General features: G+C 71.3%; 95 protein-coding genes, 2 tRNA genes, 1 pseudogene and 1 riboswitch (2 of these 99 running past the window's edge). Of the genes and pseudogenes, 49 read left to right on the top strand and 49 right to left on the bottom strand.

What is annotated here, in order from left to right; translation table 11 throughout:
- Both ACYVDO_RS10630 and ACYVDO_RS10625 read left to right on the top strand, forming a co-directional pair.
- Window positions 1–1,030: the end of an FtsX-like permease family protein gene (locus ACYVDO_RS10630; RefSeq protein WP_460935557.1), read on the top strand. It extends 1,625 nt beyond the left edge of the window; 1,030 of the gene's 2,655 nt are visible here — the last part of the coding sequence; its start codon lies off the left edge, out of view; it ends in the stop codon at window positions 1,028–1,030.
- 46 nt (window positions 1,031–1,076) lie between these two features.
- Window positions 1,077–1,802: a response regulator transcription factor gene (locus tag ACYVDO_RS10625; protein WP_460935555.1), complete on the top strand. Its 726-nt coding sequence runs from the start codon at window positions 1,077–1,079 to the stop codon at window positions 1,800–1,802.
- Window positions 1,803–3,036: 1,234 nt separating this feature from the next.
- Here ACYVDO_RS10625 and ACYVDO_RS10620 read toward each other — a convergent pair.
- The gene (locus ACYVDO_RS10620; protein WP_460935553.1) at window positions 3,037–4,266 is read right to left on the bottom strand and encodes an IS110 family RNA-guided transposase; all 1,230 of its coding nucleotides are present in this window, start codon (window positions 4,264–4,266) and stop codon (window positions 3,037–3,039) included.
- A gap of 1,648 nt (window positions 4,267–5,914) precedes the next feature.
- Between ACYVDO_RS10620 and ACYVDO_RS10615 the strand changes: the two genes are divergently transcribed.
- The 9 genes from ACYVDO_RS10615 to ACYVDO_RS10575 all read left to right on the top strand — a co-directional run bounded on the left by ACYVDO_RS10615 (window position 5,915) and on the right by ACYVDO_RS10575 (window position 23,055).
- Window positions 5,915–7,036, top strand: coding sequence for a peptidoglycan-binding protein (locus tag ACYVDO_RS10615; RefSeq protein ID WP_460935551.1), 1,122 nt, complete (start codon window positions 5,915–5,917; stop codon window positions 7,034–7,036).
- A 210-nt stretch (window positions 7,037–7,246) separates the two neighbouring features.
- Window positions 7,247–7,690 carry a hypothetical protein gene (locus ACYVDO_RS10610; RefSeq protein ID WP_460935549.1) on the top strand — a complete coding sequence of 148 codons (444 nt, stop codon included), beginning with the start codon at window positions 7,247–7,249 and terminating at the stop codon, window positions 7,688–7,690.
- 12 nt (window positions 7,691–7,702) lie between these two features.
- Window positions 7,703–9,556, top strand: a complete 1,854-nt coding sequence (locus ACYVDO_RS10605) for a hypothetical protein (RefSeq protein WP_460935547.1) — start codon at window positions 7,703–7,705, stop codon at window positions 9,554–9,556.
- A gap of 78 nt (window positions 9,557–9,634) precedes the next feature.
- Window positions 9,635–12,733, top strand: a complete 3,099-nt coding sequence (locus ACYVDO_RS10600) for a DUF6603 domain-containing protein (protein ID WP_460935545.1) — start codon at window positions 9,635–9,637, stop codon at window positions 12,731–12,733.
- A 380-nt stretch (window positions 12,734–13,113) separates the two neighbouring features.
- Window positions 13,114–15,036: a hypothetical protein gene (locus tag ACYVDO_RS10595; RefSeq protein WP_460935543.1), complete on the top strand. Its 1,923-nt coding sequence runs from the start codon at window positions 13,114–13,116 to the stop codon at window positions 15,034–15,036.
- Between the two features lie 16 nt (window positions 15,037–15,052).
- On the top strand, window positions 15,053–16,150 hold the full coding sequence (locus tag ACYVDO_RS10590) for a hypothetical protein (RefSeq protein ID WP_460935541.1): 1,098 nt from the start codon (window positions 15,053–15,055) through the stop codon (window positions 16,148–16,150).
- Window positions 16,147–18,789: a hypothetical protein gene (locus ACYVDO_RS10585; RefSeq protein ID WP_460935539.1), complete on the top strand. Its 2,643-nt coding sequence runs from the start codon at window positions 16,147–16,149 to the stop codon at window positions 18,787–18,789. Before ACYVDO_RS10590 ends, ACYVDO_RS10585 begins: the two co-directional genes overlap by 4 nt.
- 10 nt (window positions 18,790–18,799) lie before the next feature.
- A complete protein-coding gene (locus ACYVDO_RS10580) occupies window positions 18,800–20,944 on the top strand; it encodes a hypothetical protein (protein ID WP_460935537.1) in 2,145 nt (714 codons plus the stop codon).
- A gap of 74 nt (window positions 20,945–21,018) precedes the next feature.
- Complete coding sequence (locus tag ACYVDO_RS10575) at window positions 21,019–23,055, top strand: hypothetical protein (RefSeq protein WP_460935535.1); 2,037 nt, start codon at window positions 21,019–21,021, stop codon at window positions 23,053–23,055.
- Window positions 23,056–23,387: 332 nt separating this feature from the next.
- Here the strand turns inward: ACYVDO_RS10575 and ACYVDO_RS10570 are convergent.
- From ACYVDO_RS10570 to ACYVDO_RS10560, 3 genes are all read right to left on the bottom strand, one after another.
- Window positions 23,388–23,463, bottom strand: a tRNA-Ala gene (locus ACYVDO_RS10570).
- 126 nt (window positions 23,464–23,589) lie between these two features.
- Window positions 23,590–24,435: an anti-sigma factor family protein gene (locus ACYVDO_RS10565; protein WP_460935533.1), complete on the bottom strand. Its 846-nt coding sequence runs from the start codon at window positions 24,433–24,435 to the stop codon at window positions 23,590–23,592.
- Window positions 24,432–24,944, bottom strand: coding sequence for a sigma-70 family RNA polymerase sigma factor (locus ACYVDO_RS10560; RefSeq protein WP_460935531.1), 513 nt, complete (start codon window positions 24,942–24,944; stop codon window positions 24,432–24,434). Before ACYVDO_RS10560 ends, ACYVDO_RS10565 begins: the two co-directional genes overlap by 4 nt.
- 172 nt (window positions 24,945–25,116) lie before the next feature.
- On the opposite strand from ACYVDO_RS10560, the gene ACYVDO_RS10555 reads away from it, so the two are divergent.
- Window positions 25,117–25,557, top strand: coding sequence for a DUF2231 domain-containing protein (locus ACYVDO_RS10555; protein ID WP_460935530.1), 441 nt, complete (start codon window positions 25,117–25,119; stop codon window positions 25,555–25,557).
- Between the two features lie 32 nt (window positions 25,558–25,589).
- Here ACYVDO_RS10555 and ACYVDO_RS10550 read toward each other — a convergent pair whose 3' ends face one another.
- The 6 genes from ACYVDO_RS10550 to ACYVDO_RS10525 all read right to left on the bottom strand — a co-directional run bounded on the left by ACYVDO_RS10550 (window position 25,590) and on the right by ACYVDO_RS10525 (window position 30,932).
- Complete coding sequence (locus ACYVDO_RS10550) at window positions 25,590–26,624, bottom strand: hypothetical protein (RefSeq protein ID WP_460935528.1); 1,035 nt, start codon at window positions 26,622–26,624, stop codon at window positions 25,590–25,592.
- Between the two features lie 4 nt (window positions 26,625–26,628).
- Window positions 26,629–27,309, bottom strand: a complete 681-nt coding sequence (locus ACYVDO_RS10545) for a GNAT family N-acetyltransferase (RefSeq protein ID WP_460935526.1) — start codon at window positions 27,307–27,309, stop codon at window positions 26,629–26,631.
- Window positions 27,309–27,806 carry a MogA/MoaB family molybdenum cofactor biosynthesis protein gene (locus tag ACYVDO_RS10540; RefSeq protein WP_460935524.1) on the bottom strand — a complete coding sequence of 166 codons (498 nt, stop codon included), beginning with the start codon at window positions 27,804–27,806 and terminating at the stop codon, window positions 27,309–27,311. Before ACYVDO_RS10540 ends, ACYVDO_RS10545 begins: the two co-directional genes overlap by 1 nt.
- A complete protein-coding gene (gene moaC, locus ACYVDO_RS10535; RefSeq protein WP_460935772.1) occupies window positions 27,803–28,234 on the bottom strand; it encodes a cyclic pyranopterin monophosphate synthase MoaC in 432 nt (143 codons plus the stop codon). The genes ACYVDO_RS10540 and moaC overlap by 4 nt, the downstream gene beginning before the upstream one ends.
- Before the next feature lie 62 nt (window positions 28,235–28,296).
- Window positions 28,297–29,517, bottom strand: a complete 1,221-nt coding sequence (gene glp / locus ACYVDO_RS10530) for a molybdotransferase-like divisome protein Glp (RefSeq protein WP_460935522.1) — start codon at window positions 29,515–29,517, stop codon at window positions 28,297–28,299.
- The gene (locus ACYVDO_RS10525) at window positions 29,514–30,932 is read right to left on the bottom strand and encodes a UTP--glucose-1-phosphate uridylyltransferase (protein WP_460935520.1); all 1,419 of its coding nucleotides are present in this window, start codon (window positions 30,930–30,932) and stop codon (window positions 29,514–29,516) included. Before ACYVDO_RS10525 ends, glp begins: the two co-directional genes overlap by 4 nt.
- A 29-nt stretch (window positions 30,933–30,961) precedes the next feature.
- On the opposite strand from ACYVDO_RS10525, the gene ACYVDO_RS10520 reads away from it, so the two are divergent.
- Complete coding sequence (locus tag ACYVDO_RS10520) at window positions 30,962–31,507, top strand: 5-formyltetrahydrofolate cyclo-ligase (RefSeq protein WP_460935518.1); 546 nt, start codon at window positions 30,962–30,964, stop codon at window positions 31,505–31,507.
- Between the two features lie 85 nt (window positions 31,508–31,592).
- Here ACYVDO_RS10520 and ACYVDO_RS10515 read toward each other — a convergent pair whose 3' ends face one another.
- Window positions 31,593–34,319 (bottom strand): penicillin acylase family protein, encoded by a 2,727-nt coding sequence (locus tag ACYVDO_RS10515; RefSeq protein WP_460935516.1) that lies wholly within the window; start codon window positions 34,317–34,319, stop codon window positions 31,593–31,595.
- A gap of 47 nt (window positions 34,320–34,366) precedes the next feature.
- Here ACYVDO_RS10515 and ACYVDO_RS10510 point away from each other — a divergent pair, with 47 nt between their 5' ends.
- The 5 genes from ACYVDO_RS10510 (at window position 34,367) to mscL (ending at window position 38,579) form a co-directional block, all read left to right on the top strand.
- The gene (locus tag ACYVDO_RS10510) at window positions 34,367–35,980 is read left to right on the top strand and encodes a potassium/proton antiporter (protein WP_460935514.1); all 1,614 of its coding nucleotides are present in this window, start codon (window positions 34,367–34,369) and stop codon (window positions 35,978–35,980) included.
- An 88-nt stretch (window positions 35,981–36,068) separates the two neighbouring features.
- Window positions 36,069–36,395 (top strand): FmdB family zinc ribbon protein, encoded by a 327-nt coding sequence (locus tag ACYVDO_RS10505; RefSeq protein WP_460935512.1) that lies wholly within the window; start codon window positions 36,069–36,071, stop codon window positions 36,393–36,395.
- A 118-nt stretch (window positions 36,396–36,513) separates the two neighbouring features.
- Entirely contained in the window at window positions 36,514–37,362 is an 849-nt protein-coding gene (locus ACYVDO_RS10500; protein WP_460935510.1) for an S-methyl-5'-thioadenosine phosphorylase, read from the top strand.
- A 10-nt stretch (window positions 37,363–37,372) separates the two neighbouring features.
- The gene (locus ACYVDO_RS10495; protein ID WP_460935508.1) at window positions 37,373–38,062 is read left to right on the top strand and encodes an SAF domain-containing protein; all 690 of its coding nucleotides are present in this window, start codon (window positions 37,373–37,375) and stop codon (window positions 38,060–38,062) included.
- A gap of 154 nt (window positions 38,063–38,216) precedes the next feature.
- Window positions 38,217–38,579, top strand: coding sequence for a large conductance mechanosensitive channel protein MscL (gene mscL, locus ACYVDO_RS10490; RefSeq protein ID WP_460935506.1), 363 nt, complete (start codon window positions 38,217–38,219; stop codon window positions 38,577–38,579).
- A gap of 113 nt (window positions 38,580–38,692) precedes the next feature.
- On the opposite strand, the gene ACYVDO_RS10485 is transcribed toward mscL, so the two are convergent.
- The 5 genes from ACYVDO_RS10485 to ACYVDO_RS10465 form a co-directional block, all read right to left on the bottom strand.
- Complete coding sequence (locus tag ACYVDO_RS10485; protein ID WP_460935504.1) at window positions 38,693–42,841, bottom strand: AAA domain-containing protein; 4,149 nt, start codon at window positions 42,839–42,841, stop codon at window positions 38,693–38,695.
- Between the two features lie 9 nt (window positions 42,842–42,850).
- Window positions 42,851–44,164: an MFS transporter gene (locus ACYVDO_RS10480; RefSeq protein ID WP_460935502.1), complete on the bottom strand. Its 1,314-nt coding sequence runs from the start codon at window positions 44,162–44,164 to the stop codon at window positions 42,851–42,853.
- Window positions 44,165–44,278: 114 nt separating this feature from the next.
- Window positions 44,279–44,812, bottom strand: coding sequence for a hypothetical protein (locus tag ACYVDO_RS10475; protein WP_460935500.1), 534 nt, complete (start codon window positions 44,810–44,812; stop codon window positions 44,279–44,281).
- Window positions 44,813–45,155: 343 nt separating this feature from the next.
- Window positions 45,156–45,914 carry a matrixin family metalloprotease gene (locus ACYVDO_RS10470; RefSeq protein WP_460935498.1) on the bottom strand — a complete coding sequence of 253 codons (759 nt, stop codon included), beginning with the start codon at window positions 45,912–45,914 and terminating at the stop codon, window positions 45,156–45,158.
- Window positions 45,915–46,106: 192 nt separating this feature from the next.
- Window positions 46,107–47,567: an alpha/beta fold hydrolase gene (locus ACYVDO_RS10465; protein ID WP_460935496.1), complete on the bottom strand. Its 1,461-nt coding sequence runs from the start codon at window positions 47,565–47,567 to the stop codon at window positions 46,107–46,109.
- Window positions 47,568–47,805: 238 nt separating this feature from the next.
- On the opposite strand from ACYVDO_RS10465, the gene ACYVDO_RS10460 reads away from it, so the two are divergent.
- Window positions 47,806–47,878: transfer RNA gene (locus ACYVDO_RS10460), tRNA-Arg, on the top strand.
- An 18-nt stretch (window positions 47,879–47,896) separates the two neighbouring features.
- Here the strand turns inward: ACYVDO_RS10460 and ACYVDO_RS10455 are convergent.
- Genes ACYVDO_RS10455 through ACYVDO_RS10425 form a run of 7 tightly spaced genes read right to left on the bottom strand, consistent with a single transcriptional unit; the run spans window position 47,897 to window position 53,488 of the window.
- Window positions 47,897–49,045, bottom strand: a complete 1,149-nt coding sequence (locus ACYVDO_RS10455) for a tyrosine-type recombinase/integrase (protein WP_460935494.1) — start codon at window positions 49,043–49,045, stop codon at window positions 47,897–47,899.
- On the bottom strand, window positions 49,042–49,245 hold the full coding sequence (locus ACYVDO_RS10450; protein ID WP_460935492.1) for a helix-turn-helix transcriptional regulator: 204 nt from the start codon (window positions 49,243–49,245) through the stop codon (window positions 49,042–49,044). The genes ACYVDO_RS10455 and ACYVDO_RS10450 overlap by 4 nt, the downstream gene beginning before the upstream one ends.
- Before the next feature lie 31 nt (window positions 49,246–49,276).
- Entirely contained in the window at window positions 49,277–50,806 is a 1,530-nt protein-coding gene (locus ACYVDO_RS10445) for a replication initiator (RefSeq protein ID WP_460935489.1), read from the bottom strand.
- An 11-nt stretch (window positions 50,807–50,817) separates the two neighbouring features.
- Complete coding sequence (locus tag ACYVDO_RS10440) at window positions 50,818–51,180, bottom strand: WhiB family transcriptional regulator (protein ID WP_460935487.1); 363 nt, start codon at window positions 51,178–51,180, stop codon at window positions 50,818–50,820.
- A complete protein-coding gene (locus ACYVDO_RS10435; protein WP_460935485.1) occupies window positions 51,177–52,760 on the bottom strand; it encodes an FtsK/SpoIIIE domain-containing protein in 1,584 nt (527 codons plus the stop codon). The genes ACYVDO_RS10440 and ACYVDO_RS10435 overlap by 4 nt, the downstream gene beginning before the upstream one ends.
- Window positions 52,761–52,769: 9 nt before the next feature.
- Complete coding sequence (locus ACYVDO_RS10430; protein ID WP_460935483.1) at window positions 52,770–53,021, bottom strand: hypothetical protein; 252 nt, start codon at window positions 53,019–53,021, stop codon at window positions 52,770–52,772.
- Window positions 53,018–53,488 (bottom strand): plasmid replication, integration and excision activator, encoded by a 471-nt coding sequence (locus tag ACYVDO_RS10425; protein ID WP_460935481.1) that lies wholly within the window; start codon window positions 53,486–53,488, stop codon window positions 53,018–53,020. Before ACYVDO_RS10425 ends, ACYVDO_RS10430 begins: the two co-directional genes overlap by 4 nt.
- Window positions 53,489–53,650: 162 nt before the next feature.
- Between ACYVDO_RS10425 and ACYVDO_RS10420 the strand changes: the two genes are divergently transcribed.
- The 5 genes from ACYVDO_RS10420 to ACYVDO_RS10400 all read left to right on the top strand — a co-directional run bounded on the left by ACYVDO_RS10420 (window position 53,651) and on the right by ACYVDO_RS10400 (window position 60,457).
- On the top strand, window positions 53,651–54,418 hold the full coding sequence (locus ACYVDO_RS10420) for a GntR family transcriptional regulator (RefSeq protein WP_460935479.1): 768 nt from the start codon (window positions 53,651–53,653) through the stop codon (window positions 54,416–54,418).
- 18 nt (window positions 54,419–54,436) lie between these two features.
- A complete protein-coding gene (locus ACYVDO_RS10415) occupies window positions 54,437–55,078 on the top strand; it encodes a YdcF family protein (RefSeq protein WP_460935770.1) in 642 nt (213 codons plus the stop codon).
- A 99-nt stretch (window positions 55,079–55,177) separates the two neighbouring features.
- Complete coding sequence (locus tag ACYVDO_RS10410) at window positions 55,178–56,665, top strand: GTP pyrophosphokinase (RefSeq protein ID WP_460935477.1); 1,488 nt, start codon at window positions 55,178–55,180, stop codon at window positions 56,663–56,665.
- A 142-nt stretch (window positions 56,666–56,807) separates the two neighbouring features.
- Window positions 56,808–59,291, top strand: coding sequence for an N-6 DNA methylase (locus ACYVDO_RS10405; RefSeq protein ID WP_460935475.1), 2,484 nt, complete (start codon window positions 56,808–56,810; stop codon window positions 59,289–59,291).
- Between the two features lie 260 nt (window positions 59,292–59,551).
- Entirely contained in the window at window positions 59,552–60,457 is a 906-nt protein-coding gene (locus ACYVDO_RS10400) for a restriction endonuclease (RefSeq protein ID WP_460935473.1), read from the top strand.
- A 1,064-nt stretch (window positions 60,458–61,521) separates the two neighbouring features.
- Here ACYVDO_RS10400 and ACYVDO_RS10395 read toward each other — a convergent pair.
- The 3 genes from ACYVDO_RS10395 to ACYVDO_RS10385 are packed head-to-tail and all read right to left on the bottom strand — an operon-like array spanning window position 61,522 to window position 65,040.
- Window positions 61,522–62,949: a glycoside hydrolase family 130 protein gene (locus ACYVDO_RS10395; RefSeq protein WP_460935471.1), complete on the bottom strand. Its 1,428-nt coding sequence runs from the start codon at window positions 62,947–62,949 to the stop codon at window positions 61,522–61,524.
- 8 nt (window positions 62,950–62,957) lie between these two features.
- Window positions 62,958–64,076: a glycosyltransferase gene (locus ACYVDO_RS10390; RefSeq protein ID WP_460935469.1), complete on the bottom strand. Its 1,119-nt coding sequence runs from the start codon at window positions 64,074–64,076 to the stop codon at window positions 62,958–62,960.
- 1 nt (window position 64,077) lies between these two features.
- The gene (locus ACYVDO_RS10385; RefSeq protein WP_460935467.1) at window positions 64,078–65,040 is read right to left on the bottom strand and encodes a glycosyltransferase; all 963 of its coding nucleotides are present in this window, start codon (window positions 65,038–65,040) and stop codon (window positions 64,078–64,080) included.
- A 527-nt stretch (window positions 65,041–65,567) separates the two neighbouring features.
- Between ACYVDO_RS10385 and ACYVDO_RS10380 the strand changes: the two genes are divergently transcribed.
- The gene (locus ACYVDO_RS10380) at window positions 65,568–66,590 is read left to right on the top strand and encodes a glycosyltransferase family 4 protein (RefSeq protein ID WP_460935465.1); all 1,023 of its coding nucleotides are present in this window, start codon (window positions 65,568–65,570) and stop codon (window positions 66,588–66,590) included.
- Between the two features lie 1,247 nt (window positions 66,591–67,837).
- Window positions 67,838–68,269 carry an SRPBCC family protein gene (locus ACYVDO_RS10375; protein ID WP_460935463.1) on the top strand — a complete coding sequence of 144 codons (432 nt, stop codon included), beginning with the start codon at window positions 67,838–67,840 and terminating at the stop codon, window positions 68,267–68,269.
- 24 nt (window positions 68,270–68,293) lie between these two features.
- Here ACYVDO_RS10375 and ACYVDO_RS10370 read toward each other — a convergent pair whose 3' ends face one another.
- Window positions 68,294–69,799, bottom strand: coding sequence for a carboxylesterase/lipase family protein (locus tag ACYVDO_RS10370; protein WP_460935461.1), 1,506 nt, complete (start codon window positions 69,797–69,799; stop codon window positions 68,294–68,296).
- A gap of 185 nt (window positions 69,800–69,984) precedes the next feature.
- Here ACYVDO_RS10370 and ACYVDO_RS10365 point away from each other — a divergent pair, with 185 nt between their 5' ends.
- The 3 genes from ACYVDO_RS10365 to ACYVDO_RS10355 all read left to right on the top strand — a co-directional run bounded on the left by ACYVDO_RS10365 (window position 69,985) and on the right by ACYVDO_RS10355 (window position 72,656).
- A complete protein-coding gene (locus ACYVDO_RS10365; protein ID WP_460935459.1) occupies window positions 69,985–71,055 on the top strand; it encodes a sodium:calcium antiporter in 1,071 nt (356 codons plus the stop codon).
- Window positions 71,056–71,204: 149 nt separating this feature from the next.
- Entirely contained in the window at window positions 71,205–71,732 is a 528-nt protein-coding gene (locus tag ACYVDO_RS10360) for a DinB family protein (RefSeq protein ID WP_460935457.1), read from the top strand.
- A 318-nt stretch (window positions 71,733–72,050) separates the two neighbouring features.
- Complete coding sequence (locus tag ACYVDO_RS10355; protein WP_460935455.1) at window positions 72,051–72,656, top strand: hypothetical protein; 606 nt, start codon at window positions 72,051–72,053, stop codon at window positions 72,654–72,656.
- 101 nt (window positions 72,657–72,757) lie between these two features.
- On the opposite strand, the gene ACYVDO_RS10350 is transcribed toward ACYVDO_RS10355, so the two are convergent.
- Complete coding sequence (locus ACYVDO_RS10350; protein ID WP_460935453.1) at window positions 72,758–72,946, bottom strand: hypothetical protein; 189 nt, start codon at window positions 72,944–72,946, stop codon at window positions 72,758–72,760.
- Between the two features lie 72 nt (window positions 72,947–73,018).
- Between ACYVDO_RS10350 and ACYVDO_RS10345 the strand changes: the two genes are divergently transcribed.
- The 3 genes from ACYVDO_RS10345 (at window position 73,019) to ACYVDO_RS10335 (ending at window position 75,232) form a co-directional block, all read left to right on the top strand.
- Window positions 73,019–73,483, top strand: coding sequence for a MarR family winged helix-turn-helix transcriptional regulator (locus tag ACYVDO_RS10345; protein ID WP_460935451.1), 465 nt, complete (start codon window positions 73,019–73,021; stop codon window positions 73,481–73,483).
- A 130-nt stretch (window positions 73,484–73,613) separates the two neighbouring features.
- The gene (locus ACYVDO_RS10340; RefSeq protein ID WP_460935449.1) at window positions 73,614–74,636 is read left to right on the top strand and encodes an NADP-dependent oxidoreductase; all 1,023 of its coding nucleotides are present in this window, start codon (window positions 73,614–73,616) and stop codon (window positions 74,634–74,636) included.
- Complete coding sequence (locus ACYVDO_RS10335; protein WP_460935768.1) at window positions 74,633–75,232, top strand: ANTAR domain-containing protein; 600 nt, start codon at window positions 74,633–74,635, stop codon at window positions 75,230–75,232. Before ACYVDO_RS10340 ends, ACYVDO_RS10335 begins: the two co-directional genes overlap by 4 nt.
- A 54-nt stretch (window positions 75,233–75,286) precedes the next feature.
- On the opposite strand, the gene ACYVDO_RS10330 is transcribed toward ACYVDO_RS10335, so the two are convergent.
- Complete coding sequence (locus ACYVDO_RS10330) at window positions 75,287–75,475, bottom strand: hypothetical protein (protein WP_460935447.1); 189 nt, start codon at window positions 75,473–75,475, stop codon at window positions 75,287–75,289.
- Between the two features lie 62 nt (window positions 75,476–75,537).
- The gene (locus ACYVDO_RS10325) at window positions 75,538–76,896 is read right to left on the bottom strand and encodes a GH32 C-terminal domain-containing protein (RefSeq protein ID WP_460935445.1); all 1,359 of its coding nucleotides are present in this window, start codon (window positions 76,894–76,896) and stop codon (window positions 75,538–75,540) included.
- Between the two features lie 176 nt (window positions 76,897–77,072).
- On the opposite strand from ACYVDO_RS10325, the pseudogene ACYVDO_RS10320 reads away from it, so the two are divergent.
- The 3 genes and pseudogenes from ACYVDO_RS10320 (at window position 77,073) to ACYVDO_RS10310 (ending at window position 80,890) form a co-directional block, all read left to right on the top strand.
- A pseudogene (locus ACYVDO_RS10320) lies at window positions 77,073–78,389 on the top strand (D-alanyl-D-alanine carboxypeptidase).
- 55 nt (window positions 78,390–78,444) lie between these two features.
- Window positions 78,445–80,172: an alpha-glucosidase gene (locus ACYVDO_RS10315; RefSeq protein WP_460935443.1), complete on the top strand. Its 1,728-nt coding sequence runs from the start codon at window positions 78,445–78,447 to the stop codon at window positions 80,170–80,172.
- A 220-nt stretch (window positions 80,173–80,392) separates the two neighbouring features.
- Complete coding sequence (locus ACYVDO_RS10310) at window positions 80,393–80,890, top strand: PLD nuclease N-terminal domain-containing protein (protein WP_460935441.1); 498 nt, start codon at window positions 80,393–80,395, stop codon at window positions 80,888–80,890.
- A gap of 130 nt (window positions 80,891–81,020) precedes the next feature.
- Here ACYVDO_RS10310 and ACYVDO_RS10305 read toward each other — a convergent pair whose 3' ends face one another.
- Window positions 81,021–81,920 (bottom strand): DUF1028 domain-containing protein, encoded by a 900-nt coding sequence (locus ACYVDO_RS10305; protein ID WP_460935439.1) that lies wholly within the window; start codon window positions 81,918–81,920, stop codon window positions 81,021–81,023.
- A 170-nt stretch (window positions 81,921–82,090) separates the two neighbouring features.
- Between ACYVDO_RS10305 and ACYVDO_RS10300 the strand changes: the two genes are divergently transcribed.
- Window positions 82,091–83,188 (top strand): calcium:cation antiporter, encoded by a 1,098-nt coding sequence (locus ACYVDO_RS10300; protein ID WP_460935437.1) that lies wholly within the window; start codon window positions 82,091–82,093, stop codon window positions 83,186–83,188.
- 68 nt (window positions 83,189–83,256) lie between these two features.
- Here the strand turns inward: ACYVDO_RS10300 and ACYVDO_RS10295 are convergent, their stop codons facing one another.
- From ACYVDO_RS10295 to ACYVDO_RS10280, 4 genes are all read right to left on the bottom strand, one after another.
- A complete protein-coding gene (locus ACYVDO_RS10295; RefSeq protein ID WP_460935435.1) occupies window positions 83,257–83,934 on the bottom strand; it encodes a DsbA family oxidoreductase in 678 nt (225 codons plus the stop codon).
- Window positions 83,935–84,019: 85 nt separating this feature from the next.
- The gene (locus ACYVDO_RS10290; RefSeq protein ID WP_460935433.1) at window positions 84,020–84,775 is read right to left on the bottom strand and encodes a C40 family peptidase; all 756 of its coding nucleotides are present in this window, start codon (window positions 84,773–84,775) and stop codon (window positions 84,020–84,022) included.
- Window positions 84,776–84,945: riboswitch (cyclic di-AMP (ydaO/yuaA leader) on the bottom strand. It lies immediately after the preceding gene.
- A 212-nt stretch (window positions 84,946–85,157) separates the two neighbouring features.
- Window positions 85,158–85,856, bottom strand: coding sequence for a metal-dependent transcriptional regulator (locus ACYVDO_RS10285; protein WP_460935431.1), 699 nt, complete (start codon window positions 85,854–85,856; stop codon window positions 85,158–85,160).
- 26 nt (window positions 85,857–85,882) lie between these two features.
- A complete protein-coding gene (locus ACYVDO_RS10280) occupies window positions 85,883–87,109 on the bottom strand; it encodes an MFS transporter (protein ID WP_460935429.1) in 1,227 nt (408 codons plus the stop codon).
- A gap of 56 nt (window positions 87,110–87,165) precedes the next feature.
- Between ACYVDO_RS10280 and ACYVDO_RS10275 the strand changes: the two genes are divergently transcribed.
- The 3 genes from ACYVDO_RS10275 (at window position 87,166) to ACYVDO_RS10265 (ending at window position 89,812) form a co-directional block, all read left to right on the top strand.
- Window positions 87,166–87,891, top strand: coding sequence for a hypothetical protein (locus ACYVDO_RS10275; protein WP_460935427.1), 726 nt, complete (start codon window positions 87,166–87,168; stop codon window positions 87,889–87,891).
- 13 nt (window positions 87,892–87,904) lie between these two features.
- Window positions 87,905–88,744 (top strand): SDR family NAD(P)-dependent oxidoreductase, encoded by an 840-nt coding sequence (locus ACYVDO_RS10270; RefSeq protein WP_460935425.1) that lies wholly within the window; start codon window positions 87,905–87,907, stop codon window positions 88,742–88,744.
- Window positions 88,745–89,140: 396 nt separating this feature from the next.
- A complete protein-coding gene (locus tag ACYVDO_RS10265; protein ID WP_460935423.1) occupies window positions 89,141–89,812 on the top strand; it encodes a DUF4232 domain-containing protein in 672 nt (223 codons plus the stop codon).
- Window positions 89,813–89,872: 60 nt separating this feature from the next.
- Here ACYVDO_RS10265 and eda read toward each other — a convergent pair whose 3' ends face one another.
- From eda to pdxH, 3 genes are all read right to left on the bottom strand, one after another.
- Window positions 89,873–90,526 (bottom strand): bifunctional 4-hydroxy-2-oxoglutarate aldolase/2-dehydro-3-deoxy-phosphogluconate aldolase, encoded by a 654-nt coding sequence (gene eda / locus ACYVDO_RS10260; RefSeq protein ID WP_460935421.1) that lies wholly within the window; start codon window positions 90,524–90,526, stop codon window positions 89,873–89,875.
- Window positions 90,523–92,403 carry a phosphogluconate dehydratase gene (gene edd, locus ACYVDO_RS10255; protein ID WP_460935419.1) on the bottom strand — a complete coding sequence of 627 codons (1,881 nt, stop codon included), beginning with the start codon at window positions 92,401–92,403 and terminating at the stop codon, window positions 90,523–90,525. The genes eda and edd overlap by 4 nt, the downstream gene beginning before the upstream one ends.
- Window positions 92,404–92,648: 245 nt before the next feature.
- Window positions 92,649–93,329, bottom strand: coding sequence for a pyridoxamine 5'-phosphate oxidase (gene pdxH, locus ACYVDO_RS10250; RefSeq protein WP_460935417.1), 681 nt, complete (start codon window positions 93,327–93,329; stop codon window positions 92,649–92,651).
- A gap of 135 nt (window positions 93,330–93,464) precedes the next feature.
- On the opposite strand from pdxH, the gene ACYVDO_RS10245 reads away from it, so the two are divergent.
- The 3 genes from ACYVDO_RS10245 to ACYVDO_RS10235 all read left to right on the top strand — a co-directional run bounded on the left by ACYVDO_RS10245 (window position 93,465) and on the right by ACYVDO_RS10235 (window position 96,516).
- A complete protein-coding gene (locus ACYVDO_RS10245) occupies window positions 93,465–93,884 on the top strand; it encodes a hypothetical protein (protein ID WP_460935415.1) in 420 nt (139 codons plus the stop codon).
- Window positions 93,881–94,759: an oxygenase MpaB family protein gene (locus ACYVDO_RS10240; RefSeq protein ID WP_460935413.1), complete on the top strand. Its 879-nt coding sequence runs from the start codon at window positions 93,881–93,883 to the stop codon at window positions 94,757–94,759. The genes ACYVDO_RS10245 and ACYVDO_RS10240 overlap by 4 nt, the downstream gene beginning before the upstream one ends.
- A gap of 173 nt (window positions 94,760–94,932) precedes the next feature.
- A complete protein-coding gene (locus ACYVDO_RS10235; RefSeq protein WP_460935411.1) occupies window positions 94,933–96,516 on the top strand; it encodes a phytoene desaturase family protein in 1,584 nt (527 codons plus the stop codon).
- A gap of 130 nt (window positions 96,517–96,646) precedes the next feature.
- On the opposite strand, the gene ACYVDO_RS10230 is transcribed toward ACYVDO_RS10235, so the two are convergent.
- Window positions 96,647–97,090 carry an SRPBCC family protein gene (locus ACYVDO_RS10230; RefSeq protein WP_460935409.1) on the bottom strand — a complete coding sequence of 148 codons (444 nt, stop codon included), beginning with the start codon at window positions 97,088–97,090 and terminating at the stop codon, window positions 96,647–96,649.
- A gap of 293 nt (window positions 97,091–97,383) precedes the next feature.
- On the bottom strand, window positions 97,384–98,661 hold the full coding sequence (locus ACYVDO_RS10225) for an MFS transporter (RefSeq protein ID WP_460935407.1): 1,278 nt from the start codon (window positions 98,659–98,661) through the stop codon (window positions 97,384–97,386).
- Between the two features lie 59 nt (window positions 98,662–98,720).
- On the opposite strand from ACYVDO_RS10225, the gene ACYVDO_RS10220 reads away from it, so the two are divergent.
- A complete protein-coding gene (locus ACYVDO_RS10220) occupies window positions 98,721–99,524 on the top strand; it encodes an NYN domain-containing protein (protein WP_460935405.1) in 804 nt (267 codons plus the stop codon).
- Here the strand turns inward: ACYVDO_RS10220 and ACYVDO_RS10215 are convergent.
- Window positions 99,521–100,102, bottom strand: a complete 582-nt coding sequence (locus ACYVDO_RS10215) for a pentapeptide repeat-containing protein (protein WP_460935403.1) — start codon at window positions 100,100–100,102, stop codon at window positions 99,521–99,523. The two genes, ACYVDO_RS10220 and ACYVDO_RS10215, sit on opposite strands and share 4 nt — an antisense overlap.
- An 88-nt stretch (window positions 100,103–100,190) precedes the next feature.
- On the opposite strand from ACYVDO_RS10215, the gene ACYVDO_RS10210 reads away from it, so the two are divergent.
- The 3 genes from ACYVDO_RS10210 (at window position 100,191) to ACYVDO_RS10200 (ending at window position 104,086) form a co-directional block, all read left to right on the top strand.
- Window positions 100,191–101,288, top strand: a complete 1,098-nt coding sequence (locus ACYVDO_RS10210; protein ID WP_460935401.1) for a citrate synthase 2 — start codon at window positions 100,191–100,193, stop codon at window positions 101,286–101,288.
- Window positions 101,289–101,489: 201 nt separating this feature from the next.
- Window positions 101,490–102,620, top strand: a complete 1,131-nt coding sequence (gene serC / locus ACYVDO_RS10205; RefSeq protein ID WP_460935399.1) for a phosphoserine transaminase — start codon at window positions 101,490–101,492, stop codon at window positions 102,618–102,620.
- Between the two features lie 164 nt (window positions 102,621–102,784).
- Window positions 102,785–104,086, top strand: coding sequence for a lytic transglycosylase domain-containing protein (locus ACYVDO_RS10200; protein WP_460935397.1), 1,302 nt, complete (start codon window positions 102,785–102,787; stop codon window positions 104,084–104,086).
- A 212-nt stretch (window positions 104,087–104,298) separates the two neighbouring features.
- On the opposite strand, the gene ACYVDO_RS10195 is transcribed toward ACYVDO_RS10200, so the two are convergent.
- The 3 genes from ACYVDO_RS10195 to ACYVDO_RS10185 form a co-directional block, all read right to left on the bottom strand.
- Window positions 104,299–105,591: an MFS transporter gene (locus tag ACYVDO_RS10195; RefSeq protein WP_460935395.1), complete on the bottom strand. Its 1,293-nt coding sequence runs from the start codon at window positions 105,589–105,591 to the stop codon at window positions 104,299–104,301.
- Entirely contained in the window at window positions 105,588–106,052 is a 465-nt protein-coding gene (locus ACYVDO_RS10190) for a MarR family winged helix-turn-helix transcriptional regulator (RefSeq protein WP_460935393.1), read from the bottom strand. The genes ACYVDO_RS10195 and ACYVDO_RS10190 overlap by 4 nt, the downstream gene beginning before the upstream one ends.
- A gap of 168 nt (window positions 106,053–106,220) precedes the next feature.
- Window positions 106,221–107,738: an NCS2 family permease gene (locus ACYVDO_RS10185; protein WP_460935390.1), complete on the bottom strand. Its 1,518-nt coding sequence runs from the start codon at window positions 107,736–107,738 to the stop codon at window positions 106,221–106,223.
- Window positions 107,739–107,792: 54 nt separating this feature from the next.
- Here ACYVDO_RS10185 and ACYVDO_RS10180 point away from each other — a divergent pair, with 54 nt between their 5' ends.
- Window positions 107,793–108,128, top strand: a complete 336-nt coding sequence (locus ACYVDO_RS10180) for a DUF2530 domain-containing protein (protein ID WP_460935388.1) — start codon at window positions 107,793–107,795, stop codon at window positions 108,126–108,128.
- 132 nt (window positions 108,129–108,260) lie between these two features.
- Here the strand turns inward: ACYVDO_RS10180 and ACYVDO_RS10175 are convergent, their stop codons facing one another.
- From ACYVDO_RS10175 to ACYVDO_RS10165, 3 genes are all read right to left on the bottom strand, one after another.
- A complete protein-coding gene (locus tag ACYVDO_RS10175; protein WP_460935386.1) occupies window positions 108,261–109,181 on the bottom strand; it encodes a hypothetical protein in 921 nt (306 codons plus the stop codon).
- 177 nt (window positions 109,182–109,358) lie between these two features.
- On the bottom strand, window positions 109,359–110,099 hold the full coding sequence (locus ACYVDO_RS10170; RefSeq protein WP_460935384.1) for a DUF3027 domain-containing protein: 741 nt from the start codon (window positions 110,097–110,099) through the stop codon (window positions 109,359–109,361).
- Window positions 110,099–110,494 (bottom strand): cold-shock protein, encoded by a 396-nt coding sequence (locus ACYVDO_RS10165; RefSeq protein ID WP_460935382.1) that lies wholly within the window; start codon window positions 110,492–110,494, stop codon window positions 110,099–110,101. Before ACYVDO_RS10165 ends, ACYVDO_RS10170 begins: the two co-directional genes overlap by 1 nt.
- A gap of 250 nt (window positions 110,495–110,744) precedes the next feature.
- Between ACYVDO_RS10165 and ACYVDO_RS10160 the strand changes: the two genes are divergently transcribed.
- Window positions 110,745–112,115: an MFS transporter gene (locus tag ACYVDO_RS10160; protein WP_460935380.1), complete on the top strand. Its 1,371-nt coding sequence runs from the start codon at window positions 110,745–110,747 to the stop codon at window positions 112,113–112,115.
- Here ACYVDO_RS10160 and ACYVDO_RS10155 read toward each other — a convergent pair.
- On the bottom strand, window positions 112,034–112,963 hold the full coding sequence (locus tag ACYVDO_RS10155) for an aldose 1-epimerase family protein (RefSeq protein WP_460935377.1): 930 nt from the start codon (window positions 112,961–112,963) through the stop codon (window positions 112,034–112,036). The two genes, ACYVDO_RS10160 and ACYVDO_RS10155, sit on opposite strands and share 82 nt — an antisense overlap.
- Before the next feature lie 99 nt (window positions 112,964–113,062).
- Window positions 113,063–113,602, bottom strand: a complete 540-nt coding sequence (locus tag ACYVDO_RS10150; RefSeq protein WP_460935376.1) for a hypothetical protein — start codon at window positions 113,600–113,602, stop codon at window positions 113,063–113,065.
- Window positions 113,603–114,120: 518 nt separating this feature from the next.
- Between ACYVDO_RS10150 and ACYVDO_RS10145 the strand changes: the two genes are divergently transcribed.
- A protein-coding gene (locus tag ACYVDO_RS10145) for a helicase-associated domain-containing protein (protein WP_460935374.1) crosses the window boundary here: on the top strand, window positions 114,121–115,343 show its 5' portion. 1,051 nt of this gene lie beyond the right edge of the window; only the first 1,223 of its 2,274 coding nucleotides appear in the window; the start codon lies at window positions 114,121–114,123; its stop codon lies off the right edge, out of view.

Raw genomic sequence — 115,343 nt, 5'->3', positions numbered from 1 at the left:
GGACGCCCAGCTCACCAACGGAGCCGACGTCACCGTCACCGAGCCGCCTGGCATCGCCAAGCCCGCCATCACTTCCGCCCAGCTCACCCACGTCCCTGGCGTACGCCGCGCGGAGCCCATCCAGCACCGGTTCGCTTACGTCGGGGCAGACCTGCAGGACCTGTATGGCGTCAACCCCGCCACCATCTCCTCGGTCACCGCGCTCCAGGACGGGTACTTCACAGGCGGGACCGCCAAGCAACTCATGGCCCGGCTCCAGAACGACCCCAGTTCCGTGCTGGTCAGCGCCGAGACGGTCAAGGACTTCCAGCTCACGCTCGGCGACAGCCTCAAACTGCGGCTACCCGCGGCCGGCAGCAACGGCGCCTCGCACACCGTGACATTCCACTTTGCCGGGATCGTCAACGAGTTCCCAACCGCGCCCAAGGACAGCTTCTTTGTGGCCAACGCAGACTATGTCGCGAAGGCCAGCGGCGATGCGTCCGTCGGCGCGTTCCTCATCGACACCGGTGGCACCAACCAATCCCAGATCGCCGACCGCATCCGCCACCTGGTCGGCACCAGCGCCACCGTCACCGACCTGACCCAGACCCGCGGCACAGTCGGCTCCAGCCTCACCTCGGTCAACCTGCACGGCCTGACCCGCATCGAGCTCGGGTACGCGGTCCTGCTCGCGATCGCCGCCGGAGGACTGGTCCTTGCACTCGGACTCGCCGAACGGCGACGGACCTTGGCCATCATGACCGTCCTGGGAGCCAAGCGACACCAGCTACGGGGACTAGTCGTTGGTGAGAGCATGCTCATCACTCTCGGTGGGGTCGTCGGTGGAGCAGCGATCGGGGCCGGTCTGTCACACATGCTCGTCAAGGTCCTCACCGGAGTGTTTGACCCACCGCCGTCCTACGTGGCAGTGCCCTGGACCTACCTGGGCTTGACCACGCTGGGCGTGGTAGCTGCCCTGGCGGCGGCCGCTGTGATCGGTGCCCGCGCGAGCACGCGCCCGGCGGTCGAGGAGCTGCGCGAACTGTGAGAAGCGCAGCGGCGGCAGCCCACCACGCAGCACTAGCATCACCGTTATGACCCGACCGGCCGCCGGTCCCGCCCCCCGGGCGCTCGTGATCGAGGACGATGAGACGCTCGGACGACAGCTCGCTGCCGGTCTGAGCGCCCACGGCTACGAAACCGACTGGTCACGCACCGGCGCAGACGGGGTGGCACACGCAGATCGAAACCGGCCCGACGTGATCATCCTCGACCTCGGCCTTCCCGACCAGGACGGCATCGATGTCGCGCGCCGCCTACGGCGCTCCCGGCCCGAGGTGCTGCTGGTCATCCTCACGGCCCGTGATGCGGACATGGACGTGGTTGTCGGTCTCGATGCCGGGGCCGACGATTACCTCACCAAACCGGTTGGCCTCACCGTGCTCCTGGCGCGCCTGCGCGCACACTTGCGCAGCAGACCCCCCGCGCTCGATACCCAACCCCTCATCGTCGGTCAGCTTCGCATCGACGTCGCCGCTCGCACCTGCGCCCTGGCAGGCTCACGGGTGGACCTGCGCACCAAGGAATTCGACCTGCTGGTCACGCTTGCAGCCGGTGCAGGTACCGCACTGAGCCGCGAGGACCTCATGTCACTGGTCTGGGACGAGAACTGGTTCGGCTCCACCAAGACACTCGACGTCACCATGGCCGCCCTGCGCAGAAGCCTGCACTCGGTCGCCGACGCAACGGGCGTAGCACCGCCCACCATCACCACACTACGAGGACACGGTTACCGCATGGAGGCAAAACCTGATCCGTAAGCTGAGCCTCGGTCCTCCCCACTCGGGTAACCCACAACGTCGTCTGGGCAGAGCCGTCCTGAGCGACGTCTCCAAGGGTCGATCATGGCTCCCGTTGCTTAATCCGGTGGATGGGCCCAGGTCGCGCGGACCTTCGACCACATCTCCTCGCTGCACATCGCACCCAACCGGCCGAACAACGGTGGCGCCCGAAACCTCGTGTTCGGGAACGGAACCGTGCGGTAAGGCCTTGCCTCAGCCTGCATCACGGTGCGACAGTCCCACCGCGCACGGGGGGTAAGGCTGGGCTGTGCTGTACACAGCTGCGCTATTGAGACGCAGACCCTGCCAGCCTGGCGTCCCTTGCTGCGAGGGAATCACTCTGCCTGTCGATCCGCGTCTCATCGAGCGCGAGGGACGGGTGACGGCGTGATGACCACCCGCCTCACGTCTCCTACACCGAGCGTCAGCTCCGCGCGCCCAACATCTCCTCGGCCATGCCGCATAGGCGGCTGACGCATCGCTCTCAGGAATGCTCCCCGGTTCTCGCACAAGATGTCGCACGCCGTCCCCGCTCCCAGCGCGGACCTGCAGGTACACCTATGTCTGAAAAGCGGACTGTCAAGGCACCCGCGGCACGCCCTCACAGTCCAAGAAGGGTGGCCAATCGGGCCTTCCTCCATGCGCTGCAAGCCGCGGGCTACGTGCACGACCAAGGCGCCAGCCCCTCCTGGACGCGGTTGAGCTCGCCATGCAGCGGCTCGCAATCATCATTTTTAGTTCGCCGACGGACCGCGGCCGTCGGGGTCAGGCAGAGTGAGAAGGACAATCGGATGCATGGAGTGCATTCGTGCTCATGTGCCACACCGGGGGCACAAGCCAAACGGTCACATAGCAAGACACACTGTCCATCCTGCGACGTTTCCGCAGGTCAGACAGTGTGTCAGTGAGTGGAGCTGAGGGGATTCGAACCCCTGACCTTCTCATTGCGAAGGCTTCCTTGGACAGAAGCACCAGCTTTCGCCCTGCCTGTCAATAGTGTCGACCGGCATGTGGCATCGGCCGAGCGCGTCGAGGGACCTCGGCGTGGTTTGCGACGAAGCGTGGATCGAGGTGTCGGGCTTGGGCCGCCGGTGGTCGGCAGGCTGATCAGGCGCCGTGGTCGGCAGGCTTTCGTGTGCGCCGTGGAAGGCGGCCCAGCGCGGACGGGCGGCAAGCTAGGTTGCGCCGTCGAGCGGCATAGCTAACGTGGCCGTCACCGTCCGCGGCTGAGCCTTCCTCGACGATACGCCGCTTCGTCGAAGGGTTGTTGGGTCACGAGCATGCGGTACATCAGGCGGCAGGCGTTGCGTGCCAGCGCGACGCGGGCCTGGATCGGGGCCATGCCGCGCTCGCGCAGTTCGGTGTTGCGTTTGGCGAAGCTGGGCGAGTACAGCGACAAGCCCCACGCGATGCCCATCAGTGCATCGCGGTGCTCGGCCAGGCCCTGGCGAGAGATCCGCCCGCGTTTGCGCAGCGTGGCGGACTCGTACATCGCTGGCGCTAGCCCCGTGGCGGAGTAGAGGTGTTCGGCATCGGGAAACGAAGCGATCGGCAGGCTGTGGGCCGCGAACGCCGCAGCACGATTGGTCGCCACACCGGGCAGGCTGGTCAGGACCTGGCCATCAGTGCGGGCTAGCAGGGCCGTGATCTCGTCTTCGACAGCGGTCACGTCGACCAGCAGACGCCGGTAGCGGTCCAGGTCTCGACCTAGGCGTTCGGCACGTCCAGCCGCGTCCAGCGGCGGAGGAAGGCAATCGCGCCAGCGATCCACCCAGTAGCCAGCGGTGGCCTTGGTCAGCTTGCCCGGGGACCTGGCGATCAGCGACCGCGTCGACGGTGGACGCCCGGCAAAAGCGACAGCGCATGCCAGCACCGCCTGACCGGTCGAGGTCTCGATCGGCAAGGACCTGCCGTGACCTACCGGCGCGGACAGACCCGGGCACAGAGCATTGAGCTGGTCATGGAGCCGCTGCTGCGCCCTCTTCCGGTCCCCGACCAGCCCGCGGCGATGCCGCACTGCAGCGCGCAACTCCTCGACCACTGACTCCTCGGACTGTCGTCGACCAGCGCCCTGGCGGGCCAGGTACGTCAAGGCGGCGCAGTCGCGATCGTCGGTCTTGAACCGTCCCGAGCCCAACTGCGTCCGCGCGGCCTTCGTTTCCGATGGAGCGAACAACCGCAACGAGCCCGGGTGGAGGCGCTCAAGCTCGGCCGCCCAAGCACGGTGCAGGCTGCCCGTCGCTTCGATCGCGATCACCTGTTCGCCGGCGTGTGCGGCCAGCATCTTCTCCAGCGCCGCGATCCCCGACCGCGCGACCGGCAACGAGACCGGCTCCTCCAGAAGGCCGGCCCCGTTGCTGACCCAGACCCGGTTCATCACCTTCCCCGGATCCACAGCAACGACCACCGTCGCCGGATCCAGGGCAACCTCCAACAAGCCCATGAGCTGCCTCCTTGTGAGCGGACCCGTCCAGAGTCCTCTCAGCTACAGCTCACGACCTATCAGCTGACCTGTGCGTGCTGCACGGAGTCATGGAGTGCACTGGATGCATCAGTGGCCGATCGGGGGCACAACAGGGGCACACGCGTACGGCCAAGCGGTCAGCCTTGCTGCTCATCGCGTGCGGTACGCATCTGCCCGGTGCTCGATGGCGATGAGCGTGACCGGCGCGGCCATTCTTGGGAGGGGCTACACAGACCCTGCTCCCTCAACACGACCCCCTGAACGGCAAAGGTCCACTGAACGACGTAGCCGCCCCGCTCACCAGTGAACCAAGCCCCGCGAACCCGCTGCACGCCGCCGCGAGTGGGCGGCCGATGAGGCGCCATCTGTGGTGTATGTGGCGCAGTGCCGCACTTGAGGGTCGAGCTGAATCCATCTACGGCCCACAGCGTTCGCACCCACGGAAGCCACAGAGACCGCCACCCCGTCTGCAGCCTGAGCATCAGAATGCAGGCGGTCCTTGCGCGGCACCAGGAAAGCTCGCCCACGACTCCAAGAACGTGACCACATTTCTTCTGCTCCGACTCCGGCTCACAAAGTCAGCCTTGGTCGATCTGATGACCACCCTGACGTTCCCTTCTGATCCGTCGCTCAAAGTGACCCAGATGACCTCGCCCAACCACATGTCCTTGCCGAACGAAACACCCGTTGCAGCAAGGACCCTTGAGCCCTCGACCCCCACGAGACGGGCCCCCATCTCGATGAGAGCGGCCAGGGTGTGTTGCAGAGCATCTGCTAGCGGTGCGGCCACAAGGACGTGCCCCTCTTGAGTTTTGGCCGCTGATCCACGTGCAGGGTCGCGCCGGACTGCCCGAAAGGTGCGCGCCAGCGGTAGGTCGACCGCTGCTCCGATGATCACCGCAACAGCCAGCGACCAGTTCGGAAGAGGGCGGATTGCTACGCCATAGATCAGGTACGCGGCCGTGAGGACCGTGGTCGCCACCATTCCGGAAGCGCACACCCTCAGGGTCCGCGCGCGCATAGCGTGTCGCGCGACTTGCGCTTCGAGATCATCTGCGGCCGGGTCATACCGTCGCGCGAACATTGCCGAGAAGGGAGGCGGCGCTGCGTACGCAGAAACGTGCAATTGCGAGCTACGCCCAGACAGCGCATGCGATCTACGACCCCGCGCTGAGGTGACGACGTTTGGCACCAAGCGCAGCGCGGCCGCCACCACTGCGAGCAAGCCGGGCAGGATCTTGACGAGATCCTGCCCGGCGAACCTCGCGCCTAGGAGTTCCATGTCGACCTGCTGCGTCGCTGGTCACCAGCGACACGTTCAAGCAAGCGCCAGAAGTACTCAGCAACCCTCGACGGGGTCTCCGGGACAAAGGCTTCAGGTGGTCCCTCAGCCGTCGTAAAGGCCGCTGCTCTCCTCAGGCCCCCGGCAGCCCTGCCGACTTCGTAGGTGATCACGCGACTAGCCATGCTGCCCCCAGCTCGTTCTGCCCTGATCGCATGGTGCCACTCGCGTGTGCGCACCACCACCGAAATGAGAGCTCCAGGCCATTTGCCTGAACCGCCCGACAAGTGCCAATGAGCCTGTCACGATGAGGCGTTGTCGGTTGCGCAGTGCAGGAGGGTTGCCATGGACGACACACGGGACACCGGTTCCATCCAGGCGGACATCGGATCCGAGACTGGCACAGCGGATGTCGTTCCCCAGGAGACCGACAACGGTCCGAAACCCGGCGACGGGGACATCCAAGATCAGAGCCAGGTCAGCGTGCCCTCCCCCATCGGGCGGCGTCGGCTCACAGGGGTGACGCCTGCACAGGTGCTGGCGGCGGCGGCTCACCACTTGGGCACCGTCGAGGACCCCGTGGGCAGTAACCGACAACCGTTCGGGGCGGCATATGGCATGAACGGCGTTGCCTGGTGCAACATCTTTGTCTCTCAGATCGGCCACGAGGTCACGGGTGACTACGACCTCCTCGGCAGGTACGCCTACACGCCGGCGTGCGCGACCTGGTGGAACAGCCAGGGCAGGTTTGGGCACGAGCCACGACCAGGCGCCGTCGTGTTCTTCGACTGGAGCGGCACCAAGAGCATCCAGGCCATCGACCACGTTGGGCTCGTGGTAGAGGGCCGCGCCAGTGGCCTCGTGCGCACCATCGAAGGCAACTCGTCCATCCAGGGACACACCGACGGCGTCTGGTTCCACGACCGAAATACCGCGTTCATCGTCGGGTACGGCTACCCGGCATACGGGGGCACGATCCCGGGCCCCCGCGTGCCGGAAGACGTGTTTAGGACGTACCTCCACGACGGGCCGCCCGGTCGGCGCTCCCTCCAGGTCCTGGATGCGGGCGACGACGTGAAGGCGCTGCAACGGCTTCTGAAGATCACCCCCGACGGACAGTTCGGAGCGATCACGAAGAACGCGGTCATGGGCTTCCAGCGCGCGCACCGCCTCAGTGTCGACGGCGTCGTGGGCCCAGCGACCTGGCACGCATTGCTGAACCCCGGCGGCACGGACGTGCAGGTTCCCGCCTTTCCGGGGCCGCTGCGCAGGGGCAGTTCCGGAAGTGCCGTGCGGACACTGCAGCAGCGACTCATCGCTCGTGGGTGGAAGCTCACCCTCGATGGCGTGTTCGGGCCGGGCACCGACGAAGTGGTTCGCGCCTTCCAGCGTGAGAAGCACCTCCAGGTGGACGGGGTGGTCGGCCCTCAGACCTGGAGGGCGATCTGGACGGCGTCCATCACCTAGCGGCCATCCCCAATCACCTGACAGCCATCCGCACTTCGGCCGCGATCGTAAAGAAACGGTCAAGTTGGCCTTTTCTACGTCAAACGGCGGACAGGGTGCTTTACGCGGGCCTATAACGTCTCGCAACGCGCGTAAACGGGAACGAAGACGCATCAGGGGTACGAGCAGAACGCTGTCAGAACGGATCGCCCGCAGGGAGGGGTTCCGAGCATGATCGACGCAACGGCAAAGTCCTTCGCCCGATCACTGGCTGCCCTGATGCGCGGTCACCTCTACCCGGGGAGTGAAGGCGACGCGCCCTATCGGCCCTTCGCGGCACCGCTAGCCGGTCGCACGTTGGATGCTGCGGCGTTCACCGTCGCCGCCCGTGTGCCCAGAGGCTGGAGCGTCGACTTCCAGGCGGCCGAAGAGTGGCTGACCGCGCAAGCAAGGCCAGAGCCGGCTCCAATCGACGACGCCGCGAGGGCCGAGTGTGAGGCGTACGCGGTCCTCACCAAACTGATGCACGCGGGCTTGCACGGGCGGCTGCACCTTGCCGCAGCGATCCCACCACTGGAGCGCCTCAGCACCTTCCACCGCACCCGACGATACCTCGTCGGCAACGGGAACGGGACGCACGTGATTGGTCTCGTGGCCTACAGCGTGGAGACATGATGGGAGGCCACCTTGTCCACTAGGAGCGCCTGCTTTCCGGTCTCCCCCACCGGCCTGACGCGCGCCCTCCAGGCGCAACAGGCCTTCGCCAAGGCCGTGGATGACTGGCATGTGTGGCTCGAGGCGGGGAGCCCCTGCAATGCGGATCAGCTCCTGCTCTACCGCATCATCACGGAGTCTCGCGATCGTCGAGAGTCCAGTGGGATCTGGGCCGATGTCCCCGCCACGGCCATTCCCACTGTGGCGCAGATGAACGACGTCCTCGACCAGACGAAGATGAGCCTCTTCGCCGCCCAGATAGAGGCGGTGCGGCATCCTGTCGAGCAGGCAGGTCTCGCACTTTGCGATGCCCTCGACAGCACGGAGTTGCGGCTCGAGGTGCTGGCCATGCCCGAGCTTCAACGGCTCGAGTACATAGCCGAGATCATGACCAGCCTGTCGAGCTGCAACGTGGGCATGCTCTTCATGCGCCGCAGCATCTGCATGGACCAGAGCCCTCTGCCGGTCATCCACCCCGACCATCTGATCAACAGCAAGCTCGACCTTAAAGGGGCTACGGCTGCCAGCCGTCGAGCAGCCCGAGCGTGGGCCCACGTAGCGCTCAAGATCATCCCCGCTGTCGTGAAGGACACTACCGACACTGGCTTCAGCAGGATCGTCATGGACTACCTGGGCCGCTACTTCCCCGACGGCGAGATCGTCGTGTCCCCTGGCGCAAAGCTTGAGGACACCCTGGTGAAGGCGCGGCAACTGGTGGCGGACCGCGCCCCGTGGTGGCTCCACGCGAAGGGGATGGGCTCGGTGCAACTGCTATTCGATGTCATCAACTTCTCGGTCGCCAGCAGGGCTGCCTGGAGCGACCCCAGCTTCTCCAAGAACGCGGCTCTAGCGCGAGCCCTCGGCAGCCTCGTCTCCAGCGTCAGCTCCGTCAGCAAGGCCTTCAAGGGCGAGTCGTACCTGCTCACTCTGAGCAAGCCCGTGTCGGCTGGGCTCAGCATCGCCAATGCCGTCTACGACGCAGGCATGGCGGTGCAGGCGGTTTACGAGGCCCGGGAGTCGTACGTGCATGGTGACCTGAGCGTCGCCGCGGGTAACACCATGGCCGGAGTGGGACTAGGCGCCTCGGCGATAGTTGCCACGGCTGTCTCCCTGTCCGAGCTGGAGATTGTCGCGATCAGCGCTGCTGTGATCCCCGGACTCCAAGTGGTCGCATTAGGGGCGCTTGCGCTCATCCTGATCGGAACGATTATCGCCACGACCACCGTCGACACTCCCTTCGAGCAGTGGCTGCAGAACGGCTGGTTTGGCAACCGCTGGGACAGTCTCGATCCCGAGCAGTCTCCCGACACGCCGCTGTACCGGACGAAGACTCTTGGCGGGACACCCGACCTCGGGCGGCAGGTCTCGTACTGGCTGTCCATGCTGTACCCGATCGAGCTGGCAACATCTCGCAGCGCCGACGGCAGCAACATCGTCACGCTGACGTGCCAGCCTCCGTGGCCAGTCCCCGCCGATGCCTCGTTGACGCTTTGGAGGATCGACGAGTTGGGCGCCATCGAGCACGAGTACCCGCAGAAGCTGATCTACCACGGCACGGCGGCAGAGGTCAGTCGCGACGGTGTAATCCCCTCCACCAGCGGTGCGGGCCCGGACGTTGTGGTCACGCAGTGGCTGGCCCAGTTTGGGCCCATGGACTGGAGCCAGGAGACCGATCCCGCCTTCGACATGAAGGGCCACTGGGTCGAGCTCGAGCTCACGCTCACGGGCGGTTTCGATCCCGGGCTGACGCAAGGGCTTCTGTCGGGCCCCGAGGGTCCGGAATGGAGCTTCCCCCTCACGACCCGCATCCGCACGAAGGTGAGTTGACCGATGACGGACCCACCGGGAACTCTTGAACTCGTTCTGCGCGAAGTGGCATCGACGCTGGACCCCTTGGGCCAAGCCGTGACCTCACCCCCGGTTCCGAGCGGGCTGCTTGCGCTCCTGCGTGACGCCGACGTGGGCGCAGACCTGCTCGGTCTGACAACCGACCAGATGACCGACCTGTGCGCCGAACTCCAAGTGGCCACGGCAGCAGCGTCAGCGCTCGCTTCCGGCACGCCGGATGTCGTTGCCCTCAGCAAGGCCCTGTCCGGCGTCTTCGACCTGATCAGCCGGCTCGATGGGGGCGGCCAACATCCAGACCTGGGAACCGCCGCCGAGCGGCTCATCGCGCATCTGCTGACCGAGCACCTGCACCACCGTCGCCCTGCCCTGTACGCATTCCTGCGTGCAGCAGGCCTGATGCTCGAACCTCATTCGGGCGTCGCCGGGCCCCCTCCTCGCCTGGATCCACGACGGCTGCCCCTTCTTCTCACGGAGCCCAACAGTCTGCTCGCGCAGGCCTATGGATGGGGCGGGGAAAACTTGGACTTCCCGCTCCTTCTGGACCACCTCAAGCAGCTGCTGCTAGCGGTCGGCTTCTTGACCCTGACGAATGACCCCGATGAGGACTTGCAGGCACAGCTTGGGCTCACGGACAGTGGCGCGACTCCCGCCCTCCGCCTCGCCCTCGCCGCGATGGCACCCGCGGACGAAGCGGCGGTCGAGGTCGGACTACTCCTAGTCCCACACGAACCGAGCGGACGTCCCGATGGTCTAGCCATCGTCCCGTACGGTGCCGGGCTGGTCAGCACGGCCATCCCGCTCGGCGACCTGTGGTCCCTGATTGTTGAAGCATCCGGGGAGCTCGACAGCCCCTACGGCGTCGTCATCGCGCCGGACGGCCCGACCATCGGAGCCTTGGACGGGACCCTGCGCCCGCTAAAGCTCACCGCTCGCCTGGCAATCGAGCGTGCCGTACCGGCCGGCGCGCTGCGAACCCTTCTCGGAGAAACGCTAGGGACCCGGCTCGAAGTGGGAACGCTCGCGCTGTCCTTCCGGGCCAGCGCCGATCCGCCTGACGCCGGAGTGGACCTCGACGGCACAGACTGGCGGATCGTCATCCGACCGTCGGCGCGAGACGGCTTCCTTGCCGCCGCCCTGCCCGTGGAGGGACTCACCCTGTCGTTCTCGATGGGTGTGGGTTGGAGCCACCGTCACGGTCTTCACTTCAAGGGCAGCACCGGCCTGCGCCTCGAGCTGGACGCGGCTACCCGAATTGGCCCCGTGGAGATCACTGGCCTGTCGCTCGCCTTGCAAGGCGCCGCAGACGCCGGCTCCGGTCAGCCAGCTGCTATCCGTCTCACCACGGCCACATCGTTCGTCCTGCAGCTCGGTCCGTTTACCGCAGCGGTGACCGGGCTCGGCCTGCGCGGCGATCTGCTCCTCGGTGGCGCCGACCGCAATGTAGGCATAGGTCAGCTCGACCTCGCCCCGCAGCCGCCTACTGGGGTCGGACTGAGCATCAGCTCTGAGGCGGTCAATGGCGGGGGCTTCTTGCGCTTCGACCCTGAGGCCGGCCGGTACGCGGGCGTCTTCGAACTCACGATCCTGAAGACCGTTTCCGTCAAGGCGATCGCGATCATCACCACGAAGATGCCCGACGGCTCGGAGGGGTTCGCTCTCCTGATCCTTATCACCGCGCAGGGTTTCACCCCGATCCAACTGGGCATGGGTTTCAGCCTCACCGGCATTGGTGGCCTGATCGCCCTGAACCGGACCGTCGACGCAGACGCCGTCCGCGGTGGCCTCAGGGACGGCATCCTCGACTCGGTGCTGTTCGTCAAGGACCCGGTGAAGAACGCCGACCGCGTCCTAACCACCCTGGACAAGGTGTTCCCCATCGCAAGAGATCGACTCGTCGTCGGCCCGCTGGCCGAGATCTCCTGGGGTACACCGGCAATCGTGCACCTGCGGCTGGCGTTGCTGCTCGATCTCCCCATGCCGATCCGCGCCGTGGTCCTCGCCGCCCTCTCCGTCACGCTGCCCAAACCCGAGGCGCCCGTCGTCGAGATCCACGTCGACGCGATCGGCGTCCTCGACCTCGCCAAGGGACAACTCGCCCTAGACGCTTCGCTGCACGACTCCCGCATCCTCTCCTTCACCCTGACCGGCGACATGGCACTACGGCTGGACTGGGGTACCCAGCCGGGCTTCCTGCTGTCCGTGGGCGGCTTCCACCCCAGGTTCACCCCGCCACCTGGACTTCGACCCCTGAACCGTCTCGCGTTGCAACTCACCAACAGCACCAACCCGCTGGTGCGCTTCGAGGCGTACCTGGCCATCACCTCGAACACGCTGCAACTGGGTGCCCGAGCGATGGTCAAGCTCGAGGTTGGCGGTTTCGGGGTGGAGGGCGGCGGCAGCTTCGACACCCTGGTCCAGTGGTCCCCGTTCCATCTCGAGGTCGACGTTGCCGCTTGGGTGAAGATCACCGCCGGCGGCGCCACGATCCTGTCCCTGAGCCTCGCTCTCTCGGTGACGGGTCCTGCGCCATGGCATCTGACGGGGACGGCCGAGTTCCACATCCTCTTCATCTCTGTCTCGGTGCACGTCGACCTGACCCTGGGTCAGTCGAGCACCGCGGCAGCCGCCGTCGATGCGGTAGACGTCACAGACCTGATCTGGCAGGCAATCTCCGCTCCTGCCTCCTGGCAGGCGGTCCTACCTCCCGACGCTGTGCCAGGCGTCGTCATCGCGGCGGCCGGATCGGACGCGGACAGGGTGCTGGCGCATCCCTTGGCCGTTGTCTCGGTTCGTCAGAAGGTCGCGCCGTTGGGCGTCGCGGTCACCCATGTCGGCGCGCACCTCACCAAGCAAGGCCCGGCGACCCACAACCTGTCGGTCCTCGCCGCTGACGGCACAAACGCCACACCAGTGACCGACCTCTTCGCCCGTGCTCAGTTCACCGACGTCCCGGCCGAACAGCGGCTGTCCGCGCCGTCCTTCGAGAGCTTTGACAGCGGCGTCATGCTCGCGCCTGCTGCCGCGGCCAGCAGCGGGCCGGGGCTGTCGTTCCCGGCTGTCGTCGACACCCTCGACCTGACCAGCTTCGACATCCCAGCAACCCTGGGCCGTCCCGCGCCGGCGGTGGCAGGCAGCTCGACCGGAGGTGGCCAGTGAGCACCGCCCGCACATTTCTGTCCTGGCACCGCGCCGGCCTGGCAAGCGCCGTCACGGGGACCCCGGCCACCGGCTCTCGCGCCCACCTTCCCGCGAGCATTCGCCTCGACGCCGGACACGTCTCCGACATCCCGGTGGACTTGCTCGGCCCGGGAGACGTCGCGGGTCTCGACCCAACCGAGGTGGTCCGTTGCGAGCCCGCCCAGGGCGCCGCGACCTTCCCGCCCTCGGAGTTTCCGTACGTCGAGCTCCGCCACGCCGACCTTCCATGGCGCTTCACACCCCTGGGCCCTCTGGACGCGGAGCTGAAGGATCCCGAGAGCACCACCGGGGCAGTCGTCCCGCAAAGGCGGCTCCAACCGTGGATCGCCCTAGTGGTCGTGCGGTCAGACATCGCAACGCTGACACCGGACGTCGACGGTCACAGCACCCTCACGTGCGACGCCTCGTACCTGCCCGACATTGCCGAGGCCTGGGCGTGGGCTCACGTGCAGATCGCCGGAGACCCCGCCGACGACCCCGACGCCGTGCTCGGTCCAGGGCAGGCGTTCGCGCGCCTGGTGTGCCCGATCCACCTGGAGTCCGACAAGACCTACGTGGCCGGGATCGCCCCCACGTATGCCGCCGGGCTGACGGCATACGGCATACCGCTCGCGGCCCAAGCTTCCCCCCTCGGCCCGGCATGGTCCGGTACCGGCGAGGTCACCGTTCCCCTGTACTACCACTGGTCGTTCACGACCGGTGACGCCGGCTCGTTCGAGACCTTGGCCCGCCGGCTGAGGCCGAGGCCCGCCCCCGACTCCGCGAACGGCCGTCGCCTGCGTATCGACGCCGCGGGGTGGGGGGCCACGGCAGCGACGGGTAGCACCGTCCTTGTTCAGGGGGCACTTCGCCCACTGTCCGGGGTCACCTCTGACCCACCGGCCGACGCGACGTTCGCCGCCTCCCTCGCCGCCGCCATCAGCGGTGCCGGCGCAGTCACGGAGCTTCGGCCTCCCTTGTACGGCCAAGACCACGCCTCCGGGGCGACGTCGGTCGTCGCCGGCACAAGAGGTTGGTTCAGCGAACTCAACACCGACGCGCGCCGCCGGTTCGCCGCCGGTCTCGGCGCCTGGGCGGCGGCCGTGGACCAAGAGAACCTGTGCGACCGCGCCTGGCAACAACTCGCCGACTCTGAGGTCTCCGCCGCAGCAGCAACCGCCGGCGACATGGCGTCGGCGGTTGTGGGCGCCCTCGCCGAGCGGCACCCCACCACAGTGACCGCAGCCATGGCGGCAACCCGCGCACTCACTGCACCCAGTGCAGCCAGTGCATCCGTCGCCTCCCTGGCGGGAGCGGCCGGCACGGTAACGGCCCGGATGCTTCGCCCGGGCGGCTCCCTCGCACGGCTCGGTTTCGGTGCGACGAGTCCCCTGCGCCAGATGGGGCCCGTCCGAGCCGCCGTCGCTCCCGAATCCCCCGCGCCGACCACGTTCTGCCCCACGTTCGACGACACTGGCTTGCAGGCGTTGCTGTCCAGCGCCCCGGAGTGGCTCATGCCTGGGATGCAGGACCTGCCGGACGACTCTGTCGTACTTATGCGCACGAATCCTGCCTTCGTCGAGGCGTTCCTTGTGGGACTGAACCACGCGATGGCCAGAGAGCTCCAGTGGCGCCGGTACCCGCTCGACCCGTCCGGAACCATGTTCTCCACGTTCTGGCCGGCGGTGACCGGAGAGGTCACGTCCATGCCCCCGATGGCGACATGGGACCCCTCGAGCGGCCTCGGCAGCCACCAGTCAGGCGCCGGCAATGTCGTCATGGTGATCCGGGGCGGCCTCCTGCGACGCTTCCCCACGACGATCGTGTACCTCTCCGGGCAGGTGGGCGACGGACCCGAGACCGTGGTTCTGCCGACCATCGAGGCGTATGCCGGGTCGGACACCACCCTGGTCGGGTTTCCCATGAACGCCGACCAGATCATGCACCCCGCTACGCCCGGCCAGGTGTGGTCCGTGGTTCTGCAGGAGTCGGTCCTACACACCCGGTTCGGGCTGGATGACGCGCCCACAGACGGCACGACAGCCGTGCTCAAGACATGGCAGGACCTGGACTGGGGCAACCCTCAGGTGTCCGGCGCAAACCATGTCCGCGTCGACGGCCCCCTTGCCGGGGTGGGGCGGCCCACCGGTATGTCCGTCGACGGCACCGCCACAGTCGTGCACTGGGCCGCCGACAGTTCGTCGATGGCGGCGGCCCTGACCCGCGCCCCGGTCCGCGTCCGCATTCCCGCGTCCATGTGGCTCACGCCCACGGACGCCTGACCACCAGGAGGAAGCGGTGTACGACTATCTGCGCTCCCAGCTGCAGGCCGCGCTCGCCGGAAAACAGCAAGCCCAGGCCGCCGCACACCAGGCCGTTCTGGCCGCTCAGGGAACGGTGGCAACGGCGGCCAGCAACCTGGCCGCGGCCAACAACACCCTCAACGCCGCACGCGCCGCTGTCACGTCCGCTCGGAGCCAGCTGTCGGCCGCGCAAGCCGCACAGGGGCAAAAGGCGCAGGCAGCGGCGAACGCGCAGGCGGCCCTGAGCGCTTGGGAGGAGCAGGAGCCCGACCAATACCTCGGCGGTGACGCCCTGGCGGGCCGCCGCGACGACCGCGCCACGATCTTGCCGGGGGGCGGATACCCGCGCCCTAACCCCCGATATGCCGCATGGCTCAAGCAGTACAACGTGCTGAAGGCAGCGCGCGACGCAGCGAACTCCGACTTGGCCGCGGCCACCACCGCCGTAACCAACGCCCAGGCCACGGTGAACAGCGCCAACGCCCAGGTCTCTTCCGCACAGAACTCCGTGACGGCTCGGACGCAAGAGCTCGCAGCGGCCAACCAGTCCGTGACCGCGACGCAGAGCGCCGAGGCAGCAGCCACTGCTGCTGTGACCGCAGCCCAAGCCTCTCTGGCCACACTGGACGCGCGAGCTGCGCGACTCACCGCCACTCCCCTGGACCGAACCACGGTCAGCGCGATGGCCGACGAAGAACAGGCCGCGGTGTCGCAGCTGCGCACGCTGCGCAAGTCGGTACGGACCAGCCGGCACAGTGCCTCCCAGACGCGCGCCCGCCTGCTGACGGACCACGACGGCTCCATTGCCGCCCTGAAGACCCTCGCAGACGCCCTGCACGGATGGTCGGACACGACGTATACCGACCCGCCCGCGGTCGCGGCATTGCTCGACGCCGTGGTGGGCTCGGCCACCGCACAGGCAGCCGCCAACCCTCGCGTGGACGATCTCGCGAGCTTGACCACCCAGGTACAGACCGTGCTCGCCCGGTTCGAGGCGACAGTGGACGCCGCCAACCGTGACCGTGACGCCAAGGCCTCCGCTCTACAGGCAGCTCAGGACACCGTCACCCAGGTCTTGGCGGACGCACCGTGAAGTCCTACGACCCCAATGGCGACGACCCCACCTCCTGGCTCATCCAGTACCGCGCCTGGAAGACGCGCGTCACCAACGCCACCAACGCCCAGAACGCCGCCCTCGCGGCATCCAACGCGGCCGCCGCGAAGGCGGCCCAGCTGAACGCGTGGCACCAACAACTCGCCTCGGTTCTGGCCGATATGAGCAACCGAGCGGGCGCGTATGCCGCCGCCAACAGCACGATCTCGACCTTGAACGCCCAACTGGCCGACCTTGACGGGCAACTCGCCGACCACTCCGCCGCACGCGACACGGCGACCAGCCGCCTGGTCGGACCCGCGCCACTGTCGTCACCGGCGCTGCTCCTACCCGTGAGGGTGCAGACCGCCTGGGCTGGACAAACCCTCTGCGTGCGGATCCTGCCCAGCGAGCTCAACCTCGACCGGCACGACCCGCGGCTCTCCCCGATGGAACAGACCCTCGGGCAGGCCTACTGGGCCACCCGCAACCGCCCCGGAGACACCCAGGCGGACCAGGCGTGGGCCGACCTGACTCGCCGGGTCACGCCGCAACGGGCTGCGTGGATAGTGCGCGCCACCGACCCGGCAGCCACCATTCCGGTCACAGAGCGCGACGACCTCGACACCGCCGTGACCGTGCGCCTCCTGCCCGACCGGTTCGCGGTCGTCCTGCTCGCGCAAGGCGAGCCCGTCAACGTCTCATCCACCAGCCCCACGTTCATCACCTGGGGTCAGCCAATCCCACCGACGGTGGAGGTTCCACTGCTCGCCTCCGCCGACACCGCGACATGGATGACCGACCTAGACACGGCGGCAGCGACCGGGCTCGCGATCCGCATCCCTCTGCCCACCTCCGCCCCGGTTATCGACGAGCTGATCGTCGTGGGGCTGCGTAGCGGCTCCACTCCCGCAGACCTGGCCGACCTGCTCGAGCATCACGTCTACGGCGCCGGTATCGAACTGCTTCCCGAAGGAGTCCCGACCAACAACAGCGTCGCCGGACGCACCATCCGCAACGCCGACCGGGACGCCGCCATGCTCAAGTCCCTGGTCGCCTCGCCGCCACCGTCCCTCACCTCGACATCTGCTGGGCAACAAGCGGCGGCCTTGCTCGGCATACCCGCTGCGCGGATGGCCATCATCCCGGGCGCCGCAGGGGTCCGCGGCACCGTGACGGACGCAGTGTCGGTGCTCGTTCGATCGGCTGCCACCGGCACGCTGACCCGTCGCTACGGGGTTGCCTCCGGGTCCGTGCCCAGCATGAACCCCGCCGGGGCAGCGCCGGCGCTGCGGGTCGGCAAGCAGCCCTACGGGCTGCTCGCCACCGTCGAGACCGGCCGATGGCTGGTTGCCGACGCCGTCGACACGGTCTTCGCGGGAGCCCTCCAGGACGCCGCAAGCGGTCATCTGGCTCCCCTCGACGTCGACCCTGCCGCGCCACCGACCGCCGCGACTGCGCCTCGTCGGGCGACCCGGGACGACGACTCGCTCATCCCCCTGATCCTCGTCGAGGGCGCGTCGTCCGTCCGATGGGCCTCCAGCTCAGGCATGTGGAGCGGCCTCGACGCCGTGGTGGGACCCGCCGCCGGGCCCCAGTCCCCGGCCACCTACCTGGACCAGTTGGCGCAAGGGATCCGTACGCCCGACGTGCTCTCGTCCGCGGGCACCTCTGTACTTGGTTCCCTCGCGGCTGCCGCGGCTACGGCACCTGGTGCTGCCACCGCCCTCGCCACCTTGGCGTCCGCCGCGGCGGACGACGCAGGCCGCCAAGAGATCGCGGTCGCCCTCGGGGAGCATCTCGACGCCCTGTCGCACCGCGTCGACTGCTGGGTCACCGCAGCGGCAGCACACCGACGGTCACACAATGTCACCGGCCCACCCGTGATCGGTGCCTACGGCTATCTCACCGACGTCGCCCCCCGTCCAACAGGCCGGCCGCGGTCGTTCGGGCACATTCTCGCGCCGTCCCTCGGTCACGCAGCCACGGCGGCGGTGCTTCGCTCGGGTTACCTCGGCCAGCGCCGCGCCGCCTGGGCCGCCCGGCTCGCGGACGCCATCGACCGCCGGGACCACGCCGCCGCGGCCGCGGCACGAGCAGGCCTGAGCACCCTCGCGCCACTGGATGCCGCGACCGAGGCACGGCTGCCCATGGCCGTGGACCTCTCCTCACGCCGGATCCGCCGCGCACGCTGGATCCTCGGCGCCGTCCGCGAAGGTCAACCGCTGGCCGCCGTCCTGGGCCAACAGTTCGAGCGAGGGCTCGTCGATGCCGGACTCCAGCGCTACCTCGCGGCGTTCCGAAAGCTCACCCGCTTCAGGACGGGCTCCGAGCTGGAGTCGCTCGAGGCGGCCCGTCGCGCCGCCGCCGACACCGTGGCCCAGGCACGCGCCAATGCCGCCGTCGCGGAGGCGGTCGCTGCCGAGGCCGCTGGGCCGCTCGCGGACGCTCAGGCCGCGGCCCAGCGCGCGCAGACGCAGCGCGACGCAGCCACATCGGCTTGGGCGCCGTTCCAAGCACAGGTAGACCTGCGCAACAGCGAGCTGGCACTGGCTCAGGACGCACAGAACACGCTGAACGCACTGCTTGCGCGACCGCCCGCCACCACCACCCGCACCAAGACCGTTCTCGTGCCCTGAGGGGATCATTATGCTTCCCGACAACGTCGTCGTTCCCGACCCGGTCGACACGGCCGCTGTGGCGGCTTGGACCGCCGCCGTGGCGAAAGCGCGGGCCGATGTCGCCCGGCACACCGCCAACGCCGCCGCCATCGCCGCCAGCCTCCGGCTCGATGTGCCTGGCAGCCCCGCGAACCTGGCCCACGCTGCCCTGGACCCCACACTCCAGGCGCTGACGGCAGCGAACACCGCTCTCGCCAAAGCCCTAGCCACGCAGCAGCAGGCGACCAACGACGCCAAGACGGCGGACGCCGCCGTTCTCACGGCGCTGGCCGCCGAGGCGGCCGCGACCAAACGTGTCAGCGACGCACTAGGGGTGCGGATGGCCGTCGCCACGACCTCCGCGGCCCTGTCCGCGACGGTCGACGGGCTTGCCCTTCGCGAGCGATACCGAGCCGGGGGCGCATCCCCCACTGCGACCTGGGACCTCGCGACGATCCCCTTCCGGGCGGCGCCGACCGAGCAACCGCTTGACCCTCAGGTCACTCTGCCCGTCATCGGGGACGCCGACCACACCGTCCTAGTCAGGCTGCTTGACGACCTCGACGACAGTGTCGACGCGATCGCCGACATCGTCGCGGCCGAGGGCGTCCATCAACTGGCGGCCGGAAACCTTGTCCGCTCCGGCGCAGCCCTGGAGATCGCAGCCTCGGGCACCGTACCCGACGAGCTCGACGTCATCAGGACACCGACGCCGGGATACGACCTCAGCCACCGGGTGCTCCTGCTCGGCCCCGCGCCGACACCAGCGTGGACGGGCACGCCCAGCGTCGCCGCGACAGCCGACCCGGCGTACGCGGCGTGGCTCACGACCCTGCTCCCCGACCCAAGCCGGGTCACCCTCACAGCCGTGGGCCTCGACGCCGAAACCGGATCCGTCCTAGCGACGGTGAACCTGACCGCGGATGAACTCGGCCTCGACGCCGTGGACTGGCTCCGGGTGGCGGCTGACCGGGGCGAGCTGGCCGCCCGTGTCGCCCTGGCCGCGCGCCCGGCACTCGAGCAACACCTCGGGACTCCTCTCACCGGCCCCGTCCGGCTCGCTCCCTCTGCCACCATCCCGACCGGGGGTCTCCCCCTGGAGTCGCTGCTGGCGGCCTGCGCCGCCACGCGGGCCCTCGCCGGCGGTCTGCGGGCACTGCGGGCATCCGACCTCGCTGCCGCGGGCGCGGATCCGCCACAAACCACCCCGGAGGTCGAGGCGGCTGCCGTCGCAGCAGTCCACACCGCACAGCAGGCACTGACGACGCTCGACGACGATCTCGCGGACGCCGAGCAGCTCTCGGGGGACGACCTCGTGCGGATACTCCTGCAAGCCAGCGCTGTCGGGCTAGCCGAGGCCACACCGCCGCTGGCGGCCGGGACGGCATCGGACGAGGCACTCCGCGCACTCGCAACCGCGACCCGTCAACGCCTCGCAAGCAGGCTCGGGCCCATACCTTTCGCGAACTCCCCCGAAGGGACAGACGCGACCGTGGACGCCGCCCGGGCCCTGCTGCCCACGCTGCTCGGCTGCCCGGTTCCACTTCTGCTGCCGGTGCCTCTGCCCGCCGACACACGGATGCGTGCAGACCTGCGGGAAGGAACGTCCGGGCTCGCTGCGCCGCCCGACGTCCGGGAGTGGCTACTCGACCACGCCCTTGTCCGTCCGGCCCTCGGCCGGCTCGTGGACGCCTACGACACCGCTGAGGCACTCGGGGCAACCGGCTCGCTCAGGATCCGGGCCACACACGTTCCACGTCAGGCGGACGCCCTGTGGGCTGGCGTCGACCCCGCCCCGGCCGCCGGGACCGTCGACCTCGTCGTTGTTCGGATCGGTGCCACAACCGTGTCCGACCAGGTGATCGGCCTGGCTGTGGACAGCTGGACCCAGACCGTTCCGAACGCGACACACGACGTCGCAGTGGCAGTGCACTATGACGAGCCCGACGCTGACCCACCCCAGGCCGTGCTGGTCGCCGTTCCGCCCTCATTGGCTCCCAACCACCAGCCCGGCGGCTGGGACCTCGCCAGCCTGGTCGGTGCGGTTACTTCGACGATGGCACTCGCCGCCGACCGCGCAGTGGCCGCAGAACTGGCGCCCGGGGCGATTGTGACGATCGCGAGCCCGCAATGAGCCCAACAGGAGACCTGCGGCCGTTCTCGACCGCGGACACAGACGCAGACAGGCTCGCTGCTGTTACCGCCCCGGTGCGCGACCCCCTGTGGTTCCTCGCCCGCCAGCTGCAGACCGGTGGGCTGGTTGCCGACGACGGTGGCTCCGCCGTGCGGGTCACGGCAACCGTGGTCACGGCGCCGATCGTCGTGAACGGCCGAGCCGTCAGCACTGCTCTGCAACCGGATGTGGAAGCCGAACCACCCGTCCCCCGCGATCATCTCGACACTGCTGCACGGATTCGGCTGGCCAGCGAGCTGATTCGACGCGTTGCCGACGCCCAGGTCCCCGCCGCCACGGTCGCGTCGTTCCGCGCCGGATTGGCCAGTGCCTACCCGCTCCGTCACGTCCTTGCCGGAAACGCCGCCGCCCCTGTCGCCGCCGCGCTGCCCGACCCAGTGGCGCTCTACACCGCTTGGGCTGCCGCGGTCGGCCCAACAGGGAGCTCCGGCACGTTGCCATCGCTGACGGGGGCCGGCACGAGCCGCGCGCTCATCGAACCGGCCGCGCGTGCCTGGGTCGCGTGGATGACCACCCGAGTGGGTCCCGTCGGAGGCTCGACGTCACCTGCGGCGTGGGACACCGCGACCGTGGGATATCACTTCACCGCCACCACCCAGTTCGGAGGCAGCGCCCTGACGCTCACCGCCGCCGACTACGACGGGGAGGGACTGGACTGGCACGCCTTTGACCGGGCCGCCCTCCCGGTGGCCCCAGCGCCGGGACCAGCCACGACCGTGCGCCCCTCGCCCGTGACCTACCCCGGCATGCCCGAGCGCGGCTACTGGACCCTCGAGGACGGCACCGTCAATCTCGATGTCCTGGCCGCACAGGACGTCAGCCGACAACTCCTGGTTGCCTTCGCCCACAGCTACGCCAACGACTGGTTCGTCGTGCCGCTCCAGGTCGCCTCCGGAGCAGCGATCGTCACGTCCCTCACCATCACCGACTCCTTCGGCTCAGAAACGCCGGTCAACGCGGCCGCCGCCGTGGACGGTCCAACCGCACGCTTCCGGCTCTGGGAACTCACACCCGAGGCAGCCACCACCGACGCAGCAGTGGGCACCCGGGTCCTGCTGCCCGCCACACCTCCACCCCTGCAGAGCCAAGCTCTGGAGGACGTCCTTTTGGTCCGGGACGAAATGGCCAACCTCGGCTGGCTCGTCGAGACAACCACCACCGACGAGGACGGCACACGCGTCGACCGCTACCGCCGGTGGCTATCTCTTCGCACAGAACAGGACCCCACGTTCCACCCCACGTCGCCCGACGAGGAGGTCTACTACCGGCTGGGCACCAGCCTGCCCGACTACTGGTACCCCCTCGTCTCCACCGGTGCTCAGCTCGCCTTCGCGGCACTCCCCCAAGGAGCCACCGACGTATCCTCCGACGGCGTCGCCGGCACCCTCCTGCCCCACCTGCCCGGCACCGCCGTGCGAGACGAGGAAGTGTCACGTACCGGTACCCGCGTCAGCCGCGTCGCCCGGCTCCTGCAGACACCCAGTGGCCGCCGCGTTTGGAAGGCTCGGCGCGTTGGCGCCGGCACCGGTGAGGCATCCAGCGGGCTGCGATTCGACACCATCGGGGCCCCTGCGGTCGCGCCCAACCTCGTCCTGAACCCGTCCCTGGTCCTCGCCGCCCGGACCGCGGGCGCAGCGACGGTGGCGCGATCCGGAAGGTCACCGAGTCTCGGCCGGGACTGGCAGGTGGTGAACGTCAAGGGCGGACATGTCGATGCCCGTCTGGAGCCCGCGAGCCGCACCGGGGAGGGTTGGCAACTCCACGTCACAGCCAACAAGCCGCGTAGCGGCGTAGCGCAGACCTTCGCCACCAAGGCCACAGGCCCTGCCTCAGCTCGAGCAGAGGCGTGGGTCTACGTCATACGCGGCCAGGTGGGCCTCGCCGCCGGACCCGGCGGCGCCATGAAGGCTGGAGCCCTTTCCACCGGAACTGGGCAGTGGGAGCTGCTGACCACGTCATCCGCAAAGGGGCCGGTGACTCAACTGACGGTCCTGTCCCAAGGCGGCCCAGCGGAGTTCGTTGTCGACGGGGGATCAGTTCGGCCCTTCTGAGCCGGAGGCAGGTCCCGCACGGATGACGGCCGCATCATTCCGCCGCGATCCGGTCTTGGTCCGTTCACCCCAACTGTCACTCGATCGACCTCTTCGCGGCAGGCACGGCGGCTAATCGGGCACGAGAGGCAACACCGACGCGAGGCAGCACGCCCCAACGTGCGGTGCAAGGCTCAAGTGAGACGAACACCGTCCGGACCTGCGATGGAAGCCTGTCGCGACCCCCGATTTGTGCTCCCGTGTGCCCCCTCCGAACCGCGAGCCCGGCTGCCAGATGCCAAGACACCCTGTCCATGCTGCGACGTTTCCGCAGGTCAGACAGGGTATCGATGTGGTGGAGCTGAGGGGATTCGAACCCCTGACCTTCTCATTGCGAACGAGACGCGCTACCAACTGCGCCACAGCCCCTTGATGCGGACGAAACTGTAACACCAGCCCCGGGCCCGGGGGAAAACGGGGCGACGTCCCGCAGACGCCTGCGGAGCACTGTGCGTTGCCCCGGCCGGTGGGGCAATGCACAGTCCCCAGAACCCGTCAGGTCAGGCGTGCTCGCATCACCGTCCGGCCGTCCGTCACCCGCCGGATCTCGACCGCGTCGATCCGTCCCACCGGCAGGCCGGTACGCCCTACTGGGTGCATCACCACGTCCGGCTTGGCCGTCCAGGCGTGCAGCTCGGTTGCCTTGCCGGTCTGGTCCACGACCCAGATGGCGTAGTCGACCCCCTCGTCGCCGTACCCACCGGGCGCCCGGGCGTACTGGCACTCCACCCGCAGCTCGGTCCCGGCGGCCACTGGCAGCACGTCCACCACTGCGGTCATGAGGGACGGTTCCACCGGCGAGAAGGCCAGCCTGACGGCAGCGGGCGCCTCACCGCGGTCCGTTCCGCCGGTGACGCCGGCCGTCGCCGCCGGGGCCGGCGCCGGTGCGCGGTCGCCGGTGGCGGACGACACGGCATACCCGGCAAGCGCGCCGACCACCACCGCGGCGGCGAGGGCCAGCGCGAGCCTGCGCGGTCGCCGCCTTACCGGCCGCTCCACCGGGCGCCCCACCAAGCGCCCCGCCGGCCGCCCCACGGGGAGCCCCACCACGCGCTCCTCCGCCCGGCCACGGGAGGCGTCAACGCGCGCGTCAGGAAGGATCGGCGGCATGAGCGAAGGGGGTGGTGCCGGCCAGGTGCCGTCCTCCACCTCGCCGAGGGCGAGCGCCTCGCCGGGCGGCAGCTGGGCCAGCAGTCCCGGCATTCCCGCGAGCTCGGCCACGGCCTTCTGGCACCGCGCGCACCCCGTGAGGTGCCGCTCGTACTCGACACGCTGGGCGGGGTCGAGCGCCCCGAGGACGTAGGCGGCATCCCAGTCGAGGTAGGCGTCGATGCCGGTCATGCCCCGGTCACCCCCTTCTCCTGCAGGACGAGGCGAAGGCTGCGCAGGCCGTAGTGCAGGCGCGACTTCACCGTTCCCTCGGGGACGTGCAGCTCTGCGGCGATCTCCGCGACGCTCCTTCCCTCGTAGTACGCGGCGGTGATGACCCGGCGGTGGTCGTCCGAGAGCCGGGCCAGGCCGTCGCTGACGAGCCAGCGATTCAGTACCTCCCCGGTGCGGTCGCCCTCCCCGGGGTCGCTCAGGTCCGCGCTGGAGAGCTCGTGCCGGGAGGCCGCGCTGCGCCACCGGTCCACCACGAGGTGCCGCACGACGGTGAACAGCCACGCCCTGGACTGGGGCTCGCTGCGCGCCAGCAGGTTCGGGTCCTTCCAGGCCCGCAACAGCGCCTCCTGCACCACGTCCTCCGCGACCTGGGCGTCCCGCGTCAGCCGCAGGGCGAAGCGCCACAGCTCCGCGGCATGGCGGTCATGCAGGCCACGCAGCACGACTTCCCGCTGGTCCGACTCCACCGCCTCTCCTTCACCCTCGAGCACGATTCTCCCCGTAACATCACTGTGCTGGGAAGGACGAGACAGCGCCCTCGCGGGTTCACCGCCCCTCGGTGTCATCGCGGGGAGCCGGCTGACCACAGCTCAGCCGGCCGCGGGTGAACGGTTTCCCGACGCGCTACGTTCCCCGGGCATGGAGATCAACGGCCTGCCCGCGCACCCCTTGCTGGTCCACCTCGTCGTCGTCCTCCTGCCGCTCAGCGCGGTGGGAGGGATCCTCGTCAGCGCGTGGCCCGCGGCGCGGCGCCGGCTCGGGATCCTCGTCCCCCTCGGCGCGGTGGTCGGTGCCCTGGCCGTGCCCGTCACCACCAGGGCCGGCCGGGACCTGGCCCGGCACTTCGGGAACCCGCCGTTCATCCAGCAGCACCAGAGCTACGGCAACCAGGTGCTCCCCTGGGCGGCCGCCCTTGCCGTCGCCACCGTGCTGCAGTGGTTCCTGCTGCGCAACCCCCGGACCTCGCGGGCGGTGCAGGCGCTGCTCGGGCTGGCGGTCGTCGCCAGCGCCGTCGGCACGGTCGTCATCGTGGTCCTCACCGGCGACTCCGGCGCGCGGGCGGTGTGGGGGTCGCGGTAGCCGAGCCCGTGCCCCCGACGAGAGAGCCGGCCTCAGGCGTTGGCGGCGCGACGGACGGGCAGCTCGTCCTCGGCCGGGGCGTACTCGGTGTCGGCGTCGCCGACCAGGTCGGCAGAGGTCGGCGCCGGTCGGGTGACGCGCGCCTTCATCGTGTACGTGGGCCGCGGCACGGGCACCGGGTCCCAGGTCAGCGGGATGTCGTCCTCGTCGACGAGCGGTCGAGCCGGGACGACGACCTCCTCGACCACCGCGGCCGTGGCTGCCGCCCGGGCGGCGGGCTGGACCGCCTCGGCGGCCTGCACGTCGTAGGGCTCGGCGCGGCGGCTGGGCCGCAGCTCCGGCTCCTGGGATCCACCCTCGTGGGGCGGGACGGCAGCACCGCTGTCGACGGAGACCGCCTCGGATGCCGTGTGCTCGTGGGCCGTCCGGGGCTGCACGACTCGCTCGCGCGCCACCTGCGGCGCCCTGTCCTCGCGGCGCACCGGCCGCTCGACCGGCCGACGAGACGCGCGCCGGGCCCGCTGCTCCGCCCGCACCGAACCACGCACCCACGTGAACGAGCCGCCGACGGACAGCAGGGGCACCAGCAGCGCCCACAGCGGCAACAGCGACAGCGCCACGAGCGGGACGGCGACGATGGCCGTCGACAGCGCGCCGAGCATCACCAGGCTGCGGGTGCGACGCACCGACGCGACCGGTGCCCGGTCGGCGGCAGGAGTCTGGCGCCCCGTGCCGGCATCGCGGTCGGCACCGCCCGTACCCGCGCCCGCTCCCGTCGCCGTGCCCGTGGCGACCCGCGCCGACGCAGCCCGGTTCAGCAGGATCTGGCCGTAGGCCGCGTGCGCTGAGGTCCGCGCGGCAGTCCCGGTGCGGTCGGCCGCGGGGACGGAGGCCGGCTGGGGGTCGCGCCGCTCGAGGATGCGCATCGACTCCGAGAACTGGTCCACCGACCGGGCCGTCGCGAGGTGCTCACGGCGACGGACCCAGTACTGGATGAAGTAGGCAGCCCAGACCCCGATGATGACCACGAAGATGAGACTGCTGAGACCGCCTGGCTGCACGGACACGACGTTAGGTCTCGCTCGGCTCCCCACCGTGGAGGTGGGGCGGTGTGTCGCCAATGTGGCGGATGTGATCAGTGTGAAAGCCCTCGTGGTAGCGCTCCAGCAACCTGCGCCCCCCGAGGTCCTCGGCGGTCAGCGCGAAGGTCCGGTGGTCGCGCCAGGCCCCCGAGATGTGCAGGTATGCCGCGCGCGTGCCCTCGTCGCGGAAGCCCAGCTTGCGCACCACTGCGAGGCTGCGGACGTTCTCCGGCCTGATGTTCACCTCGAGCCGGTGCAGCCCCATGGTCTGCAGGGCGTGGTCCCCGGCCAGGGCGAGGGCCGTGGGCGCGATGCCCGACCCGGCGACCCGCTCGTCCACCCAGTAGCCCGCCGACGCGGACAGCAGTGAGCCCCAGGCGATCCCGAACAGCACCACCTGACCCACGAGCCGCCCCTCGAGCCGGATCGTGAACGGCACCATCCGGCTGGCCCGCGCCTCGCTGTTGTAGTGCCGCACGAGGCCGGGGAACGACACCTGCTGGGGCTCGGCCTCCGGCGACGTGGCCTCCCAGGGACCGAGCCACTCCCGGTTGCGCGACCGGACCTCGGCCCACTCGTGCCGGTCCCGCCGCCGGAGGGCGTCGAGCACGAGCGGCCGCCCGCCGGGCGTCTGGCCGTGCAGCTCGACGGGCCAGGCGGCGTGGGACATCAGTGGTCGCCGCCGCGGACCTGCGACAGGGCGTGCCGGACGACGGGCTCCAGCACCTCCAGCGCGTCCCGCACGCCGCCGGTCGAGCCCGGGAGGTTGACGACGAGCGACTCCCCCGCGAGCCCGGCGATCCCCCGGGACAGCATCGCCGTCGGGACGCCCTTCGCCAGGCCGGCGGCACGGATCGCCTCCGCGATCCCGGGCACCTCGCGCCGGATCACGGTACGCGTGGCCTCGGGCGTGCCGTCGGTCGGCGACAGGCCCGTCCCGCCGGTGGTGACCACCAGCTCGGGACGCGCCGACACCGCCGCGGCGAGCGCCTTCGCAACCTCCGGGCCGTCGGGGACGACCGTGGGGTCGGCGACCTCGAAGCCCCACCGCCGCAGGGCCTCGACGACCAGCGGACCACCGCGGTCGGGGTACACCCCGGTCGCGGCCCTGGTGGAGCAGGTGATGACCAGCGCGCGCCCGAGCGGCGTGGCCGCCTGGTCGCTCACGGCTCCTCCACCCAGTCGCCGGAGCGGCCGCCGGACTTGGCGGTCACCCGCACGTCGGTGATCCGCGCGTGCTTGTCCACGGCCTTGACCATGTCGACGAGCGCGAGCGCGGCCACCGAGACCGCCGTCAGAGCCTCCATCTCGATGCCGGTGCGGTCTGCCGTGCGGACGGTGGCGACGATGTCGACCCCCTCGTCGGCGACCGCGAGGTCGACCTCGACGGCGTGGACCGCGATCGGGTGGGCCAGCGGGACCAGCTCCGGGGTGCGCTTGGCTGCCTGGATCCCGGCGATCCGGGCCACGGCGAGCGCGTCGCCCTTGGGGACCTCGCCGTGGCGCAGCGCCGCCACCGCTGCGGGCGACAGGAGGACCCGGCCGGCGGCACTGGCCGAGCGGGCGGTGACCGTCTTGGCGGAGACGTCGACCATGTGCGCGGACCCGTCGGCCCGCACGTGCGTCAGCCCGGTCTGCGACCTGCCCTTCCCCGGCGTCACAAGCCCTCCCGGCCGAGGAGGGGCAGGCACTCGAGCGCGCCCCCGGCCTGCACGTGGGTGACGTCCTCGGGAATGACGGCCAGGGCGTCGGCCGCCGCCAGCGCCCCCAGCATGTGCGACCCCTGCCCACCGGCAAGCCGGGCCGAGTCGCCATCGAGGACGACCCGCAGGAACTCCATCTTCCCCGGCACCGAGGTGAACGGCTCCGCCGCGACGGCGGGGACGTAGCCCGGCGGGTAGGACGGCTCGGGCCGTCCGGCCATCGCGCGCAGCGCCGGTGCCACGAAGACGTGGAACGACACCAGGGCGCTCACCGGGTTGCCGGGCAGCGTGAAGACCGGCACCTGCTCGTCCCCGAGCAGCCCGAACCCCTGCGGCATGCCGGGACGCATCGCCACCTTGTCGAACTGCATGGTGCCGACCCGCGAGAGCACCTCCTTGACCGTGTCGAACGCGCCCATCGAGACGCCGCCGGTCGTGATGATGGCGTCGGCGCGCACGAGCTGGCCCTCGAGGGTCTGCATGAGCTCGCGGGCGTCGTCCTTCACTCCCCCGACGCGGAAGGGCGTCGCCCCCACGGCCGTGACCGCCGCCGAGATCATCACCGAGTTGGAGTCGACCACCTGGCCGAAGCCGGGTGTCGACCCCACCTGCACGAGCTCGTCGCCGGTCGAGAGCACGACGACCCGCGGTCGCGGCACCACCTTCAGGCGCGCGATGCCGGCCGCCGCGAGGAGGGCGATCTGGCCCGGCCCGAGGAGCGTCCCGCGCCGCAGGACGACGTCACCCTGCTCGACGTCCTCGCCGGCCTCGCGGACGTGCTGACCGACCACCGAGCGCTGGCGCACCTGAACGCGGACGACGCCTCCGTCGGTCGCCTCGACCGGGACGACGGCGTCGGCGCCGCGCGGCATCGGCGCGCCGGTCATGATCCGCATCGTCTGGCCCTTGGCGAGCGACAGGGCGTGGGTGTTGCCCGCAGCGATGTCGTTGACGACCGGCAGCACGACCGGGTCCTCGGCGGTGGCGGACGCCACGTCGGCGGCGTGCACGGCATACCCGTCCATCGCGGAGTTGGTGAAGCCGGGCAGCGAGCCGCGCGCGGCCACGTCCTCGGCGAGGACGGTGCCCTGCGCGTCGAGCACGCCGAGCTCGAACGGCCGGATGACCGTGACCGTGCCCATGATCCGCGACAGGTGCTCCTCGACCGAGATCACCGGCGGCCCTCGCCCCCGGCCCCCGCGAGCGCGTCTGCGCCCTCGAGCACCGTGTCGTCGGCCAGCGTGGTGGGCTCGTCAGCCTCGACGACCACGTCCCCGACGCACCGCACGCCGGACCCGAACGTCACGTCCCCGTGCACGACGAGCGAGGTGCACTCGCGCAGCGACGGGGCGCCGGCCGGGAAGCGCTCGTCGAAGTCGCCGATGAGCGTGTAGTGGTCGTCGAGGTCGACACGGGGGTCGCGCCGGTCGGTCTGCGCCACGACCCGCGAGTGCTCGTCGAACCCGAAGAGGTCAGAGCGCAGGAGCAGCAGCTCGTTCGTCGTCTTGACGGGGCGGAAGCGGCTGCGCGGGATCCGCAGCGCCCGTGACCCGCCGAACACCTCGACCGCCGTCCCCATCGCGGACTCGATCTGGATGACGGGGGTCGAGTCCTTGCGACTCGGGTCGACGGTCTTGCGGTTGACGAGGATCGGCAGGCCGAGCACCCCGTCGGACTCGGTGAGCTTCGCCTCGAGCGCGTCGAGGTCGACCCAGAGGTTGTTCGCGTGGAACAGCGGGTGGCGCTCGGTGTCCTGGAACCAGTGGTCGTCCTCCTCGGAGACCATCGACCGCTCCCGCAGCACGAGCCGGCCGTCGGACCGGCGGATCGCCAGGTGCCCGCCCTTGCGGTCGTTGGGCGTGCGGTCGCAGACCTCGGCGACGTACGGGATCCCCTCGCGGGCCATCCACACCGGCACGGTCGGGTCGCAGGTCGCACCGAGGTTGTCGGAGTTGGACAGGAACACGTAGCGGAAGCCCCTCTCCCGCACCGCCTGCAGCACCCCGCTCGCGAGCATGGCCACGTACACGTCGCCGTGCCCCGGCGGGCACCACTCGAGCTCAGGGTCGTCCGGCCACTCGACGGGCGTCAGGTCGTCGGCCCGCAGCTTGGGCTCGGCGTTCTGGAGGAAGTCCAGCGGCAGCCCGTCGACCTCGAGCTCCGGGTAGGCCGCGAGCGCCGCCAGCGAGGAGTCGCGGGTCCGGAAGGAGTTCATGAGCAGCAGCGGCACGTCGACGCCGTACTCCTCGCGCAGCGCCAGCACCTGCCGGGCGATGACGTCGAGGAAGGTGCGGCCGTCGCGGACCTCCAGGAGCGACTTCGGCCCGGACAGCCCCATGCTGGTGCCGAGCCCGCCGTTGAGCTTGACGACGGCGGTGCGCGACAGGGCGTCCCGGCGCTCGTCGCGGGTCGCCTCGAGCTGCTCGAGCGAGGTCACCTCGCTCAGCGGCTCGATGTCCGCCTCCGCGATCAGGCCGGTCGTACCCTGCTCGAGCTCCTCGTAGTAGTGGGCGAAGACCCGGATGGCGCGGGCGTCGACCCCGCGCTGCTCCAGCCGCTCCACGGCCGCTGCCAGACCAGATTGGCTCATGCCAGCCACCCTAGTGCGACGATCAGGGCATGGCTGGTGCGACGAAGGACGCCGAACGCCGCCGCCTGGCGGCCCTGCGGCGCGAACGTGTGCCCGGGCGGGACCGGGCGAAGGACGCCGAGTCCCTCGAGCTCGCTGCCCTCGAGGTGGCGTATGCCGAGGGGCTGGGCCGGGGTGACTGGGTGGCGGCCTACGAGTCGATGCCCAGCGAGCCGCCCACCGAGTCGCTCGTGGCCGCGCTGGCGGCCCGCGGCATCAGGGTCATGGTGCCCGTGACCCTGCCGGACTGGGACCTCGACTGGCACGAGGCCGGTGACGTCCAGCTGCTCGGTCGCGACGCGATCGCGACCGCGCGGGTCGTCTTCGTGCCCGCCCAGGCTGTCGACCGGCACGGCACCCGGCTGGGGCGCGGCAAGGGCTGCTACGACCGGGCCCTGGCCCGGACCACCGCGCGGACCGTCGCCGTGGTCCACCCCTGGGAGGTGCTCGACGAGGCGCTGCCGGCCGAGCCGCACGACCACCGGATCGAGGCGGCGATCACGGCCGAGCAGGGGTTCGTGCCGCTGTCCGGCTGAGGACCGGGCCGGTGCCCGCCGTGGGTCAGCTCGCCATGGGTCCGTTTGCCGTGGGTCCGTTTGCCCTGGGCCAGCTCGCCGTGGGTCAGTTCGAGGAGGGTGCCGGCACGAGCGTGAGCTCGTCGCCACCGGCTGCGGTGACGGCCTTGCGGCTGAACGGCCAGTCGAACAGCTCGCCCTTGACCCAGGCGTTCGTCTGGTCGTCGTAGTGCGGGTTCCAGGCGTGGCCGCTGTTGCCGGTCTGGTTGACCCACCGTGACTTGTCCAGGTCGGACAGGTCGACCACCATCCGCATCGAGGGCGCCCAGTCGACGTCGTACCCCTGGTTCTCGACGCAGGTGTCCGGCGGCTGCGAGGTGGTGCAGGCGGCGTTCCAGCCGTTGGCGTCGACGATGGCCGAGCCGCCCGGCATCTGCCGGGGGGAGAGGTTGAAGATCGAGCGCACGATGCCCGGCACGTCGTCGCCGCCGAGGACCTGGTGGCGCAGCGTCAGCTGGTGCAGCCGGCCCCACTTCCAGTCCGACGGGTCCTTGCCGAGCTGCTTGGTGAGGTCGAGCCGGGCCTCGACCAGGGCGCGCCGCAGGATCTCGGACCTGCCCTCGGTGACACCGGCGGTGCGCTTGTCGTCCCACCAGGCCGAGTTGCCCTTCTGCGTCAGCATCGCGCCCATGGCGGCCATCCACTGGTCGCCGCCGTCGGCCTGCAGGTCACGGGGCAGCTCGTCGTTGAAGGTCAGGTCGAGCAGCTTGGACCAGACTGCGTTGTAGTAGGCGGCGGCAGCGGCCGACTCGCTGTCGTCTGCGGGCTGGCTGAAGTTCCACCCGCGCAGCAGGTCCTGCGCCTGCTTGGTGAAGTCGTCGTTGCGCAGGTCCACGCCGAGCAGCGCCTTGACCAGGGTCGGGGCGAACTGGTTGCGGGTGTCCGTCTGGATCCGCGCCATGTCGGCCGGGCTGACCTTGGTGTCCTTGCTCAGCAGGTCGCGGATGCGCTGGGCGCGGTAGCCGTAGTCCCACTCGGTGGTGAGGAAGGGCGTGCCGCTGGCCGTCACAGCCTGGTTGGCCGTGACGAGGTAGCCCTCACTCGGGTTGTACGTCCACGGCATCTCGTCGAAGGGCACGTAGCCCTTCCAGTCCCAGGAGGAGACCCAGCCGGGGCGGATCCAGTACCCGGGTGCGGCCTCCATGTAGCGGCTGCGGATCGGGATGGCCCCCGGCGCCTGGTAGCCGATGTTGCCCTTGGTGTCGGCGTAGACGAGGTTCTGCGCGGGCACCGCGAACTCCTTGGCGGCGGCGCGGAACTGCTGGAAGTCCTGGGCCGTGTTGAGGCCGAAGATCGCGTCCGCGGTCTGGCCCACCTGCAGCCCGGTCCAGTCCAGGGCCACCTCGTACGACCCCGGGCTCTGCCGCCCGTTGACCGGCGGCGAGTCGCCCGCCTCGGCGACCGGGTCGACGGCGTCGGACAGGATCGGGCCGTGCACGGTCGAGCGCACCGTGATGGTCTGCTCACCGCCGCCGCCGATCTTGATCGTCTCGGTGCGCATCGTGAGGGGCACCTGCTTGCCGTCGCGCAGGTAGGTGCGGCCGTTGACCTGCTCGAGGAAGAAGTCGCTGACGTCGGGGCCGAGGTTGGTGAAGCCCCAGGCGATCGACTGGTTGTGGCCGATGACCACGCCGGGCAGGCCGGAGAAGGAGTAGCCGGCCACGTCGAACGGGCAGCTGGCGCTGACCGACCGGCAGTGCAGCCCTACCTGGTACCAGATGCCCGGCACGCTGACCCCCAGGTGCGGATCGTTGGCCAGCAGCGGCTTGCCGGTGGTGGTGCGGCTGCCCGCCACGACCCAGGAGTTGGAGCCGATGCCGTCGCCCCGGCCCACCGTCTGCGGCACCGCGGCGAGCGCGCGGGACACCGCGGCATACGCCTCCTGCACCTGCTTGTTGCCCGGCGAGGGGAGCGCGGACCCGGCCGGCGCGGCCGCTGGGGCGGCACCCTTCGCGGGCACCGCGGCGTTCGCGGGCGCGGCGAGAGCGGCGGCCTTCGCGGGCAGGTTGGGGACGGCGGAACCGGCGCTGGAGGAGGTCGCCGGGGTGGACGCGCCCGGTGACCAGTCCTGGGCGGAGAGGATCGGCTTGTTGGTGTCGTAGGGGTAGGCCGGCCAGAGCTCGTCGATCTGGTTCATCGACATGGAGCCGGCGAGCCGGGCCCGCATCAGCTCGGCCGAGTAGTCCCCACGCAGGTCCCACGCCATCGCCTTGAGCCAGGCGAGGGAGTCGGCGGGCGACCAGTCCTCGACGCGGTAGTCGGGCACCTTCTGCCCCAGGACGACGTACTCCAGCGACATCTTCGACGGCGAGCCGGTCCGGTGGATGTAGGCGTTGACGCCGTCGGCGTAGGCCTGCAGGTAGCGCCGGGTCTCGGGCTTGAGGGTGGGCAGCTCCGCCTCCGCGATGCGCCGCCAGCCCAGGGTGCGCACGACGCGGTCGGTCTCGACCCCGCCCTCCCCCACGAGCTCGGCGAGCCGGCCGGCGGTGATGTGCCGGCGCAGGTCCATCTCGAAGAAGCGGTCCTGGGCGTGGACGAAGCCCTCCGCCTTGAACAGGTCCTCGGCGGAGTCGGCGTAGATCTGCGGGATCCCGTGCTCGCCGCGCAGCACCGTCACCTTGCCGCTGAGCCCCGGGACCTGGATCTGGCCCTCGGTGACGGGAAAGGGACGGCGCACCCAGGTGACGGCCAGGACCGCGACGATGCCGATGACGACGACGAGCAGGGCTGCGAGCGCGACGGCGACACGGCGCAGGAGTTTCACCCGGGACACCCTGCGAGACTATCCGCACCGCGACGAGGGGAAGGGAGGGGCTGGCCGTGCCGTTCGGGTTGCCCAGCGTCGGTGCGGCGTTCACGCTGCACGACCTCACCCCGGCCCTCCTGGTGGGCTCGGTCGTCCTGCTCGTGTCGGTGGCGGCGGTGCGCCTGTCGACCAAGTCGGGCCTGCCCTCGCTGCTGCTCTACCTCGGCATCGGGCTCGTGATCGGCGAGGCCGGGTTCGGCATCCGGTTCGACTCCGGCGAGCTCACCCAGGTCCTCGGGTACTCCGCGCTCATCCTCATCCTCAGCGAGGGCGGCCTCTCCACCCGGTGGGAGGGGATCCGCCGGTCCGTCGCCCCGGCCGCGCTGCTGTCGACCGTCGGGGTCCTCGTCTCCGTGGTCGTGGTGGCGCTGGCCGTCCGGTTCGTCCTGCACCTGGACTGGAACACCGCGCTGCTCATCGGCGCGATCCTGTCCTCGACCGACGCCGCGGCCGTGTTCTCGGTGCTGCGCCGGGTGCCGTTGCCCCGCCGGATCACCGGGATGCTCGAGGCGGAGTCGGGCTTCAACGACGCCCCCGTCGTCATCCTCGTCACCGCGCTGGCCGCCCGCAGCGCCAACCCGGCCGACTCCGACCCGTGGTGGCACCTGCTCGGCGTGGCCGTCCTCGAGCTGGCCGTCGGCGCCGCCATCGGGCTGGCGATCGGATGGCTGGGCGCGCAGTTCATGCGTCGCGCCGCGTCCGGCTCCTCCGGCCTGTTCAGCATCGGGGTGGTGGCCATCACCGTGCTCGCGTATGCCGCGGCGGCCATCGTGCACACGAGCGGGTTCATCGCGTGCTACCTCGCGGCCCTGCTGCTGGGCAACCTGCGGCTGCCGCACCGTCCGGCGGTGCAGGGGTTGTCGACCGCCCTGGGCTGGCTGGCGCAGATCGGGCTGTTCGTGCTGCTCGGCCTCCTCGCCGCCCCCGGGCACATGGGCGACCAGGTCCTGCCGGCGATCGTGATCGGGCTGGTGCTGCTGCTCGTCGCCCGCCCCCTGTCCGTGCTGGTCTCGGTGGCGCCGTTCCGGCTGGGCTGGCGCGACCAGGTCTTCCTGTCGTGGGCCGGGCTGCGCGGTGCCGTGCCGGTCGTCCTCGCCACCGTCCCGGGGACGATGGGGGCCAAGGGCGTCGACTGGATCTTCGAGCTGGTCTTCGTCCTCGTCGTCGTCTTCACGCTGGTCCAGGGGCCGACGCTGCCGTGGGTGGCGCGCCGGCTCGGGGTCGTGGCGGAGTACGGCACCCTCGACCTCGCCGTCGAGGCGACGCCGCTGGAGGAGCTGGGCGCCGACGTGATCCAGGTGACCGTCGGCCCCGAGTCCAGGCTGCACGGTGTCGACGTGTTCGAGCTGCGCCTGCCCGAGGGCGCGAACGTCACCCTCGTCGTGCGCGGCGGCGAGGCATTCGTGCCCGCCGGCAACACCGTGATCCGCACCGGGGACCAGCTGCTCGTGGTCGCCACCGCCGCGAGCCGGTCGCGGGCCGAGAAGCGGCTGCGAGCGGTCAGCCGGGACGGCCGACTGGCCGGCTGGCGCCACCCCGAGCCGCCCCCCGCGTCCTCCAGGGTGCAGGAACGGGGCCGCCGGTTGGCGGGTGCGCTGGCCGCCCGGCGGATCAGTGGGAAGAAGTAGGGCCTCACTGGCCTTATAGTTGGCACTCGAACGTATCGAGTGCCAGACCGCGCGGGGGCGCGCGGCCTGTGACCGTCCAGGAGGAACCGTGCCGACGTACGCCTACGCCTGCACCGAGTGCGACCACCGCTTCGACATCGTGCAGTCCTTCAGCGACGACTCGCTGACCGTCTGCCCGGAGTGCGACGGGAAGCTGCGCAAGGTCTTCAACGCCGTCGGGGTCGTCTTCAAGGGCGGTGGCTTCTACCGCACCGACTCCCGCAGCGGCTCGTCCTCGTCCGTGCCCGCGTCCGGGTCGTCCGACTCGGCGTCGTCGGGGTCCTCCGGGTCCTCGGGCTCGACGTCGGAGTCCTCGGGCTCCGGCAAGGCCGCCGCCGCGAAGAGCACCGCGGCCGCCGACGGCTCGGCGGCCTGAGCCACCAGCACGCCTGAGACGCCCGTCCCTGTCCACAGGGGCGGGCGTCGCCGCTCCCCCTCCACAGCGCGTCCGCGCGGGTGCGGCGCGGGTCCGGCCCGTGCGTAGGCTGGCGGCCATGACTTCCTCCCCCGTGCCGGACGTCGGCCCGGCCGACCTCGGGCTCATCGGCGGCTCCGGGTTCTACGAGTTCTTCGACCGGGCCGAGCGTGTGCACGTGAGCACGCCGTTCGGCGACCCGAGCGACGACGTCGTCATCGGCGAGGTCGACGGGCGCCGGGTCGCGTTCCTCGCTCGGCACGGCCAGGGCCACCGCTTCGCGCCGCACCGGGTCAACTACCGGGCCAACCTCTGGGCCCTGCGCTCGGTGGGGGTGCGCCAGGTGCTCGCCCCGTGCGCGGTCGGGTCCCTCAAGGTCGAGAACGGGCCGGGCACCGTCGTCGTCCCCGACCAGGTCGTCGACCGCACGTGGGGCCGCGAGCACACCGTGTATGCCGAGGAGGGGCCCGTCGTCCACGTCGGGTTCGCCGACCCCTACTGCCCCCGCGGCCGGGCGGCCGCCGTCGCGTCCGCGTCCGCCGCCGGCCTGCCGGTCGTCGGCGAGGGCACGCTGGTGGTCGTCAACGGGCCCCGGTTCTCGTCCCGGGCCGAGTCCGCCTGGCACCAGGCCGCCGGGTGGTCGATCGTGGGGATGACCGCGATGCCGGAGGCGGCCATCGCCCGCGAGCTGGCGATGTGCTTCACCACGGTGGCCCTCGTCACCGACCTCGACGCGGGCGTCGACGGCGACGACGCCGTCACCCACGAGGAGGTGCTGGCCGTGTTCGCCAAGAACGTCGAGGGGCTCAAGACCGTGCTGCGGTCAGCTCTCGCCGCGCTTCCCGAGGCCGAGAGCGACGCCGAGGCGACCTGCTCGTGCCGGCGCACGCTCGACGGCATCGAGCTGCCGTTCGCGCTGCCGGGCTGAGGCGACCCCCGTGCCGACGCCGCCACTGGCCTCGCTGACCGCCTGGGTGCGCGGTCCGGGACGGCGGCGCGAGTGGCGTCGGCGGGTGGTGCGCCGCTCGCTGGCGGCCGCCTGCGCGGTCGCCGCACTGCTGGGCGTTCTCTCCGTGGCGCGAGGCAGCGGTGAGCCGGTCGTCCCGGTCGTCGTCGCGGTCCGCCCCCTGGGGGTGGGCGAGGTCGTGACGGCCGCGTCGGTCCGGCTCGTGGCATGGCCGACCCGGCTCGTCCCCGACGGCGCAGCCCACGACCTCGCCCAGGTCGTCGGGCGTGCGCTCGCCTCCCCCATCGGTCCGGGCGAGACGGTGACGCGCTCCCGGTTCGACACCCGCTCCCTCCTCGCGGGCAGGCCCTCCGACGAGGTCGCGATCCACGTCGCGGTCGCCGACGACGGTGCTGTCTCGATGGTGACGGCCGGCGAGCGGATCGACCTCCTCGCCGCGGACCGCCTCGTCGCCCGGGACGTGCTCGTGCTCCGGGTGGAGCGACCGGTGCGCACGGACTTCGGGTCGGTCATCCAGGGGCAGGGGTCCTCGGGCGGGTACGCCCTCGACGGGCCGGGCCTGGTGGTCGCCGTCGACGAGGCCACGGCCCGGGCGATCAGTGCCGCACCGCTCGACGCCTCCGGGCGGGCAGCCCTCCAGCTGGTGCTGCGCAACAGCTGACAAGGCGGCCGCGAGGTCGCCGTCAGCGCGCCACGCGCGGGGTCGCCCTCCCGCGCCGCGCGCGAGCGCCGCGCTCCTGGCGCGAGATTCCGGCCCCGAGTCAGTAGCGTGCGCTCATCAGCGCTTTCACTCGACAGCGAAAGGTCGGGAGCCCATGAAGGGTTTCAAGGACTTCATCATGCGGGGCAACCTCATCGAGCTTGCCGTCGCCTTCATCATCGGCGCGGCCTTCGCGGCCGTGGTCACGGCCTTCACCAAGGTCGTCATCGAGCTCCTGGCCAAGGCCGGGGGCGCCCCCAACTTCGACAAGTGGCAGCCCGGCGGCCTGGTGTCAGTAGGCCCCTTCCTCACGGCGCTGGTCGCGTTCCTGATCATGGCGGCCGTCGTCTACTTCTTCGTCGTGAAGCCGTACGAGGCCGTCAAGGCGCGCTACGCCAAGGCCGAGGAGGACGCGGCTCCCGACGAGGAGGTCGTCCTGCTCCGCGAGATCCGCGACGCACTCACCCGCCGCATCTAACCGGCGGCCGCTGAGACGCGGCTCCGCGCACGACCGGACGCCACGACGGCGCCGGGCCCCCAAGGGGTCCGGCGCCGTCGTCGTGGCATCACCGACATCGGCGGGTCGGCGGCTCAGTCGCTGCCCCAGTGCGGGGGCCGCTGCTCCTGCAGCCAGCGGTCGTGGGCCGATCGGTCGGAGTACTCGCCCCAGCCGGCGTCGGTGTCGTCCTTGGTCTGCTCGGGCGCCCTCCGCTTGCGACCGCGGACCCGGCGGCTGCGCGCACCCTCGTCCGGCGTGGGGACGAAGTCGGCCTCCGGCTCCGGCGCCGACCGCTCCTCAGCCGGGGCCTCCTCCGCGGACTCCACGGCTGTCGTCTGCTCCCCCTCGGCGACGTTCTCCTGCACCTCCGCGGACGTCGACCCGCCCGGCTCGGAACCATCAGCGCTGCCGGCCGCCCGGCCCGCCTCCTGCGCCTCGGCCTCTGCCCGAGCCGCAGCCGCCTGCTGCACGGCCGCGTTGACCCGAGCGACGTCGCGCGCGGGGTCGCGGAACAGGTCGGTCGACCACACGCGCACGTGCATCCACCCGAGCCGTCCGAGCTGCTCGCCCCGCAGCCGGTCGCGGTCACGGGAGCTGTGGATCGCGGCATACCCGGGACCGTCGGTCTCGACGGCGACGAGCACGCTGCCCGGGCGGTCCGGGTCCTCGATGGCGAGGTCGATCGGGTCACCGGTCACGCCGTAGCCCTCGTGCACGACCAGGCCCGTGGCCCGCAGCCGCCTGGCGAAGTCGGCGACGAGGGCGTCGGGGTGCACCCCGGGCTCCCCCTGCGTCCCCACAGCCGGCGCAGGGGCGCCCGCCCCCGCAGGGGACCCGTCCTGCGAGGTCGCGGGGAGGGTGCCGTCGGCGGCGTACGCGAGGAAGTCCCGCAGCATCACTGCACCCCTGGCCTTGAGCCGGGCCGGGTCCAGGTCGCCGGCGACCAGCGAGGAGACCACGGTCATCCGGCGGCGTGAGCGGGTGATGGCGACGTTGAGGCGGCGCTCGCCGCCCTCGAGGTTGAGCGGCCCGAACCGGTGGAGGACGCGGCCGTGCGGAGTCTTGCCGTAGCCGACGGCGAGGATGATCGCGTCGCGCTCGTCGCCCTGGACCCGCTCGAGGTTCTTGACGAAGAACCGCTCGGGGCGGTCCTCGTCGAAGAAGTCGCCGACCCCCCCGGCCTGGTCGCCCGCCAGCGCGCGACGGAGGGCGTCGTCGATCCGGTTGGCGTGCTTGATGCCGAGGGCGATGACGCCGAGCGACTCCCAGGGCCGGGTCCGGGCGTGCTCGAGGACCAGCTCGACGACCCGGTCGACCTCTGCCTGCGTCGACTCGATCGCCTCCTCGCCGGGCTGCACCACCCCGGCACCCTCCACCGTCTCGAGCCGGACGACGGGTTCGGTGCCGGTGCCGGGGAAGGTGACGAGCGACCCGTCGTACATCTCCCGGTTCGCGAAGGCGACGAGCCGCTCGTCGAGGGAGCGGTAGTGCCACGACAGGCGTCGGGTCGGCAGCGCGGCGGTGAGGACGTCGAGCACCGACTCGAAGCCCTCGGTCAGCGTCTCGGTCTCGGGGGACGGCGCCGCCTCCTCGTCGACGGCCGAGGTGAAGAAGGACGTCGGCGGCAGCTGCCGCTCGTCACCGGCCACGACGACCTGGTGCGCCCGGGAGATCGCCGAGACCGCCTGGGCGGGCGGGATCTGCGACGCCTCGTCGAAGACCACCACGTCGAACCAGCGGCCGGGCGGCAGGACCGAGGCGACCACGAGCGGCGACATGGCCCACGCGGGCTTCACCGCGGTCAGCGTCTCGCCGGCGCGCGGCAGCAGCTCGCGCAACGGGCGGTGACGACGGGCCTTGCCAGCCTCGGCGCGGACCAGCGACTCCTGCTCGGGGTGGTCGGCCAGCACCTCGCGCAGCCGGCGACCCGCCCCTGCCCTGACCCGCTCGACGCTCGCGCGCAGGTGGGCGTGGTCGGCCGCGACGTACTCGCGGGCGACCCGCTGGAGCTGCGCCCCGTCGTGGGCGCCGTACCGCGGGTCGCGCACCGTGAGGTCCTCCGAGAGCGAGGTCCACCAGACGAAGTCGAGCTCCGCGGCCACGTCGTCGGCCTCGACCCCCCGGGCGGCGAGGTCGTCGACGAGGGGCCCCATGCCGGCGGCGCGCAGGGCGTCGAGGGCTCCGAGCACCTGTGGCACGACGGCGAGGCGCTCGGGGGCCGCGGCGAGCGCGGCGAGCCGGGTGCGCAGGGCGGGCAGCTCGACGTCGAGCAGGTCGCCCCCGTCCGCGGTCGTGGCCAGCCGCTCCCCGAGCCAGACGAGGTCGTCCGCCACCGCGGCGTACGCGGTGCGCGCCCGGTCGAGGTCGACCGGGATCTCCGGTCGGCCGCCGGCGCCGGCCATCTGCTGCCACGCGGTGCGCTGCACCTGGGCGTCGGCGAGCGCGGCGTGCAGGTCGGCCGGCGGGGGGCCGGGGCGCAGCAGCCCACGCGCCTGGCGCCGCAGCCGCCAGCGCGACCACCAGCCGAGGTCGACGCCGTGGTCGCGGCGGTACTGCGCCGAGCCGGTGGCGGCGACCAGCTCGCCCAACGGGATGTCGAAGACCTCGGGCCGGAAGACCTCGAGGGTGTCGCGGACCCGGCCCACCGACTCGAGCACCGCTCCCCAGTCCCGCGCGCGCTGGGCCTGGGGCAGGCTCACCTCCGCGAACACCTCGCGCATCGTCGCCTCGAGCTCGTCGAGGCCGCCCTCGCTGAGCCGGCTCGTGATGTCGCGGGCCCGCACCGCGTCCTGCGACGTCTGGACCCGGGCCCCGAACCAGGGGTCCTCGCCCTCCTGGGTCGACCACGCGCCGAGGGAGGCTGCCTCGGTGAGCTGCCGCCCGAGCTCGTCGACCCGCTGCCGGGACAGGCCGGCCAGCTGGTCGCCGCGCACGCGCACCCGCGACGTCGGCGGGTGGGCGCGGTCGGTGAGCTCGGTGATGGCCTGCTGCGCCTGGTAGACCGACAGCCCCCACGGCTGGCGCACCTCGTGCAGGGCGGTCGCGTGCTCCACGAGCCGGCCCCGCCGGTCGACGAGGGCGCGCTCGAGCTCGGTGGTGTCGGGCTCGCGGATCTGGGTCGAGCGGTCGAGGGCGGCGCCCAGCTCCTGGGCGAGGCGCCGCTTGTTGACCGCGCCGTCGTACGCGTCGAGGACCAGGTCGGACAGCCCCACGCCGTCGAGCCGGGTGAGGACGGCGTCGATGGCGGCGCGCTTCTCGGCGACGAACAGCACCCGCTTGCCCTCGCCGGCCAGCGAGGCGATGAGGTTGGCGATGGTCTGGGACTTGCCGGTGCCGGGCGGGCCCTTGATGACGAGGTGGGCGCCGGAGCGGACCGCGTCGATGGCCGCCTGCTGGGTGGAGTCGGCGTCGAGGATGAGCAGCTCGTGGGACGGGTCCGCGTCGGCGGGAGCGTCGGGGACGGCGCCGCGGACGGTACGCAGCGCGCCCGGGTCGCCGGCGAGGGCCGCCACCACGTCGTGGTCGACGAGCGAGCTGCCCTGCGCCGCCAGGTCGGCCACCATGGGCAGCTTGGCGTAGGAGAAGGTCCCGACGACCAGGCGCGGGCTGATCGAGAAGTCGGGCACGCCGGCGCAGAGCCGGCCGAGCTCCTCGTAGACCGGGTAGGGGTCGAACGCTTCGCCCGCCGTCGCGAGGTCCTCCAGGGCGCCCGTGTCCAGCTCCAGGCCCTGCTCGGAGCGCAGGTAGTGCTCCAGGACCGGGTTGACCTCGACGTCGGGGCCGAGGTCGAGGTCGAAGTCCTCCCGCGCCGCGCCGGTCGGCTTGAGCACGCAGGAGCGCAGGAGCACCGGGGCAGCCGGTGCCCGGCTCGCGCCCCGCACCGTCCACGACGCCATGCCGATGGAGATGAACCCGGCGGCGATGCCCCGCTCCTCGGCGAGCTCGAGCGTCTTGGCCCGGATCGTCCGCGCCCGGCGGCGCGCCTCGTCGAGGGCGACGGGCTCGCGCACCAGGTCCGAGAGCCGGGTGGGCCGGCCGGCGAGGAGCATCGCCAGCCCGCCGGGGTGCGCCGTGGTGAGGTCGAGGGTGCCGCTGGGCAGGTCGCGGTACCAGAGCAGGGTGTTGCGGCCACCGAGGTCGACGAGGTGCCGCTGCCAGGTGCGGACCGCGGCCGCGACCCGCTCGCCGCGGGGGTCGGCGTCGCGGGGATCGGCGTCCGGCTGCTCGGTGGGGTGGCTCACCCGTGCAGGCTAACCAACCTCGCTGTCCACTTCGCCGGGCAACGCGGGTGGGGGCGAGACCCGGTTCAGCTCCGTGGGCCGGATGAGCAGGGCGGCCACGCCGACGACCCCGGCGAGGCACGCCGCGAGGGTGCCGAGCACGGCATACCCGAGCTGTCCGACGACGACGCCGGCGAGCGCTCCCCCGCCGCCGGCGGCCAGCCCCATGGCGAGGTCGGAGGCCCCCTGGGCACCCGCGCGCTCGCTGAGCGGCACCGCCCGCACCACCAGGGTGGAGCCGCTGACCAGCGTGAACGACCAGCCGAGCCCGAGCAGGAACAGCCCCACGGCGAGCCCCGGCGACCAGCCCGTCGGCGCCTGCGCGGCGAGCACGCCCGCGGCGACGAGGACGGCGGCACCGGCGAGTGCCGCGGTGCGGCCGCCCCAGCGGTCGACGGCGACGCCCACGAGCGGGGAGAACGCGAACATGCCGAGGATGTGGGCGCTGATGACCAGGCCGATGACCTGCAGGTCGGCTCCGCCGTGGTGCATGTGCAGGGGCGTCATCACCATGACGCTCACCATCACGGTGTGGCCCACCGCCATCGTGATGACGCCGAGCAGCGCCCCGGGGTAGGCGCCGAGGGTGCGCAGGCCACGCCAGACCGAGCCGTGCTGGCGCTCGAGCGGTTCGGCGGCGTGGGCGGCCTCGACCCGGCGGGCCAGGAGCAGCGGGTCGGGTCGCAGCCGCAGCAGGATCACGACGGCGCCGAGCAGGAGGCCGGCGAGGGAGAAGACGTACGGGCCGGCGAGCGCGGGGATGTGCAGCAGCCGCGCGACCGGCTCCCCGGGCCCGGCGAGGTTGGGCCCGAACACCGCGCCGATGGTCGTGGCCCAGACCACGATCGAGAGGTCCCGCCCGCGCCGGTTGTCGTCGGCGAGGTCGGCGGCGACGTAGCGGGCCTGGCTGTTGGCGGCGTTGGCCCCGCCGAAGAGCGTCGCCCCGACCAGCAGCAGCGTGAAGCTGCCCACCGCCGCCGCGACGATGATCAGCACGGCGCCGAGGATGCCGAGCGCGTAGCCGGTGAGCATGCCCCACCGACGACCACGCGCCGCCATGACGTGAGCCATCGGGATCGCGACGAGCGCACCCCCGAGGACCTGGAAGGTGCCACCGAGCCCGGCGAGGTCGGCCGACCCGCTCGTCTGCTCGGCGAGCAGGGCGCCGACGGCGGCACCCGCCGAGACCCCGACCCCGACGAGGACCTGGGTGCCCACGAGGGTGGTAACGGTGCGCCGCTGGACGGCGTGGAGGTCGGTGGCGGTGGGCACGGCTTCGGACACCGCGTCAGTATGCCGCCCGCCCCGGACAGCGCCGACCGCGCGACGGGCACGAGCGGAGGCCCTGGGCACAGGCCCTGCGCCCTGCCCAGGGCCTCCACCCTCCCGGGACCCCCGTCAACCGGCGTTCGTGACCGCGCCTCCCGCACTGACGACCCCCGTGAGGGCCAGCGGGAACGTCGCGTCCCGGCAGCTGTCCTGGCCCGGGAGGGCCAGTCGCATCACCGTCACGGGGATGCGGATCGTGGACCGGCGCGGCACCTCGTAGCTCGGGGCGCCCGTCCGGTCGGAGCGGTAGGAGCTGACGACGAGCGAGCGGTCCGCGCGGCAGCCCGGTCCGCCGTCACGGGGCGTCGCCGTCAGCTGGAGCACCCGGTATGCCGTGGGGCCGGGGTTCGTCACCGTCACCTCGACCGTGCGCAGCTCCCCCGGTGCCAGCGCCCGGACGCCGTCGGCGGCGGCCCAGGGCGCGTCCCGCACCGGCGTGGCCGCCTCGACACCGTGACCGGGCGTGACGACGCGGAGGGTCCCGGCGTGAGGGCTCGGCGCCGCACTCCCGTGGTGCGATGTCGCCAGCACGACGCCCACCCCGAGGACGACGGCGCAGGAGACGCCGAGGACCACGCGGCGGGTCGAGCGGGCGACGGTCACGGCAGCACTTCCTTCGGGCCGGTGGGGAGAGGACCCGGTGGCGCCTCAGGGGTGGCGCCACCGGGCCGGTCACTGGCCCGGCCCCAGCTGGAGGACTGTCGCAGGGCGCGGACCCGGCTCCCCTCCCCCGAGAGGAGCCGAGAACCATCGTCGTCGCCGCGCGGGCGCCCGCACATCGGCCCTCAGGCCACGACGAGCTCCACCGTTCAGGTAAAGACAAGCCCTTCGGAAGGTAAAGCGCTCGTAAAGTGTCGACTCGCGCCGGCCCGTGTGCTAACCGCACCCGGGACGCACGTTGCCCGCCCACCGGTGGCGGCGGACGGGCAACGGGTCGAGGGGGCGACTAGCTGAGGTCGCGGTACGGCAGCCCGACGGTGCTCAGGCAGCCGGCACCCCGGCCGACCCTGGCCAGACCGGCGAGGTCGCCCGAGGCGTACGCGTACGGAGACGTGCTGCGCAGCGTCGGGTACATCTGCTGGCGGGTGTCGCCCACGTGCTGCAGCCCCATGGCGTGGCCGAGCTCGTGCATGAGCAGGTTGGTGCGACGCAGGCCGGCGCCGTAGCCGCCGCGCAGCTGCGAGAACGACTGCGGGGTGTCGAGGACGACGAAGCCGCGCTGGGCGGCATACGTGTAGCTCGTCCGGCCGTTGACCCACCGGGAAGCCCAGGCGTAGCTGAAACCACCCTGTCCCGCGGTGGCGCCCCAGAGGCTGTAGCGGGTCCGGCTCGGGGTCGTCCAGGCGATGACGATCTCGGCCGACTGCCTGGCGGCCGAGCCCGGCTGCGGGATCTCGCTCGTGGTCCCCTTGTAGGAGAACGGGATCCGGGTGGCCTGCGAGATCCGCGCGACGGCCGACTTCGTCTCGCTCAGCACGGTGGCCCGCGAGGCGGTCGGCACGGAGGCGAGGTTGACCTTCCAGGTGACGGCCTTCTGGCAGGGGTTCCAGCGCAGGACCGGCTTGCTGCCGTTGGGCAGGCTGGCGTACGCGAGCTTGTAGGTCGCGGTCGCGCCGCTGGCGGCCTGTGGGGCGGCGACCGTGGCCGCCGCCACCAGCGCGACCGGCGCGAGCGCAGCGGCGAGTGCGCGGAGGGAGGTGCGCATCGAGCGATCCTTCGGGGGGCAGGTGTGGCGTGGCTGGGAGGTGCGCGTGCTCGCGGCGGGGCTGGGACCGGGGCTCGCGCGAGGCGGTGTCCAGTATGCGTGGAGTGGGCCCCCTGACCAGCCCGGATGTGGACATTTCAACCGAACGGATGATGAGGGGTCATCCGCCTCGCGGACCCCTCCTGGCCCCGTCTACCCGGTCTTCCAGGGGATGGGGGGCACTCGCCCGGTGCAGGACGTGTCCGGTTCCTGCAGCGGCTGCTGGAGGAAGCGCGACTCCACGGACCGCACGCAGGCGTCTTCGGGGATGTGGCCCTGCTGGGGGAACTCGACGAAGTGGCCGTGGGTCAGCGTGCTGTCGATGAGGCGGCCGTATGCCGGCGGGTTGGCCGAGTCGTACCGTCCGGTGACGATCAGGGTGGGGACGTCGCTGCGCACCGGAGTGTGTGCAGCCTGGCTGACGGGCCCGTGGGGCCAGCGGGCACACAGGTCGAACCACCAGGCGGGCGGCGTGAACAGGTGGCGCTGTTCCGGGTGCGCAGCGTCGATGGCCTGCGCCCGCTGCCGGTCGACGAAGGGTGCCTCGTCGGCGCAGCTGACCGACTGGGACATCCCCCAGGTGAGGCCGAGGCCTCCCGTTGCGGCGATGCCCTCGGTGTAGATCTGTGCCCAGTCGGCCAGGTCGCCGCCGGTGGCCGCGTGATGAATCGCCCTGGGCAGGACGGCGAGCGTTCCGATGGTGACCGCACCCGTGAGCAGACGGATGAGCAGGTGGCTGTCGAACCGCACCCTGTGGTCGGCGCCGTCGACGTGCACCACGAGCTCCCGCGGGTGGGCGTCGAGCAGGTCCACGGCGGTGCGCAGGTCTCGTGCCGGCTGGGGGTAGGCCGCCGCGCATCGAGGGTGGGCCGCGCAGTCGGCGAAGAGCGCCTGGAGCGCCCGGGCAGTGTTGTCGGGCATGTCGGTTCGGTAGCTGACCTGCGGCGGTAGGGGTGAGGCGAGGATGACGATGCGGACACCGTCCGGGTGCGCGCGCATGGCCATCAGCGCCAGCAGGGACCCGTAGGAGTAGCCGAACAGGTTGACCGTCCGGTAGCCGAGCGCTGGTCCGAGGTCGACGACGTCGGCCGCGTCCTCCTCGGTGGTGAAGGCGGTGAGGTCGATCCCGCGGGCGGTGAGCTTGTCACGACATGCCAGGCCGGAGTCGAGGTCGACGATGGGGTCGCAGTCCAGCGAGGGACGAGAGCGGCCCACGCCACGTTGGTCGAGCACGACGAGGTCCCGGTCGGCATGGGGGCCGGAGAGCAGGTGGGTCGGTGCGTAGCCCGTGAGCATCGACCTCCCGGTACCGACCAGGGTGCCCCCGGGGCCACCGACCAGGACCATCACCGGGTCCGGCTTGGGATGCGGGTTCGGCGTGTGGATCACCTCGACGGCCAGCTGGATCGACCGGCCTCGTGGCTGGTCGTGGTGCAGCGGCACCGTGACGTACCCACAGGTGATGCGCAGCTCGGTGTCACTGTGGAACCAGCACGCGGCCGGATGCCAACGGCCCGACTGGGTCGGCGCTTCGTCCCGGCACGCGGAGAGCAGGCCGGCGGCGAGCAGCGCGGTGACGAGCAGCGCCAGCCACGAGCGCGCAAAGCGACGCATCCCCTGCCTCCTTTACCGTCAGGTGTTTCCACCTTCCGCCGCGACGCGGGCGGCCACAGGGGCGAAGGTCCGGTCTCGTGCAGGGGTGTGCCGGGCGGGGCGCGCCCCCCGGGCGCGGCTGGTCGATTCCGGACGTACGAGGGACGGCGATGGCGCGCCGCCCGCCCACGCGGTCCGATCGACTACTGTGTGCCACGCACGGTCGGCCAGGCTTCGGCGATGGTTGCAGCCATGCCCCGCCCTCGTAGCTCAGGGGATAGAGCACCGCTCTCCTAAAGCGGGTGTCGGCAGTTCGAATCTGCCCGAGGGCACAACCACAAAACCGCAGGTCAGAGGCTTGCACTGCCGTCGTCGCTCCCGCTCTGTTTCCCTGAAACATCAGTCCCGGCCCCCGTGAGGCCCCCTAGTGCGCGGTTGACCCGCTCCAGAGCTGCCCTGTCGGCGTCCGTCCCCATCAGGTGGCCGTAGGTGTCCAGCGTCAGCTTGGCGGTGGAGTGACCCAGCCACGCGGAGACCGTCTTGATGTCGATCCCCGCCGCGATCCACAGGCTGGCCGCCGTGTGGCGGAGGTCGTGCGGGCGACGTCCCAGCGATGTCTCGTTCCAGTGGACCGCACGTCGCCAGTTCTGGGCCCGGAGGTAGCCGCCCTCAGGAGCCGGGAACAGCAGGTCGTCAGGCTCGCGGCCCTCGACCCACCTCGCGACCACGGGCTGCACGGGCGCGGACAGCGGCACCAGCCGTGACCGACCACTCTTCGTCGTGGCCCGTTCGATCGGTGCGCTGGTACGACCCGACTGCGGTATCGAACGCTTCACCACCAAGGCCGGATACGGCACGTCGACCACGTCCCGAACGCGAAGGCCGCGGAGTTCCCCGAGCCGCACACCGGTCAGCGCCAGGACGAGGGTGATGTCGGCGTACCGCTCGGAGTGCTCCCGTTGCGCCTCCACGACCGATGACAACACCTCGACCGGGAAGGGGTGGATCTCGACGACCTTGCCAGTCCTGGAGTCGGGCCGAGGAAGCGCCACGTCTTCGGCGGGAGACTTCGCCAGCCGGCGGGTGCGCACCGCGTACCGGAAGAGTCCCCGCAGCGTGGTCCTGACGCGAGCGGCCGTTCGCACTGACCGACTCACCGCGAGATCGGTCAGGAACCGCTCGATCTCGACCGACGACACCGACGAGATGGGCTTGTACCGGAACGCGGGAACGATGTGCACACGCAAGGCGCTCTCGTCGGACTCCCACGCCCGCACCGACACCTGGCCCATGCGCGAGTCCCGGTACTCGTCGGCCAGCTCGGTCACGGTGATGCGGCCCGCCGCTGGCGCCACGAACTCACCGGACTGCAGCAGCCGCTTCTGCTCCATCTCCCAACGCACGGCATCACCACGCCGCTCGAAGGTTCGGTCTGCCACGATCACACCGCGGAACTTCACCTTGACCCGCCACTTCCCGTTGGGGCGCTTGAGGATCACGTCGACTCCTTGTTCGCCTCGAGCCAGTCGAGCAGATCCTTCGGCATCCAGAAGCACCGCTTGCCGATCCTCACAGCGGGCGCGAACCGACCGTGCAACCTCAGATGGTTCAGCGTCCCGACGCTGATGTGACACCACTCGGCCGCCTCTGTGGGGGTCAGCAGGACCGGCGCCTGCACCCCCTCCACTTCCACACTCATGACCATTCCCCTCTCTTGGAATCTGTTGTGGTCACTGCGAACTCCCCGTCTTGCGCCTCGCCTTGTCCTGCGCATGCTCACGAGCCCGGGCCGCGGCCGCCTTGGCGAGGGCCACATCTCCGGGCGTGTCCCAGCCGATTCCGGCGAAGGACCAGCTGCCGACGATGAGCGTGGTTTCGGCCTCGTCGTCAGCGAGGAGCTGGGCTTCCATGGCGGCGAGGTCGATGGTCTGGCCACGGCGACCTGCGTCGGCGATGAGGACCTGGGCGCGGCGGCGGGCTCGGCGTAGCTGGCCGAGGGTGACGGAGTAGCGGCGGGACTTGGAGGCGAAGTGCCCGCGGAAACCGAGGTCGTGGACCCACTTGCCTAGCAGCCCGTAGGGCCAGTCACGCAGCTCGACGGGGCGTCCGGCGTGGTTCCACTCGTCCTCGACGACGCGGGCGAACTCGTCGGCCACGGTCTTGATCCGGCGCAGGTGCGCGTTGCCCTGCTCGGTGGTGTCCGTGGCGGACTTGGTCGAGTACTTGGCGAGGTAGCCGGCGACCTGCTCGGGCGCGAGGGGCTGGGCGGGGTCGTCGGTGCGGTGGCCGGTGCGGACGTGCCGTGCATCGACCTGGGCCCCAAACGCCAGGACACGCTCGACGTCCCCGGCCAACACGGGTGGGGCCGTGAATCGCACGGACGCCGCTGCCTCGCGGATGAGGCTGGCCAACTGGTCGGCGTCGACGTCGGCGGGTGCGGGGCCGAACGCTCCGTCGACCTTGGGCCCATCGAGGCGGATCAGGGCGTGGAAGTGGATCAGCCCGCGGCGCTGGTACTCCCCGACCTTGGCGTACTGCAGCGACGCCCGGGTGTTGAGCTTGGTCTCGCGGACGCCGAGGTGCTGGGCCAGGGCACGTCGTAGCGCGATGGTGAAACGCCGCCACAACTCCGGGGCCCACCACTGCCACACCACGTGGGAGGCGTAGTCGTAGCACTCCCAGCACAGCGGCTGCCCCAGCTGCGCGTCCTCGTTCGTGTGGACGGCCATGCACGTGGTGGGGCGCCCGTGGGGGCAGCGCGGGGTTTTGGCGTGGGGGCGGCAGCGGGGACTGTTGTCGCGGGTCCCGTGCACGTGCCCGAACGAGGGCGCGGTCAAGGTGGCGAACACCAGCGGGTTCTCACTGATGGCGTCCGGGACACCTTTGCCGCCAGCGACCCCGGCGCGGATGAGGTGGAACACGTCCGCGGCGTAGATCCGCGAACAGGACGGGCACTCCGACGCACGCCGGTTGCCGCAACGGATCAGCGTGACCCCGCCCTGTTCCTGGGCGGAACAGTAGGTCGACAGGACCTCCCCGGTGGTGGCGTCGAGGGTGGTCGAGGACCCGGTGAGGTGGATCGGGTTGGCGCAAAACCCAACCCGCGACAGCTGGTCGCTGAAGGCCTCGAAGTCCGGCGCCAGGAGCCGCTTGACCACCTGCGCGGCGACCGCGGGTGAGTCCAGGTCGAGGTCGAGCACGGCCTCCTCGCCGTACCCGGCGAACCGGTGCGGGGTGGCGGCCGCGTCGACCACGGTCATGGGGTGGGGCCTCAGCCCGCGTCCTGGAGGGTGAACAGGTCGAAGGGGTGCTGGCGGGTCTTGAGCAGGTCCCGCTCCCTGGCGGTGGCGCCCTGCCGCAGGACGGCCCGGTCGACCTCGCACAGGCCACCCCAGACGCCGTACTCCTCCCCTGCCGCCAGGGCGTAGTCGCGGCACTCGGCCAGCACCGGGCACCTCTCGCAGAGGGTTCGGGCACGGTTCCGGGCGTTTAAGTACCCCGAGCCGCTGACGAACCATGCCTGCGGGTGGGGCGACCCGACGCATTTGCCCTCCTGCCCGATCCGGGCAAGGACGCGGCGCAGGTCCGGTCGCGCGGCGAGGACGGCTTCGGTGGTCGTCTTGGTGCTGCTCATGACATCCCCTTCGCTTCGCTGGTCGTGGTGGCTGCGGCTGCGCGAGCACGTGGCTTGCGTGGCCTCCGCTGCCGCGGCGCTGACGTGGACTGGGCAGGCACAGCGGGCTCGGGCGACGCTGGGGCCCGGTCGGGACTGAACGCGTCGAGCGGGTCGACCGGCTTCGGCGGTCGCGGGGCCGACAGGGCCGGTGACGCGGTGACGGTGCGGGCAACGTCGGCGATGTCATCGTCGGTCAGGTACGAGGCCCGGACGCGGCGGATGGCGCGGGTACCCTCGACCCGGACGAACGCGACCCCGGGGGTGAGTTCGCTGATGTGGTCGGCGGTGGCGCCCAGGTCGCGGGCTCCTTCGCCAAGGACCATGTCGACCTGGATCGGGTTGTCCAGCCGCATCGCGACCCGGGTCGGGAACAGGTCGCGCCAGCCGACGACATCCTTACCCGGGTCCTGCACCGCCGCCACGACGGTGATCCCCACAGCCCGCCCCTTGGTCAGCAGCAGCCCGAGGGCACGGTCGATCCGGCGGACAGTGTCGCGTTCGGCGAACGCGGTCAGGGTGGCGAGCTCGTCGATCACCGCGAGGACGTGAGGGTCCCGCACCCACGGCTCGTGCTTGCGGACCCCCCGGGCGGCGAGGTTCTTCGCCCGGCGGTCCATCACCGCCACCAGGTCCTCGAGCAGGTCGCACATCGCCTCCGGGGTGGAGTCCTCGAACCGCGAGAACAACCGCCGGCCGGGGCGCAGCTCCATCCCGCCCTTGGGGTCGATGGCCCACACCTGCACCCAGCCGTCGTTGATGGCCGGCGACAGCCCGCGCAGCAGCGACCACAACACCGAGCCCTTCCCTGCCCCGGTCGCGCCCGCGATCAGGACGTGGGTGCCGTGCAGGGTGAACCGCCACGGTGTGCCGTCCTCGTGTCGCCCCACGGGGACCCCGGCAAGGTTCACCTGGTCACCGGCCGGGAGAGGCAGTGGGGCGATGGTGGTCTTGAGGACGTCGGTGCGGTGCAGCTCGACCCAGACCGATCCCGTCCCGGCCCGGGTCACCCGTGCTTCGCGGACCCCGAACGCGACGGCCAACGCGTCTGCCCGGCGGGCGTAGTCGTCGAGGGTGAGCCCGGTCGGGATGACGATCCGGAGCCGGACGACCCCGGCCGGGGTGACCTGCACGTCCTTGAGCGCGCCGTGGACCCAGCGGGCGTCGTGGCCGGTGTGGTCGTGGACGACGAGCCCGACGCGGGAGGCGATGCCCCGCCACTTACGCGGGTAGGTCACCCGGATCCACGCCGCACGTAACCGTGGACGGACCTGGGCGGCATAAGACTCGGGCCGCGCGACCCGCCACACCCCAACCCCGACAACGAGCATCAGGACGAGCATCAGGACCGCGACGTGTCCGGCGTACCGGTCAAGCGCCACCACCGATGCGGCGGCCGAGGCGACTTTGGGGCGGCGGATCGCGAAGCGAGTAAGGCGGAACGCGGACCGGACCACGAACCCGACCAGTCGCACCACGGCTTCCAGCAGCATCGGAATCGGCTCATCGCTGCCGAACATCGGCCCCTTGGGCGAACTCATCGCAAGCCTCTAAGCCGACCGGCGCGCGTCCGCGGCAGCCGCCATGACCCGCGACTCCGCGGCACCCAGGGAGGAGTACGCCCGGAACATGCCGCGGCGCACCTCGTCATCCGGGGCGCCCGCGAACTCCCGGACCAGCTTCGCCAGCTCGGTACGGACCCCGTCGACCCGGGCCACCTCGTGGTTCAGCACCGCAGGCAGGTCCTTCACGTCGACGTCGAACGCGTCCGCCCACGCCACCGCCTCGACGGGGCGCATCACGCGCCACCCTTCTCAGCACCCGACGAGGGCGGCTTGCCCGTCGATGACCCGTTGGACTGCTTTGCACCCGGGGCGCGCATGCCCTCCGCCCGGAACGACCACGCCAGCTTCGCCCGGCTCCCCCGGTCATCGATCCACCCCGTCAGGGTCAGCCCCACCAGCTCGACCGGCCGCATCGGCAAACCGTCAACCCGCGGCGGGGGCACCGGCTGCTGCTCCGAGGCGATCTTCACGACGATGTCGCCCTGACCCTTCGGCGCCTCCTCGTCCAGGTCGACTACTCGGAACTCCCACACCCGCAGACCGGTCTCCTTGTCCCGGACCTGCACATCCCCCGGCTCCCTGCCCTCGGCCTTCGCCCGCTGGATCAGGTCGAAGTCCTCCACCGCCGTGACCTCCCCACGAAAGAACGCCCCCGCCGGGAACACGTCCTCGAACCGAACCGGCATCCGCTGCTTGATCGCCATCACGCTCTCCTCAGTTGACGGTGAACCACTTAGAGGTGGTTCTAATGCAGAACGTACCAGATGTCCGAATTTAGATCCGGTTCTATTTACCAACTTCGTACCTAGCGCTGAGTACCACTACCGTTATTGCCACTAAGAGCACGCGGAGGGAGGCAGGCGACCATGGGACTCGGGTACCGGGATCTCGCTGCGCAGCTGCGTGGCGGCATCGAGCGCGGTGACTACGCCCCTGGCAGCACGCTGCCCAAGCAGGCCGACCTTGCCGTCGAGTTCGGCGTCAACGTGAAGACCGTCCGAAACGCCGTCGCGCTCCTTGAGGCCGAAGGTCTGGTGACCCCGGTGCGTCGACGCGGGACTGTCGTTCGTGAGCGGCCACCCATGCGGCGGCTCGGCGCGGAGCGTTACTCCAAGAGCAAGTGGAAGTTCGGTGACAGCGTCGCCTTCATCGCTGACCGCGAGGCCTCCGGTGAGTCATGGCAGCGGACCGACCAGACCCAGACCGTCGAACTCGTGCAAGCGCCGGCACGAGCGGCCGAGGTGTTGGGCATCGACCCAGACGGCCAGGTCTACGCCAGGGCCAGGTTGGTCAAGCTGCACGGGAAACCGACGCACACCCTGACGAGCTACTACCGCCCCCAAGACGTCGAGGGGACTCCCCTAGTGGACCCGAGCCCTGGACCGGCTGGTCGCGGTGGCGGGTTCGCCGTCCTGACCTTGCAAGGGCTGGAGCCGCACGAAGTCACGGAGACATTCCACGCCCGAATGCCCACGCCCGACGAGATGACGACGCTGCAGCTGCCCGCGGGTGAGCCCGTGATGATCCTTGAGCGCATCACGCGCACCAAGGACGGGTATGCCGTGGAGTACGCGACGGGCGTCCACGCGGCCTCACGCTTCTCTTGGACCTACACGTACGACATGCCCGAGTGAGGAGGACCCGTGAGCGTGATGGACGATGCCCAGATCCTTTGGGACTACCACCAGATGCACCACGAGCCGCGCAACACGGACATCGCCATCGGCCTGGGTAGCCATGACATCGGAGTAGCGGAGCACGCGGCCGACCTGTACCACCAGGGCCGCTTCCCTCTGATCGTCTTCACGGGCGCCAACGCTCCTACCACCGTTGAGGTCTTCCCCCGCGGCGAGGCAGTCCACTACGCCGAACGTGCTGTGGAGCTTGGCGTACCCGACGATGCAATCATCATAGAGACTCGGGCCACGAACACCGGCGAGAACTTCGCCCTGACGCGCCAGCTGCTCGACCGGGAAGGTATCCACCCCGAGTCGGCAACGATCATCAGCCGGCCTTACCAACAGCGCCGCGCCTACGCGACCTGCCGCCAGCTTTGGCCGGAGCTCGACGTGGTCTGCTCGTCGAGGCAGCAGTCGCTTCAGGACTACATCGCAACCATCGGCGATTCGGACAAGGTGCTGAACATGCTCGTTGGTGACACCCAGCGCATATGGATCTACGCCGACAAGGGTTACGCGGAGCCCCAGACGGTGCCCAGGGATGTCATGGTCGCGTTCTCGTCGCTAGTCGAGGGGGGCTTCCGCCAGCGGCTGCTTGGCTCGAACATCACCTAGGTCACGCCGGAGCGCCAGTACGCGGGCAAACTAGGAGATTCTGCCGCGCCGAGGGCGCTAGCGCGCTAGCCTTCGTCAATCTAGGAGGCGGGGGACTCAGTGGCTCCACGTAAAGCAACAAAGATCAGCTCCCCAGACGGGCCGTTCGAATTCACATTCGACGACTTTAATGACTGGTATTCGAAAGTAACAGCCAGTCTGCTGGAACCTGCTCGCGCGACGTTCACCCGCATTTTAAACGAGACGCTTGATCAAGAGCTAAGCGACGTTGATCGGCTTAGAATCAGGGTTTCCCATTCCCGAATCAAGAACCCCACGCGCCTCTGGAACAAGATGCTCGCGCCCAAATACTCTGATCAGATCACAACCCTGGACGATATTGCTGCAGCCGTCGATGACCTGGTGGGGGTACGCGTAACCTGCAACAACCTGGTCGACGTAGAGACTTTTCGGAACATCATCATCGGACTGGAGCCCGTCGACGCAACGGAACTCCCGACTGGGCTCTGCATAGACCCCGACTCGGAGCGCCGGCACTCAAAGCCATCAGGTTATCGCGCTTACCACATCAATCTGCACACATTGATCCCCGCTCGCCATGAATGGCGGCCCGCGCGAGGCGAGCTTCAGGTTAGGACGCTTCTTCAAGACAGCTGGGGGGAGCTGACTCACGAGGACACCTATAAGCCAGGCAGTTCAATGCCGGTCCTCGTAACTCAGCTTGCGAAGCGAATGGCAGACCTCCTCGCGACCGTTGATGATCTCGCCCAAGACCTCCGCAACGAACTTGATGAACTTGCGCTGAAGGATGTCGAAGAACCGACCGAGGCGGCCGGCGAACACGATCCAACCCCTGCGGCAACCGTGCTCGTGAAAGACCGGTCCAACGTTCGTGAGGCGCTCTTGGCAGAGACCCAGCGTGTGGTTGCCGAACTAACCCGCCCTGCCTCCTTGGCGCAGGTTGCCTGGCAAGTGCAGGCGAACTTTGGCAGAGAGGTTACGGCGACGTGGGGTGGTTTTGGCTCCTTCAAAGAACTACTCAAGACCGCGGCGCCCGACGTGCAAGTGATAGACGTTCCGCCAGGAACGGTCATCCCGGCCAATGTCTCGCGCAGCATGGCCTATGCAGACAATCCGGACGGTACAGCGGCGATTGGCACCCCGCCTGAGGGCGTCCCGCCCCTCTTGCATAGACTCAGGCAAAGTGATTCGCGTGTCCCGGCGGTCACATCAGAGAAACTGTCGAAGATCCTTAAGGCGGTCGAAACAGCCCTCGAACCTGGTGTTTGGGCTACCATCCAGCTCTCTGAGCCTATCGTCGGGGTCAGCGATTTGAATAAGCTCACAAGATACGCCCGAGACTCAAGCGCTGGCGGAGATTTTGCCCCCTCGCGCGTGAGCCTGGACTACCTCTTCAAAAGTCTCTATTTCTCACAGCACATCCAGCCTGGTCTAAGCAAACGAGAAATTGCTGACGCTTTCGGGGAGTGGCTCTTTGGACGAGCCTCACGACTGGGCCTTGTCCTTGACGAAGCCGCAGAACGCGCCGCCCTCAGCGAGTGGCTTGAGGCCGCGCTGCACGACTAGTCCGTGGGGACACCCCCACGGGGCGAAGTGGGGTACAGCGCGCGCAGCGACCTACCGAGACCATGCTTGGGGTGTCGCCGCACGGTTGAACGCCCCTCCCGCACTAGGGTTGCCGCACCGACGTACTAGGAGCCCAACCCCCTTGAGCAGCGTTCGCACCGAGACGGAAACCGTCATCAAGCGCATCCTCCCCTACCTCAGGCGGAGGGGATACGACCCGGAGACCGACATCGATTTCGAGACCCCGGTGGAGAATCCTGACCGCTACACCAAGGGTTATGTCGACTTGCTCGTCACGTGCGGCAACCAGACTCCATATTTCGTGATCGAAGCCAAGCGCAACGGCCGTAACCTCACGAAAGCAGATGCAAAGCAGGCACGCGACTACGCACGTGCGGTGAAGGCCCCGTTTTTTGTTGTCACAAACGGCAAGGTCGTTCAAGTCTTCAACACGCACACGGGAGAGGCGCTGCACTGGAACGGAAAGCTCGCCGACAAGGTCCCCAGCAGGGACCAAGTCAAGGATGTCGTAAAGGTGCTCCGCACCCGTAAGGACGCTACCGATGTGCCGCTTGGAAGGGGCGACGAAAGCCTCCCATTCCGGCCCTCCTTGCCACTGAAGCAGCTGAACGAGCTATTTGCCCGATGCCACAATAAGATCCGAAACATTGAAAAGAACGAAGAGACCGCGTTCGCGGACTTCTCAAAGATCCTGTTCTTGAAGCTGCTCGAAGAAAAAGAAGACGCGGGCGACTTTGAACTTCCATATTCATATCGCTTTTGGGACCTCGCGGAAAGGCCGCCCGCCCAGGCCGATCAGGTCAAGTCAGCAATAAATCAGATGTTGTCGCAGATAAAGGCTAAGGGCTACGGCGACGTACTAGGCGAGGACCTGCACCTCAAGAACCCGGCAACCTTCAGGTACATCGTGGGCGAGCTCGCGAAGGTCTCGTTTACCGACAGCGACCATGACGTCAAGGGCACTGCGTTCGAGTACTTCGTCCGCGCAACCCTAAAGGGCAAGAAGCTCGGTCAGTACTTCACCCCGCGCCCTGTGATTGACGTGATGGCCGAGTTGGTCGGCCGCGAATCGGTGGTGTCTGCACTGCGTTCGGGGAGCGAAGTGCGCGTCCTCGACCCGGCGTGTGGCACCGGTGGGTTCCTCGTCTATATGCTCAAGGAATCCTTGGCACAGCTCGACGTGCTGAAGCAATCGCGCAAGATCACAAAAGCGAACCGAGACGATCTCGCAGCCAAGCTGATGCGCGAGGTCTTCCACGGAAGTGACGCAAACGAGGGCGTCGCCTCGGCAGCAAAGATGAACATGATCATCGCCGGCGATGGCCACAACAACATCCTGTGTGAAAACTCCATCTTGCCGAACGCCGCTGTTTGGCCGATGGGAGCGGCTCAGTACGACCTCATCATGACGAATCCACCTTTCGGCACTACTGAGGGCGACTCATTGAGCCGAGCCGATGCTGAGAAGTACCCAGTGCCCGGCGGCAGGGGTCAGCATCTGTTCCTTCAACGTATGGTCATGGCAGCCAACCCCGGCGGTCTAATCTGCACCGTCATCGATGAGGGTCTGCTCAACACTGACACGGGCGTCGAGCTTCGCCGTTGGGTTATGCGACACGCGGAGCTGCTCGCTGTACTACAGCTGCCCGAGGTGACGTTCAAGCCAAACAAGATCAACGTGCGAAGCAGCATCCTTCTCCTACGCCGACGGGAGGACGAGGACGCCGATCTCCTCGAGTCTTACCCCGTTACCTTCGGGCGGCTGGATTCGCTGGGATACCACGGCACCGGTGAATCGATTCGCGGGTTTGACTTCGCGGAGGTGCGTGCGTCGCTGGGCGAGGGTCTCCTGAACCCTGCCCTGGGCACTGAGCGGTCGGGTCCATCATGGCGCGCGTTCGATGTTGCTGCTGACGTCGTCGCCGCTGACGGGACCACGCGATGGGACTGTAAGTATTGGAGTCCCGAGGTTCGCTCGAAGTCAGCCGCTCTATCCGCTTCCGGAGGAACGGCGTTGGTTGACCTTAACCAAGTGGAGACGCGCAGAGGACGGTCCCCGCAAGCGTCCACTTACGTGGATGAGCCCGAGGGATATGCCGTCGTCGTGAAGGCAGGCAGTTCCGTCACACGCTATGGGCAGGTCACCCTCGAGGGCGCCGACTGGGTGGAGAAGCAGGTTTTCGATGAACTGCCGGACGAGGTCAAGCTGCAGAAGGGAGACGTCCTCCTGAGCTCAACCGGCGACGGCACCCTCGGGAAAGCGGCTGTGTGGGACCTTGACCATGAGGCCGTCGCCGATGGCCATATCACCATCCTTCGGCTAGACCAGGAAGTCGTGGACCCCTACTACCTTGCGGATTACCTTCGCTCAGGTTTCGGCCAGGATCAGATCCAGCGCCTGTACACCGGTAGCACTGGTCTGATCGAGCTGACGCCCGAACACGTGGACCGAATCGTGGTGTACCTGCCGAGCCTGAGCGCACAGCAGACGCTTTCAAGATCCCTCAGGACAGCGGAGGACACCTTCCGCTCCGATCTTGGCTCTGCGGATGCTGCCCTCCGCTCAGCTCGGGCACAGTTCGACGAGGCCACATCGCAGCAGTGAAAGAATCCACTTTCTTCGAGGACCGTCCCAGCCTGCAGCGCGTGAGGAGTTTCTTTACTGGTTCAAGCGCGGCTCCGCCGCGACGCGCGGGGCCCCGCGATGGGGCCCCGCGCTCCGGGCGCTTCGCGCCCTGCGCGCACCCCACCGCACCCCACCCGAAAGAACGGTCTACCGACCACTTGGTCGATAGGCTCCCGAACCACAGAAAATGACGCCTACCCGGAGACGGTCCAGTGGCAGTGCCTACGTACGAGGACATGATGCGGCCCACGCTCGAGATCCTGACCGAGCGCGGGCCGACCGTGTTCCGCGAGCTTGCCGAGCTGGTCGCCGACAGGATGGGTCTGACGGATGCCGACCGGGCCACCACTATCGAGAGCGGCCAGGCCGTCTACGTGAACAGGGTCGGATGGTCCGTGACCTACCTGGTTCAGGCCGGTGCCATACGCCGGCCAAAGAGAGGCACGTCCGAGATCACGGAGCGGGGTCGCCAGCTTCTGGCCGCAGTGAACGGCCCGATCTCCAACGCAGACCTTGCCCAGTTCGGCGAGTTTCAGGAATTCCGCAACCGAAGCAGGGCTTCTCAGAAGCGGGTCGGATCGAGCCTCGTCCGCGTTGAGCCAGTCGGCGGCGTGGCCGACGCCCACCGCAGCCCGGAAGAAGTCATCAGCGACACCGTTGCCACAGTGCACGGAGCCTTGGCCGGCGAGCTCCTCGACCGGGTTATGCAGCTGACCCCCATTGCCTTTGAGAGCTTGGTCCTCCGATTGCTCGGAGCCATGAAATACGGCGCCTCGGGGCAGATCGAGTCCACCGCGGCCACGGGAGATGCGGGCATCGACGGCGTGATCAGCCAGGACCCACTTGGCCTGGACCGTATCTACGTCCAGGCAAAGCGCTACGACCGAGATCGGACAATCGGCCGACCAACCATGCAGGCATTTGTTGGTGCTCTCCAAGGGCAGCAGGCGGACCGCGGCGTCTTCATTACTACGTGCCGCTTCACCTCCGAAGCCCTTACATATGCCGACCGCGTTGGTGTACGGATCATTCCTATAGACGGAGATGAGCTCGCGACGCTCATGCTGAAGCACGGCGTCGGCGTCCAACCGGGCTATGTTGCGACCCTCATGAAGCTGGATGAGGACTTCTTCGAGGGCCTCTAACTCCCCGGGCGTCCGCCGTCGACCCTGCGCTCCACTCTCCGCCCGCCTCCGGATCGCATCAAGGGCGCTACGCGTCACTCCGTGATGGCCTGCGGCCACCCTTGACTCGATCGCTCCGGCCGGCTCCCCTGCTCCGCTATCGGGTCGGCGGCTCAGTGTGGCCGTGCCCCACGTGGTTAGCGAGCGGGTGGAAAGGACATCGGCTCGTCCGACGTCAACGCCACGCGGAACTCGTGCGCGGAGCCACACAACTCCCCAATGCTCCTCGGCTGGACTGCGCTCCTCGTCGACCTTGTCGGCTGAAACTCCTCCATCACACGACTGAACAGCACCTGGCCGCTTCGATCGATCCGAGAATCCACAATTGCTGGAGTCAGGTTGCCCCACGCGGGATCGGCCTGTTCCTGCCGAACGTAGCCCGCCCAGTCGAGGCAGACCCCCGAAAATTGAGCGGCTGTCTGCGTGGTCGCACCCGCCAATCCACCCCACCCCTGCAGCACACCCACCGCCAGCGCCACTACAAGGGACACAACGCTGATCCCCAAACTCGTCCACCCGAGCCACTTGCTCTCCCGCACCGCCCTGCTCCTTCGTCGACCCTGCTCGCTCGGCGCTCAGACGCACCAGTCCCACGCCTTGGTTCCGATGACATTGGCAGACCGCACCGACAGGGCCGCAGGCTGGCCCCGTTCGACCAACCGGTCGGTCGGCTGCGGGCGCGCGTGATAGGTACCTCAGAGGTACCCACAGGGTCCGAAACAGCCAGAACCACCCGGCATGCAACCACTGCATAGCCATTGCGGCGCAATGGAATTCGCGAACCGGGCCACCCCTCGTCTCGCTCCTAAAGCGGGTGTCGGCAGTTCGAATCTGCCCGAGGGCACAGCCACGAATGTATGAGTTCGGCTGATGCTTGACGGTTGGCCTTCGGGTGATGCCTGACGGTGTTCCGGCTGATCCTTGACAGTTGTTTCGGCTGATCCTTGACGCTCTCTTCAGCGCGCGTGCTCACGTCGCTCCCCGCAGCTGACAATCGCGTCGGCGCCGAGGGTCGGTCGCCGCCACTACCGGCTCGTGCGCTGCAGCCGCTCGAGAAGGGGCTCGAGGTCCACGAATGCAAAACGCACCTCGGCGTCACTGCAGCCGTACGGCAGCACCAGCTGTCCGTCGTGAACAAGGCCGCCGCACGAGTAGACGACGTTGGGAACATAGCCGTCACGCTCCTGCTGGGTGGCGGTGAGCAGGGGCTTGGCCAGCGACCCGAGGACCCGTGATGGGTCCTCGAGATCGAGCAGTATGGCGCCTAGCCCGTAAGTGCGCATGGCCCCCACGCCATGGGTGATCACCAGCCAGCCGGCCTCTGTTTCGACGGGCGAACCGCACTGGCCAAGCTGCACGAGCTCCCATGGCCGCTCCGGGCGAATGAGAGTCCTCGATGCTGCCCACATGACGGCGTCGTCGGACCGGGTGAGCCCCAGCGTCTCGCGGTCCCAGCGGGTCAGCGCGAGGTAGTCTCCGCCCACCCGCCGAGGGAAGAGGGCCATTCCTTTGTCGAGGGCGGACGGCCCGATCTGGTGTCTGCTCTCGAACGTAACGAAGTCCTCGGTCGTGAGCAGTCTTGGGGCGACGTTCGAGCCGTCGAACGCTGTGTACGTCGCGTGGTAGGTCACCCGCCCGCGATCGGTGAAGCGGACGAACCGCGCGTCCTCCATACCGTTCGCCTCAGCGGGGACCGTGGGGAACACCACGCGGGAAGAGAGGGGTCGCCCCGCGTCGAAGCGCAATCGGTACGTCGCGTCGGGCGGTGCCGGAATCGGTGCCGAGAACGGGGCCGCCCTGCGGTCGCTCGACATGGAGCCGGGGGTCACCACTCCCGTACCCGGATGCGGGTCCGGAGGGTCGAGCCGCACCTCGCGCGTGTCGCCGGCACCGCTAACAGCCTCGTCATCGGCACCCGATCCCGAACCGCCCAGAACACCGGTGCGAAACTCGATGCTGGAGATGTGACCCTCACCCACTGCACGCAAGCTCATGACGAAACGCAGCTCGCCGTCGGCGAGGCCGCTCTGGTCTGGGTGCGCCACCAGCGACGGATTGAACAGGGCAGCCGCCTCGAGGGCGTACTCCTGGGTGAAATAGGCACCGAGGAGGTTCCGTCGGGTGGTGGAGAGGTCACTGGCACCGTCGATGCGGTGGGCCACGAGACCGAAGTGCTCGCGGAACATCCCGATCAGGTCGTGATGCCGCGGCGCGAACGCCGCAACGGTGTCGGCGAGCACCCGTGCGGCTTCGTCCTCGTCGAGCGACAGCACCCGGGCAATAACCGCGTCGGCCCGCGAGTTGCCGGTGGACAGCAACTCTTGGCCTGGTAGGAACAGCCTCCCCAGCACCCGGCTCGGATCCGGCCGCAGCGCCAGGGCGCCCCGATGCACCCATGCGCGGTCGCCAAGTGGCGCGCGAGGTTCGGTATACCGGCCGCTCACCGAGGTCACGCCGCCGCCTACGACGACGCGAAAGCGGGCGCGAGAGCCGAGGCACTGCCCGCCCCCAGCCGCTGCGCCTGCTGGAACGTGGAGATCAGCGCGATGGTCGACTCGGCGCCCTGGTTCTCGTTGCGACCGCCCGGTTCGAGGCCGTCGCAACCGCCCCCGCTGATGGGGTCGTGCAGGGGGGTCCGCGAGTCGTTCGCGCCCTCGAACCATGCAGCGCACCGAGAAACCCCCGCGCTCCAGCGCGGGTCCGCGGTGACGTCGAAGGCCCGTGCGCACGCATCGGCGAGCGCCGAGACCTCGATAGGCTGCTGGTCGAACTGGGGTCGGGGGTCGCCGGGACCCCATCCGCCGGCAGGGGAGACCGACAGGTGGCCGCCCGCCGTTTCGACGTCCAGCAGCCACGTCAGCATCCGTAGGCCCTCCGTCAGCCACTTCCACACCCCGAGCAGGGAGCCTGCCGCGACGAGGGTCTCGGCGAGGGCCGCGTTGGCGTAGGTGAGCCGCGACTCCGGCCAGTACCAGCCGCCCACGATGGTGTCTTTCCTCCCGAGAAGAGGGGTGGTGCGTGCAATGAGGGTTGCTGCATCCGCCAGCAACGACTTGGCCACCTCGTCGCGTGGCCGCACGGTCAGGACCTCCGCCGCCCCCAGACCAGCGAACGCCATGGACCTCGGCCATGGTGAGCGGACGGCGGCTCCCGCGGTGAAAGCCTGGTCCGCCCTCCAGTCGACGACCGCTGGGGCCCGTGCGACGCCGGTACCCAGCGCCCAGAGGGCACGCCCCCAGCAGTCCTCGACCGTCGGCTCATCGGACCACGACCGGTCGACGGCTCGGCGGTTGCGGAACATCCCACCCTCACCTTGGGCGTCGAGCACGAAGTTCAAGCAGGTCGAAGCGAGCGCGGCGAGCTCGGCCGTGTGGTCGGGCTGACGAACCGTGACGATGAAGGCGCGAGCGACGTCATCGAGGCAGTAGCCGTGCCCGCGGCGCGGAGCGGTCAGCTCGGCGTGCTCGAACACTCCGACTTCATCGGAGAGGTGCAGGAGGTGTCGGAAGGAGACCGGCGCCAGCTCCAAAGGCACGGCGGGGGCGTCGGTTGCCGATGAAGCCGTCGCGACGGTCGCCATGTCAGACCCTCACCGGGGAAGACGAGGCGAGGACCTCGCGGGCAAGCGCGTGGTACTGCTGCGCGACCGCAGGCCATTGCATCTGGGGCGCGATCCGCTCGGCCTCTGCCGACATCGCGGCCGCCAGCCCGGGCTCGGTCAGCACGCTCCGCAGTCCCCGAGCTATCGCGCTCGGGTCGTGCCGGTCGACGAGCAGCCCGGCCCCGCGACCGAGCAGTTCCACGGCGTGGGGAAACGCGGTGGACACCACCGGCCTGCCTGCTGCGACCGCCTCGGCGAGGACCCCCGAGGTCACCTGCTCCGTGGAGTCGTAGGGCAGCAGCACGACATCCGCGGCCGCCACGGCGAGGCCCAGCACGTCCGCGGTGAGATATCGCGCGTCGAACTCGACGAGGTCGCTGACGCCGAATGCGTGGGCCCGTGCGACGAGGCCGTCTCGGTAGCGCTCCCCCTCGTGCTCGATCACCTTGGGGTGCGTCTGGCCGACGACGCGGTAGAGGGGCGCGAGGTCCCTTAGCTGGGCCAGCGCCTCGATGCCCCACTCGATGCCTTTGCCCGCGCCGAGCAGGCCCCAGGTGAGCACGACGGGACGACGGTTGGCGGGCCGGGGATCGTGGGCTTGCGTCCGCACCGCGCCAGGCGGCGCCCCATGGGGCACGACGCGGATCCGGCCGCCTTCCAGGCCGTAGTGTGCGACCAGCCGGTCACGGGCGGTACGAGTCATGGTGACGACGACGGCGCTGCGCTCGGCGAGCTCCCGCACGATCTCGCGCTGCCTGTGCGACGGCGCGACGAGGACGGTGTGGACGACCAGAACCATGGGCGTCACCATCTGACGCGTGACGTCGAGGATGTCGATCCCGTCCTGGCCGCCGAAGATCCCGTACTCGTGCTGAACCACGACAATGTCGAACGTGTCGAGAACGGCGACGGCGGACTCCGCACCGCCCGCGCTGCCACGCACCCACTGATGGACCACCTCAGGCAGCGGGAGGGGCTCGGGGACATCCACGACCTGCACGACTCCCACGGCGCCAGCACCACCGCCTCGGCCCGTGAGCGAGTGCGCAAGGGAGCGGCTGAAGGTTGCCAGCCCACAGGTAGTCGGCGGGTAGGTGCTCAGGACTCCATAGGACACGGACATGGCGAGCCTTCCTCGGTCGCCCCGCGTCGACAGCCGACGTGGAGCACAGCCACCCGCAGGGGTGGCGACCTGCACGCACGGTGCGCGGGCGCCTGCACGACGTGGTCGCACGCAGGCATGTCGAGACGTCATCGTCGCGACGCGTCTCGTTCCCTGGCGAGACGGCGAGACTTCGACGGTAACACCCTGCGGGCTTCCACCCCTGGGAGAACCATCCCTCGGGACCCTCGTGGGCGGGTTGGTCGACGAACGGCGACTAGGGTGATGACTCGCCCCGGTACCGCCCCCACCTCCCCCAACCGTGCCCCGCGGCCCCTGGCGCGCCCGAACCGACCTGACGGAGTCCCATGAGGATCGGCGTCATTGCCTCGATCGCCCACAGCCTGCCCCCGGTCGGCTACGGACCGTGGGAACAGATCGCCTCCGTCCTCACCGAGGGGTTCGTCGAGCGGGGACACGACGTCACTCTCTTCGCCACGGCAGACTCGACGACCTCCGCTCGACTGCACGCCACGGCACCGCACGGGTACGAGGAGTCGCCGGGCCTGGACGCCAAGGCCTGGGAAGGGATCCACAACGCAGCCGCGTTCGAGCGGGCCCACGAGTTCGACGTCATCGCCAACCACTTCGACTTCATGCCGTTGACCTACAGCCGCTTGGTGGGAACCCCCGTGGTGACAACCATCCACGGGTTCTCCTCGACCCGCATCCTCCCCGTCTACCGGGAGTACGACGACGTCGCCCACTACGTAGCCATCAGCGAGGCTGACCGGCACCCCGACCTGCACTACGCCGCCACGATCCACCATGGCATCGACACCGCAGCGTTCACCTTCGTTCCCGAACCGGGCAGCTACGTGCTCTTTCTCGGCCGAATCCACCCTGACAAGGGCACCCACGTATGCGTCGAGGTGGCTCGCCGCGCGGGGCTTCCACTCGTCATCGCGGGCATCGTCCAGGACGAAGACTACTTCCGTGAGGCGGTTGCGCCGCATGTGGACGGAAGCTCGGTGACCTACGTCGGGCCGGTAGGACCCAAGGAACGTGACGCCCTGCTGGGCGGCGCACTCGCCCTGCTGCACCTCATCGACTTCGCGGAGCCCTTCGGCCTCTCCGTGGTGGAGTCGCTGACAACTGGCACACCGGTCATCGCCTCTCCCCTCGGTTCGATGCCAGAACTGCTCCGACACGGCCGGACTGGGTTTCTCGTCACCGACGTCGAGGCGGCGGTCTCAGCGGTCGCCCAAGCGTCACAACTCGACCGACGGGAGTGCCGTCAGGAGGCGCTCACCCGCTTCTCGTCCGACCGCATGGTCCGGGACCACCTCGCCGTGTTCGAGCAGGTCGTTCGAGCAGGTCGTTCGAGCTGAGGGTGATGGCCGCACCACCGCGCGGAGGTACGTGCAGCGCCCCCGACCCTGTGGTCTTGGGGCCGTCATGGCGCCAGGTGGCGGTGGCAGGTGGCAAAGCCGACGGCTTTTCTCGCACTCTTCAGGTGCTCCTCACTCATCACTCCCAACAGGGGCGCGCCGAGACACGGGGAGTCTGGAGCATCGCCAAGGGGTCTACGAAGCTGACGGCATGGACATGAGCACCCTTCACAGCACCGTGCGCGCAGGCGCGCGGGCCTAGGCCTCGCCACCTTGATCGGGGTCGTCGTCGTCGTGGCGCTCGTCCTCGAAATCGTGCACGAGTGCACGCGCCCGCTCGTCGCGACCTCGGCTGTCCTCGGCGTCCAGGTTATTCATCGCCTGCCCCAGCGCCCAGTCCGGGAGCGGGGTAGGGCCCGAGTTCGGGCTCGCATTCGCTGACATGTCACACCTCTGCTGCGCGGGGAAGAGCCGCACCAGTCCCTCCATTGTGCCCCTCACGCGGTGGCCAATTCGTCTGTATCGCCTGTCGGTGTACGACCCGGGCCTTCGGGCTCAACGAACCGAGGTGGCCTGATGGCCGCGCGCACCGCGGCCGGGCAGAAGAGTGCAGAGAAGTACCCGAGCGCGGTTGGTCAGGAGACGCCACTCGGTCATGGTCCGACAGCACACTCCTGATTCCTTGATTGCTCTGCTGGTGACCGTGGGTGAGGTTACGGCGATCATGCTTCCTGCCGCTTCCCCGCCCGAGGGAGTGAGTCGGGAGGGATGTTCTGGGTGACCAAGCCAATTGGCTGGGATGGCAGTAGGCTCAACACAGCCTCAGTTTGGGGCCCATGCCCTCTCGCCAGCGAGAGGAGATTGCTGGTCCATCGATGGACACCAACTCACCCGGTACGAGCGCCTCTGGCCCCCGGTCCGAAGCGGTCCCTGAGGTACACAACTCAGCGATCGACGAGGCCGCCGCCCTGCAGGGCGGCTGCGGGCAGGTCCACCTACCCAGCGGACGCATGTGCACCTTGCGGAACGGCCACGCGGGATCCTGCGAGTTCTCGCCCGCCGAAGAGGCGGACACCGTCCTCGCCGAGCACAAGGCCGCCGGAGGCTGGTGAGCCGAGTTGTACGCGGTTCGAGAACGCGTTCGCGCGACTTGTCCCGGCAAGCCAGCTCGGTAGTGAACGACCTCGCCGAGAGCGGCGATCGCGCCGCTCGCCCTGGCACCACGACCCCGGGCGAAGGAGCAAGCCATGGCCAGAGCCAGTCGCACCATCGTCATCGACCGTCCGGTCGAGGAGGTGTTCGCCTTCTTCACGACCCACGCGAACGACGCCGCGTGGCGGTCCCAGGTCGTGGAGATCAGCGAGTCCGAGCCCCCGCGGCAGGGTGCGCGCATCCACCAGGTCCTCAAGGGGCCCGGCGGCCAGAAGATCCCGGCTGACCTCGAGGTGACCACCTACGAGCCGCCGCTCCGCTACACCTTCGACGTCGTCACCGGCCCCGTGCGCCCGCACGGCGAGTGGCTGTTCGCACCGGCCGGGGATGCCACCGAGGTGACCTTCACGCTGAGTGCCGAGCTCAAGGGGCTCAAGAACCTGGCCTTCTCCCGACCCGCCCAGAGCGCCATGGACAGCGAGGTCGCCGGCCTCGACACCGCCAAACAACTCCTCGAGAACTCCTGAGCCATCCGCCGCCACCCGGCACGGTTACCCCGCGGCACCCTGCGCGCTCGGCGGCTCGCCGAGCGCGGCCAGCTCGGCGCCGCGAGGGTCGTGCTCCAGCGCGGACGGCACGTCGAAGACCTGGACCGGGCGGGTATGCCGGTCCCACGCCTCCCAGCCCGGGTCCCCGCCGACCGCGAACGCGACCCAGGCCCGGTGGACCTCATCCGCCAGCTGCTGCGGGGCATCCGGACCGGTGAGGGTCTCGCCGCCGGCCAAGGTGTCGAAGACGAAGGGCAGCTCGAGCGCGTGGCAGGCGCCCAGGTCGGGAACCCCTGACTGCCAGTCGAACTCGTACACGTGGGTCCGTCCCCCGGCCGCCGTGTGGGCGTCCGCGAGCCGCACCGTCTCGCGTCGGAAGGACGCGTCGGTCAGGATCGACGCGAGGAGGTCACCGGCGCTCGCGCCCGGCCGCGACCCGGCATACACAGGCACCACTGCGGGGTCGATGCCGTAACGGCTCAGCACCGTCGGCAGCGCCGCGTCGCTCACCATCGCCGCCAGCCCGGTGGGCATCAGGAAGAAGCGGAACTCGTCGCGGGTGCTCCCGGTGAGCAGCTCCACCCCGCTCCCGGCCCCGGCCGCGACCCTCGCCACGGGCACGTCCGGCACGACGTCACCATCGACCGTCGGGAAGAAGCTCATGATGCCCAGCCCGTTGCGGATCACGCTGGCACCCCACCGAGCCGGGTCGGGCTGCTGCGCCAGGGCCAGGCCCACGGCGTTCTGCGCCTCGAGCAGCGCGTCCGGGTCCGTGGCCCCGAGCGCCTCCGCGGTCGCCGGCACCCCGAGCGCCGCGGCGACCTCCGCGGTGACGAGCCGGGCCTCGTGCTCGTCGGCGACCGCCGTCGCCGTGCCGCTCTGGACGACCGCACGCCGGAAGAGTCCTTCGGCCGCGGGCGAGGCCAGCAGGGTGGCCACGCTCATCCCGCCGGCGGACTCCCCGAACACGGTGACGTTGCCCGGGTCCCCGCCGAACGCCGCCACGTTCTCCTGCACCCACGCCAGCGCCAGCAGCTGGTCGCGCAGCCCACGGTTGGACGGCGCGCCCTCCACCGCGGCGAAGCCGGGCACGCCGAGCCGGTAGTTCACCGAGACGAGCACCACACCGTCGCGCGCGAAGGCCGAACCGTCGTAGATGGCCAGGGCGTTGCCGCCGCGGGTGAAGGCACCACCGTGGACCCACACCATCACCGGCAGGCCGGACGCGGCAGGGTCCGGAGTCCACACGTTGACGTGCAGGTGGTCCTCGCCGGGCAGGATCGTGGTGCCGAGGATGGCCGCGATGGGCGGCGGGTACGGCGACTGGGTCGCGGTCGCCCCGAGGGTCGTGACCTCGCGGACGCCGTCCCACGGCTGCGCCGGCCGGGGCGCCTCGAACCGTGCGGGCCCCACCGGCGCCGCGGCATACGGGATGCCCAGGAACGCGCTCACCCCGCCGCTCGTGCGTCCGCGCACGCGACCGGCCTGCAGGGAGACGACAGGGTCCATGGGTCCTCCGAAGGTCGGGACGCTGGGGGCGCGGGGCCGGCGTGGCCGCCACCCAGCAGCCTCGTGCACGACGCCGTCTCGTGCACGTCCGACGCGGCGAAGCCGTTGCGTGCCCCAACTTGCGAGGCGCTTCCGGCACCGGTAGCCAGAAAGGGACCTCTCCCGCCCCCCGATGGAGTAAACCCTTGTCCTCCTGGCCCCTCCCCGTCCTGCTGCTCGCCTTCGCCGCGGCGGCCGCTGCCATCTGGGTGGCCGGCATCCAGCTCTCGAACCAGACGGACGTCCTGTCCACCCGGCTGCACCTCGGCACCGCACTCGGCGGTCTGATCCTGCTCGCCGTCGCGACCAACCTGCCCGAGATCGCCATCGTCGCCAGCGCCTCCCTCTCCGGCAACGTCGGCGTCGCCGTCGGCAACATCCTGGGCGGCATCGCGATCCAGACCGTCGTGCTCGTCGTGCTCGACGTCTTCGGCATCCGTGGCCGCCGACCGCTGACGTACCAGGCAGCGTCGCTCGTGCTCGTGCTCGAGGCCGCGCTCGTGGTCGCGGTGCTCGCCGTCGTCGTCGCCGGGTCACAGCTGCCCTCGAGCCTCGCGCGGTTCCGGCTGGCGCCCGCCTCAGTGCTCATCACCGTCGTGTGGGTCGCCGGGCTCGTTCTCCTGCAACGAGCGTCGAAGTCCCTGCCGTGGAACGACTCCGGCGAGGCGCCGGACAACCAGGCGAAGCCCAAGGGCCACTCCCAGCAGAAGGCCGAGCAGGACGCCTCGACCAAGGGCACCAGCACGGCCCGGGCGGCGACCGTCTTCGGCGTCGCCGCGCTCGTCACCCTCGTCGCCGGCGTGGTCCTCGAACGCAGCGGTGACGCCATCGCCGGCCACATCGGCCTGTCCGGGGTGCTCTTCGGGGCCACCGTGCTTGCCGCGGCCACCTCCCTCCCGGAGGTCTCGACCGGCCTGACCTCCGTGAAGAACGAGGACTACCAGCTCGCGGTCAGCGACATCTTCGGGGGCAACGCGTTCCTGCCCGTGCTCTTCCTGGTCGCGACCCTGCTGTCCGGCAAGGCGGTGCTGCCGCAGGCGCAGGCCACCGACGTCTACCTCACCGCCCTCGCCATGCTCCTCACCCTGGTGTATGCCGTCGGCCTCGTCTTCCGCCCCCGGCGCCGGATCGCGCGCATGGGCGTCGACTCCCTCGCCGTCCTGGTCCTCTACCTGCTCGGGGTGGCGGGGCTCTTCGCCGTCGCCAGCAGCAGCTGACCGGTTCGAGCGGTCGAGACGCGTCGGGCCGGTCGAGCGGCGTCAGACCGGTCCGGCTCCACCACTCCCGGGGTGGACGTCGGGAGGAGACTGACAGGGAGCGCACCCTGGGCGGCTGGGGTGGACCGCCGACACGGAGGGAGGCAGCTGTGGACGTCGAGGAGATCAGTGCCGAGCTCGACCGGGTGCGCGCCGACTTCCGCCACCTGCTCGACACCGCGACCGTCGCGGAGCTGCGTGCCCCCACCGACGGCACGAGGTGGACCAATGAGCAGCTGCTCTTCCACATGCTCTTCGGGTACCTCCTCGTGCGGAACCTGCGACCTCTCGTCCGCGCGTTCGGCCGGCTGCCCGACGGGGCGTCCAGGCGGTTCTCCGCGGCCCTCGACGCGGGCACGCGCCCCTTCCACGTCGTCAACTACGTGGGCTCCCTGGGCGGCGCCCGCGTCCTCGGGTATGCCGGAATGGCCCGGCTCATGGACCACACCACGGCGCGGCTCCAGCACTCCCTGCGCCGCGAGTCCGCCGCGTCCCTCCGCCGCGGGATGCACTTCCCGACCGGCTGGGACCCCTACTTCCACGACGTCATGACGCTGCGCGAGGTCTACCACTACCCCACCCAGCACTACGAGCACCACCGACGGCAGCTGACCCTCTCCGGCCGCGGCGCGGGCTGACCTGCATCGTGGCTGTGCCGGCGGACCCAGCGCTCGTCGGGGTCGCCGAGCCGTGTTGCGTCCGCGCGGCGACGAACACGAACGGGGCGACCGCAGATCCCGCCGTGATCGTCGGATTTCTCTGGGCCGCAACCAATTTCGTCGTACGTTGTCGACGTCGTCGACGCTCCGGTCTCGGACTCCCGCGCCTCGCCTGTGATCTGCGCCTCAGGGGACCAAGGTCCCTCTGCGCCAGCCGCTGCAGCCGAGAAGGTAGGGGTGCCGACAAAGGCAAAGGAACAGGGCCAACAGCCCTGAGAACAGCGGGAGTTGATCAGCATGCGACGCAGGACCCTCGACGCACTACTCACCACCGGCGGCTTCATCATCACGGCAGTCCTCCTGGTCGCAGGCGGGCTCCTGGTGTGGGCGAGCAACTTCGTGCAGGACAACGTGCACAGCCAGCTGGCGGACCAGAAGATCACGATGCCGTCCGGCAAGGCCATCGAGGACCCGGCCATCAAGCCCTACCTGCAGCAGTACGCAGGCCAGCCGATGACCACGGGCGCCCAGGCGAAGGCGTACGCCGACCACTACATCCTGGTCCACATGAACAAGGCCAGCCAGGGCAAGACCTACGAAGAGGTCAGCGGCGAGTTCATGGCGCTCACGAAGGACCCCAAGGCCGACCAGGCCAAGGTCGCCGAGCTCGGCCAGCTGCGCCAGACGCTCTTCATGGGCAACACCCTTCGCGGCCTGCTCCTCAACGCCTACGCCTTCGGCACCATGGGCACCATCGCCCTCTGGGGCGCGATCGCCAGCTTCGTCGGCGCAGCGCTCATGTTCCTTCTCAGCCTCCTCGGCCTGAGGCACGAACGCCACGTGCCGGCCGAGCAGGAGGTCCGCATCGGACGCGGCGCAGCAGCCGCTCCCGCTGTCGGCTGACCCAGCCGCCCCCGCGGACCACGTCAAGGCCCTCGACCACCGGTCGGGGGCCTTGGCACATGCGCGACCGCAGTCCGGCCGCGGGGGACGTCGTGCCTCGGTCAGCCCCTGGCGAGCCGAGCGGCGCGCGCAGCCTCGACCTTGCGCTGCCGCTCCCGGCGCAGCCGCTCGTGCGGGTCGCTCGCACCGTCCAGCTGGGCGGGCCCGTACACGTGCCACCCGAGGTAGCGGATCCGCCAGAGGAAGCGGTACCCGACGGACAGACCCTCGCGCTCGTCCTTGCGTGCCATCGCAGTCCCATTCGTTAGTGCACTAACAGTTAGTGGCCTAGCGTAAACCGTGCGACCGCCTAGACTGAAATCGTGAAGCCGGCCCCCAGCAACGACGACCTCCTCGCCCTCGACCGCCAGGTGTGCTTCGCGCTCGCCGTCGCCTCCCGCAACGTCATCGGGCTCTACCGGCCGCTGCTCGAGCCGATGGGGCTCACCCACCCCCAGTACCTCGTGATGCTTGCGCTCTGGGAGCAGTCACCGCTCAAGGTCTCCGACCTCGCGCGCCGGCTCAGCCTGGAGCCGGCGACGCTCTCGCCCCTGCTGAAGCGGCTCGAGCTGAGCGGCATGGTCACGCGCGACCGCGACCCGCACGACGACCGCGCGCTCGCCGTCACCCTGACCGCGAAGGGCGCCGCCGCCCGGCAGCAGGCCCTCGACGTCCCGCCGGCCATCCTCGACCGGCTCGGCATGGACGTCTCCGAGCTCGAGACCCTGCGCGACGGCCTCACCCGTCTGATCGCGGCAGCCCGACCCCCGCTCGCCCCGCCCGACTGAGCCGCGCCGGCCCGGCTGCGCGAGCCGCGCCGGCCCGGGTGAGGAGGGTCACGGCATACCGGGGGGTGGTCGTGCTGTTGGCACCTGACGGCAGCGCAGTCCCCTCAGCCCCCCACTCAGGAGGTCCCCCATGACCGACGCCCCGACGCCCACCGCCGCACCCCGCGAGTGGCGGCTCGCCTCCCGCCCGACCGGCTGGCCGACGCCCGAGAACTTCGAGCTCGCCGAGTCCGCGGTGCCCGAGCTGGCCGACGGCCAGATCCGCGTGCGCAACGAGGTGCTGTCGGTCGACCCCTACATGCGTGGCCGGATGAGTGCCGCCAAGTCGTATGCCGCGCCGTACGAGGTCGGCGAGGCCATGACCGGCGGGGCCGTCGGTGTGGTCGAGGAGTCGCGCGCCGAGGGGTTCGCGCCCGGTGACCACGTGCTCCACGGCCTCGGCTGGCGCGAGGTCGCGGTGCTCGACGCCACGGGCGCCCGCGTCGTCGACACCGACGCCGCCCCCGCCTCCTCCTACCTCGGGGTCCTGGGCATGACCGGGCTCACGGCATACGCGGGCCTGAAGCGCATCGCCGAGCTCAAGGAGGGCGACGTCGTGTTCGTGTCCGGCGCGGCCGGTGCGGTCGGGGGCGCCGTCGGCCAGATCGCCAAGGCACTCGGCGCCGGCAAGGTCATCGGCAGCGCCGGCTCGCCCGAGAAGGTGAAGCACCTCACCGAGGACCTCGGCTTCGACGCAGCCTTCGACTACCGCGAGCAGCGGCCCTCGCAGGCGCTGCGCGAGCTCGCCCCCGACGGCATCGACGTCTACTTCGACAACGTGGGCGGGGAGCACCTCGAGGCCGCGATCGGCTCGCTGCGCCTGGGCGGTCGCATCGCCGTCTGCGGGATGATCTCGGTCTACAACGACACCGAGCCGGCTCCCGGGCCGCGCAACCTCGCCCGCCTCATCCAGACCCGCGGCCGGATCGAGGGCTTCCTCGTGGGCGACCACTACGACCTCGCCGGCGAGTATGCCGAGCGCGCCGCCGCGTGGCTCGCCGACGGTTCGCTGTCGCTACGCGAGACGACGGTGGACGGTTTCGTGAACGCCGTCGACGCCTTCCTCGGCGTCCTGCGGGGCGACAACACCGGCAAGATGGTCGTGCGCCTCTGACCCAGGACGGCGCGCTGAGCCTCGTCGCGTCCTCGAGCGAGGAGACCCGCCTGCTGGAGCTGCTGCAGATCCAGACCGAGGAGGGCCCCTGTCCCCTGTGCGTACGCGAGCGGCGCCCGATCACGGTGCCCGACATCGCCGCCACCAGGGACCGGTGGCCGCAGTTCGCCCAGGCGGCGAAGAGCGTTGGGTTCGAGTCGGTCCACGCCGTCCCGCTCCGCCTGCGTGAGGAGACGATCGGGGGGCTGAACCTCTTCAACACCGGTGCCCGGCCACCCCTCAGCGAGTCGGAGCAGCGCATCGCCCAGTCCCTCGCGGACATCGCGACCATCGGCATCCTGCAGCAGCGAGCCTCCCAGCGCGCCTCGCTGCTGGCGGAGCAGCTCCAGAACGCCCTGACGAGCCGCATCGTCGTCGAGCAGGCCAAGGGCGTGCTCGCCGAGCGTGGGGGCTTCGACATGGATGCCGCCTTCGCGCAGCTGCGCGACTACAGCCGGGCGCACCGCCGCAAGCTGACCGAGGTGGCCGGCGACGTCGTGGGACGCCGGATCGATGGCGCCGAGGTGCTGGCCCACCAGCCTCGTCGAGGTGGCTGAGGCCCGAGGGGGCTGAGGCCCCGAAGCGGCTGGGCGAGGTGGCATCCCCCGCGATCAGCACGACCTCGGGAGCTGCCGACGGAGCTGCGGGTCGCGAGACCCTGGCGCCAGCCCCAGCACCTCGTCCACCTGCTCCTGCGTCAGGTGCTGCTCCTCCTGCGCGGCAGCAGCCATCAGCTCGCCGAGCAGGACGATCTCCTCGGCGAGCGCCCGGTCCTCCACCCCGTTCTGCCCCGACGCCACATCTCACGGTAGGACGCGCGGGTGACCAGTCGTCATCCCCCAGCCGAGCCATCCGGGCCTGGTCAGTGAGCCATCGCACCCGGGAAGACCAGGGCGGTGAACACCACCTCGCCCCTCTCCGCAAAGACCTCGACACTGCAGGCGTCCACCGCCACCTCCACCCGGACCACGCCGTCGCCGACGGGGACGGGGCACGAGGACCGGCACGGGTATGCCGGGTGGAACGGTTCCGCGCCTCCCGCCCGGGGTCCGCGCAGCAGGGAGAGCAGCCCGGTGTCGCGGTCGTACACCAGCCGCGCCCCGTCACCGGCGCCGCCACCCTGCAGCTGCACCACGCCCGACGCCTCCGCACGGACGTCGAGCTCGACCGCGCGCCACCGCAGCCCCGGCGCGGACCTCGCCTCCTCGACCGGTCGCTGCACGAGGACCACGCCACCGTCCCGACGTCGCACCGACAGCTCCCGCGGCAGGGTCATCGCGCCTCGCCACGAGCCGGTCGGCAGGTCGCGGGCGTAGGCCCAGTTCGCCATCCAGCCGATGAGCACGCGGCGGCCGTCGGGGGCGCCGTTCCAGGTGACGGCGGCGTAGTCGTCCGGGCCGTGGTCGAGCCGCCGGAAGCCGGCTGGCTCGGGTGTGAAGCGCACCCCGTCGAACCGGCCGGCGGCATACCAGGTGCCGCACCCGGGCGCCGTCCCGTCGTTGCCGCTCAGGACGAGGACGTGCACGACCTCCCCCGGCTCCCCCTCGACGGGCAGCGGCACGAGGTCCGGGCACTCCCAGATCCCCGACGGCGCCGGGAGCGGGCCGAGCTCGCTGAGCAGCTCCCAGTCCCAGAGGTCGCTCGAGCGGTAGAACACGACGAGCCGCTGGACGGCCTCCACGGCGACCAGCAGCCAGAACCCGTCGCCCCCGTCGTCCGGCTCGCACCACGACACCTTGGGGTCGCGGAAGTCGGCGGACCCGCGGTCGAGCACCGGGCTGGGCTCGCAACGCACCCACGTCGACCCGCCGTCGCGCGAGCACGCGAGGGACTGCGCCTGGTGGCCGTCGCGCGCGCTCGTCCAGATCGCGACGAAGGGTGGGAACGCGTCGCCCTCGCGGCCCAGGCCGGACGTGTTCGCGTGGTCGACGACCACCGAACCGGAGTACACCTGCTCACCGGTGTCGAGGTCGTGGCTGAGGGCGACCGGGTGCTCGGTCCAGTGCACGAGGTCGGTACTCGTGGCGTGGCCCCAGCTCATGTTCCCCCAGTCCGGGCCCTCGGGGTTGTGCTGGAAGAACAGGTGCCAGGTCCCGGCGTGGTGCACCAGGCCGTTCGGGTCGTTGATCCAGTGCCGCCGCGGCGCGAAGTGGGCGCGCGGACGCCAGTCGGGGGCTGCGACCTCGCGCCCGTCGGGTCCTCCGGTCGGGTCTGCGCTCATCGCGCCCATCCTCGTGCATCGGTCGCAGCGCCCGTCGGGCGACGCGGTCGCGGTGGACCCGGCTCAGCCGATCGGCCCTCGATCCTGTGAATACCGGCCCAGACAACCACAACCGGGCGCCTTCGGCGCTACCTTCCGTGCGAGCCACCTCAGTCTTCTGCACGAAGGACCGCGTCATGTCCGACCGCCACGCCCTGGGCCCCGCCGCCGCTCGTCGACGGGGCATCGTGCGGCTCGTTGCCGCAGGTATCGCGGCCGCCGCGGCCGGGGCGCTCGCGCCGGCCACCGCCGGCGCCGTCCCCGTCGACCCCACCCCCCGGGCGACCGGTGCCCGCACGTACACCAGGGCCCCGGACGCGGACCCCCGCATCTCCCAGCTGCTCGGCGCCCGTGCGACCACCAGCCGGTTCGGGACGGCGTTCAGCGGGGCCGTGGTCGACGCGGCGAGCGGCCGGGTCGTGTGGAGCAGGAACGGCAACACCGGGCTCATGCCGGCCTCGACCACCAAGCTCGTCACGGCGACCGACGCCCTGGCCGTCTTCGGCTCCGGTCACCGGTTCACCACCCGGGTCACGCGGGGCACCGCGGCCGACCAGGTCTTCCTCGTGGGCTCGGGCGACCCGGCCTTCTCCTCGAGCCAGCTCACCAGCCTGGCGCGGACCACCGCGTCCGCCATGAAGGCCGCCGGCCGCACGACGGTGCGGGTGTATGCCGACGACTCCCTGTTCGCCGCGCCGAGCCTGGCCACGGGGTGGCGGTCGACCTACATCCCCACCGACACCACGTGGCTGCGCGCCCTGGACGTCGACGGCCGGCAGAACGCCGACACGAGCATCGACGCCGCGAAGCTGTTCGCGGGCAAGCTGAAGGGGTACGGCCTCACCGTCAGCTCGGTCAGCCGGGCGAAGACCCCTGCAAACGCCCCGGTCCTCGCCTCGTCCGCGGGGCTGACGGTCGGCCAGATCGTCTCGACCATGATGCTGGACTCGGACAACGAGCACGCCGAGGCGCTGCACCGGCTCGTCGGCATCCAGCTGGGGTACGGCAACACCTGGTCCGCGGCCCGCAGCGCCAGGCGTACCGGATGGGCCAGGAGGGCCTGAGCATCACGGCGCTGTACGACGGCTCGGGGCTGTCGCAGCGACCGGCTGACGAGCCTGCAGCTGGCCCGCATCGTCAGCAACGTCTTCGAGCCTGCCAACGCCACCCGGCTCGGCCTGCTGCGGTCGGACAGCGGGCTGCCGGTCGCCGGGCGCACGGGGACGCTGCAGGCGGCATACGGGCGCTTCACCGCCCCCACGTCGAGCTGCGCGGCCGGGCTGGTCCACGCGAAGACCGGCACGCTCGACGACGCGGCGGCGCTCGCCGGCTGGGTCGTGGGGATGGACGGACGGGTCAAGACCTTCGCCTTCGTCGTCAACGGGCGCAAGGTCACGACGACCCTCAAGCAGGATCTCGACATGCTCGCCGCGACGGTCACGGGCTGCTACTGACCACCGGGTGACCCGCTGTTGACGGGGCGCCGGGGTGGCCTGAGACTTGCGACCCGTGACCGATGACCAGTGGTTCCGCGAGGCAGTCGTCTACCAGATCTACCCGCGCAGCTTCCAGGACACCGACGGCGACGGCATCGGCGACGTCCCCGGCATCATCGACCGGCTCGACTACCTGCACACGCTCGGCATCGATGTGCTGTGGCTCTCGCCGATCTACCGCAGCCCGCAGGACGACAACGGCTACGACATCAGCGACTACGAGGACGTCGACCCGACCTTCGGCAGCCTCGCCGACGTGGACCGGCTGATCGAGCAGGCGCACGCGCGCGGCATACGGGTCGTCATGGACCTGGTCGTCAACCACACGTCCGACGAGCACCCGTGGTTCGTGGAGTCGCGGTCGTCGAAGGACAACCCGAAGCGCGACTGGTACTGGTGGCGGCCGCCGCGGCACGGGCACGAGGCCGGCACCCAGGGGGCCGAGCCCACCAACTGGCAGTCCTTCTTCAGCGGCCCGGCCTGGGAGCTGGACGAGGCGACGGGCGAGTACTACCTGCACCTGTTCAGCCGCAAGCAGCCCGACCTCAACTGGGAGAACCCGGAGGTCCGAGGGGCCGTCTACGCGATGATGCGCTGGTGGCTCGACCGCGGGGTCGACGGCTTCCGCATGGACGTCATCAACATGATCTCCAAGCGCGTCGGACCGCACGGCTCGCTGGCCGACGGCAGGCCGGCCGCCGGGACCGCTCTCGGCGACGGGACGCCGCAGTTCATCTGCGGCCCGCTGATCCACGAGTTCCTCCAGGAGATGTACCGCGAGGTGTTCGAGGGCCGGTCGCAGACGTACCTCACCGTGGGCGAGATGCCGATGGTCACCGTCGACGAGGCGGTGCTGTTCACCGACCCGGCGCGGCACGAGGTCGACATGGTCTTCCAGTTCGAGCACGTCGACCTCGACCACGGCGAGCACAAGTGGGACCGCAAGCCGCTGGACCTGCGCGACCTCAAGGCCTCGTTCGGGCGGTGGCAGGAGGGCCTGGCCGACGTCGGGTGGAACTCGCTCTACTGGAACAACCACGACCAGCCGCGCGCGGTCTCCCGGTTCGGGTCGGACGCCCCCGAGCACCGGGTCGCCTCGGCCAAGCTGCTGGGCACGGTGCTGCACCTGCACCGCGGGACGCCGTACGTCTACCAGGGCGAGGAGCTCGGCATGACCAACGTGCCGTTCGCCGGGCCCGAGGACTTCCAGGACGTGGAGTCGGTCAACTACTACCGGACCGCGGTGGAGGCGGGCGCCGACCCCGAGTGGGTGCTGCACAACCTGCGTCTCGGCAGCCGCGACAACGCCCGGTCGCCGATGCAGTGGGACGCCTCCGACCACGCGGGGTTCACGACCGGCACACCGTGGGCGCGGGTCAACCCGAACTACCCCGAGATCAACGCCGAGGCGGCTGTCGCCGACGACGGGTCGGTGTTCCACCACTACCGGCGGCTCATCGCGCTGCGCCGCTCCGAGCCGGCCGTCGCGCACGGCCACTTCACCATGCTGGCCCCTCAGCACCCGACGCTGTACGCGTTCACCCGCACCTTCGAGGGCACCGAGCTGCTGGTGCTGGCGAACTTCTCGGCCGACGAGCTGACGGTGGGCGACGCGGAGGTGGCCGGGGTCGCGGACTGGGCCGGTGCCGAGCTGGTCCTGGGCAACTTCGCACAGGAGCCTGACTCGGTCGTCGCACCGCTACGTGCCTGGGAGGCCCGCATCCTGCGCCGCACCACCTGAGGACACCCCGCTGCGGGCCGCCCCCGGCATACCCGAGGCCCTGCCCCTCCTTCGCGAATCTTGGGCCAACCTTCGGACTGTGAGTGAACCTTCACCAGCAGGACGAAGATTGGGCCAAGATTCGGCGGGTGCGGGAGGCGTCTCCGCCGTTCGGGTGGCGGCGCGAGCGAGATGTCCGGTTTCGCCTCCCGGCGGTATGCCGGTGTGTCACCATCGCGGCGTGATTCGCGCTGAACTGGGGTTGGGGATCCTGGGCACGGCACTGTGGGTGTACTGCCTGCTCGACGTGATCATGACCGACGAGAGCCGCATCAGGAACCTGTCGAAGGGCACCTGGATCTTCGTCGTCCTCATCACGTCGGTCGTCGGGGCGGTCGCCTGGCTGGTGGCCGGCCGGCCGGAGGCGGCGCCGCGAGGCGGCCTGCCCTACAAGGGGAACCGGGGCACCGCCTACCCCGAGTACGAACGGCCGGGCCGCGCCGTCGCGACGAACCCGGACGACGACGCCGAGTTCCTCCGCAAGGTCCGCGAGCGGGCCGAGGCGCAGATGGCGGAGGCCAAGCGGCAGCGCGCCGAACGCGAGCGGGCCGAGCGCGAGGCGGTCGAGCGCGAGCGGGCGGCCAGGCTGGCCCGTGAGCAGGAGCTGCAGCGCAAGCGCGAGCAGGCGACCCGCCCCGACCCGACCGCCGAGCCCGAGGCCCCGCTGCCCGAGGCCTGAGGCCCCGCTGCCCGAGGTCCGCGGCCCCGCTGCCCGAGGTCTGAGGCCTGAGGCCTGAGGCCTGGGCCTGAGCCGCGGTCCCGGCCTCACCCCCACGCCCCGGCCGGCCGGCGTCGCGGAGCCGCGCGACCTACTCCTCCTCGTCGGGGTGGTCCTCGGCCTCGTCCTCGGCGTGCTCGTCGTCACCGAGCGCCTCGAGCCGAATCTCGTCCGTCGCGGCGCGCAGGGCGCCGAGCACCTTGGTGTCGATGCCGGCGGGGCTGAGACGGGTCTCGTAGTTCTCCTCCGACGCCCACACGGCCAGCGCCTGCGCAGCGGACGTGCCGGTGAACCCGATCGACTCGAGCCGGGCGAGCACCTCGTCGGCCAGCGCGCCCTCGAGCGGCTGCACGTCCTCGGGGGAGCCGAAGAGCAGGTCGTTCAGCCCGACCAGGCGCGCCAGCTCGCGGGGCGCGTCGGGGTGGTCGTCGACCCGCACGTCCGCGAGCAGGCCGTACTGGTCGTACCCGGCTCCGGGGCACACGGCATACAACGCAGCGCCCTGGCGACCACGGGAGTCGCCGCCGGCGTCGTCCCCCGCGAGCAGCGCGGCGACGAGCCGGTCGGTGAACGGGCGCCCGGCCGAGCCCAGCCAGGCGCGCTCCATCGCCTCGACCACCTGTGGCCCGACGAGGATGTTGCCCTGGATGGCGTACGCGCCCGTGTCGTCCCGCCCGCTCACGCCACCCGCCCACGGCAGGCACGACGGCCCCGTCCACGTCCCCTGGGAGTCGCGGCCCACGACGCCGAGCTGGCGGTGCTCGCGCTCCTCGTCCGGGGTCGTGCAGGCCGCGATGGCCGCCGCCGCATCGCCGCCGGAGGCCATCGCCTGGAGGGCGGTGTCTCGGTAGGACACGCGCGCCATTGCCTGGGTCGCCACCGCGCCGACCTCGAGCCGGGCGGCCGGCACGACGGCACCCACGAACGGGAACTTGCTGGCCACGGCGACACCGAAGGAGTCGCCGTCCTGGGCCACGATCGAGAACGTCATTCCCCGGACGCTAGCCGCCGGGGCGCGATCCGGCAGCGGCGACCTCTGCCTGCGGGGGCGGTCGACTGCTGCCTGTGGGGGCGGTCGACTCCTGCCTGCGCACTCGCCCTGCGCTCGCCCCACGGGCGCCTCCAGGTCGGACAAGGGGACCAAACCTGCGACAATGGGGCGTGGCCGCGAGAACGACCAGTCCCCTGCTCACCTGGACCACTCTCGCGCCACCCTTGGCGCTCGTGGCGCTGGCCCTCAGCTGGGGCCGGCACCTCGGTGCCCTTCCGGTCATCGTCGTGGCGGTCGTCCTCGTCCTCGCCGTCCTCGCGGCGGTGCACCACGCCGAGGTGGTCGCCCACCGGGTCGGTGAGCCGTTCGGCTCGCTGGTGCTGGCCGTCGCGGTCACGGTCATCGAGGTGGCGCTCATCGTCACGCTCACGGTGAGCGGGGGCAAGGACACCCAGACGCTGGCCCGCGACACGGTCTTCGCCGCCGCGATGATCACCTGCAACGGGATCGTCGGGCTCTCGCTGTTCGCCGGTGCGCTGAAGTACCGGCTCATCGCGTTCAACGCCGAGGGTGCGGGGGCGGCGCTGGCCACGGTGACGACGCTGGCCGTGATGACGATGGTGGTGCCGACGTTCACGACCAGCGAGCCCGGCCCTGAGTTCACCAGCGGCCAGCTCGCCTTCGCGGCGGTCGTCTCGTTGGCGCTCTACGGCATGTTCGTCTCGACGCAGACCCGTCGGCACCGCGACTTCTTCCTGCCCGTGGGCAAGGACGGCGAACCGCTCGACGAGGACCACGCCGACCCGCCCACCGACCGCGAGGCGCTCACCTCCCTGGGCCTGCTGCTCGCCTCCCTGGTCGCCGTCGTCGGCCTGGCCAAGGTCGAGTCGCCGGCGATCGAGTCCGGTGTCGCAGCGGCCGGCTTCCCGCAGTCGTTCGTCGGTGTCGTCATCGCGCTGCTCGTCCTGCTGCCGGAGACCCTCGCGGCGGTGCGGGCGGCCCGGCGCAACCAGATCCAGACCAGCCTCAACCTCGCGCTCGGTTCGGCCATGGCGAGCATCGGCCTGACCATCCCGGTCATCGCGGTGGCCTCCATCTGGCTCGAGGGCCCGCTCGTCCTGGGGCTCGGCTCGACGCAGATGGTGCTGCTGGCCCTGACCGTGGTGGTCAGCGTGCTCACGGTGGTGCCGGGCCGGGCGACGCGGCTGCAGGGCGGGGTGCACCTGGTGCTGCTCGCGGCGTTCGTGTTCCTCGCCATCAACCCCTGAGGCGCCCCTCCGGCGTACCGCATCCGGTGCGCCGCCGACGGCGCGAACTCACAGGGTGCGCCCGGGCGTCAGGCGCCCTGGCTCATGGCCTCCGACGACCCGTCGGTGGCAGCCGCGATGAGCTGGCCGATGACCTCGACGGAGTGCGCGCCGGAGAGCGCGACCTTGCGGTTGGCCATGAAGAACGGCACGCCGGTGATGCCGATCTCGGTGGCCGCCCGCTCGTCCTGACGCACGTGGTCGGCATACTCACGGCTCGCCAGCACCGCGGACAGGCGCCGGCCGTCCAGCCCTGCCTCGGCACCCAGCCGCTGCAGCGTCTCGATGTCGTCGATCTGCCGGCCCTCGGTGAAGTGGGCGCTGTAGAGCCGCTCGAGCACCGCGGCCTGCAGCGCATGGCCGCCCTGGGCGAGGCCGAGGGCGATGATGCGGTGGGCGTCGAAGGAGTTCGCGCGGCGCTGCTCGTCGACGTTGATCTCGATGCCGTCGGGGCGTCCCAGCATGGCCGGCCGCTCCGCCATCTCGCGAGCGCCGTCGAGGTCGGTGCCGTACCGCTCCGCGAGCCACGGGAGCACGAGCGTCCCGTCGCCCACCGGCGCACCCGGGTCGAGCTCGTACGCGTGGTAGGTCACCGTGACCTCCGCTGGGTGGGCACTCTCCGCCACCGCCTGCTCGAGCCGGCGCTTGCCGATGTAGCACCACGGGCAGACCACATCGGCCCAGACGTCGATCTCCACAGCAGTCATGGGTCCATGTAAGCATGCGCCCACGGCGAAGGCCCCGGCCGCGGGTGCGGTCGGGGCCCTCGCCGGGGGGCTCGGAAGCCTCAGGTCACGGGCGGCCGTAGGACACGTTGCCGGACCAGATGGCGCGCTTCTGCACGGTCTCGCCGCTGCGGGGGCTGTCCCACATCATGCCGCCGCCGGCGTAGATGCCGACGTGGTAGGCCGGCGAACCGAAGAACACGAGGTCGCCCGGCTGGGGGTTGGAGACCGGCGTCACGGCCTGGCGCTGGTCCTCCGCGGTGCGCGGCAGGGAGATGCCCACCTGGCGGAAGACGTACTGGGTGAAGCCGGAGCAGTCGAACCCGGTGGACGGGCTGGTGCCGCCGTACTTGTACGGCAGGCCCTGGTACTGCGCGGCGATCGCGAGGACGCCACCGGCCGCGGGCTTGAGGTTGGTGTAGCTCTTGGTCGCGAGCGGCGTGCGCACGGACGACCGGCTGGCGGCCTGCGTGTCAGTCGCACGAACCGGCACCGCTACGGGCTGCGGAGCGGGCTTCGGCTTGGGCTTTGCCGTGGCGGTGAAGCCGATGACGCCGAACGCGTCGGTGGCCTCGGGAGCAGCCACCTCGGGAGCCTTGACGGCGACCGGTGCGGCTGCAGCCGCCTGGTCGGGCGCCTTCGCGCTCGCGGCCGGCGCGGCCGAGGCGGGAAGGGCGAACGAGGCGACGAGACCTCCCGACGCCGCGATCACGGCGGAGGTCTTGACGGCCGGCTGCGCGGCGGTGGCCACGATGCCGGACAGCTCGGAGACGGGGTTGAAACGACCCGGCGCGCGATGACGGCCAGAAGTGGAAGAAGCCACAGGTAGAACCTCCAGCGCCTACGAGGTGAGCTGTCGGGTTCGGGTGGAGGTAGATCACCCGGCCCTCGTTCGCCCGACCTCACGGCCGTGCTCCCGAGGGCTTCACCCCAAGGACCGTCCGGAGACGGCCCACAAGTGGGTCCCCCGCTCCTGCCAAGCGGTTTTCGTTGCTGACCCGGGTGTGGTGGCAGGACTAGGCGTGTCCACTCCGGGCCGGATCCTCGGGGGGCTGAGGAACCGTGGGAAACCGTACACAACCCTCTCCCGAAAGTCACGCTCCGGTCACGGTCGGTCCAAGAAACTGCCACACGATGCCAACCGCAGGTCCCGAGGCGTGCTCAGCGGGCCCCCAGCAAGGCTCCGGACGACGTCCAGGCAGTGCTCAGATGAGCGCCCCGAAGACGTGCTGGGCCACGTCGTCGGGCAGGGACACGCCGGTGGACTCCGGGGCCCCCTCGCGGACCGCGACCACCCGCCCGTCCGCGCGGTGCACGCGGACCCGCTCCCCCGGCAGCAGCCGGGCCACGGTGAGCAGGCTGAGCGCCTCGTGGTCCACCTGGACGGGCTCGCCGATCCGCCGGACGAGGACGGTCTCGGGCTCGGGCCCCGCCAGCTCGGTGAGGGTGTGCAGGCCCGAGCGGAAGTCCTCGGTGGCCTCCGCCTCGCCGAGCTCCTCGAGGCCCGGGATCGGGTTGCCGTAGGGCGAGTCGTGGTGGTCCTTCAGCAGGGCGAGGATCTTGCGCTCCACCCGCTCGGACATGACGTGCTCCCACCGGCAGGCCTCGTCGTGGACGTACTCCCACTCCAGGCCGATGACGTCGATGAGCAGCCGCTCGGCGAGCCGGTGCTTGCGCATCACGCGCGTGGCCAGCTTGCGACCCTCCTCGGTGAGCTGGAGGTGCCGGTCGCCGGCGAGGGTGAGCAGGCCGTCGCGCTCCATCCGGGCGACGGTCTGCGACACGGTCGGCCCCGAGTGCGCGAGCCGCTCGGCGATGCGCGCCCGCAGCGGCGGGATGCCCTCTTCCTCGAGCTCGAAGATCGTCTTGAGGTACATCTCGGTGGTGTCGATCAGGTCCGTCACGGCCCCCAGCCTGCCACCTGCGGGCGTCACCGCGTCCGGGCGCCACCGCGGACGGGATCGAACCTGGCCACCCAGTACCCCAGCCACCCGGTCCCGAGCAGGGTCAGGCCCCCGATCCCCAGGCACGCGGCGGCCAGCCCCAGCTGGGCGGTGACGGCGCTGATGAGCAGCGGGGCGCCGCTGCCGCCGACGACCGACATGAACCGCCAGCCGCCGAGGAACTGCGAGCGCCCGACGCTGGGCGCCGTGTCGGCGCCGAGGGTCATGACGATGCCGGACCCGAGCCCGTTGCCGACCGCCGCGAGCATCGAGGCCCCCAGGACGGTGTATGCCGTGTGGGTGAGCGGCAGCAGGAGGGTCCCCACCCCGAGCAGGACCACGCAGGGGACGGCGACCCAGAACCGGCCGAACCGGTCCATCACCGACCCGGCCGGGTAGAACAGCAGCATCTCGACCCCGCCGGTGACCCCGAAGATCACTGCGGTCGCGGAGGCCGACAGGCCGACGTGCGCCGCCCACAGCGGCACGAGGACGACGCGGGCGGACCGGGCGGCCCCGATGACGAGGATGCCGAGGCCCAGCGTGGCGTATGTGCGCCGGTGCGCCCACAGGAGTCGAGGGGTGCCGGTCGGCGCCTGGGCGCGCTCGCGTTCCTCGTGGCGGGCGGTGATGTCGGGTGCCCGCCACACCAGCAGGCTCGCGGCCAGCCCAGACACCACGGCGACCCCGAACGCCGCCTGGGCGCCCCACGCGTGGATGACGGGGGCACCGACGAACGGGCCCACGAACAGGCCGATCCGGTTGACCCCGCCCAGGGTCGACATCGCCCGCGCCCGCATCGCGTAGGGGACGGCGTCGATGAGGTAGGCCTGCCGGGCCACGAGGAACACCGAGGAGGTGAAGCCCATGGCGAAGACGGCCGCGAACAGCACCGCGACGCTCGGGGCGAGAAGGGCGACGAGCGAGGCCAGCGCGTCGACGGCGCCGGCGAACAGCAGCGCCCGCCGCTCGCCGACCCGGTGGACCATCGCGCCGGCCGGCACGGCGAAGAACAGCTCGGCCACGAGCGCGGCCCCGGTCGTGAGCGCGGCGACCGAGGGCGTGGCCCCGAGGTCGAGGGCCGCGAGGGCGACCACCGGCAGCGTGGCGCCGGCGCCGACGGCCGCGACGACCGTGGGCCCGTAGGCCGGCAGGGCGATGCTGCGCAGACGGAAGCCGTTCCCGGCCTCGGTGTTCGTCGGCGGCGTCCCCATCACCCCCATCCTGTCCCCCTCCCTGCGGGCTCGTGCTGCCCGAGTACGTTCGGGCCATGGAGTTCGTGATCCCCGCCCGCTTCTGCGGGCCGCCCGAGTCCGGCAACGGCGGCTGGACCAGCGGCCACGCCGCGCGCCTGGTCGCGACCACCGCGGACCATCCTGCCGTGACGGTACGACTGCGCACCCCTCCCCCGCTGGACCGGCCCCTCACCGTGGCCGAGGACGACGGGACCGTCCGCGTCACCGACGGCGACCACCTGGTCCTCGAGGCCGTGGCCGCCACCCGCCCGGGTGCCGAGGGCGCACCGGCACCCGTGGCGTACGAGGAGGCGCTCGCGGCCGGCGAGCGGTACGAGGGCGACGTCGACCACCCCTTCCCCACCTGCTTCGCGTGCGGGACCGGGCGCGAGCCCGGTGACGGCCTGCGGCTGCGGCCCGGGCGGGTCGAGGGACGGGACGGCGCGTATGCCGCGGCTTGGAGACCGGGCGAGGACGTCGACGTCGAGACGGTCTGGGCGGCACTCGACTGCCCCGGAGGCTGGTCGTCCGGGTTCGCGGGCCGCCCCATGGTGCTCGGGACGGTGACCGCGGTCGTCGACGAGCTGCCCGAGCCCGGGGTGCCGCACGTCGTGATGGCGTGGCAGCGGGGGGCCGAGGGACGCAAGACCTTCAGCGGCACCGCCCTGCACGCCCCGGACGGGCGCGTGCTGGCGCGGGCGGAGGCGACCTGGATCTCGGTCGACCCCGCGGCCGTCCGGCCGGCGGGAGCACTGACATGACCGACGTACTGACATGACCGACGAGGAGAGGAACGACGTGACGGGCGACAGCAGGGACGCGACCGGCGAGGGCACGGGCACGGGTGGCACAGCACCGGGCTCGGAGGTCGCGGGACGGCGACTGGCGGTCGTCACCGGCGGCTCCAGCGGCATCGGCGCCGAGACCGCGCGCCAGCTGGCCGCCGCCGCGTTCGAGGTGGTCGTGGCCGCGCGCCGGGCCGACCGCATCGAGGCCCTCGCCCGCGAGATCGGCGGCCGCGCCGTCGCCTGCGACGTGTCCTCCGCCGCCGACGTCGCCCGCCTCGCCGAGACCGTCGGGCCGCGGCTCGACGTGCTCGTCAACAACGCCGGCGGCGCCCTGGGCCTGGCGCCCGCGGCGAAGACCGACGTCGAGGACTGGCGTGGGATGTACGAGGCGAACGTCATCGGCACCCTGCAGGTCACCCAGGCCCTGCTGCCCGCGCTGGTCGCGTCCGGTGCCGGCACGATCGTCAACGTCGGCTCCATCGCCGGACGCACCGTGTACGAGGGCGGTTCGGGCTACACCGCCGCCAAGCACGCGGTGGCCGCCCTCACCGAGACCCTGCGGCTCGAGCTCGTCGACCAGCCCGTCCGGGTCACCGAGATCGCGCCGGGCATGGTGCGCACCGAGGAGTTCTCGCTCACCCGGTTCGGGGGCGACCAGGAGCGTGCCGATGCTGTGTACGCCGGGGTGCCCGACCCGCTGGTGGCCGCGGACGTCGCGGAGGCGATCGTGTGGATGGTCGACCGGCCGGCCCACGTCAACATCGACCTGCTCGTCATCAAGCCCCGCCGTCAGGCCGCCTCGTACAAGGTCCACCGGGAGGTCTGAGGGCCGCGCGACCGTCCCCGCCGCTTCCGCCGGCGACCGAGGAGTGCGGCTCCGACGTGTTCCGGTGTTCGCTCTGGGGGAAAGCCGTTGCAGAGCCCGACCACTCGGCATAGCGTTCTGAGCACACGGAAAGGAGGTGGTCCAGGAAGTGATTTCCCATAGGACGCGTGAGGTGGCTGCGCGCTAGCGCACCCTCGGCTGCTTCGAGGGCGCGAGAGCGCAATCCCAGCAGTACCACCGCAGCCCGTGGGCCGCGCAGGTCGTCCCCTGTGCACGCCGCCGCTCGATTCGGTCGGCAAGGCCCACGGGCTGTTCCGTGCCCGCTTCCGGTCGCCGGACAACCCCGAGCTCGCCTCCGACGTCCACAGCAGTGAGGGGACCGACAGGAGGCACGTCATGGCGGGGATGGGACACACCACAGGCCGGCAGCTCGCCGCGCTGACGCTGGTCGCGGCGACCGGATGGGCCCTCGCCGGGTGCAGCGGCGCCGGCGGCGGGGGCACCAGCACCTCCGCCGGCTCGGGCGCGACCGGGTCCCCGACCTCCACCGGCGGTAGCGGTCCGTCGACGAGCTCGAGCAGCTCCTCGTCCGGCGCGACGTCGAGCGGGTCGTCGGGCTCGACCAGCAGCGGCCGGGGAGCCGCCGCGACGCGGTGCACCGCGTCCACGACCCGCACCCGGGCCGTCACCCAGCCCGGCGGAGGGGCGGCGGGCAGCTTCGTCGTCGAGCTGGTCACGACCGACACCGGCACGCGCCCCTGCACCCTCCAGGGCTACCCGGGGGTGTCACTCACGGCACCGGGCACCGGCGCCCAGGTCGGCGCGGCAGCCGACCGGGACCGGACGCAGTCCACCCCACTGGTCCGCCTCGCTCCGGGCAGCTCGGCGACCGCCCTGGTCAAGGTGACCCAGGCCGCGAACTACGGCTCGCGCTGCCACCTGGTGACGGCGGGGGGCTTCCGGGTCTACCTGCCCGGGGAGACGGCGGCACAGTACGCGCCGTACCGCGTCGAGGCGTGCAGCAACACCGACGTGCATCTGCTGTCCGTGCGCCCCTTCCACGGCTGACCGGCGGTGGGGCGGCAGCCGACCACACCGCGGGCCTGCCCGGGACGCCGCCCGCCGGCGTCAGCGAGGCAGGGCCGCGGCATCACGGGCGAGCCGCTCGATACGGGCCCAGTCGCCCTGCGCCACGGCCTCCTTGGGGGTGAGCCACGACCCGCCGACGCAGCCCACGTTGGGCAGCGCCAGCCAGTCGGCCGCCGTCTGCGGCGTGATGCCGCCGGTGGGGCAGAACCGCAGCTGCGGGCACGGGCCGGCCACCGCGGACAGGTAGGGACGGCCCCCGCTGGCCTCGGCCGGGAAGAACTTCTGCACCTGCAGCCCCGCCTCCGCGAGCGTGAGCATCTCGGTGAGCGTGCCGGCCCCGGCGAGCAGCGGCAGTCCGGACGCAAGCGCAGCCTCGACCAGCCGCGGCGGGGAGCCCGGCGTGACGATGAACTGGGCGCCGGCGTCGACCACCTGCTGCACCTGCGCGGGCGTGACGACCGTGCCCGCGCCGACCACGATGCCCTCGACCTCGGAGGCCACGGCCTCGATCGCACCGAGCCCGGCCTCGCTGCGCAGGGTGAGCTCGATGACGGGGATGCCGCCGCGGAGCAGGGCGCGGGCGAGCGGCACCGCCTGGGCGACCTCGTCGACGACGACCACCGGGATGACGGGCGCGAGGCCGAGGATGTCGGCCTCGCCGGAGATGACGGGCTTGGTCGTGACGGCGGTCATCGGGACTCCTCCTGCGGCAGGTGCGGGACGACGGGTTCGGGGACGGTGGTCAGGGCGCCGAAGACGTGGGCGCCCTCGTCGGCACGACCGACGGCCGAGCGCATCGCACCGAACAGCTCGCGCCCGGTGCCGACACCCTCCTCCGTGACGCGGGCCGCGGGCAGGCGGTCGGCGAACTCGGCCTCGTCGACGAGGACGTCGAGCCGGCCGGTGACCGCGTCGACCCGGACGACGTCCCCGTCGCGCAGCTTGGCGATCGGGCCGGCGTGCACCGACTCCGGGGTCACGTGGATGGCCGCCGGGATCGAGCCCGACGCGCCGCTCATCCGGCCGTCGGTGACCAGCGCCACGGCATACCCGCGCTTCTGGAGCACCCCGAGCGAGGGGGTGAGGGCGTGCAGCTCGGGCATCCCGTTGGCCGACGGGCCCTGCTCGCGCAGGACGACGACGACGTCGCGGTCGAGCTCGCGCCGCGAGAAGGCCTGGAGGAACCCGACCTGGTCGGTGAACACCCGGGCCGGCGCCTCGACGACCCGGTGCTCCTCGGCGAGCGAGGACGTCTTGATGACGGCCTGGCCGAGGGTGCCGCGCAGCAGCCGCAGCCCGCCGTCGGGGGCGAACGGGTCGTCGGCCGGTCGCAGGACGTCGAGGTCGAGCGACTCCTCGGCCACCTCCACGAACTCGAGCGTGCCGTCGGCGGCGAGCACCGGTCGCCGCGTGTACCGGCGCAGCCCGGGCCCGTCGAGGGTCAGCACGTCCTCGTGCAGCAGGCCCGCGTCGAGCAGCGTGCGGACGAGGAACGGCGTCCCGCCGGCGGCGTGGAAGTGGTTCACGTCGGCGGTGCCGTTGGGGTAGATCCGGGCAACGAGCGGCACGGCGGTCGACAGGTCGTCGAAGTCCTCCCAGCGCAGGTCGATCCCGGCGGCCGCGGCCATCGCGACGAGGTGCATGGTGTGGTTGGTCGAGCCGCCGGTCGCGAGCAGGGCGACCACGCCGTTGACGACGGACTTCTCGTCCACGACCTGGCCCACGCCGTACCGGTCCTCGCTCGCCGCGATCTCGACGACGCGGCGGGTGGTGGCCGCCGTCAGGGCGACGCGCACCGGGTCGTCGGGGTGGACGAACGCCGCGCCCGGCAGGTGCAGGCCCATGACGTCCATGAGCATCTGGTTGGAGTTGGCCGTGCCGTAGAACGTGCACGTGCCGGGCGAGTGGTACGAGGCGACCTCGCTGGCGAGCAGCTCGTCGCGACCGGCCTCGCCGGCGGCGTACGCCTTGCGCGTCTCCGCCTTCTCCGCGTTCGAGCGGCCGCTGGCCATCGGCCCGGCGGGGACGAGCGCGGTGGGCAGGTGGCCGAACGACAGCGCGCCCATGACGAGGCCGGGGACGATCTTGTCGCAGACGCCGAGCAGCAGGGCCGCGTCGAAGACGTCGTGCGACAGGGACACGGCCGTCGACATCGCGATGACGTCGCGACTGAACAGGCTGAGCTCCATGCCCGCCCGTCCCTGCGTGATGCCGTCGCACATCGCCGGCACCCCGCCCGCGACCCGGGCGACAGCGCCCAGCTCTCGCGCGGTCGCCTTGATCTCCTGCGGGTAGTGCTCGAACGGCGCGTGCGCCGACAGCATGTCGTTGTAGGACGTGACGATCCCGACGCCCACCCCCGTCTCGGCCGACAGGACGGCGCGGTCAGCGCCTCCACAGGCCGCGACGGCGTGGGCGAGGTTCGAGCAGCCGAGGTCGGTGCGCGCGGGGCGCAGGCTCAGCTCGGAGGCGGCGCGGGAGATGCGCTGCAGGTATGCCGTGCGGCTGGCACGGCTGCGTTCGGTCACCCGGGCGGTGACGTCGGCGACGACGGGATGGACGGCGGCCATGGGTCTCCTGGCGGTCGACGGTCGGGACGGACCGCGGACGACGACGATGGCGCTCGCGTTGTGACGTGCGTCACCAGTGTGGGGACGCGCCGCACCCACCGGGAGGTGCGTCCCGGCATACGGACAGTGAGGGCCGAGGCGCGGACCGGGCGAGGTCGGGCCTGGTGCCGTCAGGGCTCGCGAGGTCAGGGGTGGCGGCGCCAGGCCCCGCGACATCAGGGCTGGGGGCGCCGGGCCCCGCGACATCAGGGCTGGCGGCGCCAGAGGCGCCAGGCGCCCTCGTCGTCGAGGCCGCCCTCAACGACCCGGCTGAAGACGAGCCGGTCGTGCAGCCGGTTGCGGCGTCCGCCCCAGAACTCGACCTCGTCCGCGGTGACCCGGTACCCGCCCCAGAAGTCGGGCACCGGCACGTCGTCGGGGTTCCCGCGGTCCGGCCACTGAGCGGCATACCGCTCGTAGGCCGCCTCGAGCGCCGCCCGGCCCTCCACCGGCTGGGACTGCTGGGAGGCCCAGGCGGAGATGCGCGAGGCCCACGGGCGCGACCCGAAGTAGCCCGCCACCTCCTCGCGGTCGAGCGGCTGCGCCGTGCCGCGGAAGCGGATGGCGCGGTACATCGCCGGCCAGGTCAGCGCGACGGCGATGCCGCCCGTGGCGGCGATCTCGAGCCCCTTGGACGACTCGGTGTTGGTGACGAAGCCGGGGCCCCGCTCGTCGAAGAACCGCATGAGCACGGTCCGCACGTTGGGCAGCCCGTCGGCGTCGACGGTGGCGACGGACAGGGCCAGCGGCTCGGGGACGTCGGGCTGGGCGTCGGCCCGGCTCAACGCGTCGTCCACCCAGCGGCGGGCCTGCTGCCACGGGGTCGGGGCGACCTCGTCCTCCGAGATGCCCTGCCCGACATAGTCCACGCGCCGCACGTCGTCCATGGCGGCAGCGTAGACGCGGGGCGCCGTCGCCACCCCTCCCCGCCGGCCCAGCGTCGCGGTCGTCACCCTGCCCGCCACCGGCAGGGTCGCCGGACCCGGCTTACGCTGGCAGCCAGGACAGCGTCGGGAGGCAGCATGCCGGACAGGGGTCGAGCCGTCGGCCGGGTCGTGAAGTGGGGCGTGAAGTACGGCCCGCACGTCGTGGTCCTGGCGCAGCAGGCCAAGGAGCCCGCGATGAAGGCGGCCCAGACCGTGCTCGACCGGCAGCGGGCGCGGCGGCGGGCCGTCGAGCACGCCGCGACCCTGCGCGAGGGCGCCGTGCTGAAGACGTTCGACCCGGCGGCCGACCACGGGGAGCCGGTCTGGGTGGTCTTCACCGGCGACGAGCCGGTCGCCGCCCACCCCGCCACGACCACGCCGCTCGCCCAGCTCATCAACCACAGCGACCTGTCGACGCGGGTCCGCCCCGCCGACCTGCCGACGGCCGCCGAGCGGGTCAGGGCACTGCCCCGGTCCGTCCGCCGCCGCGGCGCCTCGAAGGGAGCCGGCCGATGACGTTGCTCGAGCCGATCACGTCCGGCGCCCGCCGTGGGCTCGGCCGGGCGCTGCGCTCGCGCGTCGCCGGCGAGGACGCCCAGACCAAGGCGGCCCGGATCTGGCAGTCCGAGGGCGAGCGGTGGTTCGGCCCGCAGGACCCGATCTGGCGGGTGCACGCCGACGCCGCGATGTTCCCGGGAGGCATCCGGGCGCTGCTCCTGCAGTCCTTGCACCCGCTGGCGATGGCGGGCGTCGCAGCCCACTCCGGCTACAAGGGCGACCCGTGGGGCCGGTTGCAGCGCACCAGCGAGTTCCTCGCCACGACCACCTTCGGGACCGTCGACCACGCCGAGGAGGTGATCGCGCGCGTCCGGTCCATCCACGAACGGGTGCGTGGGACCGCCCCCGACGGACGGCCGTATGCCGCGAGCGACCCCCACCTGCTGCTGTGGGTGCACGTCACCGAGGCCGACAGCTTCCTCACCTCGTTCCAGCGGTACGCCCGCGAGCCGCTCTCCGACGCCGAGGCCGACACCTACGTCGAGCAGGCGGCCGTCGTGGCGCGGCTGCTCGGGGTGGTCGACCCGCCCACCACCGTGGCCGGGCTGCGCGACACGATCGAGGGCTTCCGGCCCGAGCTGGCCGGGACCCCGGCAGCCCGCGAGGCCGCCCGTTTCCTGCTCGTGAACCCACCGCTCCCGGCGGCTGCCCGCCCCGGCTACTCGGCGCTCGCCGCCGGCGCGGTCGCCATGCTCCCCCGCTGGGCGCGCCGGCCGCTCCGGCTGCCCTGGCTCCCGGTCACCGAGCACCTCGTGGGCCGGCCCCTGGGTGGGGCGGCCACGGCCGTCGTGCGGTGGGCGATGCACGCCGAGGACCCGCGCCGGGCGTCCTAGGGCGGACGCACTACCCCGCGCGGACACCTCGGGGTGCGGACCCCTCGGCGTGTGGACCCCTCGGCGTGTGGACGCCTCGGAGCGCGGACGCCTCGGACTCGATCGCGGCCAGGACCTCGGCCGCTGCCATGCTTCGGGTGGTCCCGCCGCCCGGACGCTGGAAGGGTGCTCGTGTGGAGAGCGTCGACGCAGTCGTCATCGGAGCAGGGCACCACGGCCTCGTGGCCGCCTCGGTCCTCGCCGACGCGGGGTGGGACGTCCTGGTCCTCGAGCGCCGCGACACGGTCGGGGGTGCGGTCGCCTCGCTGGAGCGGGACGGCTGGGTCATGGACGAGTTCAGCTCGTGCCACCCGCTCGCTGCGATCTCGCCGGTGATCCGGGGCCTGGACCTGGAGGCGCACGGGCTCCGGTGGAGCCGGGTCGACCGGGTGGTGGCGCACGCCGGCACGCCGGACGACCCCGTCGGGGCCCTGATCCACCGTGACCCCGCGGTCACGGCGAGGGGATTGGCCGTCGACCACCCCGGCGACGAGCAGGCGTGGCACGACCTCGTCGGCTTCTGGCACGAGATCCGCGACCCGCTCATCGACGCCCTCCTCACCCGGTGGCCCCCGGTGCGCGCGGGCGGACGGCTCGTGCGCTCGGTGGGGGCTCGGGACGTCCTGCGCCTGGCCCGCGAGCTCCTCCTGCCGCTGAACCGGCTCGCCGTGGAGCGGTTCGAGGGCGAGCGGGCGCGGATGCTGCTGGCGGGCAACGCAGCGCACGCCGACATCCCGTCGGAGGCGCCGGGCAGCGGGCTGTTCGGGCTGCTCATGGCGATGCTGGCGCAGGACGTGGGCTTCCCCTCCCCGCAGGGGGGTACGGGGCGGCTGGCCGAGGCAATGCGCAGCAAGGCCGAGACCGCCGGGGCGCGGGTGGACACCGGCGTCACGGTGAGCCGGGTCGTCACGTCGGGCGGGCGCGCCGTCGGCGTCGAGACGGCGGACGGCCGACGAGTGCGGGCCCGGCGGGCCGTCATCGCGGACACCACCGCCCCGGCCCTGTACGGCTCGCTGCTGCCCTCGAGCAGCGTCCCGGCCAAGCTGAAGCAGGACCTCGAGCACTTCGAGTGGGACCTGCCGACGGTCAAGGTCAACCTGCGGCTGTCGGCGCCCCTGCCGTGGACCGCGGAGTCGGCGCGGGGCACGGGCGTGGTCCACGTCGGGCACGACCGGCAGGGCCTCATGCACTGGGAGGCCGACCTCGCCGGCAGCAGAGTTCCCGAGAAGCCGTTCGCCCTGTTGGGGCAGATGACGACCACGGACCCCAGCCGCTCGCCCGCCGGTACCGAGACGGTGTGGATGTACTCGCACCTGCCGAGGGGCGTCAGCGACGACTCCAGCGCCGAGCTGCTCGCCGGGCGGATGGACGAGATGCTCGACGCGTTCGCCCCCGGGTGGCGCGCACACCTGGTCGAACGCTGGGTGCAGCTCCCCTCGGACCTGCAGGGCGCCGACCCCAACCTCGTCGGGGGTGCCGTGGGGGGCGGCACCAACCAGCTCTTCCAGCAGCTGGTGTTCCGACCGGTCCCGGGCCTGGGCGGACCCCGCACGCCGGTGGACGGGCTCTACCTGGGCAGCGCGTCGGCGCACCCCGGCGGTGGCGTCCACGGCGCCTGCGGCTACCTCGCCGCCCGGGCCGCGCTGACCGACTCGGCCTGGTGGGGCAGGCCGCGGCACCGGCTCGAGCTGGCGGCGCTGCACTGGCTCTACCGCTGAGGGCTCCGCGACCCGTCACCTGTCACCCGTCACCGAAGTCCCAGGCTGCCACCGAAGTCCCAGACTTCGGGCCGAACCACCGCCCTCAGTGCCGAAGTCCCAGACTTCGGCGGCCGCTGCGGGCAGCCCGCTACCGCTGCCCGGCGCGCCCCTCGGCGATGAGGACGAGGCGGCGCAGCGCCTCGGTGTTGCGCCAGGTGATCAACGGGTCGACCACGCTGTCGGGCAGGGAGGCACCGGGACCGCGGACGATCGTCTCGTCCATGGTGACGAGGCTCCCCTGGCCGTCGTCGTCGACGCGCATCACGACCAGCGCCTCGCCGAGGGGGCGGCCCTTGGCCTGCAGGGTGAGCTCGGTCGGCTCGTGGGACTCGATGACCTCGGTGTGGTCGTCGAGCAGGAGCGGCCACGCCCCCACCGAGTGGTGGATCCGCGCGCCCGCCTGCGGCCAGATGCCCTCGACGTCCCGGAGGCGCGAGGCCCCCACCACCCAGCTCGGGTACATCCACGGGTCGGCCAGCACCTGCCACACCGCGCTGCCGGGTGCCTTGCACCGTCGACTCACCGTCGCCACGTCCCACTCCTGCCCTCGACTGCTCGTGCCCCTCGACCGTCCGTGCCCTCGAGCATGCCGCAGTGGCGGCATCCCGTCGCCCCGAGCTGCACCGCGCTGGCGGTCGGCACCCGGCCCGGGAGACCCCGGCGCGTGCTACGTCACTGATCAGCGAGCTCGATCAGAGACGTAGCATCGCCGACCCCATCCCTGGGCCGCCCCACGTCACTGACCAGCCGCCCTACGTCCCTGACCACAGGAGTGATCAGTGACGTAGCACCCGCAACCCGTCACCGCGCGCCCGCCCACCCGCGTCACGGTGTCGGTCGGTGCGCGTCGTAGCGGACGAAGCCGGGTTGCAGCCGCGCCAGCACCCCCATCGCCAGCACGCAGGCGACGCCTCCGAAGAGCGCCATCCGACCCTCCCCGATCCGGGAGGCCACGACGCCACCGGCCAGCTCCCCCAGCCGCGGCCCGCCGGCCACGACGACGATGAAGACGCCCTGGAGCCGCCCGCGCAGGTGGTCGGGGGTCGCCGCCTGCAGGATGGTCGTGCGGAACACGGCGCTCACCGAGTCCGAGGCGCCGGCCACCGCCATGGCGACCAGCCCGGCATACAGGGCATCGCTGCGCGACAGGGCGCCCCCGGCGGCGAGCATCGACACGCCGAACCCGGCGATCGCCGCACCCCAGCCCACGATGGCCACGAGGATGGCCGCCCCCTGCCGCCGGACGTGACCCAGCCGCCCGGAGAAGAACATCGCGAGGATGCCCCCGACCGCGGCCGCCGCGGAGAGCGCGCCCACAGTCCGGGCGCCGCCACCGAAGATGACCGCGCCGGCGGCCGGGAACAGCACCCGGGGCTGGGCGAGGAACATCGCCGCGATGTCCGCGACGAAGGTCATCCGCACGTTGGGCCGGGTTGCGAGGAACGCGAAGCCGTCCAGCACCGAACGCAGCCCCGGCCGGGTCGTGGACGGCCCGGACTCCCCGTGGTCGGGCGGGAGCGGCGGCAGCGTCGACAGCCCCCAGAGGGCCGCGGTCGTGATCACCGCGTCGACGGTGTACGCCGTCCGGAAGCCGCCCCAGTCCACCAGCACGCCGGCCAGGAGCGGGCCGACGGTGAGGGAGGCGTTCATGGCGAAGACGGAGAGCGCGTTGGCGGCCGGCAGCAGGTCGCGCTCGAGGATCCTCGGGTAGATCGAGGTCCTGGCCGGCGAGGTCACGGCGAAGGCGCCGTTCCACACGGCGACGAGGGCGTAGAGCACGCCCACGTGGGTGTTGCCGAGCCACGCCTGCAGCGCGCACGCCACGCTGGTGAGGAACGCCACCGACTGCGCGACCAGGCCGACCCGGCGCCGGTCGAAGTGGTCGATCAGGGCGCCCCCGTAGAGCCCCATGACGACGAGCGGGACGAGCGCGGACAGCCCGACGACACCGACCGCGGCGGTGGACCGGGTGAGGTCGTACACCTGCAGCCCCACCGCGACGACGGCCAGCTGGGAGCCGACGTTGGACAGCGTGAAGCCGGTGTAGAGGCGCCGGTATGCCGGGCTGGCCCGCAGCGGGGTCAGGTCCAGGAGCAGCGGCACGGCAGGAGCGTATGCCGATCGGCGGGCGCGTCCCGCACCGACTCCGTACGGTGGCGTGCGTGGACCCCAAGACCCGGATCGCCCTGCTCATCGACGCCGACAACGCCTCGGCCAAGCGGATCGACCTGATCCTCAACGAGCTGTCCAACTTCGGCGAGACCAACATCCGCCGCGCCTACGGCAACTGGACCAAGCCCGAGCTCGCCGGGTGGACGGCGGTCCTCAGCGACAACGCGATCCGCCCGGTGCAGCAGTTCGACCAGACCAAGGGCAAGAACGCCAGCGACATGGCCCTGGTCATCGACGCGATGACCCTGCTCTACACCGACGCCCCGGAGGCGTTCGCCATCGCCTCCTCCGACGCCGACTTCACCCCGCTCGTGATGCACCTGCGCGAGAAGGGCGCCGCCGTCTACGGGTTCGGCGACCGCAAGACGCCGATGCCGTTCCAGAACGCCTGCACCCGGTTCCTCGTCCTCGACCAGCTCCGCGACGCCCAGGAGGAGCCGGACACCGAGGAGACGCCCACGACCCGGCTGCGGGCCACGACCCAGGAGCTCAAGCAGGACACCAAGCTGGTCGCCCTGCTGCGCCGGGCAGTGCAGAACGCCGCCGACGACGACGGCTGGGCCGGCGTCGGCGCGGTCGGCAACCTCATCGCGAACCAGTCCTCGTTCGACGCGCGCAACTACGGCTACGCCAAGCTCACCGCCCTCATCAAGGCGACCGAGCTGTTCGAGATGCGCGACGAGGGGAAGCCCACGCTCGCCGTGCGGGACCGGCGCGTCACCGGCGGGTCCGGCGGCGCGTCGGGCAGCGGGTCCGACGGCTCCGGCGGCGGTTCGGTCCGGGGCCGGCGCTAGTCCGCCACGCCGATCCCCAGCTCGCCGGCGAGCGCCGGTGCGAGGTCGATGAGCTGCAGCCGCGACACCGTCGCGCCCCGCAGGCCCGCCAGCCCCCGCGGGCCGGCCAGGTCGGCACCGGAGAGGTCGACGTCCTTCATCCGGGCCCGCCCGAAGTCCGGGGAGACCAGCCGCGACCCCGCGAAGTGGACCTTCTCCAGCGTCGCCTCGGCGAAGTCGGGCTCGACGAGCTGGCAGTCCACGAACGCGCACTCGGCCAGCCGTGCGCCCCGCAGGTTGAGGTACTCGATCTTGCACCCCTCGAACCGCACCCGGCGCAGCTCCGCCCCGAACAGCTGCACGGCGCCCAGCCGCGCGCCCTGCACCACGCAGTCCAGCCAGGTCGACTCGGCGAGGTCGACGCCCGCCCCGTGCACGGCACGCAGGGCGGTGTCCGCGAAGCGCGCCCGCGGCGCGGAGAGCTCGGTGAGGTCGCACCGCTGGAACGTGCACTCCAGGAACCGGGCGTTGCCGGCGGAGGAGCCGGAGAGGTCGCCGGTGAGCTCCTCGCCGTCGAGGTCGGCTTCGGGTCGCAGCATTCCCTCATGGTGACCCATGAGTAGGGACCCGTGAGCCGGACAGTGCAGAATGTGGCTCGACCGCAGTGCCGCCGACGAGAGGACGCCGATGTCCGACAGTGACTTCAAGCCCGGCCTCGAGGGCGTCATCGCCTTCGAGTCCGCGATCGCCGAACCCGACAAGGAGGGGGGTGCGCTCCGGTACCGCGGCGTGGACATCAAGGACCTCGTGGGTCGGGTGAGCTTCGGCCAGGTCTGGGGGCTGCTCGTCGACAACGAGTTCGACCCGGGCCTGCCGCCGGCCGAGCCGTTCCCGCTGCCCGTGCACACCGGCGACATCCGCGTCGACGCCCAGTCGGCGCTGGCCCAGCTGGCGCCCGTGTGGGGCTTCAGGCCGCTGCTCGACGTCAGCGACGAGGAGGCCCGGGAGCAGCTGGCCCGCGCCTCGGTCATGACGCTGTCGTTCATCGCGCAGTCGGCCCACGGCCAGGACACCCCGATGGTGCCGCAGAGCCGGGTCGACGAGGGCCGGACCATCGTCGAGCGGTTCATGATCCGCTGGCGCGGCGAGCCCGACCCCAAGCACGTCGAGGCGATCGACGCGTACTTCATCTCCGCCGCCGAGCACGGCATGAACGCCTCGACCTTCACCGCCCGCGTCATCGCCTCCACCGGGGCCGACGTCGCCGCCTGCCTCTCCGGCGCGATCGGCGCGCTCTCCGGGCCGCTCCACGGCGGCGCCCCCTCGCGCGCCCAGCACATGATCGAGGGCGTGGAGCGCACCGGTGACGCCACGGCGTACGTCCAGGGCGTCCTCGACCGCGGCGAGCGGCTGATGGGCTTCGGCCACCGCGTCTACCGGGCCTACGACCCGCGTGCGGCCGTCCTGCGCGACACCTGCCAGCGCCTCGGCGCGCCTCGCTACGAGGTCGCCCTCGAGCTGGAGAAGGCCGCCATCGCCGCCCTCGCCGAGCGCCACCCCGAGCGCAAGATGGAGACCAACGTCGACTACTGGGCCGCGGTCCTGCTCGACTTCGCGGAGGTCCCCGGCAACATGATGACCCCCCTGTTCGCCTCGGCCCGCACCGCCGGCTGGGCGGCGCACATCCTCGAGCAGAAGAAGACCGGCCGGCTCATCCGGCCGTCCGCGCGCTACGTCGGCGAGGGCCCGCGCGGCCTGGAGTCGGTCGCCGGCTACAAGGGCTGAGCCCAGCAGGCGCGCCCGGCGTGCCGCCGGCGACGGCGGCGACGGCGGCGACGGCGACACCGGGGACGCACCACGAGCACGAGGTATGCCGCGTGGCCGGCCGGCCACGCGGCATACCTCCGTCTGCGCCCCGGCCGGCCGGGGCGTCCGGGTGGCGGACCTCACGTCCCACGCCTCGGGACACGGTGCGACACTGGCCGGGTGACAGACACCGCGGCAGCGCCCACGCAGACCATCCCCGCCGACATCCTCCCCAAGGACGGCCGGTTCGGCTCCGGCCCCTCGAAGGTCCGTCCCGAGCAGGTGGAGTACCTCGCCAGCCTCGGCACCACCCTCCTCGGCACCTCCCACCGCCAGGCCCCCGTCCGGGGCCTCGTCGGCGCGGTCCGTGAGGGCCTCGGCGAGCTCTTCTCGCTGCCCGAGGGCTACGAGATCGTCCTCGGCAACGGCGGCTCCACCGCGTTCTGGGACATCGCCGCGTTCGGCCTCGTCCGCGAGCGCGCCCAGCACCTGTCGTTCGGCGAGTTCTCCAGCAAGTTCGCCTCCGTGACGCAGAAGGCGCCGTTCCTCGGCGACTCCACCGTCATCAAGGCCGACCCGGGAACGCTCGCCTCGCCGCGGGCCGAGGAGGGCGTCGACGTCTACGCCTGGCCGCACAACGAGACCTCGACCGGCGTCATGGCCCCGGTCACGCGGGTCGAGGGTGCCGACGAGGGCGCGCTCGTGCTCATCGACGCCACGTCCGGCGCCGGCGGCCTGCCGGTCGACGTGGCCGAGGCCGACGTCTACTACTTCGGGCCGCAGAAGTGCTTCGCCTCCGATGGCGGCCTCTGGCTGGCGGCGTTCTCGCCCGCCGCGCTGGCCCGCGTCGAGGAGATCGAGGCGACCGGCCGCTGGGTCCCCGACTTCTTCAGCCTGCCGACGGCGGTGTCGAACAGCCGCCTCAACCAGACGTACAACACCCCGGCACTGTCCACGCTGGCGCTGCTGCGGTCGCAGGTGGACTGGCTCAACGAGCAGGGTGGCCTCGACTGGGCCGTCGCCCGCACGGCCGACTCCTCCGGCCGGCTGTACGACTGGGCCGAGCGCACCTCCTACACGACGCCGTACGTCGCCGACCCCGCAGCGCGCTCACAGGTCGTGGCCACGATCGACTTCTCCGACGATGTCGACGCCGCGGTGGTCGCCAAGACCCTGCGCGCCAACGGGGTGGTCGACGTGGAGCCGTACCGCAAGCTCGGGCGGAACCAGCTGCGGGTCGCGACGTTCCCGGCGGTCGACCCCGAGGACGTCAGCGCCCTCATCGCCTGCATCGAGCACGTCGTCGGCTGAGCCGAGCCCCCTCGACCCCTCCTCAGGGAGTGTGCCCCGCGCCCCGTGCGCGGGGCACACGTCTGTCACCAGCGGGCTCACCCGAGCCCGCGTAACCTCGGCCGCCGAGGCTCGTTGTACCTCGTGACCACCGGGGTGGGACGACGACGTCGAGGAGCCGAGACATGAGCCGCGCAGGGCAGGATCCGCACCGAACCCTCAACCTGCCGTGGCGGGCGCTGGCCGGCGGCCTGCCCGCCGTGGTGCTCGTCGGCAGCGGGATCGGGCTCACCCTGACCGGTGGCCACCCCCTCACCGAGATCGCGAGCGACTCCGGACCGGTCGTCACCGTCCCGAAGGCCCCCGTCGAGCAGCCGGCGGCTCCGACGCTCCCCATCCTCCCCGCACCGCCGGAGCAGCAGGCCACGCCGTTCGGCGGCGGGTCGTCCACCGCACCGGCCGGCAGCCTGCCGCCGAGCCTGACGGTGAAGGGCATCCCGGCCGCCGCCCTCTCGGCCTACCAGCGCGCGGCCCGCATCGTCGACGCCGCGGACGCGCAGTGCCGCATCGACTGGGCACTCGTCGGCGCCATCGGCAAGGTCGAGTCCGACCACGGGCGCTACGGCGGCAACGGCACCGACTCGACCGGCACCGTCCGCCCCGGGATCTACGGCATCCCGCTCAACGGGGCCAACGGCACCGCGGTCATCCACGACACCGACGGCGGCACGCTCGACCGCGACACCACCTGGGACCGGGCGGTCGGCCCGATGCAGTTCATCCCCGGCACCTGGCGCGTCGTCGGCGTCGACGCCAACCAGGACGGGCGCAAGGACCCGCAGAACCTCGACGACGCGGCCACCGCGACCGCCGTCTACCTGTGCTCCGGTCCAGGCGACCTCAGCACCCCGGCCGGCGCCCGCAACGCCGTCCTGCGCTACAACCACAGCGACGCCTACGCGAACGAGGTCCTCGCGATCGCCGACGCCTACCGCAACGGCTACACCGTCGTCCCGGACTCCGGCCTGGCACCGGGGCAGGCCGACGCGGCGCCGTACCTGCCCTCGGGCGACCCGCAGACCATGGCCCAGTACGACCCCGCTGCGGTGCGCGAGCCGGCGCCGGCGCGAACGTCCGGCGGCAAGCCCGCGAAGGGCTCCTCGGGCCGTACCGGTTCGTCCGGCGGCACGGGTGGCACCGGCGGCACCGGCGCAGGCGGAGGTGCGGTGCCGACGCCCACCACCACCAGCTCGTCCGGCCCGGTCGGCCAGGTCGTCGGTGGTGTCACCGGTGTCGTCGGAAGGGTCGTCGGTGGCGTTACGGGCAGCACCCCCAGCCCCACGACCACGGCGTCGTCCTCGCCGTCGCCGTCCTCGACCCCGGCCCTGCCCCTGCAGGTCAACCCCACGAACGGGAAGTGCCCCACCGGCTACGACCCGGTGCTCGGCGCTCTCGGCGTCACGGTGCTGTGCACGCTGCACCGCTGACACCGCCCCGGCCCCGGGGCCGGGCGAGCAGCCAGAGCCCGCACGCCTCCTGAGGTGCACCCATCCCCCACGGTGCACCGGCGAACGGCCCACCACTCCTCGAGGGTAGTGGGCCGTTCGTCGTGCGGGTCAGCGCAGGAAGCTGGCGACCACGGCCGCGGCGACGACGATGACGAGCACCGCGATGGTCACCCGTCTGCGGAACGTCGGCGTCACCGGACGGCCTCGGGCATCGGTTCGGAGACCGGCGCGGCGGTGCGGATCCGCAGTCGCGGACGGCCCTTCGACTCGTAGGTCACCTGGACATTCTCGTGCTTGGCGAGCCAGTACGACACCGCGACGAGCGTGACCCCGACCGCGATCGTGCCGATGGCGATGGTCCAGCGGGCGCCCCAGGCGTCACCGATCCAGCCGATGAGCGGGGCCCCGAGCGGGGTCCCACCCATGAAGATCGCCATGTACAACGCCATCACGCGGCCCCTCATGGCCGGGTCGACGCGGGTCTGCACCATGGCGTTCGCGGTGGTGAGGGCCGTCAGGGCGGCCAGGCCGGTCGGGACGAGGGCGAGCGCGAACAGGCCGTACGTGGGCGCGAGCGAGGCCAGGGCCGTGGACACCGTGAAGCCGACGAGGGCCACGAGCAGGGTCCGCAGCCGGGCCCGGGCGCGGCGGGCCGACAGCAGGGCGGCCGTCAGCGAGCCGATCGCCATGATCGAGCCGAGCAGGCCGTACTCCTCGGGTCCCTTGTGGAACTCGTTGGTGGCCATCAGGGCAGTTGTCACCTGGAAGTTCATCCCGAAGGTCCCGAGCACGAAGACCAGCAGCATGACGAGCTGGATGTCGGGCCGGTTGCGGACGTAGCGCACGCCCTCCTTGATGGCCCCCTTGCCGCGCGCCAACCGCGGCGCGGGCTTGAGCTCCCCGCCGCGCATCGCGGCGAGGGCGAGGAGCACGGCGACGAAGGTCAGCGTGTTGACGAGCAGGGTCCAGCCGGTGCCGAAGGCCGCGATGGTCAGGCCGGCGACGCCCGGGCCGATCAGCCGGCCGGCGTTGAACGACGCACTGTTGAGCGACACCGCGTTGGTGATGCGGTCGCGCGGGACCATCTCCGAGACGAACGTCTGCCGGGCCGGGTTGTCGAAGGCTGTCGCCACGCCCGTCCACAGCGCCGCGACGTAGACCATCCACAGCTGGGCGTGCCCCGTGACGGTGACGACGCCGAGCCCGAGCGAGGAGAGGGCGAGGGCGGTCTGGGTGACGGCGAGCAGCCGCCGCTTGGAGACCCGGTCCGCCACGACCCCGGTCCACGGGGCGAGCAGCAGGAACGGCAGGAACTGCAGCCCGGTGACGATGCCCAGCGCCGACGACGAGTGCCTGGTCAGCTCGGTCAGCACCAGCCAGTCCTGGGCGACCCGGCCCATCCACGTGCCGATGTTGGAGACGAAGGCGCCGGTGGCGTAGATCCGGTAGTTGCGGACGCTGAGCGAGGCGAAGGTGGGACTCACTCGCTGGCCACCCTCGTGAGGATCGCGGCGGCCCGCTGCAGGACCTCCTGTTCCTCGGGGGTGAGGTGGCCGACACGCACGGACATCCAGGCGTCGCGCCGGCGCCGGATCTCCCTGAGCAGGGATCCCCCGTCCCCCGTCAGCGACAGGATCACCTGCCGGCGGTCGGAGGGGTCGTCGGTGCGCTCGACGAGCCCCCGCTCGACGAGTCCCGCCACGGTGCGGGTCATGCTCGGCGCGCTCACCCGCTCGATCTCCGCGAGCTCGCCCGGGGTGCGGGGCGCGTCCTGCAGCCGGCACATCACCGAGAACTGGTGCGGCGCGACGAGGTCCGTGCTCTCGTACCGCACGCGGCGCGAGATGCGCATGCACGCGAGCCTGAGCTCGCCGGCGAGGGCGGAGACGGCGGAGGGTGACAGACCGGTGGCGGCGCGGCTCCGGCGCGCGGGCGGTGTGGTCATGGGTCTCTCCTCGGTCAGGTAGTTAGCATAACTCATTACCTCGGCTAACTATTTCCCTCGCAGTCATCGGAGTCATCGGGGTGGTCGTCGGGCCCGGACGCACGTATGCCGCGTGGCCCCCGGTCGGGGCCACGCGGCATACGTGGTGGTCGCGGTGGTGCGCCGCCCTCAGCCCACGCCGAGCAGGGACTTCACCGGGTCGATGGCGAAGTAGACGACGAACAGCGCCGACACCGCCCACAGCAGCGGGTGGATCATGCCGGCCTTGCCCCGGACGACCTTGATGATCGTGTAGAGGACGAAGCCGGCACCGATTCCGGCCGTGATCGAGTAGGTGAACGGCATGAGGACGATGGTGAGGAATGCCGGGATCGCGATCTCGAGGTCCTCCCAGTCGATGCCGCGGACCTGCTGCATCATCAGGAAGCCGACGACGACGAGCGCCGGAGTCGCGGCCTCGTAGGGGACGATCTTGACCAGCGGGGCCAGGAACGTCGCCAGCAGGAAGAGGACGCCGGTGACGACCGACGCCAGGCCGGTGCGCGCGCCCTCGCCGACACCCGAGGCCGACTCGATGTAGGACGTGTTCGACGAGACGGAGCCGGCGCCACCGGCGACGGCCGCGAGGCTGTCGACGAGCAGGATCTTGTCCGAGCTCGGGGGGTTGCCGTTCTTGTCGAGCAGCTTGGCCTCGGCGCCGATGGCGACCATCGTGCCCATGGTGTCGAAGAAGTCGGCGAGCAGCAGCGTGAAGACGAGCAGGGTCGCCGAGACGATGCCGATCTTGCCGAACGAGCCGAGCAGGTTGAAGTGGCCCAGCAGGGAGAAGTCGGGGACGTCGACCACCTGCTTGGGCAGGGCGGGCACGTTCAGGCCCCAGCCGGCCGGGTTGACCACCTTGCCGGTCGCGTCGGTCTGGCCGCCGATCGAGCCGATGGCCTCGACGACGACAGCCAGGACCGTGGCGCCGATGATGCCGAAGAGGATGGCGCCCTTCACGTGCTTGACCATCATGATGACGATCGCGATGAGGCCGATGACGAAGACGAGCAGCGGCCAGCCGTTGAGGAAGCCGCCGATGCCGAGCTCGACCGGCACCGGACCCGTCGCCGGGCGGCGGATGAAGCCGGCGTCGACGAGGCCGATGATCGTGATGAACAGGCCGATGCCGACCGAGATCGCGGTCTTGAGCTCGCCCGGGATCGCCCGGAAGACGGCCTGCCGGAAGCCGGTCAGCACCAGGATCGTGATGATGACGCCCTCGATGACGATCAGGCCCATCGCGTCGGCCCAGGTCATCTGGGGCAGCTTGGCGATGCCGAACGTGACGAAGGCGTTGAGGCCGAGGCCCGTGGCGAGCGCGAGCGGGAAGTTCGCGACCACACCCATCAGGATCGTCATCACGCCCGCGATGAGGGCGGTCCCGGCCGCCACCAGCTGGATCGCGTGGGGGACGTCCTGCCCACCGAGAAACTTGCCGGTGCCGTCGGCCTGGGTGCCGATGATGAGCGGGTTCAGCACCACGATGTACGCCATGGTGAAGAAGGTCACGAGTCCACCACGGACCTCCCGACCGACGGTCGACCCGCGTTCGGTGATCCGGAAGAACCCGTCGATGCCGCCGCCGGTCTTCGCCGGGGCGGTGGGTCGTTGCGCCGTCGTGGGCGCCGATGAGGGCTTGGCCATGGCGCACAGGGTAGGGCCTGCGTGAATCGCGGTGGTGAAGGCTACGCTGACGACGTGACCGAGTCGCAGCGCACGGGTGGGGGCCCGGCCCGGGACGGGGTGCAGGAGCCCCTCCAGCAGGCGCGCCTCGGTGGCGATGCGGGGTCCGAAGGCACCGCCGACGAGCACGGGGGAACCGAGCTCGAGCCGCTGGCCTGGAGCTCGAGCCGCATCGTGCTCGGCGGCCTGGCCCTGTGGGCGGTGGCGCTCGTGGTCACCCTCGTCGTGCCGTCGCTGCACACCGGCGACCGCGACTGGTGGCCCTGGTGCTGCGTCGCCGGGCTGGCGCTGGGGTCGCTCGGCTACGCCTACATGCGCCGCGGCAGAGGCAACGCCGCCGGCGCCCTCTGACCTACCCCCCTCCCCCGCAAAACAACGGTTGCTCGACTTCCCGCGGGACAACAACCCGCGGTATGCCGCGCAACCGTTGTTTCGCGAGGCGCGGGGACCGGCCCCAGGCCGTCTGACGCGCTCCGCCGGAGTTCAGGCCGCAGCCCGGGACAGCGCTGCCCGCACCCTGACGCGGACCAGCTCCGGCCGGCGCAGGTCATCCCACGTCAGCCTGACCACGGCATACCCGAGCGCGCGCAGCTCGTCCTCCCGCCGCTTCTCAGCGACCAGGGCGTCGCGACCGTCGGCTCCGGCGTACTTGACCGCTCCGTCGAACTCCACGACCACCCGGCCGGCCACGAGGAAGTCCACTCGGCCCACGAACCGCCCTGAAGAGTCGCGGAGCTCCACCTGGGATCGCACGGGCAGCCCCAACGCTCCCAGCAGCAGCCGCGTCAGGCTCTCCCCCGGCGACTCCGCCGCCGGATCGAGGTTCTTCACCATGGTCCGCGCCCTCCGACGACCTCGGAGCCCGGGTGCGAGCCGGAGGAGGGCTTCCTCGATGTCCTCCCGCGCGCACAGGCGTTGGTGCAGCGCGGCGTCGGCCGCGACCACGCCCGCGGTCACGCAGAACGAGGCAGTCGTCACCAAGGAGTCGGGCAGGGCCTCGCACGGCAGGCCGTCGACCTCGTCCGGTGCAGCCAGACCGCGCATCGGCGCGACCCGCAGGCCCGACCTCGTCGCCGTCTCGGCAACGTCCGCGGTCAGGACCACCAGCTCACGGTCGACATCCCACAGGGGGAGCCGCCGCAGTGCCAGCGCGCTGTGACGACTGGCCGTCTCGACCGAGCCGCGCGACAGGATGACTCCGCGCACCGTGAGGCGGTACCGCTCGTCGCGGTCGGCGCCCGCCCACACCGGCGCGGCGGCATACGCCCCGCGTCGAAGTCGCACCACCTCGCCGGCTCTGACCCATCCAGCCACGTCATCGGCTGTCACCCCCAGCCGGTTGAGCTGGCACCAGCCCGCCACACCGTGCTGGGCACCGAAGAGCGCTGAAACCCGAGCGTCCATGCCGGCAGGCTGCTCCGGACGCCGGGGCCACCGCAGCCCCCACGTCTACTCCTGTGGACAACGGTGGAGGCATCACTCGCCTTGGGGACAAGCAAAACAACGGTTGCTCGACAACCCGCGGGTCATCACCACGCGGGTTGTCGAGCAACCGTTGTTTTGCGGGGGATCCCGGCGGGGTCAGACGAGGTCGTAGGCGGCGTCGTCGACGATGGGGTGGGGGGCGGCGGCCAGGGACTCGGCGGGCTCCATGTCCACCTCGGAGTGGGCGCCGCAGCCGTGGTCAAGGCTCACGACGCGACCGTCGGAGGGAGACCAGGCGTTGGCGCACACGCCGAAAAAAGACCGGAGTGCACCTGCCATCGGGAGGAAGTAGCCACAGCTGGAGCAGGGCGCCGGTGCCTTCTCGGCGATCGGCGAGTGCGGCCCGTTCTCGCCCTCGTACCAGCGCTGGGCAGCCGCCTCGCGCCCCTCGGCCGACAGCACCCGCTTGCGCCCGAGCCCCAGCTCGAACTGCGCCAGCTCGTCGACGTCCTCGTCGCCCGTCGCCTCGAAGCCGGGCTCGAGCAGCGGGTCGTCCTCCTTGTACGGGAGCACGTCGCCGGCGCCCACGTCCCCGGGGGCCAGCCGGTCGGCATACGGCAGCCACTCGGGCGACAGCAGCGCTCCGTCACCGGGCACGAGGTTGGTCTCGCACACCGTGGCGACCTTGCCGCGCGGCACCCGGGCGACGGTGATCGCCCAGCGCCAGCCGGGGTAGGCCTTCGCGGTGCAGGCGAAGTAGTGCGTGCCCAGCCGCTCGTCGTCCATCTCGAGGCCGAGGTGGTCACCGACCGTGCCGGCCTCGGCGATCGACTCGGCGGCCTCGCGCGCCAGGTCGACGGCGGCGGCCAGGACGGCGTCCTGCTTGGGAGTGGGCATCAGGGCTCGATCTGGTCGGCGAGGAAGCGCAGCACCTGCGCCAGCTTGGTGGCGTGGTCCTTCTCGGGACGACGGCCGCGGCGGTAGGTGTTGGAGGCGCTGTCGAGCAGCTTGATCGCGTCCTCGACGAGCGGGGCGAGGTCCTCCGGCGACTTGCGGCCGGCCTCACGCTTGCCGGCGGTCACGCTGGGCGCGGGCTCGAGCAGGGTCACCTGGAGCGCCTGCGTCCCCCGCCGCCCCTCGGCCACGCTGAACTCCACGCGCGTACCGCCCTTGAGCGTCTGCACGCCCTCGGGCAGCGCGTTGGCGTGCAGGAACACGTCCGCACCGTTGTCCTCGGAGATGAAGCCGAAGCCCTTCTCCGCGTCGTACCACTTGACCTTGCCAGTGGGCACCGTTCGTCCCTTACCTCGAAGTTCGCGAGCGCGCGTCACGCGCACCTGCAAGCCTAACGGCCGCGTCCAAATCCATTTGTCGTATGCCGGCCGGGCGGCCGGCGTGGGCCGGTGTCCGGCCTGGGGGAGCCACCCGGCCAGGGCGGTGCAAGGCACGGCAGGGCAGGGCAGGGCCGGGCAGGGCAGGGCAGGGCAGCGCAGGGCGGATAACCGTTTCGGCGCTGTCGGTGCCGTACGCGAGGATTGTCCGGTGAGTGGGACGACGACCTCGGGGCACGGCATCCGCGACTTCTGGGCGGCACTGCCGAGCGCCGGGCGGTGGCTGCTGTCCACCGTGGCCGTGCAGACCCTCGGGCGTGGCCTGACGCTGCCGTTCACCGTCATCTACCTGCACGAGGTCCGTGGCATCTCCCTCGACCTCGCCGGCGTGCTCATGGCGTTCATCGCGGTGGTGGCCCTCGCCGTGACCGGTCCGGCCGGCGCCCTGACCGACCGGCTCGGCGCCCGCACCGTGCTCCTGTGGGGCACGAGCGCGCAGGTCGTCGGTTGCGTCGTGCTGGCGTTCGCGACGACGCCGCTGGTCGTCGCCGTGGCGTTCCTCTTCCTCGGCTTCAACTTCGGGGTCTCGTGGCCCGCGTTCAACGCCTTGGTCGCCGCCATCGTCAGCGGCCGGGCGCGGCAGCAGTACTTCGGCATCAACTTCGCGCTCGTCAACCTCGGCATCGGCTTCGGCGGCGTGATCGGCGGCCTCTACGCCGACGTCCACAACCCGACGTCCTTCACGGTGATCTTCCTCGCCGACGCCCTGTGCATGCTCATCCCCATCGGGCTGCTGCTCGGCCCGCTGCGACACGTCCACGGCCGGGCGGAGAAGCCTGCGGGCGACGACGCCGAGGGCGGCTCGTACCTCGCCATCCTGCGCCAGCCGGCGACCCTGTGGCTGACCGGGCTGACCTTCCTCGGGGTGTTCATCGGCTACGGCCAGATGGAGGCGGGCTTCCCGGCGTTCGCCCGCCAGGTGAGCGGGGTGTCGACCGACGTCATCGGGTTCGCGTTCGCGGTCAACACCGCGGTGATCGTGGGCCTGCAGTTCTGGGTGCTGCGCCGCATCAGCGGGCACCGGCGCACCCGTGTGCTCATCGTCATGGTCGCGCTGTGGGCGGTGGCGTGGACGGTGCTCGGGTTCACCGGCGCCGTTGCCGGGACCATGGCCGCGGCGGCGGGGGTGCTGCTCTTCCACGCCCTGTTCGCGCTCGGCGAGACGCTGCTGCAGCCGACCGTCCCGGCCATCACCAACGACATGGCCCCCGACCACCTGCGCGGGCGCTACAACGCCGTCAACGCCGGCGCGTTCCAGACCGGCACGATCCTGGGGCCGGTCGTGGCGGGCTTCATGCTGAGCCGGCACTGGTCGACCGCGTTCGTGGTGATGATCGTCATCGGCTGCGGGCTCATGGTCGTGCTGTCACTGGCGCTCGAGCGACGGATCACGCCCGCGGTCAACGGGCTCGGTGACGGCGAGGACGGTGCGACGGCCGGTCAGCCTGCCGCCGCGGTGGACGGGCTGATGCCCCAGGTGCCGCTCCACGAGTCCCCGGGCGTGAGCACGACCACTCCCTGACCGGAGTTGAACGCGTCGGCGGGGCAGCTCATCGGCTCGACCGCGATCCCGCGGACGCCCGGGGCGTCGTCGGCGCCCTTCACCGTGAAGACCTGGAACCAGTCGAACGACTCGTCCCCCCAGAGGCTGACGTCGCCACGGTCGCGCAGACCCGAGAGGGTGACGGTCCAGCGCCCCGTGTCGGGGTCCCGGTCCACGCCCGTGTAGCCGGTGTCCAGGCTGGTCGACCCGAGGGGCCGTGCGCTGCGGAAGTCGGTCTCGGGACGCACCGGCGCCGTCCCCGTCGGGAGCATGCGCTCGTCGACCAGGACCTCCTGGCTCGCCGGGAGGTGCAGCACCACGTCGGCCAGCGGCGTGCTGCCGAGTGCCAGGTAGGGGTGCGCGCCGTACCCGAACGGCACCGTCGCGGCACCGGTGTTGAGCACGCGGGTGCTGACGGACAGGCCCTCGGCACCGACGGCATACGTGACGGTGAGGTCGAGGACGCCGTCCCAGCCGGGCTGCGGGTGGAGCCGCAGCGCGACGGTCAGGGAGTCCTCGGCCTGCTCGACGAGCCGCCACGGGACCCAGCGGACCAGCCCGTGGCTGGCGTTGTGCAGGGCCGGCTCGGTGAGGGCGAGCTGCTGGTCCTTCCCCTCGAAGGTGTAGCGGCCGTCCCGGATCCGGTTGGGCCAGGGGATGAGGACCTGCCCACGGCCGGAGGTCGCCATCTCGTCCACCGCGTACCCGGCCATGACGTCGACGCCGTCCAGCGTGTAGCTGCGCAAGCCGCCGCCCACCTCGACGACCGTCACCTCGTGCCGGCCGTGACGGATGGTCCACTGCTCACCTGACGGGTGCTCGCTCACCGGGCCACGCTATCGCCGCCGCGCGTCAGGGGCCCGTGCGGTTGCGCGGCGCCCCACCGGCCCGCCGCCCGGGTCGAAGGCCTCGGTGCGAGCGGGGTGTCAGCGGGTGACCCGCACCAGCACGGCCTTGCCGCCCTGCTTCTGCGCCACGACGAGCACCACGTCGCCGGTGGTCACGCTCCGGCCGGGGGTGCGTGTCGTGGAGTCGAGCGCGTACGTGGCCGTGAAGCCGTCGTCGCTCCGGACCGTCAGCGTGGTCGGGCCGGCCTTGGTCACCGCACCACGCTGGAGCGTCATCACGGTGGGCTTTCCGTCGCTGCCGGTGACGGTGAACTCACCGTGCTGGACGGTGCCGAGGGCCGCCCCACCGCCGAGGAGCGAGCCCGGGCCCTTGCCGTTGCCGCCGAGGCCCCCGCCATTGTCGCCCGGGCCGTTGCCCAGGCCGCCCATCCCGCGCTGGGGGCCGCCCTGGCGCAGGCCGCGCTGCCCGGGACCCATGCCGTCGCGCCAGCCCTCCCGCGCCTCGCTGACCCGGTCCTGCCCCTGGTGCGTCACACCACGGGCGAGGGCGAACGCAGCCGCGCCCGCCACCCCGAGGACGAGCAGGACCGCGAGGGTCCCGGCGACCACGACGGCCACCAGGCCGCCGGTCGTCGACGTGGTGCGACGCCACCACCCCGGCCGACCACCACCGGGCGGACCAACGAACGGACCGCCGGGCGACGCGGGTGGGACCCCACCGGGTCCGGACCCGCCACCCGGTGCACCCGGCTCGTACCCGCCACCGGGCGCATACCCGCCACCCGGTCCAACCGGCGCAGGGCCGCCAGCCGGTGCAGGGCCGCCAGCCGGTGCAGCCGGTCGCGCCGGGCCGGCACCGGCACCGGCCGCGGCGGCGTACGCCGGCACCGGACCCGAGCCCGCGAGCGGCTCGGCTCCCCCGGACGGCTGAGGAGCCGGCTGGGCCGGCAGCTCGGAGGTGGGGGCCGCTGCCCAGGACTCGGTCTCGGCCCCTTCCCGGGGGGCCTCGGGACCCGAGGGGTCGTGAGTGGCCATGGCTCCTCCTGTCGACGTCCCCTCCAGTGTGGCTGCCGTCGCTGGCCGGGCAATGGGAATTCGCTGTGAAGGCGGCGGACGGCGCGGACTACCGTGGAGCAGTGCCCCCGACCTCCCCCACGCCCTCCGGCGGCGCCCGGTCGATGGCCGACGACATCCGTGCCCGCACCGACGCGCAGCTGGGCGAGCTGCTCCACCTGCGCCACGACCTGGCCCGGCCCGCCCCGGCCGACCTCGCGGCGCTCGCCGCGCGCGCCAGCACCCGGGCCAGCGTGCAGCGGGCCGTCGACACCCTCGACCTGGCCCACCTGCAGGTGCTCGAGGCCGCGACCGCCGGCCCCAACCCGGTCGAGCCGCAGGAGCTCGCCGGCCACCTCGGCCTCGACGGCGCCCCGGCCGTCGGGCCCCTGCTCGAGGACCTGTGGTGCCTCGCGCTGCTGTGGCGCAGCCCCGAGGGGCTGCGCGTGGTGCGCACGGTCACCGAGGTCCTCGCCCAGCCGGCCGGGCTCGGCCCCCGGGCCGGAGACCTGTTCGTCGAGGTGCCCGACCGCGGCTCGGTCACCGCCACGGTGGAGTCGGCCCCCGCCCCGGCCCGTGCCATCCTCGACCGGCTCACCTGGGGCCCGGCGGTGGCGGTGCTGCCCCCCGGCGCCCCCGAGCGCGTCGCCGAGGGCGCCCGCTGGCTGCTCGAACGCCACCTCGTCGCCGCCCCCACCCCCGACCAGCTCGTGCTTCCGCGCGAGGTCGCCCTCGCGCTGCGCGGCGGCCGCACGCACCGCGAGCCCGCCCTCACCCCGCCGGCACTCGAGGGGCGGGCCGTCCCGCCGGCGGACGTCGACTTCGCCGCCGGCCAGCAGGTGACCGACCTGCTCTCGCTCGTCGACGAGCTCGCCGCGGAGTGGGGCCTGCGCCCGCCGCGGGTGCTGCGCTCGGGGGGCCTGGCCGTGCGCGACCTCAAGCGGCTCGGCTCCGTCCTCGACGTCGACCAGGAGCGTGCCGCGTTCGTCGCCGAGATCGCGTATGCCGCGGGGCTGGTCGCCGACGACGGCTCCCTCGACCCCTCGTGGGCGCCGACCCCCGCCTACGACGAGTGGCAGCAGCAGCCGGCGGAGGCGCGCTGGACGACCCTGGCCCGGGCCTGGCTGGGCACCACCCGGGCGCCGCACCTCGTCGGCACCGTGCCCCCCGGCGGCTCGGGCACGGTCAACGCGCTGGGCCCCGACGCCCACTGGCCACCGGCGCGCAGCCTGCGCCGGGAACTGCTCGACCTTGCCGCAGCGGTCGAGCCGGGTCTCGCCCCCACCGCCCAGGCGTGGGCCGGGCT

Source organism: Phycicoccus ginsengisoli (genome assembly GCF_054779295.1).
Note: the sequence above shows the minus strand (reverse complement) of the source record. Positions and strands in the feature narration are given on the sequence as shown.

Bases quoted from the DNA above. Each gene is read 5' to 3' on its own strand.
- ACYVDO_RS10625 (WP_460935555.1), top strand. From the start codon at position 1,077: ATGACCCGACCGGCCGCCGGTCCCGCCCCCCGGGCGCTCGTGATCGAG.
- ACYVDO_RS10620 (WP_460935553.1), bottom strand. From the start codon at position 4,266: ATGGGCTTGTTGGAGGTTGCCCTGGATCCGGCGACGGTGGTCGTTGCT.
- ACYVDO_RS10615 (WP_460935551.1), top strand. From the start codon at position 5,915: ATGGACGACACACGGGACACCGGTTCCATCCAGGCGGACATCGGATCC.
- ACYVDO_RS10610 (WP_460935549.1), top strand. From the start codon at position 7,247: ATGATCGACGCAACGGCAAAGTCCTTCGCCCGATCACTGGCTGCCCTG.
- ACYVDO_RS10580 (WP_460935537.1), top strand. From the start codon at position 18,800: ATGCTTCCCGACAACGTCGTCGTTCCCGACCCGGTCGACACGGCCGCT.
- ACYVDO_RS10565 (WP_460935533.1), bottom strand. From the start codon at position 24,435: ATGACCGGCATCGACGCCTACCTCGACTGGGATGCCGCCTACGTCCTC.
- ACYVDO_RS10555 (WP_460935530.1), top strand. From the start codon at position 25,117: ATGGAGATCAACGGCCTGCCCGCGCACCCCTTGCTGGTCCACCTCGTC.
- ACYVDO_RS10545 (WP_460935526.1), bottom strand. From the start codon at position 27,309: ATGTCCCACGCCGCCTGGCCCGTCGAGCTGCACGGCCAGACGCCCGGC.
- moaC (WP_460935772.1), bottom strand. From the start codon at position 28,234: ATGGTCGACGTCTCCGCCAAGACGGTCACCGCCCGCTCGGCCAGTGCC.
- ACYVDO_RS10525 (WP_460935520.1), bottom strand. From the start codon at position 30,932: ATGAGCCAATCTGGTCTGGCAGCGGCCGTGGAGCGGCTGGAGCAGCGC.
- ACYVDO_RS10520 (WP_460935518.1), top strand. From the start codon at position 30,962: ATGGCTGGTGCGACGAAGGACGCCGAACGCCGCCGCCTGGCGGCCCTG.
- ACYVDO_RS10500 (WP_460935510.1), top strand. From the start codon at position 36,514: ATGACTTCCTCCCCCGTGCCGGACGTCGGCCCGGCCGACCTCGGGCTC.
- mscL (WP_460935506.1), top strand. From the start codon at position 38,217: ATGAAGGGTTTCAAGGACTTCATCATGCGGGGCAACCTCATCGAGCTT.
- ACYVDO_RS10470 (WP_460935498.1), bottom strand. From the start codon at position 45,914: ATGCGCACCTCCCTCCGCGCACTCGCCGCTGCGCTCGCGCCGGTCGCG.
- ACYVDO_RS10465 (WP_460935496.1), bottom strand. From the start codon at position 47,567: ATGCGTCGCTTTGCGCGCTCGTGGCTGGCGCTGCTCGTCACCGCGCTG.
- ACYVDO_RS10450 (WP_460935492.1), bottom strand. From the start codon at position 49,245: ATGAGTGTGGAAGTGGAGGGGGTGCAGGCGCCGGTCCTGCTGACCCCC.
- ACYVDO_RS10445 (WP_460935489.1), bottom strand. From the start codon at position 50,806: ATGACCGTGGTCGACGCGGCCGCCACCCCGCACCGGTTCGCCGGGTAC.
- ACYVDO_RS10440 (WP_460935487.1), bottom strand. From the start codon at position 51,180: ATGAGCAGCACCAAGACGACCACCGAAGCCGTCCTCGCCGCGCGACCG.
- ACYVDO_RS10435 (WP_460935485.1), bottom strand. From the start codon at position 52,760: ATGAGTTCGCCCAAGGGGCCGATGTTCGGCAGCGATGAGCCGATTCCG.
- ACYVDO_RS10425 (WP_460935481.1), bottom strand. From the start codon at position 53,488: ATGGCGATCAAGCAGCGGATGCCGGTTCGGTTCGAGGACGTGTTCCCG.
- ACYVDO_RS10420 (WP_460935479.1), top strand. From the start codon at position 53,651: ATGGGACTCGGGTACCGGGATCTCGCTGCGCAGCTGCGTGGCGGCATC.
- ACYVDO_RS10415 (WP_460935770.1), top strand. From the start codon at position 54,437: ATGGACGATGCCCAGATCCTTTGGGACTACCACCAGATGCACCACGAG.
- ACYVDO_RS10400 (WP_460935473.1), top strand. From the start codon at position 59,552: ATGCGGCCCACGCTCGAGATCCTGACCGAGCGCGGGCCGACCGTGTTC.
- ACYVDO_RS10390 (WP_460935469.1), bottom strand. From the start codon at position 64,076: ATGGCGACCGTCGCGACGGCTTCATCGGCAACCGACGCCCCCGCCGTG.
- ACYVDO_RS10380 (WP_460935465.1), top strand. From the start codon at position 65,568: ATGAGGATCGGCGTCATTGCCTCGATCGCCCACAGCCTGCCCCCGGTC.
- ACYVDO_RS10375 (WP_460935463.1), top strand. From the start codon at position 67,838: ATGGCCAGAGCCAGTCGCACCATCGTCATCGACCGTCCGGTCGAGGAG.
- ACYVDO_RS10370 (WP_460935461.1), bottom strand. From the start codon at position 69,799: ATGGACCCTGTCGTCTCCCTGCAGGCCGGTCGCGTGCGCGGACGCACG.
- ACYVDO_RS10355 (WP_460935455.1), top strand. From the start codon at position 72,051: ATGCGACGCAGGACCCTCGACGCACTACTCACCACCGGCGGCTTCATC.
- ACYVDO_RS10350 (WP_460935453.1), bottom strand. From the start codon at position 72,946: ATGGCACGCAAGGACGAGCGCGAGGGTCTGTCCGTCGGGTACCGCTTC.
- ACYVDO_RS10340 (WP_460935449.1), top strand. From the start codon at position 73,614: ATGACCGACGCCCCGACGCCCACCGCCGCACCCCGCGAGTGGCGGCTC.
- ACYVDO_RS10325 (WP_460935445.1), bottom strand. From the start codon at position 76,896: ATGAGCGCAGACCCGACCGGAGGACCCGACGGGCGCGAGGTCGCAGCC.
- ACYVDO_RS10305 (WP_460935439.1), bottom strand. From the start codon at position 81,920: ATGACGTTCTCGATCGTGGCCCAGGACGGCGACTCCTTCGGTGTCGCC.
- ACYVDO_RS10295 (WP_460935435.1), bottom strand. From the start codon at position 83,934: ATGACTGCTGTGGAGATCGACGTCTGGGCCGATGTGGTCTGCCCGTGG.
- ACYVDO_RS10280 (WP_460935429.1), bottom strand. From the start codon at position 87,109: ATGGGGACGCCGCCGACGAACACCGAGGCCGGGAACGGCTTCCGTCTG.
- ACYVDO_RS10275 (WP_460935427.1), top strand. From the start codon at position 87,166: ATGGAGTTCGTGATCCCCGCCCGCTTCTGCGGGCCGCCCGAGTCCGGC.
- ACYVDO_RS10270 (WP_460935425.1), top strand. From the start codon at position 87,905: ATGACCGACGAGGAGAGGAACGACGTGACGGGCGACAGCAGGGACGCG.
- ACYVDO_RS10265 (WP_460935423.1), top strand. From the start codon at position 89,141: ATGGCGGGGATGGGACACACCACAGGCCGGCAGCTCGCCGCGCTGACG.
- eda (WP_460935421.1), bottom strand. From the start codon at position 90,526: ATGACCGCCGTCACGACCAAGCCCGTCATCTCCGGCGAGGCCGACATC.
- edd (WP_460935419.1), bottom strand. From the start codon at position 92,403: ATGGCCGCCGTCCATCCCGTCGTCGCCGACGTCACCGCCCGGGTGACC.
- pdxH (WP_460935417.1), bottom strand. From the start codon at position 93,329: ATGGACGACGTGCGGCGCGTGGACTATGTCGGGCAGGGCATCTCGGAG.
- ACYVDO_RS10245 (WP_460935415.1), top strand. From the start codon at position 93,465: ATGCCGGACAGGGGTCGAGCCGTCGGCCGGGTCGTGAAGTGGGGCGTG.
- ACYVDO_RS10240 (WP_460935413.1), top strand. From the start codon at position 93,881: ATGACGTTGCTCGAGCCGATCACGTCCGGCGCCCGCCGTGGGCTCGGC.
- ACYVDO_RS10215 (WP_460935403.1), bottom strand. From the start codon at position 100,102: ATGCTGCGACCCGAAGCCGACCTCGACGGCGAGGAGCTCACCGGCGAC.
- ACYVDO_RS10210 (WP_460935401.1), top strand. From the start codon at position 100,191: ATGTCCGACAGTGACTTCAAGCCCGGCCTCGAGGGCGTCATCGCCTTC.
- ACYVDO_RS10200 (WP_460935397.1), top strand. From the start codon at position 102,785: ATGAGCCGCGCAGGGCAGGATCCGCACCGAACCCTCAACCTGCCGTGG.
- ACYVDO_RS10190 (WP_460935393.1), bottom strand. From the start codon at position 106,052: ATGACCACACCGCCCGCGCGCCGGAGCCGCGCCGCCACCGGTCTGTCA.
- ACYVDO_RS10185 (WP_460935390.1), bottom strand. From the start codon at position 107,738: ATGGCCAAGCCCTCATCGGCGCCCACGACGGCGCAACGACCCACCGCC.
- ACYVDO_RS10175 (WP_460935386.1), bottom strand. From the start codon at position 109,181: ATGGACGCTCGGGTTTCAGCGCTCTTCGGTGCCCAGCACGGTGTGGCG.
- ACYVDO_RS10170 (WP_460935384.1), bottom strand. From the start codon at position 110,099: ATGCCCACTCCCAAGCAGGACGCCGTCCTGGCCGCCGCCGTCGACCTG.